General features: G+C 45.6%; 109 protein-coding genes, 1 tRNA gene and 2 pseudogenes (2 of these 112 only partly in view). 19 read left to right on the top strand and 93 right to left on the bottom strand.

Annotated elements, in window-relative coordinates; genetic code table 11:
- On the bottom strand, nt 1-1274 hold the 5' portion of the coding sequence (gene cshA / locus INT76_RS10690; RefSeq protein ID WP_212570690.1) for a degradosome RNA helicase CshA. It extends 301 nt beyond the left edge of the window; the window shows 1274 of its 1575 coding nt (coding positions 1-1274); the start codon lies at nt 1272-1274; its stop codon lies beyond the left edge, outside the window.
- A 381-nt stretch (nt 1275-1655) separates the two neighbouring features.
- Here cshA and INT76_RS10685 point away from each other — a divergent pair, with 381 nt between their 5' ends.
- On the top strand, nt 1656-2027 hold the full coding sequence (locus tag INT76_RS10685; RefSeq protein ID WP_212570688.1) for a lipoprotein BUG3: 372 nt from the start codon (nt 1656-1658) through the stop codon (nt 2025-2027).
- On the opposite strand, the gene INT76_RS10680 is transcribed toward INT76_RS10685, so the two are convergent.
- From INT76_RS10680 to yycF, 26 genes are all read right to left on the bottom strand, one after another.
- On the bottom strand, nt 2024-3025 hold the full coding sequence (locus INT76_RS10680) for a LacI family DNA-binding transcriptional regulator (RefSeq protein WP_212570686.1): 1002 nt from the start codon (nt 3023-3025) through the stop codon (nt 2024-2026). The genes INT76_RS10685 and INT76_RS10680 overlap by 4 nt on opposite strands.
- A 94-nt stretch (nt 3026-3119) precedes the next feature.
- On the bottom strand, nt 3120-5021 hold the full coding sequence (locus INT76_RS10675; RefSeq protein ID WP_212570685.1) for an alginate lyase family protein: 1902 nt from the start codon (nt 5019-5021) through the stop codon (nt 3120-3122).
- 72 nt (nt 5022-5093) lie between these two features.
- A complete protein-coding gene (hylA, locus tag INT76_RS10670) occupies nt 5094-8621 on the bottom strand; it encodes a hyaluronate lyase (RefSeq protein WP_212570683.1) in 3528 nt (1175 codons plus the stop codon).
- 96 nt (nt 8622-8717) lie between these two features.
- Nucleotides 8718-9026: a preprotein translocase subunit YajC gene (locus INT76_RS10665; RefSeq protein ID WP_212570681.1), complete on the bottom strand. Its 309-nt coding sequence runs from the start codon at nt 9024-9026 to the stop codon at nt 8718-8720.
- A gap of 6 nt (nt 9027-9032) precedes the next feature.
- A complete protein-coding gene (locus INT76_RS10660; protein ID WP_029188559.1) occupies nt 9033-9848 on the bottom strand; it encodes a PTS system mannose/fructose/sorbose family transporter subunit IID in 816 nt (271 codons plus the stop codon).
- Complete coding sequence (locus INT76_RS10655) at nt 9835-10611, bottom strand: PTS mannose/fructose/sorbose/N-acetylgalactosamine transporter subunit IIC (RefSeq protein WP_212570679.1); 777 nt, start codon at nt 10609-10611, stop codon at nt 9835-9837. Before INT76_RS10655 ends, INT76_RS10660 begins: the two co-directional genes overlap by 14 nt.
- A gap of 24 nt (nt 10612-10635) precedes the next feature.
- Nucleotides 10636-11127, bottom strand: a complete 492-nt coding sequence (locus tag INT76_RS10650) for a PTS sugar transporter subunit IIB (RefSeq protein ID WP_212570677.1) — start codon at nt 11125-11127, stop codon at nt 10636-10638.
- A 10-nt stretch (nt 11128-11137) separates the two neighbouring features.
- Nucleotides 11138-12328, bottom strand: coding sequence for a glycoside hydrolase family 88 protein (locus INT76_RS10645; RefSeq protein ID WP_212570675.1), 1191 nt, complete (start codon nt 12326-12328; stop codon nt 11138-11140).
- 10 nt (nt 12329-12338) lie between these two features.
- The gene (locus tag INT76_RS10640; RefSeq protein WP_212570673.1) at nt 12339-12776 is read right to left on the bottom strand and encodes a PTS sugar transporter subunit IIA; all 438 of its coding nucleotides are present in this window, start codon (nt 12774-12776) and stop codon (nt 12339-12341) included.
- A gap of 120 nt (nt 12777-12896) precedes the next feature.
- A complete protein-coding gene (locus tag INT76_RS10635; protein ID WP_212570671.1) occupies nt 12897-13535 on the bottom strand; it encodes a bifunctional 4-hydroxy-2-oxoglutarate aldolase/2-dehydro-3-deoxy-phosphogluconate aldolase in 639 nt (212 codons plus the stop codon).
- Between the two features lie 10 nt (nt 13536-13545).
- Entirely contained in the window at nt 13546-14547 is a 1002-nt protein-coding gene (locus tag INT76_RS10630) for a sugar kinase (protein WP_212570669.1), read from the bottom strand.
- Nucleotides 14548-14563: 16 nt separating this feature from the next.
- Nucleotides 14564-15205, bottom strand: a complete 642-nt coding sequence (locus tag INT76_RS10625; RefSeq protein ID WP_212570667.1) for an RpiB/LacA/LacB family sugar-phosphate isomerase — start codon at nt 15203-15205, stop codon at nt 14564-14566.
- 24 nt (nt 15206-15229) lie between these two features.
- The gene (locus INT76_RS10620; RefSeq protein ID WP_428843979.1) at nt 15230-16045 is read right to left on the bottom strand and encodes a gluconate 5-dehydrogenase; all 816 of its coding nucleotides are present in this window, start codon (nt 16043-16045) and stop codon (nt 15230-15232) included.
- Between the two features lie 286 nt (nt 16046-16331).
- Nucleotides 16332-18875 (bottom strand): pneumococcal-type histidine triad protein, encoded by a 2544-nt coding sequence (locus tag INT76_RS10615; RefSeq protein WP_212570665.1) that lies wholly within the window; start codon nt 18873-18875, stop codon nt 16332-16334.
- A gap of 142 nt (nt 18876-19017) precedes the next feature.
- Nucleotides 19018-19401 (bottom strand): PH domain-containing protein, encoded by a 384-nt coding sequence (locus INT76_RS10610; protein WP_212570663.1) that lies wholly within the window; start codon nt 19399-19401, stop codon nt 19018-19020.
- A gap of 208 nt (nt 19402-19609) precedes the next feature.
- Nucleotides 19610-21154, bottom strand: coding sequence for a peptide chain release factor 3 (locus INT76_RS10605; protein WP_212570661.1), 1545 nt, complete (start codon nt 21152-21154; stop codon nt 19610-19612).
- Between the two features lie 164 nt (nt 21155-21318).
- A complete protein-coding gene (locus INT76_RS10600; RefSeq protein WP_212570660.1) occupies nt 21319-22011 on the bottom strand; it encodes a YwaF family protein in 693 nt (230 codons plus the stop codon).
- Nucleotides 22012-22028: 17 nt separating this feature from the next.
- Complete coding sequence (locus tag INT76_RS10595; protein WP_212570658.1) at nt 22029-23393, bottom strand: UDP-N-acetylmuramoyl-tripeptide--D-alanyl-D-alanine ligase; 1365 nt, start codon at nt 23391-23393, stop codon at nt 22029-22031.
- A 145-nt stretch (nt 23394-23538) separates the two neighbouring features.
- Nucleotides 23539-24267, bottom strand: a complete 729-nt coding sequence (locus INT76_RS10590; RefSeq protein WP_212570656.1) for a TipC family immunity protein — start codon at nt 24265-24267, stop codon at nt 23539-23541.
- Between the two features lie 43 nt (nt 24268-24310).
- Entirely contained in the window at nt 24311-24685 is a 375-nt protein-coding gene (locus tag INT76_RS10585) for an OsmC family protein (protein WP_212570654.1), read from the bottom strand.
- Nucleotides 24686-24719: 34 nt separating this feature from the next.
- Entirely contained in the window at nt 24720-25766 is a 1047-nt protein-coding gene (locus tag INT76_RS10580; RefSeq protein ID WP_212570652.1) for a D-alanine--D-alanine ligase, read from the bottom strand.
- An 89-nt stretch (nt 25767-25855) separates the two neighbouring features.
- Entirely contained in the window at nt 25856-26452 is a 597-nt protein-coding gene (gene recR, locus INT76_RS10575; protein WP_212570650.1) for a recombination mediator RecR, read from the bottom strand.
- An 8-nt stretch (nt 26453-26460) separates the two neighbouring features.
- Nucleotides 26461-28551 (bottom strand): penicillin-binding protein PBP2B, encoded by a 2091-nt coding sequence (gene pbp2b, locus INT76_RS10570; protein WP_428843978.1) that lies wholly within the window; start codon nt 28549-28551, stop codon nt 26461-26463.
- A 117-nt stretch (nt 28552-28668) separates the two neighbouring features.
- On the bottom strand, nt 28669-29472 hold the full coding sequence (locus tag INT76_RS10565; RefSeq protein ID WP_212570637.1) for an MBL fold metallo-hydrolase: 804 nt from the start codon (nt 29470-29472) through the stop codon (nt 28669-28671).
- 6 nt (nt 29473-29478) lie between these two features.
- Entirely contained in the window at nt 29479-30828 is a 1350-nt protein-coding gene (vicK, locus tag INT76_RS10560; protein ID WP_212570635.1) for a cell wall metabolism sensor histidine kinase VicK, read from the bottom strand.
- Nucleotides 30821-31531, bottom strand: a complete 711-nt coding sequence (gene yycF, locus INT76_RS10555) for a response regulator YycF (RefSeq protein ID WP_212570633.1) — start codon at nt 31529-31531, stop codon at nt 30821-30823. Before yycF ends, vicK begins: the two co-directional genes overlap by 8 nt.
- A 181-nt stretch (nt 31532-31712) precedes the next feature.
- Here yycF and INT76_RS10550 point away from each other — a divergent pair, with 181 nt between their 5' ends.
- From INT76_RS10550 to INT76_RS10535, 4 genes are read left to right on the top strand one after another with little or no spacing between them, the layout of a single operon-like run.
- Nucleotides 31713-32474, top strand: coding sequence for an amino acid ABC transporter ATP-binding protein (locus INT76_RS10550; RefSeq protein ID WP_212570631.1), 762 nt, complete (start codon nt 31713-31715; stop codon nt 32472-32474).
- A 9-nt stretch (nt 32475-32483) separates the two neighbouring features.
- Nucleotides 32484-33323, top strand: a complete 840-nt coding sequence (locus tag INT76_RS10545) for a transporter substrate-binding domain-containing protein (RefSeq protein ID WP_212570629.1) — start codon at nt 32484-32486, stop codon at nt 33321-33323.
- 12 nt (nt 33324-33335) lie between these two features.
- A complete protein-coding gene (locus INT76_RS10540) occupies nt 33336-34034 on the top strand; it encodes an amino acid ABC transporter permease (protein ID WP_212570627.1) in 699 nt (232 codons plus the stop codon).
- Nucleotides 34035-34046: 12 nt separating this feature from the next.
- Nucleotides 34047-34706, top strand: coding sequence for an amino acid ABC transporter permease (locus tag INT76_RS10535; protein ID WP_212570625.1), 660 nt, complete (start codon nt 34047-34049; stop codon nt 34704-34706).
- Nucleotides 34707-34773: 67 nt separating this feature from the next.
- On the opposite strand, the gene INT76_RS10530 is transcribed toward INT76_RS10535, so the two are convergent.
- Nucleotides 34774-35619, bottom strand: coding sequence for a MerR family transcriptional regulator (locus tag INT76_RS10530; protein ID WP_212570618.1), 846 nt, complete (start codon nt 35617-35619; stop codon nt 34774-34776).
- Between the two features lie 87 nt (nt 35620-35706).
- On the opposite strand from INT76_RS10530, the gene INT76_RS10525 reads away from it, so the two are divergent.
- Nucleotides 35707-36747 (top strand): NAD(P)H-dependent amine dehydrogenase family protein, encoded by a 1041-nt coding sequence (locus tag INT76_RS10525; RefSeq protein ID WP_212570616.1) that lies wholly within the window; start codon nt 35707-35709, stop codon nt 36745-36747.
- Nucleotides 36748-36849: 102 nt separating this feature from the next.
- Here the strand turns inward: INT76_RS10525 and INT76_RS10520 are convergent, their stop codons facing one another.
- From INT76_RS10520 to INT76_RS10480, 9 genes are all read right to left on the bottom strand, one after another.
- Complete coding sequence (locus INT76_RS10520; protein ID WP_212570614.1) at nt 36850-38052, bottom strand: alpha/beta hydrolase family protein; 1203 nt, start codon at nt 38050-38052, stop codon at nt 36850-36852.
- A gap of 64 nt (nt 38053-38116) precedes the next feature.
- Entirely contained in the window at nt 38117-38563 is a 447-nt protein-coding gene (locus tag INT76_RS10515; protein ID WP_212570607.1) for a helix-turn-helix domain-containing protein, read from the bottom strand.
- Nucleotides 38564-38773: 210 nt separating this feature from the next.
- Entirely contained in the window at nt 38774-40717 is a 1944-nt protein-coding gene (gene thrS, locus INT76_RS10510) for a threonine--tRNA ligase (protein WP_212570605.1), read from the bottom strand.
- 17 nt (nt 40718-40734) lie between these two features.
- Nucleotides 40735-41058: a nucleoside triphosphate pyrophosphohydrolase family protein gene (locus INT76_RS10505; protein WP_212570603.1), complete on the bottom strand. Its 324-nt coding sequence runs from the start codon at nt 41056-41058 to the stop codon at nt 40735-40737.
- Nucleotides 41059-41095: 37 nt separating this feature from the next.
- On the bottom strand, nt 41096-41701 hold the full coding sequence (locus tag INT76_RS10500; protein ID WP_212570601.1) for an AAA family ATPase: 606 nt from the start codon (nt 41699-41701) through the stop codon (nt 41096-41098).
- A gap of 261 nt (nt 41702-41962) precedes the next feature.
- A complete protein-coding gene (locus INT76_RS10495; protein ID WP_212570599.1) occupies nt 41963-42328 on the bottom strand; it encodes a hypothetical protein in 366 nt (121 codons plus the stop codon).
- An 11-nt stretch (nt 42329-42339) separates the two neighbouring features.
- Nucleotides 42340-43653 (bottom strand): glycosyltransferase family 4 protein, encoded by a 1314-nt coding sequence (locus INT76_RS10490; RefSeq protein WP_212570597.1) that lies wholly within the window; start codon nt 43651-43653, stop codon nt 42340-42342.
- Nucleotides 43654-44652 carry an LTA glycolipid anchor biosynthesis glycosyltransferase, IagA/BgsA family gene (locus INT76_RS10485; protein ID WP_212570596.1) on the bottom strand — a complete coding sequence of 333 codons (999 nt, stop codon included), beginning with the start codon at nt 44650-44652 and terminating at the stop codon, nt 43654-43656.
- A 72-nt stretch (nt 44653-44724) separates the two neighbouring features.
- Nucleotides 44725-45192, bottom strand: coding sequence for an NUDIX hydrolase (locus INT76_RS10480; RefSeq protein WP_212570594.1), 468 nt, complete (start codon nt 45190-45192; stop codon nt 44725-44727).
- A gap of 177 nt (nt 45193-45369) precedes the next feature.
- Here INT76_RS10480 and folE point away from each other — a divergent pair, with 177 nt between their 5' ends.
- The 5 genes from folE to INT76_RS10455 all read left to right on the top strand — a co-directional run bounded on the left by folE (nt 45370) and on the right by INT76_RS10455 (nt 49052).
- A complete protein-coding gene (folE, locus tag INT76_RS10475) occupies nt 45370-45933 on the top strand; it encodes a GTP cyclohydrolase I FolE (RefSeq protein WP_212573074.1) in 564 nt (187 codons plus the stop codon).
- Between the two features lie 15 nt (nt 45934-45948).
- On the top strand, nt 45949-46755 hold the full coding sequence (gene folP / locus INT76_RS10470; protein ID WP_212570592.1) for a dihydropteroate synthase: 807 nt from the start codon (nt 45949-45951) through the stop codon (nt 46753-46755).
- Nucleotides 46748-47110, top strand: coding sequence for a dihydroneopterin aldolase (gene folB, locus INT76_RS10465; protein WP_212570590.1), 363 nt, complete (start codon nt 46748-46750; stop codon nt 47108-47110). The genes folP and folB overlap by 8 nt, the downstream gene beginning before the upstream one ends.
- Complete coding sequence (gene folK / locus INT76_RS10460) at nt 47107-47634, top strand: 2-amino-4-hydroxy-6-hydroxymethyldihydropteridine diphosphokinase (protein ID WP_212570588.1); 528 nt, start codon at nt 47107-47109, stop codon at nt 47632-47634. The genes folB and folK overlap by 4 nt, the downstream gene beginning before the upstream one ends.
- Nucleotides 47635-47735: 101 nt before the next feature.
- Nucleotides 47736-49052 (top strand): GntP family permease, encoded by a 1317-nt coding sequence (locus INT76_RS10455; protein ID WP_212570586.1) that lies wholly within the window; start codon nt 47736-47738, stop codon nt 49050-49052.
- 44 nt (nt 49053-49096) lie between these two features.
- Here INT76_RS10455 and ccpA read toward each other — a convergent pair whose 3' ends face one another.
- On the bottom strand, nt 49097-50098 hold the full coding sequence (gene ccpA / locus INT76_RS10450) for a catabolite control protein A (protein WP_212573073.1): 1002 nt from the start codon (nt 50096-50098) through the stop codon (nt 49097-49099).
- A 171-nt stretch (nt 50099-50269) separates the two neighbouring features.
- Here ccpA and INT76_RS10445 point away from each other — a divergent pair, with 171 nt between their 5' ends.
- Nucleotides 50270-51355 (top strand): M24 family metallopeptidase, encoded by a 1086-nt coding sequence (locus tag INT76_RS10445; RefSeq protein WP_212570584.1) that lies wholly within the window; start codon nt 50270-50272, stop codon nt 51353-51355.
- A 45-nt stretch (nt 51356-51400) separates the two neighbouring features.
- On the opposite strand, the gene tgt is transcribed toward INT76_RS10445, so the two are convergent.
- Nucleotides 51401-52543 carry a tRNA guanosine(34) transglycosylase Tgt gene (tgt, locus tag INT76_RS10440; protein ID WP_212570582.1) on the bottom strand — a complete coding sequence of 381 codons (1143 nt, stop codon included), beginning with the start codon at nt 52541-52543 and terminating at the stop codon, nt 51401-51403.
- 132 nt (nt 52544-52675) lie between these two features.
- Between tgt and INT76_RS10435 the strand changes: the two genes are divergently transcribed.
- Complete coding sequence (locus INT76_RS10435) at nt 52676-53509, top strand: DUF975 family protein (RefSeq protein WP_212570572.1); 834 nt, start codon at nt 52676-52678, stop codon at nt 53507-53509.
- 97 nt (nt 53510-53606) lie between these two features.
- Nucleotides 53607-55001 (top strand): amino acid permease, encoded by a 1395-nt coding sequence (locus INT76_RS10430; RefSeq protein WP_212570570.1) that lies wholly within the window; start codon nt 53607-53609, stop codon nt 54999-55001.
- Nucleotides 55002-55019: 18 nt separating this feature from the next.
- Here INT76_RS10430 and INT76_RS10425 read toward each other — a convergent pair whose 3' ends face one another.
- The 29 genes and pseudogenes from INT76_RS10425 to ybeY all read right to left on the bottom strand — a co-directional run bounded on the left by INT76_RS10425 (nt 55020) and on the right by ybeY (nt 85944).
- Entirely contained in the window at nt 55020-55454 is a 435-nt protein-coding gene (locus INT76_RS10425) for a CoA-binding protein (protein ID WP_212570568.1), read from the bottom strand.
- Between the two features lie 72 nt (nt 55455-55526).
- Complete coding sequence (locus INT76_RS10420) at nt 55527-56282, bottom strand: glucose-6-phosphate isomerase (protein WP_212570566.1); 756 nt, start codon at nt 56280-56282, stop codon at nt 55527-55529.
- Between the two features lie 23 nt (nt 56283-56305).
- The gene (polA, locus tag INT76_RS10415) at nt 56306-58942 is read right to left on the bottom strand and encodes a DNA polymerase I (protein WP_212570564.1); all 2637 of its coding nucleotides are present in this window, start codon (nt 58940-58942) and stop codon (nt 56306-56308) included.
- A 74-nt stretch (nt 58943-59016) separates the two neighbouring features.
- Complete coding sequence (locus INT76_RS10410; RefSeq protein WP_212570562.1) at nt 59017-60315, bottom strand: hypothetical protein; 1299 nt, start codon at nt 60313-60315, stop codon at nt 59017-59019.
- Between the two features lie 129 nt (nt 60316-60444).
- On the bottom strand, nt 60445-63795 hold the full coding sequence (locus INT76_RS10405; protein WP_212570560.1) for an FtsX-like permease family protein: 3351 nt from the start codon (nt 63793-63795) through the stop codon (nt 60445-60447).
- 8 nt (nt 63796-63803) lie between these two features.
- Nucleotides 63804-64505, bottom strand: coding sequence for an ABC transporter ATP-binding protein (locus tag INT76_RS10400; RefSeq protein WP_212570558.1), 702 nt, complete (start codon nt 64503-64505; stop codon nt 63804-63806).
- Between the two features lie 241 nt (nt 64506-64746).
- Nucleotides 64747-65835, bottom strand: coding sequence for an InlB B-repeat-containing protein (locus tag INT76_RS10395; RefSeq protein WP_212573072.1), 1089 nt, complete (start codon nt 65833-65835; stop codon nt 64747-64749).
- A gap of 431 nt (nt 65836-66266) precedes the next feature.
- Nucleotides 66267-66935 (bottom strand): annotated as a pseudogene (locus tag INT76_RS10390) (recombinase family protein).
- Between the two features lie 123 nt (nt 66936-67058).
- A complete protein-coding gene (locus tag INT76_RS10385) occupies nt 67059-68285 on the bottom strand; it encodes a sensor histidine kinase (RefSeq protein ID WP_212570556.1) in 1227 nt (408 codons plus the stop codon).
- Between the two features lie 2 nt (nt 68286-68287).
- Complete coding sequence (locus INT76_RS10380) at nt 68288-68974, bottom strand: response regulator transcription factor (protein ID WP_212570554.1); 687 nt, start codon at nt 68972-68974, stop codon at nt 68288-68290.
- Nucleotides 68975-69595: a GTP pyrophosphokinase gene (locus INT76_RS10375; protein ID WP_212570552.1), complete on the bottom strand. Its 621-nt coding sequence runs from the start codon at nt 69593-69595 to the stop codon at nt 68975-68977. It abuts the gene before it with no gap.
- 110 nt (nt 69596-69705) lie between these two features.
- Complete coding sequence (locus INT76_RS10370; protein WP_249116154.1) at nt 69706-69987, bottom strand: hypothetical protein; 282 nt, start codon at nt 69985-69987, stop codon at nt 69706-69708.
- Nucleotides 69988-70004: 17 nt separating this feature from the next.
- Nucleotides 70005-70325, bottom strand: coding sequence for a helicase BlpT (locus INT76_RS10365; protein WP_212570550.1), 321 nt, complete (start codon nt 70323-70325; stop codon nt 70005-70007).
- 118 nt (nt 70326-70443) lie between these two features.
- Nucleotides 70444-70743: pseudogene (locus INT76_RS10360) on the bottom strand (ABC transporter ATP-binding protein); the annotation flags it as partial.
- A 70-nt stretch (nt 70744-70813) separates the two neighbouring features.
- Nucleotides 70814-71305 (bottom strand): thiol peroxidase, encoded by a 492-nt coding sequence (gene tpx, locus INT76_RS10355; protein ID WP_212570548.1) that lies wholly within the window; start codon nt 71303-71305, stop codon nt 70814-70816.
- An 82-nt stretch (nt 71306-71387) separates the two neighbouring features.
- Nucleotides 71388-73847, bottom strand: a complete 2460-nt coding sequence (locus INT76_RS10350; protein ID WP_212570546.1) for a heavy metal translocating P-type ATPase — start codon at nt 73845-73847, stop codon at nt 71388-71390.
- Nucleotides 73848-73956: 109 nt separating this feature from the next.
- Nucleotides 73957-76101, bottom strand: coding sequence for a C69 family dipeptidase (locus INT76_RS10345; protein WP_212570544.1), 2145 nt, complete (start codon nt 76099-76101; stop codon nt 73957-73959).
- Between the two features lie 101 nt (nt 76102-76202).
- The gene (gene tehB, locus INT76_RS10340; RefSeq protein ID WP_212570542.1) at nt 76203-77060 is read right to left on the bottom strand and encodes an SAM-dependent methyltransferase TehB; all 858 of its coding nucleotides are present in this window, start codon (nt 77058-77060) and stop codon (nt 76203-76205) included.
- Between the two features lie 166 nt (nt 77061-77226).
- Entirely contained in the window at nt 77227-77694 is a 468-nt protein-coding gene (smpB, locus tag INT76_RS10335; RefSeq protein ID WP_212570540.1) for an SsrA-binding protein SmpB, read from the bottom strand.
- A gap of 2 nt (nt 77695-77696) precedes the next feature.
- Nucleotides 77697-80042, bottom strand: coding sequence for a ribonuclease R (gene rnr, locus INT76_RS10330; RefSeq protein WP_212570537.1), 2346 nt, complete (start codon nt 80040-80042; stop codon nt 77697-77699).
- 46 nt (nt 80043-80088) lie between these two features.
- Nucleotides 80089-80322, bottom strand: a complete 234-nt coding sequence (secG, locus tag INT76_RS10325; protein ID WP_212570536.1) for a preprotein translocase subunit SecG — start codon at nt 80320-80322, stop codon at nt 80089-80091.
- A 46-nt stretch (nt 80323-80368) separates the two neighbouring features.
- The gene (gene rpmG, locus INT76_RS10320) at nt 80369-80518 is read right to left on the bottom strand and encodes a 50S ribosomal protein L33 (protein WP_119876898.1); all 150 of its coding nucleotides are present in this window, start codon (nt 80516-80518) and stop codon (nt 80369-80371) included.
- The gene (locus tag INT76_RS10315; RefSeq protein WP_212570534.1) at nt 80518-81723 is read right to left on the bottom strand and encodes a multidrug efflux MFS transporter; all 1206 of its coding nucleotides are present in this window, start codon (nt 81721-81723) and stop codon (nt 80518-80520) included. Before INT76_RS10315 ends, rpmG begins: the two co-directional genes overlap by 1 nt.
- Nucleotides 81707-82312: a dephospho-CoA kinase gene (coaE, locus tag INT76_RS10310; RefSeq protein ID WP_212570532.1), complete on the bottom strand. Its 606-nt coding sequence runs from the start codon at nt 82310-82312 to the stop codon at nt 81707-81709. Before coaE ends, INT76_RS10315 begins: the two co-directional genes overlap by 17 nt.
- The gene (gene mutM / locus INT76_RS10305) at nt 82309-83130 is read right to left on the bottom strand and encodes a DNA-formamidopyrimidine glycosylase (RefSeq protein ID WP_212570530.1); all 822 of its coding nucleotides are present in this window, start codon (nt 83128-83130) and stop codon (nt 82309-82311) included. The genes coaE and mutM overlap by 4 nt, the downstream gene beginning before the upstream one ends.
- Nucleotides 83131-83303: 173 nt before the next feature.
- A complete protein-coding gene (locus tag INT76_RS10300) occupies nt 83304-84095 on the bottom strand; it encodes an alpha/beta fold hydrolase (RefSeq protein WP_428843977.1) in 792 nt (263 codons plus the stop codon).
- A 51-nt stretch (nt 84096-84146) separates the two neighbouring features.
- Nucleotides 84147-85046, bottom strand: a complete 900-nt coding sequence (gene era / locus INT76_RS10295; protein WP_212570528.1) for a GTPase Era — start codon at nt 85044-85046, stop codon at nt 84147-84149.
- An 18-nt stretch (nt 85047-85064) separates the two neighbouring features.
- Complete coding sequence (locus tag INT76_RS10290) at nt 85065-85466, bottom strand: diacylglycerol kinase family protein (RefSeq protein ID WP_212570526.1); 402 nt, start codon at nt 85464-85466, stop codon at nt 85065-85067.
- Nucleotides 85447-85944, bottom strand: a complete 498-nt coding sequence (gene ybeY, locus INT76_RS10285) for an rRNA maturation RNase YbeY (RefSeq protein ID WP_212570524.1) — start codon at nt 85942-85944, stop codon at nt 85447-85449. Before ybeY ends, INT76_RS10290 begins: the two co-directional genes overlap by 20 nt.
- Before the next feature lie 132 nt (nt 85945-86076).
- On the opposite strand from ybeY, the gene INT76_RS10280 reads away from it, so the two are divergent.
- A complete protein-coding gene (locus INT76_RS10280) occupies nt 86077-86883 on the top strand; it encodes a MurR/RpiR family transcriptional regulator (protein WP_212570515.1) in 807 nt (268 codons plus the stop codon).
- Nucleotides 86884-86985: 102 nt separating this feature from the next.
- On the opposite strand, the gene INT76_RS10275 is transcribed toward INT76_RS10280, so the two are convergent.
- The 13 genes from INT76_RS10275 to INT76_RS10215 all read right to left on the bottom strand — a co-directional run bounded on the left by INT76_RS10275 (nt 86986) and on the right by INT76_RS10215 (nt 99956).
- Nucleotides 86986-87957: an alpha/beta fold hydrolase gene (locus tag INT76_RS10275; protein ID WP_212570513.1), complete on the bottom strand. Its 972-nt coding sequence runs from the start codon at nt 87955-87957 to the stop codon at nt 86986-86988.
- A gap of 12 nt (nt 87958-87969) precedes the next feature.
- Complete coding sequence (locus tag INT76_RS10270; protein WP_212570511.1) at nt 87970-88854, bottom strand: ROK family protein; 885 nt, start codon at nt 88852-88854, stop codon at nt 87970-87972.
- 9 nt (nt 88855-88863) lie between these two features.
- Complete coding sequence (locus tag INT76_RS10265; RefSeq protein WP_212570509.1) at nt 88864-89784, bottom strand: dihydrodipicolinate synthase family protein; 921 nt, start codon at nt 89782-89784, stop codon at nt 88864-88866.
- Nucleotides 89781-90452, bottom strand: a complete 672-nt coding sequence (locus INT76_RS10260; RefSeq protein WP_212570507.1) for a YesL family protein — start codon at nt 90450-90452, stop codon at nt 89781-89783. The genes INT76_RS10265 and INT76_RS10260 overlap by 4 nt, the downstream gene beginning before the upstream one ends.
- Before the next feature lie 60 nt (nt 90453-90512).
- Nucleotides 90513-90965, bottom strand: a complete 453-nt coding sequence (locus INT76_RS10255) for a NanQ anomerase/TabA/YiaL family protein (RefSeq protein ID WP_212570505.1) — start codon at nt 90963-90965, stop codon at nt 90513-90515.
- A 62-nt stretch (nt 90966-91027) separates the two neighbouring features.
- Nucleotides 91028-91858 carry a carbohydrate ABC transporter permease gene (locus INT76_RS10250; protein ID WP_212570503.1) on the bottom strand — a complete coding sequence of 277 codons (831 nt, stop codon included), beginning with the start codon at nt 91856-91858 and terminating at the stop codon, nt 91028-91030.
- Nucleotides 91859-91870: 12 nt separating this feature from the next.
- Nucleotides 91871-92758: a carbohydrate ABC transporter permease gene (locus tag INT76_RS10245; RefSeq protein ID WP_212570501.1), complete on the bottom strand. Its 888-nt coding sequence runs from the start codon at nt 92756-92758 to the stop codon at nt 91871-91873.
- Between the two features lie 247 nt (nt 92759-93005).
- Nucleotides 93006-94313, bottom strand: a complete 1308-nt coding sequence (locus INT76_RS10240) for an ABC transporter substrate-binding protein (protein ID WP_212573069.1) — start codon at nt 94311-94313, stop codon at nt 93006-93008.
- 71 nt (nt 94314-94384) lie between these two features.
- Nucleotides 94385-95083, bottom strand: a complete 699-nt coding sequence (locus INT76_RS10235; RefSeq protein ID WP_212570499.1) for an N-acetylmannosamine-6-phosphate 2-epimerase — start codon at nt 95081-95083, stop codon at nt 94385-94387.
- Nucleotides 95084-95354: 271 nt separating this feature from the next.
- A complete protein-coding gene (locus INT76_RS10230) occupies nt 95355-96062 on the bottom strand; it encodes an HAD family hydrolase (protein ID WP_212570497.1) in 708 nt (235 codons plus the stop codon).
- 48 nt (nt 96063-96110) lie between these two features.
- On the bottom strand, nt 96111-97850 hold the full coding sequence (locus tag INT76_RS10225; RefSeq protein ID WP_212570495.1) for an ABC transporter ATP-binding protein: 1740 nt from the start codon (nt 97848-97850) through the stop codon (nt 96111-96113).
- Complete coding sequence (locus INT76_RS10220) at nt 97850-99577, bottom strand: ABC transporter ATP-binding protein (protein ID WP_212570493.1); 1728 nt, start codon at nt 99575-99577, stop codon at nt 97850-97852. Before INT76_RS10220 ends, INT76_RS10225 begins: the two co-directional genes overlap by 1 nt.
- A gap of 306 nt (nt 99578-99883) precedes the next feature.
- Nucleotides 99884-99956: transfer RNA gene (locus INT76_RS10215), tRNA-Thr, on the bottom strand.
- A 145-nt stretch (nt 99957-100101) separates the two neighbouring features.
- Here INT76_RS10215 and INT76_RS10210 point away from each other — a divergent pair.
- From INT76_RS10210 to INT76_RS10200, 3 genes are read left to right on the top strand one after another with little or no spacing between them, the layout of a single operon-like run.
- Complete coding sequence (locus INT76_RS10210) at nt 100102-100575, top strand: ferrous iron transport protein A (protein WP_212570491.1); 474 nt, start codon at nt 100102-100104, stop codon at nt 100573-100575.
- The gene (feoB, locus tag INT76_RS10205; protein ID WP_212570489.1) at nt 100572-102734 is read left to right on the top strand and encodes a ferrous iron transport protein B; all 2163 of its coding nucleotides are present in this window, start codon (nt 100572-100574) and stop codon (nt 102732-102734) included. Before INT76_RS10210 ends, feoB begins: the two co-directional genes overlap by 4 nt.
- Nucleotides 102716-102844: a FeoB-associated Cys-rich membrane protein gene (locus tag INT76_RS10200; RefSeq protein WP_212570487.1), complete on the top strand. Its 129-nt coding sequence runs from the start codon at nt 102716-102718 to the stop codon at nt 102842-102844. Before feoB ends, INT76_RS10200 begins: the two co-directional genes overlap by 19 nt.
- 793 nt (nt 102845-103637) lie before the next feature.
- Here INT76_RS10200 and INT76_RS10195 read toward each other — a convergent pair.
- The 7 genes from INT76_RS10195 to INT76_RS10165 all read right to left on the bottom strand — a co-directional run bounded on the left by INT76_RS10195 (nt 103638) and on the right by INT76_RS10165 (nt 110497).
- Entirely contained in the window at nt 103638-104333 is a 696-nt protein-coding gene (locus INT76_RS10195; protein ID WP_212570485.1) for a PoNe immunity protein domain-containing protein, read from the bottom strand.
- A gap of 8 nt (nt 104334-104341) precedes the next feature.
- Nucleotides 104342-104659, bottom strand: a complete 318-nt coding sequence (locus tag INT76_RS10190; protein WP_249116153.1) for a hypothetical protein — start codon at nt 104657-104659, stop codon at nt 104342-104344.
- A gap of 86 nt (nt 104660-104745) precedes the next feature.
- Nucleotides 104746-105435, bottom strand: coding sequence for a PoNe immunity protein domain-containing protein (locus tag INT76_RS10185; RefSeq protein WP_212570483.1), 690 nt, complete (start codon nt 105433-105435; stop codon nt 104746-104748).
- Between the two features lie 9 nt (nt 105436-105444).
- Nucleotides 105445-106698 (bottom strand): hypothetical protein, encoded by a 1254-nt coding sequence (locus INT76_RS11100; protein WP_249116152.1) that lies wholly within the window; start codon nt 106696-106698, stop codon nt 105445-105447.
- 190 nt (nt 106699-106888) lie between these two features.
- Nucleotides 106889-107578 (bottom strand): PoNe immunity protein domain-containing protein, encoded by a 690-nt coding sequence (locus INT76_RS10175; protein WP_212570481.1) that lies wholly within the window; start codon nt 107576-107578, stop codon nt 106889-106891.
- 9 nt (nt 107579-107587) lie between these two features.
- Nucleotides 107588-109756: a T7SS effector LXG polymorphic toxin gene (locus INT76_RS10170; protein ID WP_212570474.1), complete on the bottom strand. Its 2169-nt coding sequence runs from the start codon at nt 109754-109756 to the stop codon at nt 107588-107590.
- A gap of 213 nt (nt 109757-109969) precedes the next feature.
- Complete coding sequence (locus INT76_RS10165; RefSeq protein ID WP_212570472.1) at nt 109970-110497, bottom strand: GNAT family N-acetyltransferase; 528 nt, start codon at nt 110495-110497, stop codon at nt 109970-109972.
- Nucleotides 110498-110615: 118 nt separating this feature from the next.
- Here INT76_RS10165 and ald point away from each other — a divergent pair, with 118 nt between their 5' ends.
- Nucleotides 110616-111728: an alanine dehydrogenase gene (ald, locus tag INT76_RS10160; RefSeq protein ID WP_212570470.1), complete on the top strand. Its 1113-nt coding sequence runs from the start codon at nt 110616-110618 to the stop codon at nt 111726-111728.
- Nucleotides 111729-111820: 92 nt separating this feature from the next.
- Here the strand turns inward: ald and INT76_RS10155 are convergent, their stop codons facing one another.
- From INT76_RS10155 to INT76_RS10135, 5 genes are all read right to left on the bottom strand, one after another.
- Nucleotides 111821-112789, bottom strand: coding sequence for a PhoH family protein (locus tag INT76_RS10155; RefSeq protein ID WP_212570468.1), 969 nt, complete (start codon nt 112787-112789; stop codon nt 111821-111823).
- Nucleotides 112790-112922: 133 nt separating this feature from the next.
- Entirely contained in the window at nt 112923-113138 is a 216-nt protein-coding gene (locus tag INT76_RS10150; RefSeq protein WP_212570466.1) for a YozE family protein, read from the bottom strand.
- A 5-nt stretch (nt 113139-113143) separates the two neighbouring features.
- Entirely contained in the window at nt 113144-113602 is a 459-nt protein-coding gene (locus INT76_RS10145; protein ID WP_212570464.1) for a DUF1801 domain-containing protein, read from the bottom strand.
- 8 nt (nt 113603-113610) lie between these two features.
- Nucleotides 113611-114981: a DUF1958 domain-containing protein gene (locus INT76_RS10140; protein WP_212570462.1), complete on the bottom strand. Its 1371-nt coding sequence runs from the start codon at nt 114979-114981 to the stop codon at nt 113611-113613.
- 6 nt (nt 114982-114987) lie between these two features.
- A protein-coding gene (locus INT76_RS10135) for a 2-dehydropantoate 2-reductase (protein WP_212570460.1) crosses the window boundary here: on the bottom strand, nt 114988-115343 show its end. Its footprint extends 565 nt past the window's final position; 356 of the gene's 921 nt are visible here — the last part of the coding sequence; its start codon lies off the right edge, out of view; the stop codon is at nt 114988-114990.

Raw genomic sequence — 115343 nt, 5'->3', positions numbered from 1 at the left:
GTCAGGCTGAGAACGTAGAGGGCTAGTTCTTCTGGACTAAACTCTGCTGCCAATTTAACCGCGTCTTTTTTAAACTTATCAAAATTAGCACGAATGCTCTCATCTGCCAAGTCGCGCTCAATCTTTTTCAAGGCAACTTTTTTCTTAGCTTCAAAGGCTTCTTGAGCTGTCGCAGGTTTCATCCCTTTCATGCGTTTCTTGGTCAAATCTTCAATGATGGCTAAATAGCCCATCTCATTTGGTGAAACGAAGGTAATGGATTGGCCTGTTTGTCCAGCGCGGCCGGTACGACCGATGCGGTGAACATAACTTTCAGGGTCTTGAGGAATGTCGTAGTTGTAGACATGGGTAACTCCCGAAATGTCCAATCCACGCGCCGCAACGTCTGTTGCAACAAGGACATCTAGGTTGTCACTTTTGAAATCACGCAAGACACGAAGACGCTTGCCTTGATCCAAATCTCCATGAATTCCTTCTGCACGGAAACCGCGCAGTTTAAGACCGCGGGTCAATTCGTCTACACGGCGCTTGGTGCGGCCAAAAACGATAGATAATTCAGGCTGGTCAACGTCCATCAGGCGGGTCATGGTATCAAATTTTTCATTTTCCTTGACGCGGATATAGTACTGATCGACCAATTCCGTTGTTAATTCTTTGGCTGCCACCTTAACGTGTTCTGGCTCTTTCATGAACTTCACACCGATTTGCTTGATAGCCTCTGGCATGGTCGCTGAAAAGAGCAGGGTCTGACGGCTCTCTGGCACACGCTCAATAATGGCTTCAATGTCATCTAGGAAGCCCATATTCAGCATTTCATCTGCTTCATCAAGGATAAGAGTTTCAACTGTATTGAGTTTGAGAGCCTTGCGGTTAATCAAGTCCAACAAGCGTCCAGGAGTTCCTACCACAATGTGGGCACCTGACTTGAGGGCCTTGATTTGTTTTTCAATGCTAGAGCCACCGTAAACAGAGCGAACCTTAACGCCTTTCTCGCGTCCAAAGCGGAACAGTTCTTCCTGACTTTGCACCGCTAATTCACGGGTCGGAGCAATCACGAGAGCTTGTACTGCCTGATTCGCCACATCAATCTTATTGAGGGTTGGCAGACCAAAAGCTGCCGTTTTCCCTGTACCTGTCTGGGCTTGGCCGATGACATCCTTTCCTTGCAGAGCCAATGGAATGGTCTGTTCTTGGATAGGGGACGGTGTTTCAAAACCTGCCTTTTCAACGGCAAGTAAAATGTCTTCTGACAATTGTAAATCAGTAAATTTCAATGGTATTCTCTTTTCTAAAAGGCAGTGCGAAGCTACCTTATCTCACTTTTTTGTAACAAAAATTTCCACTGGGAGCGAACTACTATTCCATAAACATCAAGTCCAAACAACAACATAGAGGGCTTGACCTTCAAAGAATACACCAGCATCAGGCTTGCAACTTATCTAGTATAACACAATTCAGAAAAATAGATAGACTTTTACGTTCAAAAACAGAATAATACGTTTTCATGGGAGAACTCCTCTAACATGGTGAGTTAAAAACAATTTAACCAAATCTGTTTGACAAAAGCTAAAATTTGCCTTTATAAATTATATAGCTTATTTTTTTATGCTATAATATTAACAAGAAATCGTATTTAACCCCTCAAGGAGGTTTCCATGAAAAAACGAACAAAAATAATTGCAGGTGTGGTCACCCTAGCTCTAATCGGAGGAGGCATTATGCTTAACAATAATTACAAGACCAACGGCAATATATTTGATTTCACCTCCCGAGAAGACCGCCAGCTAGCCTATCTCAAGGAACATGAGCAGGAGATTGTTGACTTTGTCAAATCGTTGAATCCTAAAGTGGAATCGGTTCAGATTGATTGGAATGATGTCCGCTGGGGAAAAGGTGGCGGAATGTTTGAAACTACCTACTATATTCGAGTTTTTGGAAAATTTAATAATCAGTTTATAAGCTCAGTTTATAGCTTTGAAGAGCAAACAAAAACAAGGCCAGTCTTGACCTTGTTTTGCTTCAATTAAAATGTGGATTCTTTCCAATGAACAGTACAGTCCAAGACCTGTTGCCGTTCTTCTTGATGCCGACCTTCAATCTGATCGATAAGCATCTTGGTTGCTTGCAACCCCTCCTCAAAGGCAGGTTGCACGATGGTAGAAACGGTAGGCGATGAGAAATTGGTCCACTCAGTGTTGTCAAAGCCGAGAAGCCCAACCTGAGGGAATGGAAAATTCAGTTCTTTCATGGCATTGAATACCAGAGGGAGGGCCCAGCAGTTGGGAACAAAGACCAAGGTTTTCTCTTGCGGTTGGATTTCCTTGGCAAGAAATTGTTTTATTTCCTCAACATCAGTGTGTTCATCGGCAATCGTTAAATCCAGGTAGTCCTTCTTACAATCTGATAAGGCGTCTATAAAACCTGTCGCCCGTTCAATTCGGGTACTAAGTCGGCTAATATCCGCTGTGATAAGGATAAATTTTTGGTAGCCCTTTTCAATACAGAGCTGGGTCGCATCGTAGACCGCATCATAGTTGTTGGTCTTAATCCAACTAGTACGGTGTTCGTAGAGCTGACTGTCAAAGAAAATCATCTGCTTCTTCTTTTCTTCAATGATGCGGGAATACTTTCTAAAGTGCGAGGTCGGCTGAATGATAAAACCATCAACACCAAGCATCAGCATACTCTCAATATACTTATCTTCGCTTTCTTGGTCGTAATTACTGTTCCCAATAATTACCTGATAGCCATTTTTGTGAGCTGCTTCTTCGATACCCTTGACAATCTGGTTAGAGAAGGTATTGGTAATATCCCCAATCAAGACCCCGATTAACTTGGTATTCTTCGAGTTCAGGCTTCTGGCTACAAGGCTAGGTTTGTAATCTGTTTCGCGGATGACCCTCTCAATTCGTTCTCTGGTTTCCTTGGACATCTTTTCATATTTGCCATTTAAGTAAAAGGAAACTGTTGTTTTTGAAGTCTGAGCCAGTTCTGCAATATCTTTGATGGTAAACTTCCCTGACATCTTGCCGATACCTCCTTTAGTTACTTTTATTCTACCACACTATCTGTACTTTAGCAGGTATTTCGCATGGAAATGACTGCATTTCATGTCTTTTCTAATTTTTCAGTCGGATAATTTGCTGCTTACTCCTATCCACTACCAAGCACTTTCCTCTCAGCCTATACTCTTCGACCTGAAGTAATTTCTCACCCTTGTAAACCTCCTCATCAGAAAGCAGCAAAAGAACATTCACCCCCTTTCCCTCGCAGCTAAAAGCCAAGCCTTTTTCCACCAAACGGTGGTCTGTCTGGTAAACGGGCAGCTGCTTGACATGAATCACTTGATCTGCTAATAGAGTAAACGTAAGCAAGCAATCCTGAAAGAGTTCTTTTTTTACCAATTTATTGGTCGCAACTTGTTGGTTATAGCGGTGAGAACGTATGGTTTTCTCTACCTCAAAATCCCTTGGGCTATATAAGCGAAGATCATTTAACCGCTCTTTTCCAAGCGTAACTCTTTCGTCTAAAATCAATTGACTGGTCAGCTCATGCTGGCCTGAACAATCAATTCTGTCCACTATCAGCAATAGATCGCCCCCGACCATGAGGACTTGCCGTTTATGCCAATAAGGCAAGCCTTGGCTGGTCTTGGCCTGATAAACGCCTTGCATCCAATGACAGTGTTCAAAACTCTTGTAACTGTGGCTGATAAACTGGGGGTAGGTATCATACTCCCAAGAACCTTTTATCTGCTCTGGAGAATAACCGTCAAGGATACAAGTGCTGTGAGCCCAGGCACTTTTAAGCAAATAGCGCTCCTCACATTCACGGTAGCTGAACCGACCGCTGTCGATGATTATCGGTTGTCCTTTGTGGTAAAAGCACAAGCTGTTTTGGTCAGAATGACTGTGGGCACTTCCCATGGGCCCGGCCTTGAAACATAAATAGCTATCCCCTTCTTTGACAACACTGTGACCTGATTCAGAAAAATGCTGCCCTCCTGACGATCTTGGTTGAGCGGTCAGGTGTTCAAATACGCGCAAGCCATTTTCTCCGACCAGGAAGAGAACACCTAAATCTAGCTTGGAGTCATCTACTAGGTAGGTGCTATCTTCAAAGAAAATCGCGGTCATCTGTAAGATGTCAGAAGTACAATGAACATCGCTGTCGCCAAGAGCCACACTTTTGCCATCTGGCCCCGTCATCTGTAAGACATAGTCTGCCATTTTCTTTAAGACAGGAGTCCATTTTTTTCGATAAGCCGGTAGCAGAAAAGCCAGCTCTAACAAGAGTTTGTAGACCTCCACATGGTAGAGAAACGACTGCTCAAACTGAGTTCCATCTTCCAATATCTGAGTCTGAATTTGCTCTTTGATTTCCTGATGAGCAAAATGGTGAAGTTCTTCTAAATCCACTTGGTCGCCGATATAAGTATAAGCCAAGAGCATCGCCCCAGTCTGGAAAATCCCCCAGTTACTCAGCCTATCTTTGGCACGATAGTGGCGACGGAGATAGAGTAACTGTTGTTGAATGGACGCTAGCAGTTTTTTGTATTCATCTTCACTTAGCCCACCCCAGTCAATTAAAAAGGGGAGAATATTGAGCCAGCTTAAACAACGGATAGCTGTGTCTAAGGTGCGACTGCTCGTTCTTTTGGGATGCCAATCAGTCACTTCTTCTATCCAGCTAAAGATAAACCGTTTGACCTTCTCCATGTAGCGCGAGTCTTTTTCAAGCAGATAGGCCAACGCCAATTTCCACAAGTATTCCTGCCGATTGAGCATGAAGGTCCATTCCTCATCCCCATGGCAGTCAGCTGTCCAGTCAAGAGGAGCAAGATGATACCCGACCGAACAAGGTTCCATATCCCAATTGTCTTCAAAGATAAACATGTCATCCAATAAATTTTGGCAGGAATGGAGAAGGTGATTGTAGGCTGAAACTTGTTGATTGAGAATATAGGCTTTGACCGACTCTGCTGACTGATTAGCCACTGTTTTTCCGAATTTTGTTTGCATAACAAATCCTTTCTCTGCCCCTCCCCCAAAAGAAGAGGAGTTGCACAACTCCCCTTCACTAACCAGTTTCAATTAGGAGTGCGGTTTGCGGCGTTTGAATGCCGCTACTGCACTCAAGGTCAGCAAGCCTAAGAAACTAAGACCAAAACCTGCTTCTTCTCCTGTATGGGGCAGGCGTTTTTTAGCTTGCTTATTGTTTTCAGCAGCATGATGAACCACTTGTTGCCCATCTGGACTTGGTTGGTTTTCCTTGAGTTGTTTTTCTTCTTTTTCTGGTTTTTCGACACTTCCAGTTTCTTTATCAGAACCTTCTGGCATAGTAACCTTCCAGACAGTGGATGGATAAGCCGCCGTTGGCTCCATCTCAACAGTCAGGCTGGAACCTGCCTTTGTCAACTCAATGCCATTCTTTACGGTTCGGGTAGACGGATTGTAAAAGGCGATGCGATAGCCACCTTCGACTTTCTGAATAGTATACAAACCGGCATCTGTCAAGCTAAGGCCATCTGTCAGCTTGTAAGCTGTATCCGTGTATTTCACAACGCCCCAGACATTCTGTTCTTGGTCATATACCACTTGCAAATCCCTGTCTTGATGAAGCAACTTCACACTAGCAGCCACCTGATTCACTTTTTCCATAGATTGGTTTGGAACAAGGACGTAAGCATAGTTACTTGAAGTCTGTGCATGTTCATGCCATAGGCTAACAAAGGAATTGCTCACTTCTTCTTTCGACTGGTTGTAGTTGATGTCACTCCATTTGCCAGTTCGCTGGTCTAATTTGGCATGGGTCGGCAGTTGGTTCAAGAAGACGTAACCGATGGACTGGTTGTCCTTACCATTGGTCATGTAAAAGGATTGAGTCTTATCTGTCACTACTTCTTTGGACAAATCAACTGGCTGGCCATTTATGTAATAGCTATATTTTTCTCCGGTCAAGAGTTTACGATTTTCAATCGTTGTCACGGCGCCTTGAGCAGATTGATGCTGTATATCAGTACCTAGGAAAACAATCTTATTTCCCAGAACAATCCAAGCCTTACGAGCAGTCAGACTATTGTTCCAGTTGTTGAAATTCATTGCAATCGTCGCTAAGCGGTTGCCTAACTGGCTTGCTCCAACAAAATCACTTGCAAGAGTTACCTCGCCACTGCCATCTTCTCGTTTGTCCTTGGTCGTTGTCGTTCCCGGTAAGCGATACGGGTCAACTGTTGCCCAGTAGTGGTTACTGTAATGACTCAAATCATCATTGTAGAGGTAAACCATGCCATCTGCTGTATACCAACCCTTGCGGTTTTCATTGTTCATATCTTCATAGTTTTGAGTTCTAGAAGAGTACATAGACAAGGCAAAGGTAAAGCCTTCTTGAGCGCTTCGATAAACAAACTTATCCATATTGTTGAAGGCTGCAATATAATCTTTATCTACTTCAGCAGGGATTTGATTATCAGCTAAAAGCTTGTTGACCAAATCAATATCCTTATAGGATTTGAGGCTACGGTAGCTGTCATAGAAGGTATCAGAGGTCAGCTGCGCCTTAACAAAGGAGAGAAGTTTGGTTTTTTGCTCAGGCTGAGCCGATTCTGCAATGCGGACCAAAGACCTTAAAATCTCCATAGCCTGAACATGTGATTCACCAGCTGCCCGACTGATGGAACGCCCCCGAGTCATATCCATCAATTCACCGCGAACCAATATTGGCATAAAGGCTTTTTCAATCCATTCATAAAGAATGTTGGTCTGTTCTTCCTTGAGGGCAAACTCCGTTGGCTGAATAACCGGTAGTAACTGTGAAAAACCTTCAATAAGGACATTTCCATACGCCCCTGTGTAGGCAACATTGGTGTGGTCGATAAAGGAGCCATCCTTGTAGAAGCCCTCTCCCTTGTCTACAAATTTCATAATCGTTGTCAAACCTTGCGCACCAGCCCTCACACGGTCAGCATCTTCGCGAAGAGCTCCTTCCAAGATGGCCACCTTGCTCAAATCCGTCTGATTACCGCCCACTGCTGGAACAGGATTGTCCAAGGTTTTACGGATAGTGGTTGGATCTGGCACAAATTTTGAAATCGGTTTGGTATAGGTTAGAATATCCTCCTGACTAAAGTAGGGATGCATGTAGATCAAGGTGTTGACAACCGCACGCGGAGTTCCAATTTCATAGTCCCACCAGTTGCCGACAATTTCTTTTTGCTCATTATAGACGTTGCTATAAAGCCATTCCATTCCTTTTCTGACCAAATCGATAAGTGAACGGTCGTGGTAATAGGCTGAGTCAGGATTCTCAATTACTTGGGCCATCTGCTCCAAGCGGCGATAGACCGTTGTCAGGTGGCTGGATTTACTAAAGTCAATATCGTTGAAAATCGTTTTGCTCTGCTCTGTTGGTTCAACCCATTTTTCAAGAGAAGAAGCTACACCGGCATCTAAACGCCCTAGAAAGGCTTTCATCTGAGCATCGTTAGATTGGTAGCGTTTATTGGCTAAAGAAATATCTTCCCAGTTGTTCCTTAAGGTATCAAAGACTGTTGCCTGATGCTCCGTAACTGTCAGCTCGAAACTAGATAGCTTGGTGTCCTTATCATAGACATCTACCTGAGTCTTTCCAGCCGCAAGCGGACGAATCATATTTTTCTCTACTGTGGCCACAGCCGCATCCGCAATCCGATAGGTCAGGTCTGGCCGAACAGGCAGGTAGACCTTGTTGCTGGCAAGACTTATTTGCCCTGTTTCAGGTTGGACAAGTTCTGGGCTTGGCTCTGGTGTTTCTGGTGTCTTTTCTACGTATTCGACCAGCGAGATGTTATCCAGCCAGGCTTGGCCGACACTATTCTCAAAAAACAGTTCCACCTTCAATTTACGAGTTTCCGGAGATACCGTCAAGATCTGCTCTATGTGCTCCGCCTGACTTCCATTTTTATAAGGTGTATAGGCAAATTCTTGTGGACTCAAGTCCTTACCTTCTGCAGTCAAACTACGCAAGCGAACACGAACACCGCTCCCCTTCAGGTCCTTGGTTTCTACATCATAGCTAAAGAGATAGCGCTTGTTAGGATCTACATCCACTGTTTGGTGCACTGCCACTCGATAGCTAGCTGTTGAAGAGATATGCAGCCGTCCCTCATCAATGCGAACCTGTCCGTTTTCTTTCTTCACATTTGCAGGAATCCATGTTTCCCAGTTTGTAGCTGCCGGATCTGCCCAGTTTCCTGATGCTGCTGTTGTACTGGCGAACTCCCCGTTGGCTACTAGGTTCTTCTCTTCTTCTTTTGTCGCCTGAACAGCTTGCGGACTAGCAAGAGTTTCTGCAGCGGTGCTTGAAGGCTGGGTTTCTGTTGATGTAACAGGACTAACCTCAGAGCTGACCTCGCTTGTCGTTACTGCTTCTGTCGTAAGATTAACTGCTTCTGTCGTTTCTGGAGTTTCTGGAGTTGTTTCCACTAACTGACTGCTTTGTGGACTAGCTGTTTCTGTACTTGGCAGCTGATTGGCTGCAACCCTTGTTCCCAAGATAGACAGCGCGATAAGGGCGGAGCAGACACCCACCTTATATTTCCGGATGCCGTAATGCTGCTTGCTTTGACTGATAAAAAATCCCATTGGTGTTTCCTTTCCTTTTTATGCGGGGCAAAACAATGTCCCAGGGGTATAATTTTAATCCTGCAACCGCTTCCTTGCGGAGGCAAGAAAGAAGAACTACTTCGTAAAAAGTAGTTCTTTGGCTTTTCCCATAATCGACTCTTTTTCAACGTAAACAAGAACACCTTCTGCAATCTGCAATTCTACCAAGCTGTCTGTTAGTTTGATGATTTTCCCATGCAGCCCAGAGAAGAGGATAACCTCATCTCCAGCCTGTAAGGTTGATAAGTAGCGTTGGCGTTTTTCCAGTTGCTCCTCAAGTGCTTTTTGTTGTCGCTTACGATTGACATAAGAAGTGAGTACAGGAAGTATGGTCAATAGAGCTACTAAAATAATTAGTACATAGTAGAGAGTTTGTTGTTCCATAGGCGCTTATGCAAGGATGCCCAGCCAGCTACCCAAAATACCGATGATAACTGTCAGGATAACTAGTTTGTAGGTTGTCCATTTCTTGTTCTTGATGAGATAGTAAACCAAAATCGTAAACAAGGCTGGAAGCAATGCAGGAGCAATCTTATCGAGCATTCCCTGGATGGTCACAATTTTCTGATCTGCTCCTTCTGTCAATTCACCTGCTGCAAAGGTAATTGGCACTGAAATTTTTACAAAGGTTACCGCTAAACCAGAGATGACTGTTACTCCGATGATATTGGCTACCTTGGAAATTGTTGCCATTTGGTCACTCAACTTATCAATCACGCTGGTGCCAAATTTATAGCCATACAAACCAGTCAACAACTTGATAGAGGTCAAGATGATGTTCATTCCAAGGAAGAAAAGAATCGGCCCCATAACCAGTCCTTGGCCTGCTAGAGAGGCAGCAATCGTAGACAAAAGCGGTGCTAATACAAATTGTGAAAGCGAGTCACCAATTCCTGCCAAGGGCCCCATCAGTGCCATCTTAATCCCACGAGTTTCTTCTTCAGGAAGATTGTTTTCTAGCATAACCAAGTGAAGGCTGGTGATAAACGGCAGAAAGTGCGGGTTTGTATTATAAAATTCACAGTTGTCTTCCAAAGCCTTAGTCAAGCCTTCTTTGTCATCTCCAAAGTGCTTTTTAAAAGCTGGATACATGACATTTGCATAGCCAATTCCTTGATAATTACTGTAGTTGAAGCCATTCTGTAGGAAGAAGGCCCGTAAAGAAGTATTGATATAATCTTTTTTAGTTAGTTTAGATCCAGTCATCGTGTGCTTCCTCCTGTTTTACTGCCACTTGTTCTGGCTTATTAAAGAATTCCTTGAGTGCAAAGATACTACCAACAATCGCAATACCAATAACAGGTAGTTGCAGATAGGCTGCACAAACATATCCCAGTAGTACAAACGGAATCAATTCTTTCTTAGCCATTACAGACAAGATCATCGCAAAACCGATAGCTGGGAGCATCTTACCTGCAACGCTCAAACCGGTCAACAATACTGGTGGAATCATTTCAACCAGTTTCAGCAGGGTGTCCATAGAGTAAGCACCGAGGAAACCAAGTCCAAAGCCGATAAGGGCAAAGGTAATGATGGTGCCATTTGCAGCGCGTTTAAACTTGGAAAGGTTGCCTGCTCGAAGATGTTTCACTGCAGACTCAGGAGCACCTGCATGCAAGGTATAGGCAGAAGTTTGTAAGAACTGAATCCCTACGGCAATAGGAGTTGACAAGGCAAGGGCAGCTTCTGGTGTAACCTTACCAGCACTTGTAATAGCCATTAAGGTTCCAAAAATCCCTGGCCCAATTGGATTTGGCGGTACTGTTCCACCAGCACCAACACCAAAGCCCATATAGGCCAATTCGCTGATGGCTCCCATCGCCAAAGCAGTCGGAAGGTCTCCTAAGATAATTCCCACACCAAACGAAAGAACAATGCATCGGTTGGTATAGAGCCCCAATAAGAGCCCGCTGAAACAGAAAGCTGTCCACAGACCGATGAGAACGGCTTGAAATAGACTGATCGTCATGATAATTCTCCTTGTTTTATTATTTTAAAGATAATCCAATACATTAACCTCGGCCGCACCGTCATTACCTGATGGTGTCGTCTTGGTATTAAAGCGAACCTTGTAAACATCGCTCAACTCTTTCACCACAGCTTTATCTTCTGAACCGAAGAAAATAGAGCGAGTAACCTGCGTTTTACCAGGCGCATTGTGAATATTGCCAATATTTAATTCTGTAATTGGCACCCCGCCCTTGACAAGGGTCAAAGCATCAGGCAAATCCTTGATAACCAAGAAAATCGTCTGGGCCGGATTAGCCTTGTGAATCACATCAATGACCTTTTGCAAGGAAAAGAATCGCATTGCAACAGAGTCTGGAATCACTGTTTTCATCAAGGTTTGCTGGATTTTGTCCTCACTAACCTTGTCATTTGCAACAATAACTGTGTTGCACCCTAACGATTTCACCCACAGCTGACCTTGCCCATGAATCAACCGTTCATCCACACGGGCCATAATAATATTTGGTGTAGCCATTCGTATCCTCCTACCAATATAATTCCCAATCTTTATAAAAACGAAGCAGAGCTTCTAAATAGTAATAATCGCCCCAGACATTTCCTTCGTCCACACCTTTTCCTGAATGCCAAGAATAGACACCGTGTAAGAGCAGAGGACGACCCGGCTGCACATCCCGGTTAGCATAATTATCTATCAAGGAGCGCAACATGGTGTGCATAGCATGCTTGTAGGTATCCTTGTCTGGATCCACCTCTGGCAAGTATTTCAGCATTTCGTGAATACCGCAGACCGCCACTGCTGTCGCAGAAGAATCACGCGCCTGACCGCTACCATCATTAAAAATCAAATCCCAATAGGAAACCTTATCTTCCGGCAACCGATTGAGGAAGTGGTTGGTCACTCCTTTAAACAAATCGAAGCAAGCTAAATCTCTTACCATACGGTAGGTCAAAGGAATACCGTAAACTCCCCAGGCTTGACCACGCGCCCACGAAGAGGCATCGTTGTAGCCCTGCCGTGTCACCCCCTTGAGCGGTTGACCTGTTGCAGGATCAAAATAGAAGGTATGGAAGGTGGAGGCATCGTCACGAATAACCGTGTTGACTGATGCATAGAAATGATTGACAGCTATATCATAGTACTCTTGCTTGCCCGTCTGTTCATAGGCAAAAAAGAGCAACTGCAGGTTGAGCAAGCAATCAATAATCAGACGATAATCCTCAGCTTTGCCCAGCTGACCCCAGGCTTGAATAAATCCTCCCTTCTCTTGATAACGTTCAATCAATTTATCCGCAGCCTTTAAGGAAGCTTCGAGTGCAGCAAGACTGCCTGTCAACTTGTAATCTGCTACGCACGAAGGTGAATAAAGAAAGCCCAAATCATGGTGGTCCAACTCAACCCGGTCGATAACTCGTTTCAAGAAGGAAGCTGTATTGGCTTGTGCCAGAGCTTTCATTTTTTCACTTGCAGAATACTCATGCCCCAACCAAAGGACTCCTGTCCAAAAACCGTTTGTCCATTCGGTATTGTCCATCTTTGGATAGATGTTGTTGAACGTTGCCGGAGTTGGGAAGTCTTCTCCAAAATAATCCAAGTTCAACTCCAACTGCTGAAGAGCCAACTCAATCGCAGCCTTTACTTCTTCTTTGGTCAAAAGCGGAGTAGATTTGAACTCTTCTTTTAGCCGAATCGGCTCGATTACTACTTTTTTTATCATCTTGTCTCCTTCAAATGCCATCCGTGAAGCATTCCTCTCCGGATGTGCTACCTTGCTCCAGAAGGCTGATAGAGTCTACCACTCCTTCTTTAGCTACATTAACTAGTTTACTTACCAAGGGCTCAAATTCGTCTGTCAAGCGGGAAAAACTAGCATCCAGCAACATAGCTAAGTTGAGTCCAGATATGACTGCAATAGTTTGATCTGGATTTTCGGCAGCCAACTCTACACTGACTTTAAATGGGGTCCCACCCAGCAAATCTGTTAGAACCAACACCTCTTCTTCACTTGATATTACTGACTTTATCCGCTCTTTTACCTCTTGAGCTGACATCCCTTCAATAAAGTCAATGGCCTCAATTTTTTCGACTTGACCAGCTATTAACTCAAGAGAAGTGAGAATGCCACTAGCAAATTTCCCATGTGCAACAACTACTAATTGAATCACAGGTGTCTCCTTTTTCTAACTTTACCGGTTTACTTACAATTTGTATTTTAGACTATTGATTTGAACTTGTCAATAGGTTTTCGAAAAAAATGTAAGCGTTTTTTGTATTCCTTTTCATTTTTATGACGAAACGACCATACCTGCATAAGCAGCAGCCATCTCTTGGATACGATCAAATTGCCCCTGGGCTGCAAGCTGGTTGAACTCACCTCCAACACCAATTGCATCTACACCTGCTGCAAACCAGGTCGAAGCATTGCCTAGATTGACTCCGCCAGTCACCATGATAGATACTTGAGGCAGAGGAGCCTTAATCGCTGAAACATAGCTTGGCCCAAATACACTAGCAGGAAAGAGCTTAACCATCTCACAACCTGCTTCCAAGGCCCGAGTAATTTCTGTCAAGGTCATACAGCCCGGAATGTAGGGCACTGCATAGAGATGACAAAGCCTTGCTACTTCTTCGTTAAAGGAAGGAGCCACAATAAATGATGCACCTGCCATAATGGCCTGACGAGCAGTGACCGGATCCAGTACCGTTCCAGCTCCGATCAGCACATCAGGATTTTCCTGATAGGTCTGACGTAAATCAGCAATAATCAGATTCGCATCTGGGTTGGTGTAGGCCACTTCGATTGCTGATATTCCACCTGAAATACAGGCTTGCGATGCTTTTACACCATCTTCTTTCCTATCACCTCGAACCACGACAACTAAACCTTGTTTTCTCAACTGAGAAAGGATTTGTGATTGACTCATTTCTACTCCTTTACCGTAGCAATTCATTCTTTCCGTCTAAGAGGGTCCTGACCTTAGCGGCAGGCTGCATCATCTGATCCCCTTCTAAACTGCATTTATAAACTCCACTAGCGACAGCAAAGTCCAGCATTTCTTCAAGAGAAGCCTCTTCCAGCAACTGATACAGCGCTCCTGCTACAAATGCATCGCCACTACCAATCCGTTGCAAGACCTGAGTCGTTAGCTCAACTGAGCAGGAAAATTTTTCCGCCAAACCATAGGCACGATAATGATTTATTCCTTGATTATCCAGTTGACGGACTGTATGGAAAACAGCTTGGAAACCATAAACTTTCTTTAGTGCTGACATCCGCTTCTCAATATCGCAGCGTTCGGCCCCATCCTTCTTAAACATCTTCCAATCTGACTCGTCCACCATAATCGGCTCTATCCCGAAGCAATAGTCCGCATAGGCAGCAAACTCTGAAAAGAGTTTCTTTGCTTCCTTCTGTCCAATCATTTTGGAGCGCCAGTTGAGATCAATGGAAATCGGAAGCTGCCGTTTTTTGGCTTCTTCTAACACTGGTTTTAGCCAAAGGGTGACAGCCGGGTCAACAGCCAAGGTGATGCCGCTAAAGTGAACCATGGCCACATCTGAAAATAAGTCATCCATATCCAGTTGACTGATCTGGATGGCTGCTAGACTGGACTGGCTTCGATCATAATACACCTGACTAGGCCGGCAGCCAAAACCAGTTTCCATATAGTAGAGCCCAATTCGTTCACCAACCCGCTGAATCGTACTAGTATCAATTCCACGACCTGTCAAAAAGGCCAAAAACCGCTCACCCAGTTGTCCTTGTGGCAAGGCTGTCAAGAGCTTGGTTTGGCAACCGAATCCTTGGAGGCCACAAGCAATATTGATTTCTGAACCACCGAAAAACAACCGGCTTTCCACACCATCTGCAATTTCCTGATAATTTGTCGGCGTTATGCGAATCAAGGGTTCACCAATCAGCAATACCTTCTTCATAACCGCCCCTCTCTCTTTAACTTTCTAATACTGTTCTCAAATAGGCTGCAATCGCCTCGTCCTGACAGTTAGCAAAGAAATATTCTTGGAACTGTTCTCCAGAAATAGTTTCCTTGAGAAAATCTTGGTCTATTTCCTTAAGAACGGTCAATAAATCCTTGTAGGTGATAGCTTTCATTTCATTTAGAATGCGTGCATTGCGCTGTTCCGGAATAACCCGATCACGTGGATAGCCACCTCCCATTTCCTCAGCAAAAAGCCGTTCAAAGAGGAGTTTGAGGTTCAACTCCGCTCCCCAACCAAATCCCTTCGCAAAAGGCAAGGATAGGGCATTTCCCCCATTGATTTGTGAGAATAAGTAGGCATCTGTCGGGTCTGCCGCAAAGCCACAAGTTACACCCGGGAAACTATTGGCCGCAAGCATGGCACCAACTCCCGTACCACATCCTGTGATAACAAAGTCGGCTGCTTTGCTGACTAGAAGAATGGACGCCAATAAACCATTTTGAACGTAGGTCAATTGGCTTTCCCCTTCCTTGCCATACATACCATAGTTAAAAGCTTGATAGCCTTTGGTATCTGTTACTTCTTTCAAGGTTTCAAAAATAAGACTGTTTTTAGCCGCCTGGCTATTTTCGTTGATGAGTGCTATTTTCATAGATAATCCCTTCTTTGTTTATTTTTATTCTCCTGGTTGTTTCCCGATGTAGGCCAAGATCCCTCCATCTACATAGAGAATATGTCCATTAACAAAATTGCTGGCTTCGCTCGCTAAAAAGACCGCCGGCCCCATCAGATCTTCTGCCTCACCCCAACGAGCTGCCGGCGTTTTGGCAATGATAAATTGGTCAAATGGATGACGCGAACCGTCAGCTTGCCGCTCCCGCAAAGGTGCTGTCTGGGGTGTAGCAATATAGCCCGGCCCAATGCCGTTGCACTGAATGTTGGCTTCTCCGTACTCTGACGCAATATTTTTTGTCAGCATTTTTAACCCACCCTTGGCTGCTGCGTAGGCGGAAACCGTTTCGCGCCCCAACTCGCTCATCATCGAACAAATATTGATGATTTTTCCGTGGCCTTTTTTAATCATGGACGGAATAACAGCTTTGGATACGATGAAGGGAGCATTTAAATCAATATCAATGACCTGACGAAACTGAGCCGCTGTCATTTCAACCATAGGAACACGCCGAATAATACCTGCATTGTTAACTAAAATATCAATGATTCCTACTTCTTCTTCGATTTGAGCAACCATAGCCTGAATGCCTTCTTCATCTGTTACATCACAGACATAGCCATGCGCTTCAACCCCTTCAGCCTGATAGGCCGCCAGCCCCTTGTTGACCAATTCCTGACTGATGTCATTAAAAACAATAGTCGCTCCTGCCTTAGCATAAGCTAAAGCAATCGCAAAACCAATTCCGTAAGAAGCTCCTGTTATGAGGGCGATTTTCCCTTCGAGGGAGAACTGTTCCATTGAGAATGTTTGACCCATATCCTTTACTCCTTTGTCCTTAAACTTGTAAAACGTTTACAAAATCATTGTAATATAGTAAACCGGTTTTGTCAATGTTTTTTCTGATTTTCTTAAAAAATAGTTTGAACAAAAATCAACAAACCCCTTTGAAATCAACTTTTGTAGAGGAGAACTCTATTCTATCTTATTTTTCAAACACTCTTTTCTTCTTCCGTTTTAACCTTTTAGCTACTTCTTTACTGAACGGTTTACCTATTTTGGTAAATAAAAAAGACTTGGACTAAAATCCAAGCCTTCTTCTTCCTTACTCTGAAGCTGTTTCAACCGTCTTAGGCTGATTGTTTTCGATACTTCCTCCCTCAACAGATGGGAAATGCTCTGCGATGGCAGACGGAATTTTATTCTCGTTCAGAGTCAGCTCCTCTTTTGGAATATGGTTTTCGCTGACATCAATGGTTTTCAAGCTAGTATTTGGCTCTTCGATAGCAAGGGTTTCAATATCATTCTTGGCTGCGTTTAAGTTTTCCAACGCCTTATAATCGTTGATACCTTCCAGATTTTCCAGTTGATTGCCAGCAACGTTTAGTTGTGTTAGAGATTTCTGTTCTCCTTCTATCTCTAAACTCTTGACCTGATTGTTTTCCAAGTCCAGACTAACTAGTTTTTTAGCCTCTTCAACCCCTTGTAAACTAGAAACCTGATTATTTTTCATAGTTAGGCTCGTCAGATTTGGATTATCTTTTACAAACTGGAGATCCTTCACATTGCTTTCGTTCACCGTTAACTCTTCCAGACTCTCTGTCTTCAAGGTTGAAAGATCCAAATCCGGATTCTGAGAAAGATAAAGTCGCGTCAGTTTAGTCTTGTTCTGAAGGGCAGACAGGTTTGAAAGATGGTTGTTGTCTAAACTGATGGCAGTCAGGTGAGTCAAATCCGTCAGAGCAGATAAGTCTGATACCTCATTATGGTCAAGGTTCAAGGATTCAAGAGCCTTCAATTTAGCCAAGACACTAATATCCTTAATCCCATTTCCTGCCGCAGATACAACTTTCAAGTGAGGATAATCCTGTAAGAAACTTAAATCCGATACCCCATTTTGTGAAAGGTCAATCCCCTCCAAGCTCGGAATTTGCTTCAAGAAACTATAATCCGTCACACCTGTTTTAGTCATCCACAGCTGTTTTAGTTTCTTAAATTGAAGAACCGGACTGACATCATCAATCGGGGTAAACCCAATTCCCAGAACTTCTATATTTGGCATCAAGTCCAGACCAGCTCGTTTGAGCGGATCCTTACGCTGACCGATATTCAGGTATTTCACCGTCTTGAGCCATTCCTTCATCTTTTCAGGATCTTTTTCATTAGATGGGAACGGACTGTCGGCTGTCGCATGCAAAATATCTTCAATAATTTCGTCGTCAAAGCCCAGCTCTTTCAAAGTGGCCATACCAACCTTGTCATGTGCATGAGGATCGCCGTGAGGATCTTCTATTGGCTTACCGATTTCCACCTTGTCAACCAAAATCGTATGAGAGTGATCCCCATGCGGATACACAAAGGCTGGTCCCTCATCTGTTTCGATGAGCTGAATAGCCTCCTCTGATACTTGTAAAAGCTGAGCTAGATAGGCTTTTTTAGCGGCTAGTGCCAATACTTCAGGCTTTTCTTGCTCTGTTTGAGGAGGTTGAGGCTGAGTCTGTCCGGAAGAATGGGCGAGATATTCTGCCTTGGCTGCTTCCAAATACTGAGCTGGAATATAGGATTCCCAAGGACTGGCGATTAGGTGGCTATAAGGAATCAGATGGGTATGAGTATCGTGTCCAACCAAGAGTCCTAAACTGGTTTGACCACGAACCCCGCTTCCATCAAAGAGAAAACCATCACTGGTCGGATAATCAACACCCGGAAAACGCTTCTTCTCAGAAGGAGTCACCGTTCCTGAACCTTGACCTACGCTTGAATCCGGTAAAATCGGGTTCGGATTCGGTAAGGGATTAGGATGAGGGTGGTTGACCAAAGGAAGAGTTCCCTCAACACTCCCCCCCTGGTTAGGCTTGCTGCCTGACTGGATACTTGACTTCCAAATATAATGGTAATGATCACCGTGTCGCACTGTATAGCCATTGGCGTCTTCTGCCACAATGTCTTTTGGATCAAACACATAACCATCATCTAGGGGTTGGGTGCTTAGTAACTTCTCACCACCATGTGCATTTGTCTGGCTATTTTCTTTATAGTCCGTAGGGATCAGATAAGACCACTTGCTATTTTTCAAATCCTTGTAGAAGATAAAATGTGAGTGACCGTTATGTTCCAAAACGAGACCGTCACCTGTTTTAGACAGAATTTGTCCTTCATTTTCAAACAAAAAACCATCATCTGTTGGAAAATCAATACCAGCAACACCTGATTCAGCTTGAGTGAGAACTTTCTTCTGATTCTTGGTGATTTTCTTGGCCTCAGCAAGTGAGACAACATGGGCATCCTTGGTAGTTGGATAATAAAAATAATTATTTTTAACCTTCACAATGTACCCTTTTTCCAATTGGTATTGAATGTCTTCTTTTTTGAACTGATAGTCTGAACCAACCAAAGTATCTTTTAGAAAACGAGCCGCATAGGGAACCGGACCCTCAACATAGTAGGATTCATCCCCATGTAAGCGCATATAGCCCTTTGGACCAATCTCAGAAACCACTACCAGTTCCTCATCAGGTATCGCTAAGCTACTGTCTTGCATCTCCTGCTGCGGAGCTGTTTCTTGCCCTTCCTTTTGACAGGCAGCCAAGCATAGATGACAGGATAAAACAACCCCTGCCAATGCCAACATCGTTATTTTCTTCTTCATCAGTTTCTCCTTTTTGTTATTTACTTAATTAGTTAATAATTAACTAGTATACTTTTTAATTGCACTTTTGGCAAGCAAAAAATTAAAAAAACAGATGAAAAACAGACGCGCATAAAAAATAGAAAGCCGAAGCTCTCTATTCCTACTTAATCAATACAGCAGCCGCCAAGGCTTTCTGGATGTCAATCACATTGCGATCACTCTTAAATTGCAACACTTCTGCTGGTTCAAGAGCCGAAGAAATCCAAATCTTCAACTCCGCATCCATATCAAAGTGACCAGATGTTTCGACCGTAAAACGAGAAATAGAACCGTAAGGTAAGGACTTGTAGGAAGCCTTCTTGCCGGTCATCCCTTGCTTATCAACCAAAATCAAGCGATAATCTGTAAAGACAATCAAATCCCTAACCAGACTGTAAGCTAGCTGCACCTGCTCGCCCTCAATCAAAATTGCCTCCAATTCCTGCTCAACTGCTTCATTGGATTTCTGTGAAGCATTGCCCATCAAACCTGAAAATAAACCCATGATATGACTCCTTTATTTTTTTATCAGTATATCAAATTTTCCTAACCTTTGCATAAAAAAACCTTGCTTTCACAAGGCTCATTCTAAAACCAAAGAACTGCTGTCAATGCCTGTTTCCAACTAGAAAAGGTTCACTGAACCTTAGCCATTGGTAAGCCGACTCTCGTCGGCTCTCATCTCCAACTAACAACAGTCCCCCGGACTGTTGTTACATCTTCTCTTCCAACTCTACATCTGGATACTTATCCGCGAACCAGCGCAGAGCAAAGTCGTTTTCAAAGAGGAAGACGGGTTGGTCAAAGCGGTCTTTGGCTAGGATGTTGCGGCTTGATGACATACGCTCATCCAGGTCTTCTGGCTTAATCCAACGGACAGTCTTTTTGCCCATAGGGGTCATGACCACCTCGGCGTTGTACTCGCCCTCCATGCGGTGTTTAAAAACTTCAAACTGGAGCTGGCCGACAGCACCTAGCATATACTCGCCTGTTTGGTAATTCTTGTAGAGCTGAATGGCTCCCTCCTGCACCAGCTGCTCAATCCCCTTATGGAAGGATTTTTGTTTCATCACATTTTTCGCAGAAACCTTCATAAAGATTTCTGGGGTGAAGGTTGGCAGAGGCTCAAACTCGAACTTGTTTTTTCCAACGGTCAGGGTATCACCTACCTGATAGGTTCCTGTATCGTAAACCCCGATAATATCACCCGCTACTGCATTTTCCACATTTTCGCGGAATTCTGCCATAAACTGGGTCACGTTGGAGAGCTTGGCTCCCTTACCTGTACGAGGTAAGTTGACTGCCATTCCGCGCTCAAATTCACCCGAAACCACGCGCACAAAGGCGATCCGGTCGCGGTGGCGAGGGTCCATATTGGCTTGAATTTTAAAGACAAAGCCTGAGAAGTCTTTATTGAGCGGGTCAATCACCTCTCCCTCAGTCGTCTTATGGCCGTGAGGTTCTGGAGCAAATTCCAAGAAAGTATCCAAGAAGGTCTGCACACCGAAGTTGGTCAGGGCCGAGCCAAAGAAGACTGGCGTCAGGTTCCCTTCCAAAATAGCTTCCCTAGAAAATTCATTTCCAGCCTCTTGAAGAAGTTCAATATCCTCCAGAACTTGGGCGTAGAAAGGATTGTTGCCAAAGAGCTGTTCACCATCCTCCAAGTTTGCAAAGCGCTCCTCCTTGCGGTAGAGTTCTAAGCGTTGATTGTGGAGATCATAAAGGCCTTCAAAGGATTTCCCCATCCCGATAGGCCAGTTCATAGGGTAACTTGCGATACCCAGCACTTCTTCCAGTTCCTGCAATAGATCCAGCGGCTCCCGTCCATCACGGTCTAGCTTGTTGATAAAGGTAAAGACAGGGATATTGCGGTGTTTGACAACTTCAAAGAGTTTTTTGGTCTGGGCCTCGATACCCTTAGCAGAGTCCACGACCATAACTGCCGCATCCACCGCCATCAGAGTCCGATAGGTATCCTCAGAGAAATCCTCGTGTCCAGGCGTATCCAGGATATTGACCCGCTTGCCCGCGTAATCAAACTGCATGACAGATGAGGTCACCGAGATTCCTCGCTGCTTCTCAATATCCATCCAGTCAGACTTGGCAAAGGTTCCCGTCTTCTTGCCCTTAACTGTTCCCGCTTCACGAATTTCTCCCCCAAAATAGAGCAGCTGCTCAGTAATGGTGGTCTTCCCCGCGTCCGGGTGGGAGATAATCGCGAAGGTTCGGCGTTTCTTAATTTCTTCTTGTACTGACATAATTGTTTCCTTTTTCTTTTTGGAGAAAAGCAGAGCTAAACAGCTTGAACATCCACCATGCCTGCCTCCTCAATCTTATCTAGTATACTCAATTTCAATGATTTTTTCAATATTTTCGGCAGCAGATTAGCTGTTTTAAGAGCCTAACTCTTACAAGGAAAAGTCTAGTTTTTTACTTGCTTTTTTAATCTCTCTAGCAGGTGCTGATGATTGAAAATCCAATCAAAGAGCAGCAGAGTACCAATCAAAACTGCAGAAATCAGAACATAATTCAAGACCAAATCCTGACTTTGGATAATTGGCGAGCGGCTGAGTAGGCCGTAATTTCCTCCAGTTAGGAGGTTGACAGCAACCAGACAGGCATTCATCAGCAAGGTGTAGCCAACGATTTCCTTTATCGACAAGATTTTTCCCTTAGCCGGCTGCAACAAATCGTTTAGACTGTTGACGTAGAGAGCATAGTGCCCCAGTAAGAATGAAAAACTGGTGATATGCGGAAAATCATAGGGGTCAAATACTGGATACCCCAAGGCAAAAATCGCACCACTAAGCCCGAGCAGAGAAAAATAATACCTTACCTTGGACCCTTTCGGACATAAGAGCAAGGCAAACATAGCCATGCGGCAATGATAGAAAGGCAGGCTGTTTGCCAATGGAATCTGATAAGAAATGTACCATAAATAAAGACAGGCTAGCTGAAGTAGCTGTAAGCAACGAAACAGCTTGACAAATCGCGGATTGTCGTGGTATTTCCAGCTGGCATAGCCCAAAATTACCAGCAAGAGCATCATGATTGTAAACCAAAACAAGGAAATAGGCGGTGGTACAGTTTGCTGCCTCGTTAAAAAATCACTCATCTTCCTTCCTCCCCTGTTTAGCCTTTTTCAAGTTCCTCTACTAGCTTGGCCAAGTTCATCGAGTTTGAACCTTTAAGCAGGATTTGATCCTTGTCACCAAGGACATTCTTGACTTCTTGGAGCAAGTCGTCAAACTGATCTATCTGTCCGTCCTTTTTGAAAAAGTGGACCTTGTCTGTTGGAAAGATCTGGCTAGCCAACTGAGCCAAGCCTTCAATAGCTTCCCCATAGAAGATAAGGGTATCTAAAACAGTTGGTGACAGACTGCTGATAATCCCTTCATGTAGAGCAACCGACTCTTGACCCAACTCCTTCATATCTGCCAAAACAACGATTTTCTTTCCACCTTCATTGGCAGGAATGCTGGAAAAGGTTTCTAAAATCAAACGCATTGCTGTTGGGTTGGCATTGTAAACATCGCTGAGAATATCCGCGCCAGTTGCTGCCTTCTTCCATTCTGTCCGATTACGGGTCAGCTGCAGATTGGCTAGGGCAGACCGAATGGCCTCATCTGGCACTCCCAGCCACTTGCCGACATAGCTAGCCAACATGGCGTTGGTCGCATTGTATTTGCCTGTTACGGGTAGGTAAATCTCCCCATCCATAAAATTAACCGTAAAGGTCAGGCTATCTTTTGACTCGACTAGGCTTGTCACCTGCAAGTCTGAATGGTCTCCAAAGCGAATCAGCTCTTGTTTTTCAGGGAGAAAGGCATCTGCTATTGGATCAGCCGGAAGCAGGAGCTTGCCTCTCGGAGCCATCCCGTCGGCAATCTGAAGTTTGCCTTTGGCGATTTCTTCTCTGGAACCAAAAAATTCCAGATGGGCCTCACCAAATAGGGTAATAACGGATAGACTTGGTTTGGCAATTTCAGATAACAAATGAATATCCCCCAAGTGATCCTGTCCCATTTCCAAAACCAGCTTTTCTGTGTCCTCAGGTGCGTGAAGAATGGTGTAGGGCAAACCGATTTCATTATTGTAGTTGCCTTGGGTCTTGTAGGTCTTATAGGTTGTAGCTAGGACATCATGAATCATGTCCTTGGTTGTGGTTTTACCATTTGAACCTGTGACTGCAATGACTTCCATACCTGTTTTTGCTAAGTAGTAGGCCGCTAATTCTTGCAGCGCAGCCAGACAGTCATCAACTAAGATATGGGGAACATCCAGATTTTTCTCAGATACGGTCACTGCGCAGCCTTTTTCAAACGCAATAGGGATAAAGTCATGGCCATCACGCGCTCCCTTAAGCGGAACAAAGAGATCGCCCTGTTCAATCAGACGACTGTCAAATTCAACCTTGTTCAGGGTGCAGTCTGGATAACGGGTGACATCATTTTTGGCCTTCAAAACGGAGGCAATTTCATGTAGATGTAAGTTCATAATCTCTCCAATCTTTCGCACTCAAAAAAGAGTGCCAGTAAGCACTCCCTATTATACCATCTTTTTACTGAGTTTGCAGGGGGAACCCACCTTAGACTTCCTTGTAAAACAGGACTCCTATTTCCAAATACGTCATTTCTTAGTATTACTGAGACATTATCGATGACCGAACAATTTTAACATTTCCAAGATTGTCAAACGAATAGCGTTGACTCCCCTTTTCAAACCAAGTCTTGAGAACGACATCATTCAAAATATAGGATGATTTTTCCCTTAACCAAGTAGCATCTATACCATATGGTTTTAAATAATTTAATAGTTCTTCTTTTTCAGTTAGTTGCAAAGTAGGGAGGCCTTTGGAGGAAGAAAACCAATAGGCACTCTCTAAGTATTCTTGCAGATTGACCGCTTCACCCCTTTTTTTATCTATCCAATAGTCAGACTTAGCCCATACTAAAGAACTATTTGAATTAGAAATTTCAATGCTTCCTAGCAATTTCTTATCCCTATACTCATAGTCTATATATAAATAAGTATCATTCCCTAATTTTTTTGAATACTCAATACTGAACGCTTGTTCCAGACCAACAAATATAGATACCTCTCCTCCATCAGGGTCATTAACAAGGACGGGCAACTCTGTTATTCTATCCGGTTCTCTAAATGATTGCGAACTTTCTAAAACAGTACTCAAATCTGGTAAACCTTCCAAGGACCCACTATCTACCTCTGCATAGTTCATTTCTAAGAATACATTGTCTAGTGAATGATATATACTCTTTTGATTGTAATAATTTAAAACTTTAGAAAGCAGAAACAGGGTCGTGACGATGATGACTATGACAAAAACATTTTTTAACCGTTGGTTTTTCAAACTACCCTCCGCATCGTGGCTTTTACTGAGTTTACAGGGGAGCTTAATCATCCAACACCGCAAATTCAATTGTATATTGGAGGTCTTCTCGCAGTAGGGCCTTTACCTTACACTTGGTATCTATGTAGGCTAGAATTTTCTCTTGCTGAGCGGCTCCAATTTCTTGTTCCAAAAAAATACGCAGATGAAACCCATCTTCAAAATGGTGGCATCCAACTTCCACTGGCACCTGTTTCTTTTGTTCCTGACTGGCATAGTAGCCTTGAACACACATCGTAACACAGGCTGCAAGAGCAATGTTAACGAGGCTGACTGGGGTTTCGCCCTCTTGAGTTCGACCAAAGGTGGTAATGGGATTACCATAACCTTCTGCTTGGGCTTTAAACAGTTCCAAACCCTTGACATGTGACTGGTACATGAGTTCTCCTTTGCGATAGATTAGGAAAGCCCCCTTAGATAAGGTGGCTTTCTCGTTTTTCAAACATTTCCTTGGCCAAACGAACCAACTCTTCGATTAAATCAGGGTACGCAAGCCCCATATTTGCCCAAAGCAGAGGGTACATAGACCACTGGGTGAAACCTGGCATGGTATTGAGCTCATTGAGGAAAACCTCTCCTTCTTCTGTTAGGAAGAAATCGCAGCGGGATAGGCCACAACCACCGATTGCACGAAAGGCTCTGGCTGCATTGTCACGCATGATATCCATAACCTTCTGATCAATCTTAGCAGGAATTTCCATAGTAATCTTGTTATCAATGTATTTGGCATCGTAATCATAAAAGGCAACGTCTTTCACTACCTCACCCGGAAGTGTGGTTTTCACGTCAGCATTTCCCAAAAGCCCCACTTCAATCTCACGCGCAACAACTCCTTGCTCCACCAAGACACGGCTGTCGTATTTGAAGGCCAAATCAAGGGCTACTTGCAGTTGCTCTGCATTATCAGCTTTTGAGATGCCGACACTTGAACCCATGTTGGCAGGCTTGACAAAAACGGGATAGGTCAGGGTCGCTTCAATAGCAGCAAGACGCTCTTCCAAATCTTCCCCTTCAATCACAGCAAGGTAGGGAACTTGTGCAATTCCTGCTGATTCCAGGACGCGTTTGGTCGTGATTTTATCCATGGCTACCGCAGAAGCCAAAATATTGGTGCCCACATAAGGCATCCGCAATACTTCTAAGAAGCCTTGAATGGAGCCATCCTCCCCCATAGGACCATGAAGGACTGGAAAGACCACCGCATTTTCTTCGTAAATATCGCTAGGTTTGACAACCTGACGTTCATCGAAAGTTTGATTGGTCATGAGCTTCACATCAGTTGACGGAGTTGTGGCAAACTCCTGCGTCTTTACAAACTCACCGCTTTGACTGATAAAGTAGGTCTTCACAAAAAATGTATCGTAATTGACCGCTCGCATGACACTTTCAGCTGACAAGACGGATACTTCCCGCTCGGCTGAACGACCACCATATAATAAAATCAAGGTTTGTTTTGACATATTGTTTCCTTTTCTATCGTTTGGTTTCAGTTAGAATGTTATACACAAGTATTCAGTAAGATGAACTGTCTTGAATTAGGCCTTAGCCATCACAGCTCCGTCCTATTTTCAATGGCTCTCAGCAAGGTTACCTCATCAGCATACTCAATATCGCTGCCGACCGCTAGACCTCGAGCCAGACGAGTGACCTTAATTCCGGCAGGCTTTAGTACCCGCGAGATATACATGGCTGTTGCTTCGCCATCAGCGGTAGCATTGGTTGCAACAATCACCTCAGTCACTTGATTGTCCATCAGACGGGTCAGCAGACTTTTTAGGTTAATGTCGTCTGGGCCGATACCGTTCATTGGAGAAATCAAACCGTGGAGAACATGATAGAGGCCATGGTATTCTTGGATGTTTTCCATGGCAGATACATCCCGGCTGTCTTCAACCAAGAGAATAGTTGTTTGATCCCGTGTTTGATCTTGACAGATGGCACAGGGATCCTGATCAGTCAGATTGCCACAGATACTGCAATAAGACAAATCTCGCTTGGCTGCAAGCAGGTTTTTCGCAAATTCGTTAACCACATCGTCTTCCATACCAATGGTATAAAAAGCCAGACGGGTTGCTGTTTTTATGCCGATTCCTGGGAGTTTTGCATAACTCTCAATCAGCTTGGCAATAGGGGTTGGATATAACATAATCGTCCTTAATTCATAGGATAAAGAGAGTGATAGAGATTGATAATCTCCGTCACAATGGTTTTGCTGGTAGAGGAGTTCAGGTTGGTTAGGGTTGGCAAGACTACCGCTACTGCAATTTTAGGATTGGTACTTGGAGCGTAGGCAACGATGTTCGTATTGACAGCCTCTACCACTGAACCAGAAGAAGTCGTTACAAAGGTTTCAGCCGTACCTGTCTTTGCACTGATTGGTACAGCCGCGCCAATTCCAATGCTACGTCCAGTAATTAAACTGCCGCTGCCATTGACCACTTGATAGAAACCTTGCTGAACCAAAGCCATCTCCTCAGCAGAGATGTTCACTTTGTTCATTTCTTTCCCGGTAACGGTTTCTATCAGTTCACCTAGACCGCCTTGGTCATTATTGCCATAAATCCCTTCCACCAAGTGCGGAGAGATTCTGGTCCCGCCATTTGCAACTGTCGCCGCGTACTGAGCCATCTGCATTGGAGTATAGTTGTCAAACTGTCCGAAAGCATTGGTAATGAAATTGGCTGCGCTATAATCTTCTGGGAGAAAACCCGTAGATTCTAGCGGCAAATCAATACCCGTAGCAGAACCCAAACCGTATTCCCCAAAAGTTGTTCTCAGTTTAGACATAGCCTGCTCAAGAACCTCACCATCGTTGAGGTACATTCCTGGCGTATAAGACTGACCCAGCAGTCCCAAGGCAATTTTTACCATGTAAACATTGGAAGAAAATTCCAAGGCATCTGTCGCACTGATGCTGTAATTTCCGTAGGCCGCATACCACGACTTGATGGGAGCTGAGCCGGCAAACTGAATCGGTTCATCCAAAACAACCTGATTGCCTTGAATAACCCCATTTTCCCAGCCTGCACTGATGGTTGCTCCTTTGACGATGGAACCTGGAACAAAAACACTGGTGATGGTTCCAAGAGCATCTTCCTTGACTTCGCCGGTTCCCTTAGCATGGCTGTACCCAGACATAGCTAGTACCGCACCAGTGCTGGGCTCCAGAGCTACTGCATAAATTCCGTCAGAATACAGGGCACTACCGGTTGCTAGTTCACTGTCAAAATGCCGCTTCAAAATAGCATTGACACCATCTTGAAAGGCTAGGTCAATGGTCAACTTGATATTGTTCCCCTTGCTGCCTTCTTGGATAGTGGTGATGCTTTCGACATTTCCATTACGATCCAGATTGATTTCTTTCTTCTCCCGCTGACCCTGTAAGACTTCTTCGTACTGCTTTTCCAGATAGGCTGTACCTACACGGTCATTGGGTAAATAGCCCTTGGCCAAATATTCTTCCGCATCTTCTTCTGGAAGCCCCGCCTTCTGACTGGTCACCGTACCAATAATCGAGCCAAGCGAGGTGCTGAGTACTTCCCGATTCCAGCTATTGGTGGTCGAAATCCCTGGCAACTCTTCCTCGTGGGCCGCAATCTGAGCCACCTGCTCAGCAGTCAGGGCATTGGTTACAAGATTGACGGTTTCAAAATAAGCCGCCGCATTCATCTGAGTAAACAGTTCGATAGCCTTGCTTTCTTCTTCCGAGTAGACCAACTGCTCATCTGTCAGACTGTCTACTGCGTTGGAATAAACAATGGACTCGCTGAGGTTATTGCCATCGGCATCGTAACGCTTATCATCGGGCAATCCTTCAACAACAGAGCGGTAAACTTCTTGATCCGCCAAATAGTAGTCTGCCTTATCGCGTTTGGATAAGTCCACCTCAGATACACCAACCCACTGCAAGAGTTTGTTGGCAATTTCCTTCATCTCCTGAGCGCTGATTTTGTTAGAGCGAGTAAAAGCTACAACTTGCTCTACCCGATTTTCCACCAAAGGCGTTCCCTTAGCATCATAAATCTGCCCTCGAACCGAACTGGTTGAGATAATTTTCTTACTGACCGTTGCCAGTTTATTCGTATAAAAATCACTATTGACAATTTGCATGTCCGCCAGCCGCGCTATCAAAATAGTAAAAAGCAAGATAACCAGACCAAACAGGATATTCAAGCGACGGGGGATGAATCTATCATCACGCCCAGTTCGCGAAGATCTTTTCTTATTCACTGCCATAAACCTCATTCTAGAAATGTTACTTTTTATTATACCACAATCCTCTCTTTTTTCTCATCATATCTGCCATTCAAGGTGAGTTTTTTGCAACAGAAAAAGCCATGTTCCCCATGACTTTTCTTCCTGCTAAATTCTGGTCAATTTGGTTGCTGTGTCTGGCGATGTGTCATAGACTTGAAAGTCACTGCCGACAGCCAAATCTGCTTGGGCCAATTGATTGACCATGGTTAGGTGAGCCAGTTCCTTGATATTGTTTTCTTTGGACAAATGCCCTAGATAGATTTTCTTGGTGCGATTGCCCAAAGCTCGAATCATGGCATCTGCCCCGTCTTCATTACAAAGGTGTCCCTTATCGGACAGTATCCGCTGTTTGAGACTCCATGAGTAGGAGCCTGCCCGTAAAATATTGATGTCGTGATTTGACTCGATTAGATAGGCGTCCGCATTTTCAACAATCCCCACCATGCGATCACTGACATAGCCAGTATCCGTCAGCATGACAAAACTCTTGTCATCTTTCATAAAGCGGTAAAATTGAGGACAGGCTGCATCATGGCTGACCCCAAAGGATTCAATATCCAAATCCCCAAGGGTCTTTGTCACTCCTAGTTCAAAAATATGCTTCTGTGCTATATCGATCTTTCCTAACTTCCCTTCCATAGCTCTCCAGGTAGGCTCGTTAGCATAGATGTCCATCCCGTATTTACGAGCCAGCACTCCTATACCATGAATATGGTCGCTATGTTCATGGGTTACCAAGATAGCATCAATATCCTCTGGCTTGCGGTCAATTTCTGCCAGCAGGCTGGTAATTTTTTTCCCAGACAGACCTGCGTCCACCAAAATTTTTTTCTGGTCGGTTTCCAGATAGAAGGAATTTCCACTGGAGCCCGAAGCTAAAATGCTATAATAAAATCCCTTCTCTGCCATTTTCTCCTATTCTTCCTCTGTTGCATCATCCCATTCATCCATTGTCATATCCTTAGAATATGGCAGGACGATTGTAAAGGTAGAGCCATGACCGTATTCACTTTTAGCCCAGATAAAGCCCTTGTGCTGTTTGATGATTTCCTTAGCAATGGCCAAGCCTAGACCTGAACCACCCTGTGCCCGTGAACGTGCCTTGTCCACACGGTAAAAACGGTCAAAAATCTTAGGCAAATCGGCCTTTGGAATACCCAGACCCTGATCGGAAATGGACACGATTAACTGGGTTTCGGTCGTCTTCATACTGAAGGTAATCTGACCACCATCTGGTGAATACTTGATAGCGTTGTTTAAAATATTGTCCAAGACCTGCGTCATCTTGTCTGTATCAATCTCAACCCAAATCGGTGTAATCTGGTAATCTCGAATGATGGTATAGCCCTTATCATCGTCCTTGTTTTTCATCTGGTCAAACCGGTTGAGGATGAAGGTCACAAACGCGGTGAAGTTGATTAGCTCGACATCAACTGAGCCAACTTGGTTATCGATGCGCGAAAGACTCAACAGATCTGAAATCATCCGCATCATGCGGTTTGTTTCATCCAAGGAAACCTTGACAAAACTAGGAGCGACAGCTTCCTGCAAGGCACCTTCGTCTAAAGCCTCCAGATAGGATTTGACCGAGGTCAGAGGGGTTCGCAACTCATGGCTGACATTGGATACGAAAAGTCGGCGTTCGCGCTCTTCTTTGGCCTGTTCGGTCATGTCATGAAGCACCACTACAAGCCCCGAAATCAGACCGCTCTCACTTCGGATCGTGGCGAAATTGGCGCGCAGAGTCAAAAATTCCTCGTTTTCATTCACATGGTCTAAGACAACCTCTGGTGTTTGGGCCAGCAAATCCCGAAAACTATAGCGATCACCAATATCCAAGATGGACAAAAGGTCTGCTTGCTCAGTGTCTTTGGGAGATATCCCCAACTGCTTTTGTGCCATATCGTTAATCATAATGATACGGCCCATCCGATCCGTGGCAACCACTCCATCGCTCATATAAGACAAGATGGAGCTCAAGCGGGTCTTCTCCTGCTCCAAACTGTCATGGGTCAGGCGAATCACTTCTGACAAATCATTGAGCGAGTTGGTCATATCGGTAATCTCAGGACTCCCCCGCATGTCTAGGACATCCGAATAATTTCCTTCAATCAGTCCCTTTACCTTTTGATTAAGAATCTTGATTTGCTTATTATCCCGATAGTTTTCAATCAGCAAAATTGCCAATGCAATCACAAAGCCGATCAGGATAACAACAAACCAAAATTCCGTTGTAGTTACTAAATAACGTAGTTGATTAATCATTTCCTTTTACATAATATCCGACACCCCGACGGGTCAGAATGTATTCTGGACGACTCGGTGTATCTTCGATTTTTTCGCGGAGGCGACGAACCGTTACATCAACCGTACGGACATCACCAAAGTAGTCATAGCCCCAAACTGTTTCCAAGAGGTGTTCCCGGGTCATGACCTGGCCCAAGTGCTTGGCTAGGTGATGAAGCAACTCAAATTCACGATGGGTCAACTCCAACTCCTTGCCATGCTTTTTAGCCACAAAAGCGTCCGGCACAATCACCAGGTCGCCAATAACCAATTCAGGAGTTCCCTTGGAGAGCGATTCGACCTCCATCTGGGTTTCGGTCAACTCACTCCGGCGTAGAAGCGCCTTGACACGCGCCTGCAATTCACGGTTGGAAAACGGCTTGGTCACATAGTCATCCGCTCCGATTTCAAGTCCGATAACCTTGTCGAACTCGCTGTCTTTAGCCGACAGCATCAAAATAGGCACATTGCTGGTCTTACGGATAGTCCGAGCCACCTCTAGGCCGTCTATCTCCGGCAGCATCAGATCCAAAATGACAATATCAGGGAATTCGGCCTCAAATACTTCCAAGGCTTCCCGTCCGTCAAAGGCAGTGACAACCTCATAGCCTTCCCGAGTCATATTGAACTTGATAATATCTGAAATTGGTTTTTCGTCGTCTACAATTAAAATTTTCTTCATATTACTTATTCACCTTTGCATTTCCTGCCCATATTATACCAAAACTGTTAAAATTTTTCACTTCACAAACTTGTGTCAGATTTTATAACATCGCTTGTATTAAATTGTCAGAATTTACTTGACTTTTAATTTTAGCAATGCTATCATAATTCTACCTTAAATTGAACAGAAGGAGAATCCCATGGCTTTAGTAGAATTTCAAGAGGTAAATAAGTATTACGGCGACTATCATGCCCTCCGCAACATCAATCTGACTTTTGAACCCGGACAGGTGGTGGTTCTCTTAGGCCCATCTGGTTCCGGCAAATCCACCCTCATCCGAACCATCAATGGACTAGAATCCATTGACCAAGGCAATTTGGTTGTTAATGGCCATACGGTTTCTCAGGCCTCCAACAAGGATTTGGTGGCTCTTCGCAAGGAAGTAGGTATGGTCTTCCAGCATTTCAACCTCTACCCCCACAAGACAGTGTTAGAAAATGTCACTCTAGCACCCATCAAGGTTCTCGGCATCGACAAAGAAACCGCCACTGCAACAGCTAAAAAGTACCTGGAGTTTGTCAACCTCTGGGACCGCAAGGATTCTTATCCTGCCATGCTATCTGGCGGACAAAAACAACGGGTTGCCATCGCCCGCGGATTGGCGATGCAACCTGAACTCCTGCTCTTTGACGAACCAACTTCTGCCCTTGACCCTGAGACCATCGGTGATGTCTTAGCTGTTATGCAAAAGCTAGCTCGCGATGGTATGAATATGATTGTCGTCACCCATGAAATGGGCTTTGCCCGCGAGGTGGCTGACCGCATTATTTTCATGGCTGAAGGGGAAGTTTTGGTCGACACGACCGATGTCAACGGCTTCTTTGACAATCCGACAGAGCCTCGGGCCAAACAGTTCCTCAGCAAGATTATCAACCACGAATCCGACAAGGTTATACTTTAGGAGGTCACTATGAAAGATAAAAAAGTAGGACTTTTCCTAGCTATTCGACTGCTACTGTTTGCCTGCCTCATCCTCTTTTTTAGCCACCAGCCCGTTGCTAAAACAGAAACAGCAGCTGAACTTTCCACTAGCGATCAAATCCAGGCCATCATTGACCGAGGAGTTCTGCGAGTCGGGGTCAAACAGGATGTTCCAAACTTCGGCTACCTCAATCCCGACAGCAACCAGTTTGAAGGCATGGAAGTAGACATCGCCAGAAAAATTGCCAAAGAGCTAGGGGTCAAGATTGAATTTACACCGGTAACTGCCCAAACTCGCGGGCCTTTGCTGGACAATGGACAGGTCGATATGGTTATCGCTACCTTTACCATCACAGAAGAACGCAAGCTCCTCTACAACTTTACAACTCCTTACTACACTGATGCAGTTGGCTTTCTCGTCAATAAGGATAGTGGCATCAAGACTCTCGAAGATCTAGATGGTAAACATATCGGAGTCGCACAAGGTTCCAATACCCGTAAACTCATCACGGAGTTAGCTACCAAACATAAGCTTGATGTCACTTTTGCAGAATTGGGTTCGTATCCAGAATTATCTGTTTCCCTTCGTGCCCACCGAATCGATGCCTTCTCTGTGGACCAGTCCATCCTATCAGGGTATGTTAGCTCAAAATCCCAACTTATGGATTTCAGCTTCTCAGCCTCCCAATACGGAATCGTGACCAAATTGTCCAATACAGAGCTAAACGACTACCTGAGCAGTCTGATTGACCAATGGCTGACCGATGGCAGTCTACAAGTTATCTACGATAAAAACGGGCTTAAACCCGTTACCCAAACAGATGAATAGAAAGGAATGTCTATGCTCTTATTGACAACAAGTCCCTACGCATGGGAGAACTGGGTGAGTTATTTTAAAGACTTTCCGCTCTTCTTCCAAGGCCTGCTTTTTACCTTGGCCATCTCTCTGGGTGCCTTTATGCTAGCCATGTTCTTGGGCATACTCTTTGGAAGCCTGTCTTCTACTAAAAATCGCTTCCTGCGCCTGATTGCCCGTGTTTATGTGGAGTTCTATCAAAACACCCCCTTGCTGATGCAGTTTATGATGATTTATTATGGTCTGCCCTTGATTTCTAACTATGTCCTTATGCCATCTATTTACTGGACTGCGGTTATCTGTGTTGGCCTCTACCACGGGGCTTATATTTCCGAGGTGATTCGTTCAGGAATTGAGGCAGTACCGACTGGACAAACAGAAGCCGCCTTATCACAGGGCTTTACACCTGCTGAAACCATGCGCATCATCATCCTGCCACAGGCTATCCCCACGATTCTGCCACCACTGACCAACCAAATTGTCAATTTGATTAAAAATACAGCGACGGTTGCTATCATTTCTGGCGCCGACATCATGTTTTTAACCAAGTCTTGGTCAGCCATGAATGCCAATTATATTCCAGCCTTTGCTGGAGCTGCCTTCCTCTACTTCTGTATGTGTTTCCCTGTTGCAAGCTGGGGGCGTCGCATCGAAGAAAAGAACAAGGTTGCCTATTCTCATTAAGGAGGTTGATGAATGAATAGTATTTTTGAATTGTTCAAACCCTCAACCTTTCAACTTCTCTGGCAAGGGTTAGGGTTAACCTTGTATATTTCTAGTATTTCTGTTGTCCTTTCAATCTTGTTTGGTATGATTTTGGCGGTGATGCGAAACGGAAAAAATCCGATTTTTAAGTGGCTTGCAACGATTTACATCGAGTTTGTCCGCAACGTTCCCAACCTACTGTGGATTTTCACTGTTTTTCTTGTCTTCCAAATGAAGTCAACGCCTGCTGGTATTACAGCCTTTACCATTTTTACCACGTCAGCCATGGCCGAGATTATCCGTGGTGGTCTCAACGCTGTCGGACCGGGCCAGACCGAAGCTGGTTTGTCACAGGGTTTTACCTCGGTACAAATCATGATCTACATCATCATGCCACAGGCCATTCGCAAGATGTTGCCGGCCATCATCTCCCAGATTGTGACAGTTATCAAGGACACTAGCTTCCTCTACTCCGTCATTGCCCTGCAGGAGCTATTTGGCTCCAGCCAAATCCTGATGGGACGTTATTTTGAGGCCGAACAAGTCTTCGCCCTCTATCTCATGGTTTCCCTCATCTACTTCCTCATCAACTTCGCCATCTCCAGCTTTTCTCGCTACTTGGCCAAGTCATGGGCAAGCAGTATGGAATAATTTATATTGTAAAAAGACCCAAAGCCAGCTCTTCTCAGCCTAGCTTTAGGTCTTTTCTTGTGTCTATCTAAGAATTCCTCTTTTTGACCTGCACCTGCATACGGATAAACATATCGCGCTGGTTTTCCTGCAATTGGGGCTGTTCATGAATCACCTCGCAAATATAAGGGCCGCAGGGCTGATAACCTGCTTCGTGAATCGCCTGATGAAAATGAGGTAAGGCATCTATTTCGGCCTCAAAAGAAACTGAGTAAGCAACAGCATATTCTCCTGCCGCCAAGCTTTGAATGCTAGTATTGGGCAGGTGGATGGTCTCGTGCTGAAAGAGCAGGAAATGTTTAGAAACCCAATTTTTCTCTTGAAAATCTTCTGCCGCCATCAGAGAGCCCACTCGGCTCAAGTGATGGTAATAGGGATTGTGGGCGTGAATGGCCTGTTTAAAATAGCGCAAATAAAATTCATACTCCTCCGTTGACATCTGGTAGATATTGCGGTCAATCTCAAAGATCAGGATTTCCCGCTGCGGAAAAGAGAGGATTTCCACCTTCTTTTGCTGCTTGGCCTGATGATAGAGCTTGGCCCCTGATTGAAAGACCTCAATCTCCTTGATTTGCTCCTCCAACTTTCGTTTTTCAGCAAGCAGGGCCTGCCGCTTGTCCTCAATCAAATCCTGCAGATGATGGGACTGCTTATCTGACAGTATCTCCTTGACCTCTTCCAGGGAAAAGCCCAGCTGGCGCAGGTACTGGATGGCATCCACCAGTGACGACTGGTTAATGTGGTAAAAACGGTACTTGCTGTGAGGGTCAATTTTGTAGGGTTTTAAAAGGCCAATCTGGTCGTAAAAGCGCAAGGTTTGGATAGAAATGGCGTTGATTTTGGAAAATTCACCGATACTCAAAATAGTCTTCATATCTTGCCCTCCCTGCTTGACTCTCTAGCTACTATAGACATTATAATATAGTTGTGAAAAAAATAACAAACAAAAGGAGGCTTCACAATGAGAAAGACGAAAATTCGTGCCGTCCAGTACGGCTGTGGTAAAATGTCTCGGGTTATTCTCAAATATTTAGTTGACAATGGAGTAGAAATTGTCGGCGCTATTGATAACAACCCTGAGATTATCGGACAAGATGTCGGTGATTATGCTCAATTGGGCTACAAAACAGGCATCCTCATCTCAGATAATGCTGATCAGGTATTCGCTGACTGCGATGCTGATATTGCCATTGTCACCATTTTTTCCTATATGCCTGAGATGTTTGCTTTCTATGAAACAGCCATCAAACATGGTGTCAACGTGATTTCAACCTGTGAAGAGGCCATCTATCCATGGACGACCTCTCCTTCAGAAACCAATCGGCTGGACAAACTAGCCAAACAGCATGGCGTCACCATCATGGGATCAGGCATGCAAGACATTTACTGGATCAACATGCCCTGTCTGATGATGGCCGGCATGAACAAGATTCAAAAAGTCAAGGGCATTGCTAGCTACAATGTAGAGGACTACGGTCTAGCCTTGGCAGAGGCCCATGGCGCTGGTTACGATGTCCAACGTTTTGAAGAAGAAATCGCATCCGCCGAAAGCCTTCCATCCTATATGTGGAATGCTGCTGAGGCCATCTGCTCCAAGATGAATTGGACCATCAAAGACATTTCCCAAAAGAGCGTGCCTTATATCCTGGATGAAGATGTCTATTCCGATACACTTGGCCGTACCATCCCAGCCGGTCAGGTGACTGGTATGTCAGCTGTTACGACCATCCATACCCACCAAGGTATCGAACTGGAAGTTGAATGCATCGGCAAGGTTTACCGTCAAGATGACGGCGACATGTGCGATTGGGAAATCACCGGCGAGCCAAATCTGGTCTTCTCCGTCAGCAAGCCTGACACAGTTGCCCTGACCTGTGCCACCATGGTCAATCGGATTCCATCAGTCATCGACGCCCCTCCAGGCTTTGTCACTTCTGAAAAGGCCCGCTGCCTGACATACCCGACCTATCCGCTCCACACTTATGTAGAAACAGAATCCTAACTCACCGCTCAGCCTTGGACCAAGAAATCTTGGCCCAAGGTTTTTTCTTGGGCCATCTGTTTCACGAGGTCGGAAATAGCAGCATCTTTCTTATACCGCATCTCAATGTCTAAATACCTGATCCAGCCAGTCAAAGACGACATGATGCATTAGACGAAAATGATTCACCTGACAGTGGGCATCAGCACCGCTGGCACTGGAAAACTCCCTTAGGCTTGCCTCAATCCCCCTCTTCCTTAAATCTTCATAGATGACTTTGGTCTGCCTTATCAGCTCAGGACTCTCGCCGGCTCCGACTAAGAAGAGGCTGGGAATCGCGATTTGGTGATAGTCAACTGGCTGTGCCAGTTCTAAAACCTTACTGACACTGGTCAGAAAATCCTTCTGGCCAAACTGCCAGGCATATTTTTTCAGATTGACCTCGGCGACTTGATTAACAGTCATCATCAGTTGGCTTACCCAATTCAGCAGTTTATTGGGGACCTTTAGAGTAGCCGAAAAGGAGGTGCGAAAAACTGCTGCCACATCGTAGATGGCGGTCGAAGCAATCCAGGCCTTGATGCGCTTATCTTTTTCCACCCCCTGGGCGGTAAAGTAGCCGCCACCGCTAAAGCCTGCAAGGGCAATCTGATCAGTCGGAGCCTGATACCAATCCAAAATGGCTGAAATAGCTTGTCCCGCATCAACAGTAAAACAAAGACCTTGGGCCGGATTCTTTCCCTGACCAGGCAAATCTACCATCAGGACATTATAGCCATGCTGCCAGCCCGCATACCCCAGAAAATAGAACAAATCCTCTCCGCTGGTATCCCCGCCACCAATGACAATCACGGTAGCTCGCGGGCGATCATCAAAAAGAATGGCGTAACCTGGCAAATAGCTCCCCTCAAAGGGGATTTCAATTTGTCTGAGGGAAATGGAGCTATGTTCAATAGCTGACAGGAACAGCCCTTCCATTCGGTGAAAATCTGCCATAAACCTCTCCTGACCGGGATCCGTAAACTGTAGCGCTGCCCGCTGGGCATAACAAGCCGAAAAATACAAGTGGGAAGCTAAGGCCGAGCAGGACGCCTGCTCAGCTTCATGCGCCTCTTTTTCGAGATAGCGCACATGCTCATTAAAGCGATTTCGCCAGTCAGCAGGATTGCCGTCCCTTATGCCACTTGCAATATAAAACAGCTCGCCAGAACTCATCCCAATAACCTGACTGATTCCCAAGAGCCAATTAAAACAAAAATCCATATCCTTGTTTTTAAACCTTATCCTGTGCTCCTGGCGCTTTAGAATGGCTTCGTTCTTCTTCATCACTGTCCCTCCTTTATTTAATTTAGTTCCGAACCAAACAAACCAACTTTATAACATAAAACCCTCAGCTCCTTTCCCTATTGAAATCCTCTAATACCTGCATGACAGCCCTATCTAATTTTTGACAAAGCTGAGCAACCTTTTTAAATTGTTCCCCATAGGAAAAGCTATGGTAATCTGCCAACTGATTGAAGAGTCTTATCATCTCCTCAAAAACAGCCATTCTGGCGGACAGCCAAATGGTAATCCCCATGGGATTTAGGTAAATGAAACGCTCTCTGGAGTGCAGGCGGCTTTGATAGCTAATCATCCCCTTGTTTTCAAGGAAGCGCAGACCTGTGCTTGTACTGGCCTTGGACAAACCAAGCTGGTCAACGATTTTATTAAAGGTGACACTCCCTTCTTCCTCCAACATTAAAAATGCCAGGATACTGGATGGTGTGCGGGCATAATCCAATTGTATAAAAAGATTTGCAATCCCTTCGATCTCTTTTAATTTTTCTTGATTCATCTGCCTTCTCCCCTTGGTTCTTTTAGTTCTGTACAAACTAAACTTATCAGGAACCATCACTTTTGTCAAGGAAATATGTGGTTTATACCCAATGCAAATTTAGCCAACAGCAGCTGAGGGTGATTTTCAAAGAATATAGCCATTCCACTCCGCATCATAACAAAGAGGCTGGGCCTTCTGGCCTCAACCTCTTATCACTAGTATGAACGATTATTCTACCGGTCTTGATTTTCTGGCAATATCGGCTAAAATATTTTCCACAAATTCCTCAAGCGTTTCGGTATGGGTTTCCTTGCTGCCGTAGCGGCGGACGTTGACTGACTTGGACTCCATTTCCTTGTCCCCAACGATGAGTTGGTAAGGGATTTTTTGGGTTTGGCTGGCCCGAATCTTGTACTGCATCTTCTCGTTGCGCTCGTCCACATCAGCACGGATCCCCTTGTCTTTAAGGGCCTTGGCTACTTCCCAAGCGTAGTCAATGTGGGCTTCATTGGAAATCGGGATGACCGTTACTTGATGAGGCGCTAGCCAAGTCGGGAAAGCTCCCTTGTAGTTTTCAATCAAGATGGCTGTGAAGCGTTCCATGGTAGAGATAACACCACGGTGAATCATGACCGGACGGTGCTCCTCACCATCTGCACCGACATAAGAGAGGTCAAAGCGCTCTGGCAAGAGGAAGTCCAGCTGAATGGTCGAAAGGGTCTCTTCGTTGCCGAGGGCGGTCTTGACTTGGATGTCCAGTTTTGGACCGTAGAAGGCCGCTTCTCCTTCAGCTTCAAAATAGTCCACACCCATTTCATCCAGGGCAGCTTTCAGCATGCTTTGGGCATTTTCCCACATCTCGTCATTGTCGTAGTATTTTTCCTTGTCCTCAGGGTCACGGTAAGACAGGCGGAAACGATAATCCGTCAGGTTGAAATCTTCGTAGACATCGATGATGAGCTGGAGGGCTTTTTGGAATTCTTCCTGAATCTGCTCTGGCATGACAAAGAGATGGCCATCGTTGAGCGACATTTCACGCACGCGCTGGAGGCCTGAGAGGGCACCTGATTTTTCATAGCGGTGCATCATGCCGATTTCTGCGATACGGATAGGCAGCTCACGGTAGGAATGCACATGGTGCTTGTAGACCTGGATGTGGTGCGGGCAGTTCATGGGACGAAGGACAAATTCTTCCCCATCCCCCATGTCCATGACGGGGAACATATCTTCTTGATAATGCTCCCAGTGGCCTGAGGTTTTGTAGAGTTCCACAGAAGCCATCGGTGGGGTATAGACATGAAGGTAGCCAGAAGCCAGCTCCTTGTCGACAATGTAGCGTTCCAATTCACGACGGATGGTGGCCCCATTTGGCAGCCAGAAAGGCAGCCCCTGCCCCACTTCTTGGGAAATCATGAAGAGATCCAGCTCTTTACCCAGTTTACGGTGGTCACGCTCCTTGGCTTCCTCCCGCATTTGGATATAGTGCTTGAGGTCTTTTTTGTCAAACCAGGCCGTACCATAAATCCTTTGCATCATTGGATTTTCGCTCTTGCCCCGCCAGTATGCACCAGCCACGTTAAGCAATTGGAAGACCTGAATGCGGCCAGTTGACGGCACATGAGGTCCTCGGCAGAGGTCCACATATTCCCCTTGGGTATAGATGGTCAAGCCCCCCTCATCATCCGAATGCTCCTGAATCAGCTCCAGTTTATAAGGGTCATCCTTGAAGATTTCCAGGGCTTCTTCCTTGGTCACCTCGCGGCGCTCGGATGGGAAATTTTCCTTGACAATCTTTCTCATCTCCTCTTCAATCTTAGCTAAATCTTCATTGGAAATCTGGCCCGCCGCATTGTCCGTGTCATAGTAAAAACCATCCTGAATGGCAGGACCAACCCCCAGTTTAATGTCTGGGAAATGGCGTTTGGCTGCTTGGGCAAAGAGGTGGGCAGCCGAATGACGCAGGATATCAAGCGCATCCTCATGGTCAGGGGTCACGATTTCAAGCGAACCATCCTCTGTGATGGCCCGTGTGGTGTCAATCAATTTACCATTGAACTTACCAGCCAAGGCTTTTTTTGCCAAGGAATTACTGATGGATTGGGCCACTTCAAAAGTAGTGACACCAGCGTCGAATTGGCGCACCGCACCATCTGGGAAAGTAATGTTAATCATGGTTATCTCCTTATTATTTATTTTTTAATCCCCAATAGCTCTTCTTTTTGAGCTAAAAAGGTTTCCATTTCTTTTTGAATATCGATATCGAGGCGGTCAGCCAATGCGATCAACCACCAGATATTTTCAGCCAGTTTCTGCTCCAGCTGATAGGGTGTTTCATCATAATAACGCCCCTGCTTGGTCATAATGAGGCGGTTCATGTTGCCAATATCATTGGTCAAGGCCAAGAGGTCCTCTTCAATGGACCACTCTTTCTCGTGGTGTTTGATTTCCAGCTCTCTATAAGCTCTGCGAATGGCTCGGCAGCGTTCAAGCGTTTCTTGTGGAAGGGCAGGCATGTTCATCTCCTTGTTTTCTTTCGTCTAAATTGGTTCTTTAGCAGTTAGATAGGCCCAAGATATGCGCAGCTTGCTCTGTCATTTCCTCAATCCTTCGGCTGCCATCGGTCAGCAGCTGTGGATAGGATAGCCTTTCTGCCTCCTTGCGGCACCGTTTGGCAAAGAGAATGTCTCGCTTCATCCAGTTGTCAAAAGCCAGCTGAGGATGGGAGGAGTTTTGTAAGACATAAGGAACCCATTCTCTCTTAGCATACTGCTCCTTCTGAAAGTCAGCTGTCGGGGTCAGGCAAAGGTAGGAAAGGTCCATGTTTAGGGATTTGATCAAGTGGGGCAAACAGCCTGCACCCTCTAAGATCATTGGTTTATCCCGGTTCTCTGCTAGGTATTGCCGCAGGTAGGGAAAAATTTCCTCATAAAAGGCCCATTCTTCCTCGGCCATGGCGGCGGGCTCTCTCAACCAGATCTGATCCGTTGTTCTCTTCTCCCTAAGAGTTGAAATGGGGGCACCATCCCTTCTAGCTGCTTGGGTAAAACCCTCCACCAAATCATCCAATTTAATGGGAATCAGTTGATAGCGCTCCGCTAAATGGGCTGCAATTGTCGATTTCCCACTGCAGGGTGAACCTCCGATGAGATAAAGCATCTTCTCACCTCCTCCAAAATAAATACGACGCCCTCGCAAAAGGACGTCGCAACGTGGTTCCACCTTCATTTATCAAGCACGAAAAAGACGTCCTTGACCTCGAATTGGCGATAAGGGAACCACCCTTTTATGTTTGCATAAAATCATACCGAGTAGTGTCAATCCTATCCTCTGTGTGCTTGCACCAACCGCCCACTCTCTCAAAGATTTCCTAGGATTGATAAGTCTCTAAGAGCTATTATAGCACGATTTGACAATTTTTCAAGGATTATTAGTTCCTTTTTGGAAGGTTTTTAGCCAAGCTCCTGCTAGATTGCCTAGCAGCGAGCAGCCCGTATAAAACAGGTGGTAGATGAGAATCCACTCTCTAAAAATCAAGATGGTCACAGGATAGAGCAGAAACACGAGTGCGCTATATAGGATAGAGAAACCATATTTCCAGGCATAGATAGCGCTGCTCATAAAGAGTACCAGAGGTGTGAAAAAGAGGATATTATTGACCACAATGCCTTTGGCAAGCATGGGTTCCAAAAATTGGCAAAGCCAAAAAACTCCCACATACATAAATAAGATAAGTCCTGCATGAAGCAGTAAACTGCGCCAATTGAGTGCTTTAAACTGTGCCATCTTCCACCTCCTTAGTCAAAGAAATTGCGGATGGATTTAACCTGCTGAACGGATTTTTTTAAAATTTTAACTGTTGTCGTTGATGATTTGACAACGACTTTTTGTGGTAAATAAATCGCTTCTTTTAATAGACTTTCTACTACGCCGTCCTCTTTGATGTGGTTTCTTCGGAAATCGTAGGAAATCTTGAGATCCAGATAGTATTCATAAACCCTGCGGCCAAAGTTAGTAGCTGAAATCTCATAGAGTTTCTTCTCCAGAAGATGCTGGTTCATCACAGGCGTCGCTACAATAGCTTCAACAACAGCGTCCGAAAGCTCTTGCTCCCGCTGGTAAAGGGTACCAAACATCTTGTCTGTAATGACATTATCTAGGTAGGGATTGGAATGAGCCAAAATCGGCGTTCCAGAAGCTAAACTTTCCAAGAAGGTTAGTCCTTGAGTTTCACTGGTAGAGGCTGAGATGAAGAAGTCAGCCGCCTTGTAGTAAAGGGCGGTATCTGTCGGAGCAATCATCCCTGTCATCTGCACTGAGTCGGTCAGGCCCAGTTCATGGATGAGTTCTTTGAGTTCCTCGGCAAAAGGCCCTCCGCCCACAATCACCAATTTGACCTTGCTGTTGTCAGCCAAAATGGTTGGCATGGCACTAACGATAGCCTGAATATTTTTTTCATGAGAAATACGCGACAGACTAAGCAGCATGGTTTCATCTGGTTCAATGCCCAAATGAGCCCGCAAATCTAGGGTGTCTTCCTCGGTAATTTCTGGGCGCTCAAACTTGGCCAAATCAATACCTGTTGGAATCACTCGCTTGGAAATCGGAATATCGTAACCATTTAGCAGGTCTTCAACAATCTCGCTAGGGCAGATAACCCCGTCCAAGCCCTTGAGAAAACTGCGGACGAAGTATTTGACCATGCTGGGACGAATCAGCTTTCCATTCGCGATGTAGTGAACATAGTCTTCATACTGGGTATGGTAGGTGTGAACCACAGGAATATCCAGTTCCCTGGCAATCATTTTCCCCAAAATACCCAGCGAAAACTCTGTATGGGTATGGATGAGATCTAGCTTGTAGCGACGAGCAATTTTCAAGGCATCTGTAAAGCCTCGGTAGGCCACGCGCCGTTCCTTGAAGGCAAAAAAGGGTACGCTGGGGATGCGGATGACATCCCAGTCCTCATACCGGTTAATGTCCTCGTCGGTAGTTGTAAAAATAAAGACCGTATGCCCCTGTTTTTCCAACTCTGTCTTGAGGGTCTTTATCGAAGTTGCCACTCCTGATACCTGTGGAAAATAAGTATCTGTAAAAAATCCTATACGCATCTACATCTCCAATACTTGTCGATAGGCATCAACCAGCTGATGAGAAACCTGATCCATAGACCGGCTCTCTGCCACTCGATAGCCTGCTTCACGCTTATCTACTTTCTTGTCTAAAATCTTCTGGATAGACTCTACAAAATCATCCACTGTCCGCCCCAACTCTGTGCTGTTTTCATCAATCCATCCCTGATAAACTGGAATATCTCGCAGGACAACATTCTGGTAGCTAGCAAGCGCCTCTAAGACAACGATCCCTTCTGTTTCTTCATAAGAAGGGAAGAAAAAAACATCTGCTCCGCTCATGGCCCCTTGAAAAACAGCTCCCTTGAAAAAGCCAGGGAAGGAAACATTGTCAGGATGATCTCCATTCACAATTTTGCGGATATAAGAAGGAATCAGCCATTTCTTGATACTGCCTAGCCAGATAAAGCGGACATGAGGCATTTTTTCTGCCACCTTGACAAAATCTTCAATCCCCTTGCGACGGAAATAAAGGCCCGCACAGACTACAACAGGTTGACCTTCTTCAATGCCGAAATGCTTCCTAAAGACCGCCTCCTTATGGGGATCCTTGCGGTAGCGCTCAAGGTCTATCCCATTTGAAACAGCTACAATCGGCGTTGTAACACCGTAGGACTCAATCAATTTCTTAGAGTAAGCAGACGGTGTGATAACAAAATCCGCCTTCTGATACATCCCAGCCAGGTATTTCCCGAAAAAAGGAGCCAAGAAGTTCGAGCCAATAAAGGAATTTTGAAAATCCTCCTTGGTAGAGTGTCCATGTAAGATGACCTTTTTCCCCCGGCGCTTGGCTGCATGCAATAACAGCCAGCTACGAGGACCGTAGGTATTGATGTGAACCACATCATAATCTCCCAGAAGGTCTGTGGTATAAGGAATCCCTGCCATATCCAGGGCTTCCATCTGATGGTGGAGGGCACGACCAATCCCAGATTTCTCAAGGACAGTCTTCCCTTCTAAATACAATAATACTTTCATATTTCCATTATAGTCCTTTTTTTCAAAAAAAGACACTGGGAGCAGAAGGTTCTTCTTCCGCTCCAACGGGTCTTAGTCATAAAAGTCAACATGATAGGACACCAGCTTATCTGCTTCATAGCTAAAGCTAGCAGAAAAGAAGGGTTTGTTTTCCAAGAGCCAGGACTGAAAGCGCCAATCTCCTTCCCAGCTCGGCTTCGTCAACACTTGATCATAAGGTACCCATTCCAAGTCCCCCTCTGGGCAATCAATGAGCTCTCCTTCAAAGCCTGTAATTTTAAAAACATAGGCGTACCAATCGCAGTTTGGAGTCAGGTTGGGAAAGGTGATAATACCTCTTAAGCTCATATCCGTCACTTCAAGGCCTGTTTCTTCCAATATTTCGCGCTTAGCGCAGGCCTGAGGTGTTTCTCCTGCTTCTAATTTTCCACCTACGCCAATCCACTTTCCATGATGAATGTCATTCTCTTTTTTATTCCGATGGAGCATAAGAAAGGCTTCTCCATTGTCAATGTAGCAGATGGTTGCTAATTGAATCATCTTTTGTCTATCCTCTTTCGTCATTTCTATCATTATAGCATAGAAGCTCTGCCTTTCAAAAACAGAGCCTAAATCCGTATATTCTTCCATATTCAAAGGACTCTATCTTCCTAAATCCCTCAATTTGGGATATAATGGACTATGTATGAAAAAAGAAAGAGATTAGCAGGAATGACCATTTCAAAACAAGAACAACTGGAACAAACGATTTATCAGCTCCTTCAACTTTTGGGCGAAGACCCTGAGCGTGAAGGCTTACTGGACACTCCCAAGCGGGTCGCAAAGATGTACTTGGAAATGTTTAATGGCCTAGACTCCGACCCCAAAGATGAATTTACAGCCGTCTTTTCAGAAGGTCACGAAGAGGTCGTCTTGGTCAAGGATATTCCTTTTCACTCGATGTGCGAACACCATCTTGTGCCCTTTTATGGCATTGCCCACGTCGCCTATATTCCCAGCCAAGGCCGAGTTACTGGACTTAGCAAATTGGCCCGGGCTGTTGAGGTGGCCAGCAGACGCCCTCAGCTTCAGGAACGTCTGACCCATCAGGTTGCCCATGCCTTGCAGGACGCTCTTCATCCAGAGGGAGTTTTTGTCATGGTTGAAGCCGAACACATGTGTATGAGTATGCGCGGCATCCGTAAACCGGGCAGCAAGACGGTAACGACTGTTGCTCTAGGTAGCTTCAAAGAAGACGCCATTTTGCGGCGCGAGCTCTTGTCCATGATTCACAATAAGTAAGGAGATAGCAAAACCATGCACCAACTTGCAGACACTCACAGTATTATGGGGATTCTCAATGTTACCCCAGATTCTTTCTCCGACGGCGGCTGTTTCGATGAGATTCAGGCTGCCCTTGAACAGGTTGAAAAGATGTTAGCGGCCGGTGCCACCGTCATTGATATTGGCGGAGAATCCACCCGTCCCGGCGCAACATTTGTCAGCGAAGAAGAAGAAATCAAGCGCGTGGTGCCAATTATCCGCGCTATCAAAGAGCGTTTTGACTGTCTTATCAGCATTGACACCTATAAGACGGCTACTGCTCAAGCTGCCTTAGAAGCAGGTGCAGACATCCTTAACGATGTCTGGGCAGGTACCTACGACGGTCACATGCTGGACTTGGCAGCTCGTTATCAGGCTCCTATTATCCTTATGCACAACCAAAAACAGGAAGGCTACGAGGATGTGGTACAGGAAGTACGAAATTTTCTGGCAGAACGGATTGATGCGGCCCTTCAGGCAGGCGTTCACAAGGAAAATATCTGGATTGACCCGGGATTTGGTTTTTCAAAAAACGCCCAAGACAACCTTCAGCTCTTAGAAGGCTTGGAGCAAATTACCAACCTAGGTTACCCTGTCCTCTTTGGTATCTCTAGAAAACGTGTCGTTGACCACCTATTGGGCGGCCAGACTCTTCCCTTAGAGCGAGATAAGGCAACAGCCGCCCTATCTGCCTGGGCCATCATGAAGGGGTGCCAGATGGTTCGCGTTCACAATGTAGAAGAAAACCGTGACCTCGTTCGCGTATGGAGTCAGTTAGTAAAGGGAAATAAGAATGGATAAAATTTCACTCAATAAATGCCGGTTTTACGGCTACCATGGTGCCTTCAAGGAAGAGCAGACCCTCGGCCAAATTTTCACGGTTGATTGCGATTTATTTCTGGACTTAACCGCTGCCTCTCTATCGGATAGATTGGAAGATACCGTCCATTATGGACAGGTGTTTGAGTTGATAAAAGAGCTGGTTGAAGGCACTCCTTACATTCTCATTGAACGGCTAGCCGGTGCTATTTGCCAAGCCATCTTTGAGCAGTTCCCTTCTGTTCAACAAATCCGTTGCGCTATTTATAAGGAGAATCCGCCCATTGCTGGACACTATGACTCTGTGGGTATTGAATTGGAGCGCCGCCGCCCATGAATACCGTCTATATCAGTGCTGGAGGAAATATCGGTGACCGCATGGCCTACCTAAAAGCAGCCATTCAAGAATTAAAGCAACTACCAAAGAGTCAAGTCATCGCTACTTCGTCCATTTATGAAACACCGGCCTGGGGAAAAACAGACCAGCAAGACTTCCTCAATCTGGTCTGCAAGCTAAAAACCGAATTTTCTGCTCCAGACTTCCTACTGGCCTGTCAGGCTATCGAAAAAAAACTCGGGAGGATTCGCAAGGAAAAATGGGGCGAGCGCACCCTTGACCTTGATATTATTTTTTGGAATGATGAGTGCATCCAGACTGACACTCTGACTGTGCCTCACCCCTATGCCCACGAGCGAGCCTTTGTTTTGCTACCTTTGGCTGAACTGGAGGCAGACTTTCTCCATCCCATTCTTGGAAAAAGCATCAGCCAACTTTTGTTGCCTTTAGCTGATGATGTTCAAGCCATTCACCAATATGGGGATTCTCCCAACCAGGGAGTGGAAAAGAACGCGAAAATTTAAAAGAGTTCGTCAATAACTGCGCTGAGATCTTGACACGAACTCTGAGAAGTGGCGCTGGGCTTGAGCCCCTGCTATCTTTTGTCAATTATAAGGAGATTATTATGGATATTCTTGCCCTTTTGGGGGTCATTTTGGCTATTTCAGCCATCATTTACCTTACTACCAAAAACCTGCATGTCGTCTTGGCAGCCCCTTTGGCCAGTTTGGTAGTCATTTTAACCAATCAGATGGACATTCTTGACAGCTTACTGGGTAAGGAGCAGTCCTACATGGTCGGTCTAACAGGCTTTTTAATCAATAATTTTGCCATCTTTTTACTAGGGTCTATTTTGGCCAGCTACATGGAAAAAAGCGGAGCTTCCCAGTCTATCGCCCAAGCCATTCTCAAGTTGGTCGGCAAGGACAAACCCTTTTCTGTATTACTAGCCATTACCATTGTTGCTTCTATTCTAACCTATGGTGGTGTGAGTATTTTCGTTGTTATCTTTACCCTTTTGCCCCTCTCACGTCCGCTCTTTAAGGAGCTAAATATCAACTGGGAACTCTTTCCAATCCCGGTCTTTCTGGGAGCTAGCACCTATACCTTGACCGCCTTACCTGCGACGCCTTCCATCCAAAATGCCATCCCGACCAAGGTATTGGGAACAAGCCTAACTGCCGCTCCCGTATTGGGCATTTTGGCCAGCCTGACTATGTTGGTTTTCGGGTTGTGCTATATGTCCTACGCCCTCAAAAAGAGTTTGAAGAAAGGCGAAACCTATATGGAAACGGGAGATAGCGAATCTGATATTTCTGAAAGCAATCAACAGCTTCCATCACTGTTTGTAAGCTGTTTGCCACTACTGGGGCTACTAGCAACCATCTTTGTCTTCAGCAAAATGCCCAATATTTTGGTTGTCGGTCTGACTATCAGCATCCTCTTGTCAGCTCTTCTATTTAAACCATTTTTACCTAACCAAAAAGAGGTTTTAAATGCTGGTACAACAGCTTCCATCATTCCCGCCTTTGCTACTTCTAGTACCGTAGCCTTTGGAGCTGTCTTAACGGCTTCTACTGGTTTTTCCCTTATCCAAGCAGCCATTCGCTCCATTCCTGGTTCACCTCTTATCAGCCTCTCTCTCTCAACCGCCCTTTTAAGTGGCATACTAGGTTCTGCTTCCGGCGCAATTGGTATCGTCAGTGCCAACTTTTTACCTAGCTATCTGGAAATGGGCATCCAACCCGAACTCTTGCACCGAGTAACGGTTATCGCTTCGGCCGCCCTGACAGTTGTTCCCCAATCGGGAGTCATGATTACCTTCCATAACCTGTCCAAGCTCAGTATGAAGCGCGCCCTCAAACATTCTTTTATTATTGTCAATGGCGGTCACATCTTGGCCTTGATTGTCATCCTTCTAGCAGCCCATTTTCTCTATTAACGAGCAAAACACCAGAAGCCTCACTTCTGGTGTTTTTGTCTTTTTTACTTGGTTGAGTGACGATCTTTGATACCGTGGTTCAAGATAACCTCGCGGCTTTCCAAGTCTTCCTTGTGCATAATCTTGGTCAGCATCCGCATAGCAATGGCACCAATGTCATAGAGCGGTTGGCTGATGGAGGTCAGGTTTGGACTGGTAAATTTGGTCACAATCGAGTCATCGCTGGTGATGATTTCAAACTCTTCTGGAACCTTGATTCCCTTGTCTGAAATCCCGTTCAAGAGTCCTGCTGCTATCTCATCTTCTGCTACATAGGCAGCTGTCGCTCCAGAGTTCAAAATGCGTTCTGCCAAGGCATAGCCTTCTTCATACTTGTACTTGGATTCAAAGACAAGACCTTCGTTGAACTCCAGGCCATTGGCTTTAAGACCAGCCTTATAACCAGAAAAACGAACCTTCCCGTTAATATCGTCCACTAGCGGCCCCGATACAAAAGCAATCTTTTCATTGTGCTTAGCAAGAACCTGCACCGCATCAGACGTTGCCTTCGCATAATCAATGTTGACGCTTGGCAACTGATGCTCCAAATCTACTGTCCCCGCCAAAACAATCGGTGTACGGGAGCGTGAAAACTCAGCACGAATCTTGTCAGTCAAATGGTAGCCCATAAAGATAATGCCATCCACCTGTTTTGAAAAGAGGGTATTGACAACATTGATTTCTTTTTCATCACTTTCATCGCTGTTGGCTAGGACGATATTATACTTATACATATCTGCAATATCATCAATTCCCTTAGCCAAGGTTGCGTAGTAAGCATTAGCTATATTTGGAATGACAACCCCTACTGTTGTCGTTTTTTTACTAGCAAGTCCTCTTGCAACAGCATTGGGACGATAATCCAAGCGATCGATGACTTCTAAAACTTTCTTACGAGTGTTTTCCTTGACATTCTTATTACCGTTTACTACACGGCTAACCGTAGCCATGGAAACACCTGCTTCGCGAGCAACGTCATAAATCGTTACCGTATCGTCGGTATTCATCATAATAGTTACTTCCTTTCAATTAGTCTATATCTATGAAAATTACGCTTTCACTCGTCTATAGTTTATCACTTTTTGAAACCACTTTCAAGAGAAATGTCTAACTTTTTTCTTTACTCTTGCAATTTTTTTCATTTTTTGGAAGAATAGACTTTGGAAAGAGGTGTTTTCATGACAAAAATCAATCAAATTAGGAACTATCTAGAAGAAAACCAACTGGATCTAGCCATTTTTTCAGACCCTGTTACCATTCATTATCTGACAGGTTTTCATAGCGACCCGCACGAGCGCCACATGATGCTCTTTGTTCTCCCTGACAGCGACTCCTTGCTCTTTCTTCCTGCCCTCGATATGAAGCGGGCGGTCGCGACGGTCACCTTCCCTGTTGTGGGCTATGTTGACTCGGAAAACCCTTGGGAAAAAATCAAGGCTGCCCTGCCGCAGAAGTATTTTAAGAAAATCGGAGCAGAGTTTGACAACCTCAATTTAACCCGTTACCATGGGCTCCAGTCTATCTTTAATCAGGCTTTTTCAGACCTGACACCCCTGATCAACAAGATGAAACTGATTAAATCTCGTGACGAGATTGAGAAAATGTTGGTAGCTGGTCAATTTGCTGATAAGGCCATGCAGATCGGATTTGATGCTATTTCCTTGCAGGCCACAGAAACGGACATCATCGCTCAGATTGAATTTGAGATGAAAAAACAGGGCATCCACAAGATGAGCTTTGACACCATGGTTTTGACCGGTACCAATGCTGCTAATCCTCATGGTATCCCAGGAACCAATCGGATTGAAAACAACGCTTTATTGCTCTTTGATTTGGGAGTTGAAACACTAGGCTACACTTCTGATATGACCCGTACGGTGGCTGTTGGTCAGCCTGACCAGTTTAAGAAAGACATCTACCAGTTAACCCTTGAAGCCCATCTGGCTGCTATCGATATGATTAAGCCGGGTGTCACTGCAGGCGAGATTGACTACGCTGCTCGTTCCGTCATCGAAAAAGCTGGCTATGGGCCGTATTTTAATCACCGTCTAGGACATGGCTTGGGTATGAGTGTCCATGAGTTTCCTTCTATTATGGAGGGAAATGACCTCGTCATCGAAGAAGGCATGTGCTTCTCTGTTGAGCCTGGTATCTACATTCCTGGTAAGGTGGGCGTTCGCATCGAAGATTGTGGCTATGTCACTAAAAATGGTTTTGAGGTCTTTACTCAAACACCAAAAGAACTCTTGTATTTTGAAGGATAAAAATAAACAGACCTCCTGCTCTGCGCTAGGAGGTTGCTTTGTGTTTTAGAAGTTTCTGCCGTTTTTGCCGTAGCCATAGCGCTCCATAAAATCCTGACGGAATTCCAGCAAATTGTCATCCATAATGGCCTGACGAACTTTTTTCATCAAATTGATAAGGAAGTAAAGATTGTGGTAGCTGGTCAGACGCAGACCAAATGTTTCATCTGCCTTGAGCAGGTGACGGAGGTAGGCACGCGTATAATGCTTACAAGTGTAGCAATCACAGTCATGGTCAAGCGGCGTAAAATCCTCTGCAAATTGAGCATTCTTCACCACCAAACGGCCTTGACTGGTCATACAGGTTCCGTTACGGGCGATACGGGTTGGAAGCACACAGTCAAACATATCCACACCACGAATAACAGCGTCAATTAGGCTGTCCGGCGCTCCGACTCCCATCAGATAGCGCGGTTTGTTTTCCGGTAAGAGTGGGGTGGTAAAATCCAATACCGCATTCATCTCGTCGTGGGTTTCTCCGACCGCTAAACCACCGATAGAATAGCCTGGGAAATCCATACTCACCAAGTCATGGGCTGACTGGCGGCGCAAATCTTCAAAACCAGCTCCTTGTACAATACCGAAAAGCCCTTGGTCATGCGGACGACGATGGGCCTTCAGTCCTCGTTCTGCCCAACGACTGGTTCGTTCAATGGATTTTTTAACATAGTCATAGGGTTGATAAAATTGCGGACACTCGTCAAAGCTCATCATGATGTCTGAGCCAAGATTGTTCTGAATGGAGATAGCCTTCTCGGGTGACAAGAACATCTTGCTGCCATTGAGGTGGTTCTTAAAGGTGACACCTTCTTCTGAAATGTTGCGGCTATCAGCTAGCGAGTAGACCTGAAAGCCACCTGAGTCTGTCAAAATCGGCTGATCCCAGTTCATGAATGTGTGCAAGCCCCCAGCTCGAGCAATCAACTCATCACCAGGACGTAGCCAGAGATGATAGGTATTGGCTAGGATAATTCCTGACCCCATCTCTTTCAACTCCTCTGGTGACATAGTTTTGACCGTCGCCTGAGTCCCTACCGGCATAAACATAGGCGTCGGAAAAGTGCCGTGCGGAGTGATAATCTCCCCCAAGCGGGCACCCGTGTGCTTTTCTTTCTTAATCAAGCGGTACTTGATTGGAACATCTGTCATAGTTACCTCCCACTAGGAAAAACAGTCCTAGGAATTTCATACGACTGGCCAAGCCAGCATCTTATCTAGTCTATCAAAAAAAATCTGGCTTGTCACCTTATATTATGTTAGAATAAAACAAGGAGGTTTTTTATGTTTTCAGTTAGTCATATTCGTGCTCAGGCACGTCAAACCATAAACACGGTACCTGGTATTTACCTTTTAGCTCTTATTCCAGTGGCCATTACAGCAGTAACCAATATTTTCTCCTATGTCTACGGACAAGGTACAACTGTCTACAGTGAACTGGCAACCAATCCGAGTGCAACGACTGGTTTTGTCATCAATAGCACGCTTTTTCCTATGTTTTATGGTCTCTTGATTTCCTTTCTCTACCTTTCTATCTCTTGGACCTTGATTCAGGTTGTTAGAAAAACCAGAGAAACGGTTGCGATTAAGGATGCCTTGTTTGTTTTCACCCATCCACATTTCGTAAAAATCTTGGTCACCTATCTGTTGAAGAATTTTCTGCTCTTCCTTTGGAGCATTCCAATGTTAGTCGGGCTATTTTGTTTTATCGTTGGCCTGATGCTCGCTATTATCTCTTACTATCTCCCTCCAGAAGGGCTTGTCCAGCTGATCAGCGCCTTCCTCCTTGGTGGGTTTATCCTTTTAGTTGCAGGTTGCGCCCTCTACTGCCCGCAATACTATGCTTATTCTCAAGTGGAGTTTCTCCTCTATGACAGACTGGAGAACAATAACTACACGAGTGCCTTTTCTCTTATCAGAGATAGCCGCCAGTTGATGAAAGGCTACAAGGCAAAACGGTGGGTTCTAGACTTGTCCTTTATCGGTTGGTTTTTCCTGATGGGGATTACCTTTGGACTGGTTGGACTCTATGTTGTGCCCTATCACTATTGCTCGCAGGTTTACTTTTACGAGGCCCTCAAAGAAGAACAGGCTCTCAAGGTAAATTACTTCTTCTAAATCTTAGAGGCTGGGACGTTATTTCCTAGCCTCTTTCTATGGTACAATAGCTATGCCCCTTATCTTTTACTAAAAATAGTCAATAAAGGAGTTTTTTGTGAATCTGTTTAGGAAGAAATTAGAGTCAAGTCGCAAGAGTTTGATGAAACGGCACTTGGGCTTGATGGATGTCATCTTATTAGGAATTGGTTCTATGGTGGGAACGGGTATTTTCACAGTTACCGGTTTTGCTGCGGCTGAATATGCTGGTCCTTCCCTTGTTCTCTCTATCTTGATCGCTGCTGTTTCTGTCGGTTTGTCGGCTCTCTTTTATGCGGAATTTGCATCGCGGATTCCGACAAATGGAGGAGCCTACGGCTATCTGTATGCGGTCTTTGGTGAATTTCCGGCCTGGCTGGCTGGTTGGTTGACCATCATGGAGTTTTTGACAGCTGTATCAAGTGTTGCAGCGGGGTGGGGAGCCTACTTGAAAGGGCTCTTGGCCCATTTTGGTCTGGCACTTCCGACAGCTCTTAACGGAACCTTCAACCCTCAGGAGGGAACCTATGTTGACCTATTACCAATCCTTGTCTTGGTCTTTGTTACCGGAGTAGTCTTACTCAACTCTAAAGCAGCCCTGCGGTTTAACTCTGCTTTGGTCGTTTTAAAATTCTCCGCTCTTGCCCTTTTTATTCTTGCTGGTCTTTTCTTTATCAAACCAGAAAACTGGGCAACCTTTGCTCCGTTTGGTTTCGGTCAGGTTTATGGTGGGCAAACGGGTATTATGGCAGGCGCTTCGCTCATGTTCTTTGCCTTTTTAGGTTTTGAGTCCATTTCGATGACCATCGATGAGGTGAAAGAACCGCATCGTACCGTGCCAAAAGGCATTGTCCTCTCCCTGTCTATCGTGACCGTTCTTTATATCACCGTCACACTGGTGCTGACAGGTATGGTTCATTACAGCAAGCTCAATGTAGCTGATGCGGTGGCCTTTGCTTTGCGTGAAGTCGGCCTTTCTTGGGCAGCAAGTTATGTATCGGTCGTTGCCATCTTAACGTTGATTACCGTCTGCATTTCCATGACCTTTGCTCTTTCTCGTATGGTTTATAGTGTCAGTCGCGATGGTCTTTTGCCGAAATCCTTCAGCCATCTGACCAAAACCAGCTTAGTGCCTAAAAATGCTACTATTTTAGTCGGAATGTTTGCTGCTCTCTGTGCTGGAGTCTTCCCTTTGTCCAGCATCGCTTCTTTCCTCAACATCTGTACCTTGGCCTACCTTATCCTTTTGGCCCTCGGTATCATCCGCCTTCGTCAGGTAGAGGGGTTGCCAAAGGAAGGGCAGTTCAAAACACCTCTAGTGCCTCTCCTTCCTATCTTATCCATTATCATCTGCCTCTCCTTTATGAGCCAGTATCCACCAGTCACTTGGTTAGCCTTTTTGGTCGCTCTTGTCCTTGGCAGTCTCATTTACTTCTTTTATGGTTACAGCCATTCAGAGGTTGGGAAAAAATAAGAAAGCTAGTCGCGCTGACTAGCTTTCTTGTATTTCTAGGTATTCGATTTTGATACACTTGTTCATGACAATATCTGTGCGTCCTGCCTGTCGGAGTATGTCTTCTGCTTCTTGGCTCTCTAGACCTAACTGAGCCCAGAAAACCTTGGCATCCGTTTCTAAAAATTCACGCGCGACTTCTGGTAGAAACTCGCTGCGGCGAAACACATTAACGATGTCAATAGGCTGGTCAATCTCTTTAAGACTGGCATAGACCGGCTGACCCAAAATAGTGCTGCCTGCCGCTTTGGGATTGACAGGAAGAATCTGGTAACCTGCTTCCTGCATGAGTTTGGATACTCGGTAGGCTGCTGTTTCTTCACGATTGGACAGGCCAACGACAGCAATGGTTTTTGCAGTCTTCAGATAATCTGCAATAACTTCTTGACTGGGATTTTGAAAAGAATAGGTCATGGGAACCTCCTAGATTTTGTTTGGTGTTCGTGTCCGATTAGGTCATTAGGAGAACTGGGGCTGCCCCTTCTCCTATTTTTTGGATATTTGGTAGAGTACATCCTTAAGCTGTCCAATGGCGGTGCTGAGGGATTCTCGTTTGAGATCTCCTTCGGAATCCAAGGGATAATAGATAGAGCCGACGACAACTGAGTCATCATAAGCTCCTGTGCTTTCCATCCGGTAGAAGGTGATACGGGCCATCTTCTGCTCTACCATCAGAGCTTGTCCTACCTGCCACTCTTGTCCTTCGATGGTGGCGGTGGTTTTTTCGCTAAACACATGATTGGTTTCCGTCATGCGCACTTCCAACTCTTCCGAGGTCATGTTTCGCCCTTCTTCAAGCGGTGACTTGTTGAAAGCATTGAGGTTGTAAAGCTGAACCATAAATCTGGACAGGCCATCTGTCACATCGTAGACTGCAGCAACGGTTTCGTCTTCTGTGTTTTCTGTGTTGAGTGTCCAGTTGGCTGGCAAATCATAATAACGGAAATTTTCCTTGATTTCTCCGGCCTCGTTTGTTTCAGCAACACCATTGTTGGCCGCGTAAATTTTGTGGCCTTTTTGGCTTTCATCAGCTGGCGGTGTGGGATTGATGACTTGGCGCTCTGCATTGGCAAGGTAGTGGAGGGTTTCCACGGTGGGATCTTTCTTTTCTTCCAGAGCAGAAAGGGCAGACGGAAGTTCGCTCGTGCTTGTTGAACTAGAACTGCTGCTGTCTGTATTGGCCTTACCGCATGCGCTTAGGATAAGGCTGGATAAGCCGATTAAAAGAAGTATCTTTTTCATACAATTCCTCTTATTGATTCGTGTTACTTGGCTTCATACCAAGACTGGCCTGCATTTTCATCAGCAACCAACGGTACCGATAGGCGAATGGCGGACTCCATGGTTTCCTTGACTAAGCTGCGAATGGTGTCTAGCTCATCCATAGGAACTTCCAAGACGATTTCATCGTGTACTTGGAGTAGCATTCTCGTTTTCAGACCGGCATCTTCAATCGCCTTGTCCAGATTGATCATGGCGACTTTGAGAATATCGGCTGCTGACCCTTGGATTGGAGAGTTGATGGCGGTACGCTCTGCAAAATTACGGACGTTGAAATTGCGCGAATTGATGTCTGGTAATTCGCGTCGGCGGTGATAGATGGTCTCGACATAGCCCTTATCCCGCGCCTCACGAACAATATTCTCCATGTATTGCTTGATACCTGGGAAACGGGTAAAGTAGGTGTCGATATAATTTTTGGCCTCTTTGCGGCTGATTCCCAAGTTATTGGCCAAGCCAAAGTCGGAAATTCCATAGACCACTCCAAAGTTGACGGCCTTGGCATTCCGGCGGTCGTTCGGGGTCACATCTTCTGCTTTCTCAATACCAAAGACCCGCATAGCCGTCGAAGTGTGGATGTCTGCACCTTGCTGGAAGGCTTCAATGAGGTGTTGGTCTTGGGAAATATGGGCCAAGACCCGCAATTCAATCTGTGAATAGTCCGAACTCAGCAATAAGCTATCTTCTAAAGACGGAACAAAGGCCTTACGGATAAGTCGTCCCTGCTCCAAACGTACTGGAATATTTTGCAGGTTGGGATCTGTTGAGGACAACCGTCCTGTCTGGGTTAAATCCTGAACATAACGGGTATGTATTTTCCCGTCAGCCATAATCGCTTCCTGTAAGCCAATGACATAGGTTGACTGGAGTTTGGTGATTTGACGGTATTCCAAAATCTTAGAAACCACAGGTGCAATTGGAGCCAGACGTTCCAAGACATCAACGGCTGTTGAATAGCCTGTCTTGGTCTTTTTGGTAAATTCCAAGGGCAACCCCATCTTTTCAAAAAGGATGGTACCGAGTTGTTTTGGAGAGTTGATGTTGAATTCTTCTCCTGCCAGGTCGTAGATTTGCTGAGTCAGCTGGTCAATAAGGAGATCGTTTTCTGCCTGCATGGCCTGAAGCGTTCTGGCTTCGACCTTGATGCCTGCAATCTCCATCTTGGCAAGGACGTTTGCCAGAGGCAACTCCATATCAAAGAGAAGATTTAGCTGCTGGTTGTCCTCTAGTTTTGCCAACATCGGAGCCTCTGTTTCCAGTAGGACTTGTAGTTTTTGAGCCAGATGACGGTGGAAGATGGCTGTTTCCGGCAGACCTCGCTTCACTCCCTTACCGTAGACAGTTTCATCTGGATCGATACGGGTCTGGCCGTAGAGATTGGCAATGGTGGTGATTTCATTGTCCTCGACAGTAGAAAGCAGGTACTTGGCCAAGCGACTGTCAAAACGAGGGTGTGATAGGTCAATCCCCATACGGCTCAACAAGACCTTACCCCTCTTGAAATCATAGGTTTTTAGCGGTATTTCTTGAAGGAAATTTCTCAGCACAGGGCTATCCAGCAAGTCTGGGCCACCTACATAGATAGCTCGCTCATCGCCCCAGGCCAGTCCAACCAGGTCTTCCTTGTGATAGTTATCTCCCAGTATCTCAAAATAGAAGAATTGGTCTGCGTTCAGCATCTCTTCTGTAATGTGAGTGACACTGGTGTAGTTTACCTGCACCTCTTCCTGCTTCACCTGACTGCCGAGCTGAGCCCGCAGCTGCTTAAAGCCCATATCATCGTAAAAACGACCAAGAGTTTCCACATCCGGCCCACCATAAATCAGGTCGTCCAAGCCAATGGCAATCGGAGCTTGAGTGTCAATGGTAGCCAGAGTCCTAGACAAGAAGGCCTTCTCCTTGTCGTTGATCAGATTCTCCTTCATTTTAGAAGGCTTCATCTGGTCAATCTGCTCATAAATCCCTTCCAGCGAACCGTACTCAGCCAAGAGCTTGAGACCCGTTTTTTCACCGATTTTCGTCACACCGGGGATATTGTCTGAGGTATCTCCCATCAGAGCCTTAAGATCAATGAACTGCCGAGGGGTGATTCCCATTTTTTCCATCAGGTAGGCCGAGGTAAATTCCTCAAATTCTGCCATACCTTTTTTAGAGATTTCGATAACTGTATTGTCATCGGTCAGCTGAATCAAGTCCTTATCACCGCTGACAATGGTCACATCGAAAGGAATTTCTGTCCGCTCTGCCATTTTGTCCAAGGTTCCGATAATATCGTCAGCCTCGTACTGGTCTAACTCATAGTGCGGAATCCCCATAGCATCCAGCATCTGGCGGATGAAGGGAAATTGCTCCCGAAACTCGTCTGGCGTCTTGGCGCGTCCAGCCTTGTAATCAGCATACATCTCCGTCCGGAAGGTCGTTTTCCCCGCATCAAAAGCAACCAAAATATGGGTTGGGTCAATCCGCTTCATCATTTGATCCAGCATCAAATGGAAGCCATAGATGGCATTGGTATGAAGACCGGTCGGACTCTTGAAACGGTCGATTTGGTTATAAAGGGCAAAAAATGCGCGAAAGGCTACGGATGAGCCATCAATCAATAATAATCTGTTTTTTGTCATGCTTCTATTATAGCACTAATTAGCAGGTTTGAGGGGGGAGAGGACTAAAAAATGAAAGAAAAACCTAGCTAGGGCTAGGTTCGGTAATAGACTTTCTTGGCCACCACCATGCTGTGGGGCTTTTCATATTCTTCATCAAGATAGTGCTGGTAGGTTCCCGGTGCGATAAAACCTCGGATTCCCAAGATATCTGTACCTGCCTGACCTACCACCCAGTCTGCCAAGAGCACGCAGTTGGTTGATAGAACAAAATAGGTCTTGAACTTAGATTTTTTAAACTTATAGAATCGCACACCTGTTGCCGCCTGCATACGGTAGGTATAGTTGGCTTGAAGTCCTCCATCGGCTCCCTTTACCAGAGGCTCCGCTGATGGCTGCCAGCCCAACAAGAGTTGGTGCAACTCTTCCAAGCGCTCCTCGATAGCTACCTGTTGTTCCTCGTCCAGCTGAATTTGGTAGGCTAGCATGGTCATGCCTTCTCTGTTACAAAAATCAATATAGGCATTTCGTTCTACTTGGAAAAGAACACCATCCCCGATGCTGCCGCCCAAGCGTCCAGAAGCAATATCATAGGAACCATAGCCATAGACCGTTCCCTTGTAATTCAAATCAACATGCCCAACCGCTTCAAAACCGCTTTCTTTGACATGGACAAAGACTTCTAGGACTGGCTCGGATGCCACCTGTTTGAAACGATTATAGGCATCCGCGGCTGTTCCCTCTTCATGGACTGCCAAGAAGTCATTGAGACGCTGGAGGGTAACCCGCGGCAAAAGGGCTGCAAGAAACAAGGGGAGGGGGATGCGAATATGTCGCCGTAAATCCTGCTTTTCAAGCGCCTGTTCAAAGAAATATCCATCCCGAATATTGGTCAGACCATAGAGTACCAAGTAAGCTCCTACAAGACCGGCCTGTAAGGTTAGGTGAGCTTGGGTGGAAAAGAAGGAAAGGACTGAAATGGCTAAGAGCCAAATACCATCCATTAAAAAACGAATCCGCGGACGCACCCCATCCTTGCGGTAGAGGATGTAGGTAATAACATTCACAACTGCAGTCAAAAGCTGATAAAAACCGATGAAGATGGCCATCAGATAGATGGGGAGCTGAACCGCTAGATCGGCGCCCGCCAAAAAGGCAAAAAGCAGGGTCTTTCCTATTAAGACAAGGATACTTTCTGATGACTTGCTCTTTTTCAATAGGTGCATGACCAGTTCAAACAAGGATAGGAAGAAAATACCGTAGAGGGCCAAGCGAATAGCCAGCATAGGCAGCCAAACCCCAGTCACAATGAGGGTCAAGCCCGCTATCAGTAAAATACTCCCTTGGTTAAGCAGTTTTTTACCGGTTAGACCTAAATCACTGATTTTTTTCATGCTTCCTCCCTGAAAAAATTTTACTCTATTATAAACCATTCCTCCCCAAAAAGAAAGAGAATCAAAAACGCCAAAAACGGCCAAACCAAGTTTGAACCGTCTTGGTCTGACCGCTTTTTATGAGAAAGGTTAATCCACTGACTTTAGGGCTTCTAGCATGTCTACTTTGCGCAGTTTGCGATTGACATACCAGCCCAATAGGGCCAGTATCACAATGATAGCAAGGATAGGAATCAGGTAGACCCCTATTGTCACTTCTGGTTTAAACATCATATTGACTGAGCCGATGATTTGAAGCAGAACCCGGTGGAGCAAGATGCCGCCACCAAGACCAAGCAGCATTCCAACGAGGGAAAGAACGATTGTTTCTCGGTAGATATAGAGGGTGACTTCTTGATGATGGAAACCCAGTACCTTGATGGTTGAAAGTTCACGAATCCGTTCAGCCACATTGATGATGGTTAGGTTATAGAGGATGACTAAGCCGAGCAGGGTGGATAAGACGATGAGGATGACCATGATAGACTGGAGCGATTCCGCTACTGTTTCCAGCATAGAAATCAGAGAGGTATTTTGAACAAGTGCCACCACTCCCTTGAGGGCAAAGAGTTGACTGGCTATCTTTTCAATCTTTTCGCTGCTTCTATTGCGTAGCTGGAGTAGGTAGGCATTTGTTTGATAGGGCTGGTTTGTTAACGCTTCATAGTAGTCCGAGGAGAGATAAATAAAGTGGCCAGCATACATTTCTGCAATACCAGCAATCTCAACCTGCACTGTTTTTCCAGCTATGGTTAAGGAAATAGCATCTCCGACAGTTACGTCGTAAAGTTGAGCTATTTTTTCTGTTAGAATCGCGCCTTTCTTTGGCAACTCTATGGTCTGACCATTTCCTGCTTGTCGTAGGGAAAGAAGGCCGCCGATATCTGATTGATTGCTGGCCAACAGATTGAGGGTCACACCTACTTCTTCAGCATCCAGACTTTCAAAGACCACAGGCTGCTTGGTAGTGACCTGCTCCAAAGTCAAGGCTTCCTCCAGCTCTTGCTGGTCTTCCTGAGCCGCTCTGCTATTTTCCACCACAATCATATCATAATGGATGATGTCGCCAAACTGGGTATCTACCACGCCGGAAATGGACGAGTGAATCCCCAAGCCGCCAAAGAGAAGGGCAACGGTTCCTGCTACACCAAAGATGGTCATGAACATCCGTTTTTTGTAGCGGAAAATATTGCGAGCAGTCACCTTATGGGCAAAGCTCAATCTCTCCCAGATAAAGGGCAGCTTCTCCAACAGGATACTGGAGCCCGCCACTGGAGGCTTAGGCAACAAAAGGTAGGCTGGTTTTTCCAACAATTCCTTGCGCGCAACCAGATAGGCTGGAAGAACCGCAGATACCAGAGCTAAAACAAGGGCCATCACGGTCCAGAAGGGATAAAAATAGAGCTGAACACGACCGATGACTGTACTGGAAGAAATCACAGAGCTGATCATCGGAGATAGAAGAAAATTGCCTGCCACAATCCCAACCACAGTTCCTGCTAAGGCTGAGCCAAGACCATAGAGAACAAACTTAGCGATAATCTGACGATCGGTGTAGCCCAAGGCCTTGAGAAGCCCAGCCTTGGTTCGCTCTTCGTCAACAAATCGGGTCATGGTCGTAAAGGTTACTAAAGCTGCCACCAGATATAAGACAAGCGGAAAGACATTGCCCACCGCCGACACACTGTCTGTCGCATTGTCGTAGGTAGTAAAGCCTTCTCCTCCCGGTAGACTGCTTCTGGTGTAGGTTTGATAAGATGGTGTCGCCAATTGACTCAAGTCAGATTGGGCCTGATTCAGCTCATCTTTAGCCTGAGCAATCTCTTGTTCTGCCTGCCCCTTCTTTTCATCAAAGTCGGTCTGAGCCTGCTCCAGTTGGCGGCTAGCAGCCTGTAACTGATTCCCTTGACGAGTCAGTTCTTCTTGAGCACTCTGGAGTTCTTGCTCCCCTTGTTGGGAACGGGCAAGTCCTTCTTGATAGGCTAACAGCCCTTCCTGATAGCGGGCATAGCCAAGTTCATAGTCTGTCAGACCTTTTTGGTACTGGGCATAGCCTTCTTGGTAATCTGCCAATCCCTTCTGGTAGCTACGCTCTTTTTGTTCATATAGACCGTAGCCGGCCTGATACGCCTCATGTGCCTGTTGATAGGTTGCCATGGCCTGATCCAAACCTGCTTTCTCCCTATCCAAGTCTTCTTGAGCTGCAAGAAGGTCAGGGTGGTCTGCCAAGGTTTCACCTACAACTAAGCGATTTTCAATGTCGTGATTCAGGGCTTGCTGGGCTTGATACCATTTAGCCTGCGCTGCCGATAGGGCTGCTCCTTCTTGCGATAGGGCCCGATTGGTTTCCTCCAATTGACTTTTGGCTTGGGCAAGCTGACTGGCCATTCCATCCAACTCCGACTGGGTAACCTCAAAGAAGCTCTCGGTTTCATCCAACTGCTGCTTGCGTCTGTCCAATTCGGCTTTGGTCTGATCAAGCTTTTCTTTGTTGAGTGTAAGCTGGGCTTGTGCTTCTTCAAGCTCAGCCCATTTTTGTGCAAGTTGAAGCTGAGCCTGAGCCAGACTGTTCTGGGCTTCTTTTAAATCAGCCTGACTGGATTGAAGCTGACCTTGGCCATCAGCTAGTTCTATCTGGGCTTGCTCAATTTCTGACTGCCCTTCCTTAATCTCTGTTTGAGCTTCTGCTTTTATCTGTTTCAGCCGCTGATTGCCATTATCAGCCAGCAACTTATCTAGCTCCTTCTGGTGCGCAGAGAGCCTATCCTTGTATGCTGACTGGTAGTAAGGCAGACCAGCCAAATCATCATAACGGATACGGGCAATCATATAGACAGGAGAGTCAAAAACACTTGGATCAACGTAGCCATAAGCTGCCAACTGACCAGAACCCGCACTCGAAGCTCCCATAATCAACTGCCCCCAAATGTCTGAAGAGGCTACAAATCCCGTCACCTTAAAGCTGGTTTGTTTGAGAACCTTGCTGGACTTGTCCGACTCCAGAAATTGTATCTGATCTCCAATCTGGTAGTCAGAACTCAAACTCTGAGAAAGAGCGATTTCCTGTTGATTGGAAGGCAAGCGTCCTGATAAAACCTGAGGTAAGGAGATAGACTGGCTCTCTGAAAAGAGTCTGACTGCCTGACCAGTCTTATCAAGTGTGACATCCTTCAGGTAGCCGTATTCAACATGGGCACCTTCTATCCCATCTAACTCTTTCTGGTCTTCTTTGCTCAGCCCCATATCAGACATCACTGCCAAATCCATACCATTTGTTTGTTCAATATAGGCTTGGGCAGTTTGCTGCATATTGGGCGAAGTAACCTTGAGACCAATCAGGGCCATGGAGCCAATCATCATCAGATTGAAGATAGAGAAGAACCGCCCCTTGGAAGAGAAAAAAGCACTGCCAACATCTTTCCAATAGATTTTCTTTGCCATAGTCGCCTCTAATATTCTATATCTGAAATAGACTGCGGTTGGCTATTGCACTCAACCGTATATACCTGGGCATCTCGCAGGCGGATTACCCTGTCTGCAATCGGCGCAAGCGAGCTATTGTGGGTCACGATGATGACCGTTGTTCCTTGCTTACGAGCCATATTCTGTAAGATTTGAAGGACTTGTTTGCCCGTTTGGTAATCCAAGGCCCCGGTCGGTTCATCACAGAGTAAGATTTTAGGTCTTTTGGCAACGGCTCTGGCTATGGAAACCCGCTGCTGTTCACCGCCTGAAAGTTGGGCAGGAAAATTGTGAAGCCGATGCCCCAAACCAACTTGTTCCAAAATAGCTTCAGCATCCATGGCATCCTTGACAATTTCAGCAGCCAATTCAACATTTTCTTTGGCGGTGAGGTTGGCAACTAGATTGTAAAATTGAAAAACAAAGCCCACATCATCCCTTCGATAATTGGTCAGCTCCTTGCTGCTCAACTGGGCAATATCCACCCCATCAATCAGCACCTGCCCCTCATCATTGGTATCCATTCCACCCAAAATATTGAGGAGGGTTGATTTTCCTGCTCCGGATGAGCCTAGAATAATCACCAGCTCTCCCTTTTCAATCTCAAAGCTTATCTCCTTATTGGCGGCAATGACGGTATCGCCCATCTGATAAAATTTTGAACTCTTTTTCACCTCGATAAAAGCCACAAGCTGCCTCCTATTCTGCTTTTGACTGCACAATTAACTGCTTAAAAACGACCTTACTGTTCATTGACTATTATACCACGTTTTAATATTTCTATTGATACGAACAAAAAGAGATTGGCGTGCTGTTTATTCTTTGTTCTGGGTGGTTGTGATGGATATTACTCAGGTTAATCCCCTTTCTTATTTTTATGTAAAAAAACTGCCCTACCTTATAAAGATAGAGCAGTGATTATAGGTTACTTTAGTTCTGTTTGCGTTTAAATCCTAGGAATCCAGCGAAACCAGCAAGGCCAAGTCCAGCCAGACTTAAAAGAGAGCTTGCTTCCCCTGTTGCTGGCAGGATTTTCTTAGGCGTTTTGCTTGCAGAAGTTGTTGTGGTGGTCGGTGCAGCTACCGGCTCCCACACCGCTGTGAAGGTCTTAGGACCTGTCACGACGTACTGAGCCCCAGCCTTATAGACAGACCCTTTCCAGTAAAGGAAAGTATGGCCTTCCTTCACTGGTGCTTCAGGCAGGGTGATTGTTTCACCCACCTTAGCCTCTAGAGCCACCGTTCCTGTTTGACCGTTAAGACTTCCGCCTGCTAGGTCAAAGGAAATGGTCGCTTTTTGGCTTTCAGTCGTTGGAACTTCTGTGGTTGGTGCTTCCGTAGTCGGAGCTTCGGTGGTTGGCACTTCAGTGGTGGTTGGAACCTCGGTAGTTGGAGCCTCAGTGCTTGCTACTTCAGTCGTTGGAACTTCAGTAGTTGGCACTTCAGTCGTTGGAACTTCTGTGGTTGGTGCTTCCGTAGTCGGAGCTTCCGTAGTCGGAGCTTCGGTGGTTGGCACTTCGGTCGTTGGTGCTTCGGTCGTTGGTGCTTCGGTCGTTGGTGCTTCGGTGGTCGGAGCTTCCGTGGTCGGAGCTTCCGTGGTTGGTGCTTCCGTAGTCGGAGCTTCAGTCGTTGGAGCTTCGGTGGTTGGTGCCTGATACATAAAAAGCACATGAATTCCTGAAACAGCCAACGCCTGATCATATTCTATGGTTACGGAATTTGACGTCCCTGACGAGAGAATAGCAGAGCTACGCTCTCCCCAATACGACCACTCAATCAACTCATACTCATTGAGTCTAGCGACAGTCATACTCTCGCCCGGAGCAAGCGAGTAGACTTCTCTATTTATTGTTCCTTTCCCCTCTATAAAATGACCGACCGTAACTGTTGTTGTCGTCTGCTCCTGCGCATAAACAACAGGGGTAGTCGCGTCAAACTTTGATGCAACCGCTGGGGCAACAATCCCCCCAGCTAGACCTACTGACAACAATACGCCCGCGAGGGCTTTTTTATTTTTCATGGTTTTCACCACAGCGCCCTCACGGGCGCTTCCCTTTCTCTATAATTTAAAAAAGAAACTCCCATCAAGCACAAAAAGCCCAAGACAAACTAATTTATCTTCAACTTCTTTTGAATGTGCTTGATAGGAGTTGAGCAATGACGACTTCTATCAACTTGAAGTTGTGTATGACATTTTTATAATTTTATCAATATCTATCCTTATTTTCTGCTTTTTCCTAATCCCCAACCCCCTCAAAACTCCTGCTACAATAGGGTTTGTGCGTGTTTTAGTTAACGTTCGTTAACTAAAACATCGAAAAATCAAAAAAATGCCGACTCGACAAGGCCTCAAAAACCCCGTCAAATCAGCATTTTGACTATTTGTTATAGATGATTTTGATTGTTTTACCAAACGAACGTCTGCTAAAACAATTTTACGTTTTTAATTTACTATTTTTTCCAACTTTTGTCAACCATTTTTAGGTTCATTTTGCGGTTTATTCGGATATTGTTGCGCCTTAGAACGCTGTAAATGGTGGCGGTGGAAATATGGAACTGGTCGGCCATCTCTCGGATGGGCATTTCTTGCTTGAGATAGGAGCGAATAATCTGCCTTTGCTTGGTTTTGGGCAGGCCCTTGTTACCCAGTCTGACTCCGCGTTCTCTGGCCTTGCGCAGTCCGTCCTTGGTGCGGTCTGAAATAGCTTGAAGCTCCCATTCTGCCACATAGCCCAGCATGAGGCAGAAGAACCTACCTGTCAGGGAATCCGTTTCAATCTGTTCGTGAAGGGATTGGAGGCGGATGTGATGACTGGTCAGGTCTGCGATGAGGGCGGAGAGGTGAAGCATTTTTCTGGTCAGGCGGTCTAGCTTATAGACGACTAGGCTGGTTTCTATGCCTTGGTTGGCGCAGGCCTTGGCGAGCGTTAGCGCTCTTTGTAACTATGGCCGTTCTTGGTTGCCTCCTGATTCTTTTTCGATGTAGAGTCTGTCGCAGAAGCTGAGGGCCTCCTTTTGGACAGTTAGCCCCAGCTCCTGGCGATTATCAGCGGAGCTGACGCGGGCGTAGCCGATGGTGATGTTTCCTTGGGTTTGGTAGTGCTTAATGATGTTCTTCACTGTTTTCCTCCTTGCTTTACTAGTGTAGCAGGGGGTGTACTCTTTAAATCAAAACTATATACAAAAACGAGTCAGGCGGACTGACTCGCTAAGTGTAATCAATTGGTCATTTTGACCCCTTCTTTACAACACAACCTTGAAGGTGATTGTATCGTCTTTGTAGTGAACGGAAATTTTTCCTCTAAAAAGTCGAACCATAGACTGGGCCATCGACAGACCAATGCCATAGCCGGACACTCGGCTGTTATGGGAGCTGTCTTCGCGGTAAAAACGGTCAAAGAAACGACTGTAATCAATTCCCTTTCCAGCTTGGTAGGTGTTGGCCACTTCAAGATTTGCTTTTTTCAAGGGAGTTTTTGACAGACGAACGGTCACCTTCCCTTCAGGGTCACAGTACTTGGTCGCGTTGTCTACCAGAATGGTTACCAACTCAAAGAGCGACTTTTCCTCACCCTTGACGAGGACATCCGGTGCTACGTCCAACTCAAACGCCTTCCCATCTTTGATAAGGGCTGCCTTAAAGTCTTCTGCCGCATCCTGCACAATGCGAGAAAAGTCTAATTCTGATAAGGCTACATCTGGTTGTTCTTCCAATTTGGCTAAGGTGACCATCTGATTGATAAGCCCTGTTAAACGCTGAACCTGGGCCTTTGTTGACCGACTCCACTCTGTTTCCCCATCCAGTAACTCTTGCATTTCTGTATTGGCTGAAATAATGGCTAAGGGGGTCTTTAATTCATGGCCAGCATTGGTGATGAACCGTTTCTGATTTTCCGCGTTTTCTACATAAGGCTTGATGGCCCAACCTGAAAAGATAAAGACAACAACGACAAAGAAGATGAGACTGTAAGCCGACATTTGGAAGGAGGTTTCAAACAGCTCAGTTCGCTCGTCAATGTAATGACTAATGTCCAAAACCACAACCAAGCTGTTTGAAGCTGTGGCAGTCGTTTCCCTGTGGGCATAATAGCGACCATCGTAGTAGATGATGCTGGATGATTCAGCTGACTCTAGCGCTTCCTTGAAGTCATTCAGACCTTCCTCTGTCAAGGACTGATTGCGGGTCATATCACTGGAGAGAATAGCGCCCTCCCCATCCAGCACATAACTAAAATAACTAAGGTGTTCTGCCCGATTGACAGTCAGATGGCTGCCCGTCAAGGCCTTGGCTAGTTCAGAACCAGCAGGCAGCTGCCCATCATTCTCAGAAAGAAGGTTCAAAATCAGTTCAATCTCACTATTGTTCTGAATGTAGCGGGCAGAGTTGAGAACGCCAGCAAAGGCAATCAAGATAACCGTTACCGCCACTGAGGCAATGAGGATAAATTGTAGACGAATTTTACGAAGCATAATCAATCACCTACCTCTACCAAACAATAGTCCCCTCCGTCTTCACCGATGATTTCGATGTCGGCATGAATGGCCCGAAGTTTTTGCCGCAGATAGGAAACGTAGATGTAGACATAGCCCAGATCAACATCTCCTTCCTTATCCCGGCCCCAAACATGGTTAAAGATTTCCTGAGTAGACAGGGGCTTATCTTTATTGAGGATGAAAAATTCCATCAGCTTGGTCTCCTTACCTGCCAACCGTATTGCGTTTTTTACGGAAATCTCCTGCTGGAACACATCCAACTTGACCGAACCCACCTCCAGAATTTGCCCGCTAAACTGATTGAGGCGACGGCTGAGTGAGTCCATCCGAGCCAATAATTCCTTGAGAGAAATAGGCTTTGTCAGGTAGTCATCTGCTCCTGCATCAAGACCTGTCACCTTATCTTCTAGCTCTGCCATGGCTGTCAGCATAATGGCATGGGTTCGATTCCCAGCCGAACGGATTTCACGGAGAGCTTCCAAACCTGTCTTTTCAGGCATCATAATGTCCAAAATCATGACATCAAAAACCTGATTGCGAGCGCAGTCAACGGCTTCTTGTCCATTGAAGGCCTGAGTTACCTCAAACCCCTTGTGGGTTAGGGCTGCGGCATAGACACGGGAAAGCTGTTCTTCATCTTCTGCTAATAGTATTTTCAAGGTCATCTACTCACCACTTTCTGCTATCAAATTTCGGATGGTTTGCATACTCAAATCACAGGAAGCCAGCTCATCTGCACACCGTTTTAATTCCTTGACCAGCCGCTCAGGGTTCTTGATGTCCTGTTTGTATTTCATCTGGTGTTCCAGACTTGCCCAAGAGTCCATCGCGATGGTACGGATTTGGATTTCCGCAAAATAGGTCCCAGGCTGATTGCCTAGACAATCCTCATAGGGCGTTTCAATTTCTACAATCAAGTGGTAACTGCGGTAACCATTGGGCTTAGCCTGAAAAACAAAGTCCTTTTCATTGTATACCGACACCCCTTCCAATTCCTTTATCACCTGCACTGTTTTATAGATGTCATCAACGAATCCGCAGATGATACGAAGACCAATTGCATCTCGAATCCCCTTTAGGGCTGATTGAGCTGTCAGGGGCAGCCCCTTGCGTTGACACTTGTCTGCCATTGACTCAGGTGTTTTTACACGGGCGATAAAATGCTCAAAAAGCTTGAAGCCCGTTTCCTGCTTGCAGGTCTGATTGGCCAGATGAATCCGCTGGCTCAAATCCTCAATAATCGCTGGCAGGTAATCCCCATAGGGCCCATAAATAGATTTTGTCATGTGCTTACTCCCCTTCTGTAAGTGCCTTCATTATATCATACTATCAAAAAAAGACTTAAAAACACCCTAAAGCGGGTGTTATATAACTGCGAAGCAAAGCAACTCTGTTTCTATTTAACAGTATATTTGGTTTGAAAGGCGCGTTGCGATAATAGTTTGCCGTTGGTTCGATCAATGACATCCCCCTTCTTACCAATCTGGTAGATGCCGTAGCCCCAACAATCGCCCTTGAAAAGCCAGTTTCGCTGAAGAATGGGCATGAGGATGCGCAAATTGTCATCCAGCCATTGAAAGGCTTGAATGGCAAAAGCTTCTCGCACCCAATCAGGTTGTGGCTCAGAACCAATCTCCCAAACCTCAACTTCCTTTCCCTTTGGATCTAAGAACATCATGATTGAACACCTCCAAACTAGAACAGGACTGTCGGCCCATACAAGGCCAATTCTGGTTTTACAGTTGCCGTATGAAAGTAATCATATTGCCTAAAGGCCTGATAGGTGGACTCATCCAAATCCAGACTGGTCAAGCCAATCAAAAAACTGGATCGCTGGTAAAACTTCTCTAAACCTATCAAAACCGTATTGGTACAGTCTGTCTGTCTTGCCAAAAGAGAAAGGGTGGATGCTAGTGCCTCTTGAAAGGCCAGTTCATCTCCTGTTCCCTTTTTGGGCATGGCCTGAAAACACTGCTGAAGATGGTCTATCAACCGTTGAGCTTCTTGAAGAAGCATACCCCTCACCTCCTCAGATATTTTTTGAATAAGGTATTCTTGTCACTGTCTATTTTACCATAAATATCCTTAGGATTCTAGATGGAACCCCAGATTCATCTGTTGTTTTTCTACTTTTTTAGCCAGCTTCGTCCTCGTCTTCCACAAATTGAGAGTTATAGAGATCGGCATAGAAACCTTGTTGTTTCATCAATTCATCATGATTTCCCTGCTCGATGATATTGCCTTCCTTCATGACCAAAATCAAATCTGCATTCTTGATGGTGAGAGGCGGTGGGCAATGATGAAGGAGCCCCCACCATAGCCTTTTGCAGTAGCTCCTCTATCCGCGTATCCACTGATGACGTCGCTTCATCTAGGATGAGTAGAGGTGCAGCTTTGAGTAGGGCCGAGCAATGGACGGCAACGGCTTTTGCCCTTGAAACTTTTTCTTTCAGAAACGAAAAGAGGCTGAACGCAGTGTCCAACCTCTTTTCGTTACCGACATCCTAGAGTTGTCTTACCGCCTCAAGGGCAGCTTCATAGTTTGGATGTTCATTTACATTGTCCAAGTATTCTAAATAAGTAATGCGATTGGCTGCGTCTAGGACAAAAACAGCCCGGGCTAACAGGTTCCATTCCCGCATGAGCAGGCCGTAGGCCTTGCCAAAGGCATGGTCATAATAGTCAGATAGGGTTTCTGCTCCTTCTAGTCCTGCTGCCGCACACCAACGTTTTTGAGCAAAGGGCAGGTCAACGGAAACCGTAATAACAACTGTGTCTTGGTCGGCCGTCAATTCCTGATTGAAACGGCGGGTCTGGCTATCACAGATGCCTGTGTCAATAGATGGCACGACGCTGATGACCTTTTTCTTTCTGCCAAAATCCTTGAGACTTTTTACACTCAAGTCATTGGCCGTCAGGATAAAGTTTGGGGCTTGATCTCCCACTTGCAAACGAGGGCCAATCAAGGTCACCTCTTTTCCGATAAATGTTGTCATTGCAATCTCCTTTTTTATGCTACCTACATTGTAAGCGTTTTGAGATAGAAATGCCAACAGAAGGCTTGTGATTATTTTCCCATCACACCTTGGCTCTCTTTAATCTCAGAGCGTTCAGTACAACAGATACAGAACTGAGGCTCATGGCCGCTCCTGCAAACATGGGATTGAGAAGGCTGCCACCTAGCAGATACAGAAGGCCCATCGCAATCGGAATACCTAATATATTGTAAGCAAAGGCCCAGAAGAGGTTTTGCTTAATGGTCCGCATGGTTGCTTGACTAAGGCCAACTGCTCGCGGCACGTCCATGAGGTCACTGCGCATCAGGACTACATCGGCTGATTCAATTGCAACATCTGTTCCTGAACCGATAGCCAGTCCAACGTCTGCCTGAGCCAGAGCTGGAGCATCGTTGATGCCATCGCCAACCATGGCTACTTTCTGGCCTGCTTCTTGGAGTTTTTTAACTTGACGGGCCTTGTCTTCAGGCAGCACCTCGCTGATGACTTGATCTAGACCAACCTGTTCCGCGATGGCCTGAGCGGTAGTCTGATTATCACCGGTCAACATGACTAAACGCAAGCCCATTTTGTGCAGGGCCTTGATGGCTGAGCGACTGGTTTCCTTAATCGGGTCAGCCACTGCAATTAGGCCTAAGCACTGATGATTTCTGGCAAGAAAAATCGGGGTTTTGCCTTGAGCAGCTAAGGTCCGGGCGGCAGCTTCTGCCTGACTGAATGCAAGTCCTGCTTCCTTCATCAGCTTGGCATTGCCCAAACGAACAGTCTGCTCTGCTATGGTCACCAGAATCCCTCGCCCTGGAAGAGCCTGAAAATCACTGGCTGCAAGCAGGGGGAGATCCGCTTGTTTGCACGAGTCAAGTATGGCTTGACCTAGGGGATGTTCTGAAAACTGCTCTGCACTGGCCGCCAATTGGAGAATTTCTTCTTCTGTCGCATCTGCAAAAAGAAGCACGTCCGTCACAAGGGGCTGTCCTTGAGTAATGGTGCCTGTCTTATCAAATACAATCGTGTCCACCTTCTCCAAGCCCTCAAGAGCAGGGCCTGATTTAAAGAGGAGGCCGTTTTCTGCCCCTTTACCAGTTCCCACCATAATAGCAGTTGGTGTGGCAAGTCCGAGGGCACAAGGGCAGGCGATGACGAGGACAGAAATGGTAATGGAAAGTGCAAAAATCCATGACTCCTGCCCCAGCAGCCACCAGGCTAGTCCAGAAAGGGCTGCCAAGGTCATGACGACTGGTACAAAGACCGCAGATACTCGGTCTGCAAGTTGGGCAATAGGGGCCTTGGAGCCTTGGGCCTCTTCGACAAGTTTGACGATTTGTGCCAGCGTCGTATCTTGACCTACCTTAGTGGCTGTAAAGCGAAACGATCCGTTTTTATTGATCGAAGCACCGACGACCATATCTCCAACTGTCTTGGCAACAGGAAGGCTTTCCCCTGTTAACATGGACTCATCCACTGTGGAGCTGCCTTCTGTGATTTCTCCATCAACAGGAATTTTTTCTCCTGGTCGCACCAAGATACTATCCCCTACTCGAACCTGCTCCAGAGGAATTTCCATTTCCTGACCTGAGCGAAGGACACGGGCTGTTTTAGGTGCCAGATTGAGCAAGTGCTTGATGGCCTCTGAGGTTTTTCCCTTAGAAACAGCCTCCATATACTTGCCTAGGGTAATCAGGGCGAGAATCACTGCTGCCGACTCAAAATACAATTCTGGATGGCCACCGTGACCCAAGTCAACTTGATTTGTTAGCAAGAGGTAGGTCATCACAAGGCCTTGTAAGAGCGCCGCACTAGTTCCTATGGCAATCAGCGAGTCCATATTGGGATGCCCCTGAAAAAGCGTGCGAAAACCTGTCTGGTAAAATGAGCGCCCCAAGTAAACGACTGGTAAGACCAAAAAGAGTTGCACCAGAGCAAAGTTGACTGGCTGGTGAAGAAAACCTGGCAAGGGCAGACCGCCAAAAGGCAGCATAGGTCCCATCGCGATATAAAGGAGAGGCAGAGTAAAGACAGCAGACCAGACAAACCGTTGCCATAGTTCTTTGATATGCTGGACTTTTTTCTCTTCCTGACTTTCTGCAGGCAAGCTCACTTCTTGGACTAGAGCGTGGTAGCCAGCCTTTTCTACGGCTGCTATCACTTGTCCTGAGTTCAGTTGCTTTTGATCGTAAACAAGCCAAAGTGTTTCTGTGGCCAGATTGACACTGGCCTGCTTAACACCTGCCAATTTGCTGATGGCTTTTTCGACTGCCATGGCACAGGAAGCACAGGTCATTCCTTCGATACTATACCTTTCCTCCACTCTTTCTTCCACCAGTTCATACCCGGCCTTTGTCACTGCTTGGGCAATCATCTCTTCACTCACCTTGCTTTCATCAAAAACAAGACTTGCTTCTTCTGTCGCTAGATTGACCGTTACTTCTGTCACACCGTCCATTTTACCGATGGCTTTTTCGATTGCCATGGCGCAGGAAGCACAGGTCATTCCTGCTACTCGATAACTTTCTTTTCTCATAGCTTCTCCTTCTCGTCTACATTTGTAATCATTATAGCTTTTTTGACTACATTTGTAAACAAATTTATTCTAAAAAGAGAGAAGCGAACTTCTCTCTCGTCATTTAGACTTATTTTTCATCTCTCTTTTTAGATCGAAGGATGAAGAAGGCTGCTACTAAGCCGATTACTCCAAGACCAATCAGAACAAGGCTGATTTGCTCACCAGTGCTTGGCAAGAATTTCTTTCCGCCACCCTTATTATCAGTAGTGGTGGTTGGTGTTTCAACTGTCGTGGTAGGGTTTTGTTTCGTAGTGGTTGTTCCCCCTGCTGTTGTAGTTGGTGCTGTGGTCGTTGTTGTTTCTGTTGTAGTTGGTGGAACTGGAGCTGCTTTATAGGCAACTGCGTAAATGGAGAAGTGGTTGGTTACAAAACTTACGGTTTTCTTCTCTGCATCGCCTGTAAAGTCAAGTGCTTGCAATTCCCCTGCTTCGTTGACATAGTAAACCTTATCCACTTGATCAAGTGCCTTCACTGGAAGGGTAACTGTTGTAGGTTCTACCTGTGTAACAGCTTCCTTGTTAGAAGCTTTAGCAAGGCGAATATCATAGGCTTCATGGTCTTGGCCTTCGAGAGCTTTGACACTATCTAGTTTGGTAACAGATAGCTCCAAGCCAGCTAGATGCGGATTGGCTACTGTAACACCTGTCGCAGTATCTGTCAGGCTGGTAACTGGATTGTTCTTAGCATCTTCTACTTCTTTGAGCTTAGCAATCATTTCCGCTTCTACGGCCTTGAGTTGCTGGAAGATTTTTTCAGAACGAGCCAGTGTGTCATTGGTGATTGGATCTGCCAAACCGATGGCAGCTTCTTCTGACAGGCCTGCATATTGGCTATCAAGATAAGCTTGGTTCGCAATCCATTCTTCTTCTAGGGCTTGCCATTTTTCCAAAATGCTTCTACCAAAGACATCTGGATTGTTAATCGCCATCTTGTCAATGTTTTGAACAGTCCAATACCAAGAGTTGGTGTCGTAGGTTGCGCTACGGTTCTTGAAGGCATCATAGGTATCTGTCACAATACCGTAGAATGGCACATACGGTGTATTGCGGGTTTGACCCAATCCCAACCAGACAATCCCACCGAAGGCAGAAGGCAGGCTATCCTTGATTTGGTAAACATGGGCATCAATAACGTTTTCGTTACCCAGAGGGTATTTGTAAGTAACATCCGCTGGTTGATCCTGAGAACCATCATCGCCCTGCTTAATTTTACCAATCAGGTCATCTGGCAGAAATTGTGGCAGGTGTTCAAAGCGGTTGCGTTGGAAGGCAAAGACATCCTGCAGGCTGTAACGCTTGTTTGGATCGGTTGGTGAGCGCAGGAGGTCATAAACGCTGTCCTCGTAGGTAACTGAGGTTTGCGGGTCTAGGAGGGTAATCCCTGCATAAGTACGCGAACGGTCACCTTCTGCGTAGTTTTCTGGTCCATAGGATTTAGCAATGTGGAATTTGCCGTCGATTTCAACATAATTGTTGGCATCTTTGGCTACTTTTTCAACATCTTTTGAGGCAATAACGTTTTCTGTATCTGTAAAGTCAACGTGACCTAGGTAATAGGTGTTGGCAAAGACAGCATACTTGTCTTCTGGGAATTTAATGGCAACATATTGATGACCTGAGAGAATTTCCATATACCAGAGTTCATTCTTATCTGCAATCATGATGATGTTGCCTTCGGCAGAACCCTTTTCATCAATCGTTTTGGCTACCAACTCGATTCCTTCTCGTGCTGTTTTTACTCGTGGCAAAACATAGTCAATCAGAATTGGCTCACCCAAGCCGCCAGAAGTGACAAGGGGGTCAATAGCCAAGACCTTATTATTTGGAATAGCTGTAACCGTAGCGGTCATGGAAACACCATGCTCATTGAAACCGTGAGCGCCATAGTTTCCATTTGAGCCATCGCCACGCGCCGCATCTGGAGTAGAGGTATACTTGTATTCATGCGCCAAATGCTCGATAGTGAAACCAAAGGTTTCATCTACCAGCAACTCTCCGCTGGCGTAATCTCTAGCGGGGTTCACAATATAGTTCTTATTGTGAGCTCCGTTAGTAGGGGGGTACGGGTAGTCCTCTGTCCGTCCAAAGAGAACGGAACCATCCGTTGTCAAGCCCTTACCAATGATGAAAGCCGCACAGGCCTGAGCCGATTGGAAGGGAAGCAAAGATAGCAACACAACTAGCGCCGCTAACCGAATAAAAGTCTTTTTCATAGACTTTCTCCTTTCTGAACTCCTGTTTAGTACTTTTCCCATTTGCCCCTTTATTGTAACGAAAAAACGCTCGACTTGCAAGCGTTTTCCTGATATTTCTTTTATTTTTTTCGAGCCAAGATTGTCGCAAATTGCAGCTGCAAAAATTGCCCATTTTCATCTCGTTTATGGAGCTGACCAAGATTTTCATTGTATTTTATCAGTTCCCAATCGTCGTAGTAGGCCACCAATTCTCCCTCTTTAAAGGTAAAAGAGAAGGGAATAGGACAAGGGTGATGCTCGGTGTCCATAGCCGCCACAATCAGATGATAGCCACCCGGTCGTGTCTGCTCCTGCATATTGCGAATAATGGCGGACACCTTCTCTTTCTCCAAAAACATGAAGACCACTGTCGAAATAATCCAGTCATATTCCTGCTCCAAGCTGGCAGAGTTGATGTCGTATACACCAGCCTTGACATCCAAGTCTTCCAAATCCCGAACCTGTAAAAGAGTTTCTAAACTTGGAATATCCTTGTCAACAGCCGTTACATCAAATCCCTGTTGCGCTAAAAAGAGAGCGTTGCGGCCATTGCCACAGCCTAAATCCAGTACCTTGCAGGGTTCAATCCTATCTAAGGCCTCCAAAACTTCCGAATGCGTCCGACTAAAACCATACTTCTTGGCAAAATAATCCTCTGGCCGGCAGAAAAACTCCAAGAAAAACTCTGTATCTTCTGTCAATAAGGTCACCCGATGCCAGGCCTGCGGCTCTACCAACGGAACATCGTCTGTCGGCTCATAACAAAACTCACCCAAAATCTCATTGTCATCTGAGATCGGCTCAAATTTGAGCTGACCTTTCAAAACCTTGATTTTTGCCCACGTTCCAACCTGGGTATTGTGCTTGGTCAGAAAATGCTTGGGCACCGTTTCCTGATTCCAGATAGGCATCCGTTTGTAGGCTACTAAATTTGTCATGAACTTCCTCCACATACTTTCTCTCTTCATTCTATTGAAATGTAGTTAGAATTGCAACTAAAATTCAACTGCCATTTCTTTATAGCCTCCTACCATCGTCGATTCAATTTGAGAACGAGGAGAGGAGCTAGCTTACCTCCATAAAAAAGAAGCCTATATAGACTTCTTAGCGACTGTTGATAGCCTTCATGGTTCGCTTAATATCGCGATCCTGCTCCCTGCGCTTGATAGACTCTCGCTTGTCGTAGTCGTGTTTCCCCTTCGCAAGGCCAATCAAAACCTTGGCAAAACCATCCTTGAGATAGACCTTGAGGGGAACTAGCGTCATTCCTGTTCCTTTGACTTCATTAGCCAGAGATTGGATTTGCTTCTTACGGAGCAAGAGTTTGCGCGTTCTGGTCGGATCCTGATTCCAGATATTGCCCTCATCGTAGGGGGCAATATGGACATTGAGGAGCCAAGCTTCACCCTTTTTAATTTGAGCAAAGCCATCTTTGAGGTTGATGCGGCCCGCACGGATAGACTTGATTTCGGTTCCTGTCAAAACCAGACCCGCTTCCACCGTATCAACGATGGTATAGTCATGCCGAGCCTTCTTATTCTGTGCAAGGACCTTGCCCTCACCCTTTGCCATACTTATCTCCTTTTCTTTTTCTTCTTGACTTGTTTGGCCACTTCCTTATAGAAGGGTTTCTTTTTCTTTTGTTTCTTGGATTTCCCCTGCGTGTTGTCACGCTGCTCTTCTTTTTTATGGTTCTTGCCGCGACCACGACCGGAGCGGTCATCGCGATCCCGATTGGAATGGCTCTTGGTTCGGCGTTGCGATTGAGAACTTCTTCCGATTTCGTCTACATCAGATGGCACATGAACAAAATCAATTTCACCGGTTGCCTTATCCGCTCGAACCAGCTTAATGCGGATGGACTGGCCGACGCGGAAGATACGGCCTGATTTCTCTCCCTGCAAGGTCAGATTGCGCTCGTTGTAGCGGTAAAATTCGGGTAAATTGGTAATATGAATCAAGCCTTCAACCGTATTGGGCAGTTCCACAAAAAGACCAAATTTTACCACGCTAGACACCAAGCCTTCAAATTCCTGACCGACAAACTCCTGCATATACTCGGCCTTCTTCATAGCTTCTACGGCTCGCTCGGCATCTACCGCACGGCGCTCCATGCTAGACGACCAAGTGGCAATATCTGGAATGGTTTTCTTGAAGTGTTCCACCTTTTCTTGGCTGACCTGTCCATATTCACGCAAAAGACGATGAACTAAGAGATCAGGATAGCGCCGAATCGGGCTAGTAAAGTGGGTATAATACTGAGCTCCCAAACCATAGTGACCATGGTTGTGCTCCGAATAACGAGCCTGCTGCATGGAGCGCAAAAGCATCATATTCAAGACATCTGCATAAGGCTCATCCTTAATTCGCTCCATGATGTCCTGTAAGGCTTCCTGCCGCATCGAGTGGGCGGTACCGTAGATAGGCAGTCCAAAGGTAGAAGCATAGTCGATAAACTTCTGAATCTTATCCACCTTTGGCTCCTCATGAATCCGATAAATAAAGGGTAAATCCAACCTAGCAAAATGTTCCGCAACGCATTCATTAGCAGCCAGCATGAAAGATTCAATCATCCGCTCAGCAATGCCTCTCTGACGGAGAACAATATCCACTGGCAAGCCTTCCTTGTTGACAAGGATCTTGGCTTCATGGGTATCAAAATTGAGGGCTCCTCGGCGCAAGCGCATAGCTTCTAAAGTTGTATGCAGCTTCACCATCAAGGAAATACTTGGGGCAATCGCCTGATAGGTATGCAGCTTCTCCTCATCTCCAGCAATCATGTCATTGACATCGGAGTAGGTCATTCGGAAGGTTGTTTTGATAACAGTTTGACCAAGCCAGTAGTTCACAACCTTGCCTTTTGGGTCAATTTCCATAATCGCCGACTGGGTCAGCCGATCCAGATGGGGGTTCAAAGAACAGATGCCGTTGGATAGGCGTTCTGGCAGCATAGGTACCACGCGGTCTGTCACATAGACAGAAGTACCGCGATGCAGGGCTTCCCTGTCAAGGGCTGAACCTTCCTTGACGTAGTAGGATACGTCCGCAATATGAACCCCTAACTCCAAGTTTCCATTATCCAGTTGCTTGATGTGAACGGCATCGTCCAAGTCCTTGGCATCAGCGCCATCAATGGTAAAAGTGATGGAATCTCTGAGATCCAGCCGTCCCTCATAGTCTTTCGGAGCAGGAAACTCAGCTACCTGCTCTGCTTCTGCCAAGACATCTTTCGGAAATTCTGAGCCAATCTCCATGGATTCCAAGACTTCTAACACATCGATGCCCACGTCATCTTTATGTCCGACCACATCGCGAATGGTCGCTATAAAGTAATCGCGTTTTTTAGAAGGGTAGGCTTCAATATCTACCTTGAGGATTTCTGTTCCCTGCAAAACCAGAGGTGACTTTTTGACGTAGATTTTCTGGCTGATTTTTTGATTTTTTGAGCGAATGTAGCCAGCGTACTCTGGCTTGTCTTCATCTACCACAATCAGTCCCACAGCAGTTTTTAGGGCATGGTCCAATATGTCAATAACCTGAGCTTCAGCAGCCGTTCCACGTAGTTTGTCTCCTACTTTTTTGATGACAATTTCTACCCGATCCCCTTCGATGGCATAATTCACGTCATCGCGACTAACAAAGAGATCTTCTTCTTCCTCGTCTATGGTCACAAAACCAAAGCCATTTTTATGGGCGCGAAAAATACCCTGCAAGGTTGGACGTTTCCTCTCTTTGGTAACCAGTGGCAGGCTAATCTTGCCCTGGTTGTCAAACACCAACTGACGACGCGCCTCCATGCTGGAGATGATTTTAACTAAGTCTGTAAACTCCTTGGCAGACCGAGTGCCAAGCTGATCCGCAAGCTGGTCCATGGTAACTGGACCTACTTCTTCTATATAGGTAATAATTTCTTTTTTCATTTTCCTTCACTAAAAAAATAGACCAAGAACAAGTCCCAGTCTTTTTTTATCTACTTGAAATGATGACCAAACCGATGGCAACCAGCATCCAGAGGAAGACAAGGATAGCCGTCAAACGCTGCATCACAGCCTCGAAGCCACGCGCCTTACTACGCTCAAAAAGCGCCCCAGTTCCTGAATCAAACACATTGCTGGACTGGTTTTTTGCAGGCTGGATAAAAATCACCGCGACAATAATAACAGATAAAATCAAAAGAGTGGTTAATAATACTTGATACATATTTCTTTCACTTTCTTCAATAACTCCCCATAGTATACCATACATTCTATTTTGTTTCAAGATGAAGGGTTACTTTTCTTTCCTTTGGACAATATTTTAGAACCTCAATCTTCTGAGGATGGGTTTTACTATTCTTACTGGTTAGGTAGTTTTTACTGCCGCACTCCGAGCATTGCAAATTGATTTTTATTCTCACTAAATATCCCTGACTTTCACATACTTTCTAAAATTGATAAAAGACCAAATAAGGTTGACCATGACCAAACCGCTCGATACATAGAAAACCCAGTCATAGCCATAGTGGGCCGCCACTGCTGACCCCAGCATAGGCCCAAACACCGACCCCATATTGTTAAAAATTTGATTATAGGAAAAAATTCTTGAAATTCCAGCCTTGGGGGTCAATTTTGTCAATAGAGAATTGACCGACGGAAGCAAGGCCCCTGTACCAAAACCGTACATAAACCGCAGAAAGCCTAATTGAACAGGACTGGTCGCAAAGGCACAGAGGACGTTGATTAAAAGGCTGTAAGCCAACGCCAGAAGCAAAAGCCGATGGTTGCCAATCCTGTCCCCCAACTTCCCAAGTGGCCCCGACATAAACAGAGAAGCCAAGCCCGGAAGGGAAATAATCAAGCCCGCTGCAAAAAGCAGATTATCCACTTGACCCAAATGCCGGACATAAAGGGTCAAAATAGGTACAACAGATTGAGCGGCCGTTAGGATAATCATGGACGTGATAAACAAGCCAATCAACATCTGCTTGTCTTTAACCCCTGCAAAAACCTGAGAAATCGTCATCTCTTCCCCTTTTTTCACAGGAACAAAATCCTCTCGAATGAAGAAGACTGTCAAAAGAACCACCAGAAGATAGAGGAGACCGACTAAGAGAAAGACATTGTGAACACCAAACATCTCGGCCAAGATGCCACCGAGGGTCGGACCAATCAAATTCCCAGCCACAGCCCCTGTTGATAGAGTGCCCAGCGCATAACCCGTCTTGTCCTTTGGTACCTGACTCGCAATTAAGGCCGTCGCATTAGGGATATACCCTGTAAACATCCCATTCAAAATCCGCAGGACAATCAGCCAAAAAACATTGGGTACAAAGGCCATACCACCCATGGTAAAAATCATGGCAAAGGCTGCTCGCACCATCATGGGCTTGCGACCATAACGGTCTGCCAAACTCCCCCAAATAGGCGCCATCAAGGCCGCCGCCAAGGCATTAGCCGATACCGCAAGCCCCGCATAGTATTCCACCTGCCCAGGCCCCACACCCAACTCTTCCACAAAAACAGAAATAAAGGGCATGACCAAGGTAAAACTGGTTCCCGTCAGAAAATTTCCTAACCAGGCCACCTTCAAATTCTGCTTCCAATAACTACTGCCTTCTTCCATCCTTCATCTCCCTCAAAAGCCGCTCCACCTGCGCCAAGGTCGCCTCAACCGCCCCACTATTATCAATCACCACATCAGCCAGCCCACGCTTTTCCTCTAAAGAAAGCTGAGCAGCCAACCGATTTTCCGCATCTTGGCTTGATAACCCGTTGCGCTTCATCAGCCGATCCAACTGCTGCGCCTTATCGACATAAACCAGCCAGACTTGATCGACTTCTCCGCTATAATCCGCCTCGTAGAGCAGCGGAATATCCATAAAAACCACTTCCTCGGCTTGCTTGAGGACATCCCTTCTAGCCAACAACTCTTCTCTGATAATCTGATCCTGCAAGCTGGACAGACGAGCACGCAAGTCGCTATCTGCAAAAACTGCCTGCCCCAGCTTGGCTCTGTCTAAAGTACCGTCTTTGAGCAAGATGCCCTCACCAAACTCAGCCACCAAAATCTGATAGAGCTTACCACCCTTGGCCTGCAATTCATGAACGACCGCATCTGCATCGATAACCGGGTAACCCTGCTCTCGCAAAAAGGCTGTGACCGTTGATTTGCCAGAGGCAATGCCTCCTGTGATTCCAATGATGTTGGTCATATTTTCTGACACTTAGGACAAAAATGACTGCCCCGTCCCCCTACTTGAATTTTCTGAATCGCCTCTCCGCAACGTGGACAAGGCTGACCCGCCATACCATAAACCTGCAAATAATGCTGCATGGTGCCATCCAATCCCAAAGCGTTTTTATAAGTACGAATGGTGGACCCACCTTTTTCAATACCCAGCTGCAGGATACGGATGGTTTCGTCATGAAGCCGCTTGATTTCAGCCTTTTTAAGAGTATTGGCCATGCGTTCTGGATGAACCTTGGCTGTCCAAAGCACTTCATCTACATAAATATTGCCCAGACCAGCCACTAGCCTTTGCTCCAAAAGCAGAGGCTTAATCAGCTTGTTAGAAGCCTTCAAGGCTCGTTCAAAAGGAGCTAGTCTAAAATCCTTCTTGGTCGGTTCAGGACCAATTTTCTTAGCGCTAAAATACCGGTCTTCTTCTGATTTAGCCAGAAGCTCGAAAGTGCCAAACTTGCGGACGTCTTGATAAACAAGGGTTGAAGCATCATCTAGCTGAAAAAAGACGTGAAAATGCTTGTTTTCAGGCACTTGCGCTGGAAAGAGCAGGTATTTCCCCTCCATGCGCAGATGAGAAATCAAGATCTGACGGCCAAGGTCAAAAATCAGATACTTTCCTCGGCGCCGGACAGCTTCAATGGTCTGACCAGACAGGTCTAAGGCGAATGTCTCCCTATCTGTCTTAATCATCTTGGGGACACGCACTTGAACAGCCTTGATGTCCCTGCCGACAACAAGCTTTTCCAAGCCCCGCCGAACGGTTTCGACTTCTGGTAATTCGGGCATTCTAAGATACTAAGCCATTAAGCGACTCAAAGAAAAGTAGGAACCTTACTGACAGTGTAACAGCACCCAGATAAATGGTTATTTCCTTTCACAGAGTCCTAGGTGTGTTCGATTCACACACCTTTCTGGCTAACCTTTCTAATAAAAATCTCAACAAGGGTAACGGGCTGTATTCAATCGTCAAATCGTCTTAAGGTAGCAGGAAATCGATCATCCTGCAAAAAATACCGGACTAACTGGATATGACTTTCAACATCACCAAAGAGCCAAGCATGTCCCTTGTTAGGATAATAGGCGCATTGACTCTGACTGTTTGTGTGTGCTAAAAGCTGATGTGACTCGTGAATTGTCTCTGACTCCTTACCCCCTGAAACAAAAAAGACAGGATTACTAAAGTCTAAATTAACATGGAGCAGATTGGCCTGAGACATGGCACGCCGAAAGGATTTCCGTGAAACGCTTTGTAAATCCGAAACAAAGGTTTGACAATCTTGTTCAGAAACGCCATCTTCCCGCATCATTTTAGTCATCAGATTAGCAGCCAGCTTGGTGTTCTTAAACAGCGACATGAAATAAACCGCCGCAATGACTCTACGATAGCCCTTGATAGGCTGATGGGCTGCCCCATCCACTATCACCCGATCAAATAAGTCGGAGTGCTTCTCTAATAGTTTAAAAATGAGACTGCCACCCAAAGACAAACCAACTAGGTGCGGTTTCCCGTGAGATCTATTCTTAATCGTCTCCACTAGAAGCTCCGCAACATCGTCAAAAGTGGTCCAGTCTACCTCATGACTCTCCCCATGACCAGGTAAGTCAAGCGTGATGCAATGAAAATCACTTTTTAAGCTTGCAACATGATGCCTCCACATCCTGCCGCTTGAACCCGAAGCATGTAAAAAGACAATTGTTTTAGTATTTTGCTGTCCGCTTTCATCAAGAAATAAATGAGGTGTAACTGCCATAACCATCACCTTTGAAATCAGAAAAGCCCCAACCAACTTGTCCTCTCAGCCTTAATATTCCTTCTTACTATACCCAAAGTCTGCCAAATCTAGCTTTTTATCCCGCCAGTTTTTCTTGACCTTGACCCAGGTTTCGAGGAATACTTTGTCGCCCAGCATGAGCTCGATGTCGCGTCTAGCCATGGAACCAATTTTCTTGAGCATGGCACCTTGTTTGCCGATGATAATGCCCTTTTGGCTATCGCGCTCCACCATGATGGTCGCACGGATATGCACCTTGTCTGTAAATTCATCGCGTTTCATAGACTCGATCACGACTGCTACTGAATGAGGCACTTCCTGCTCGGTCAGTTTGAGTACCTTCTCCCGAATCATTTCAGACACCAAAAAACGCTCTGGGTGGTCAGTGATTTGATCCGCTGGGAAATACTGAAAACCTTCCTCTAGATTTTCCTTGAGAATGTCCATGAGGCGGTTAACGTTATTGCCTTGAGTGGCAGAGATGGGTACAATCTCCTTGAAATCCATCTGGTGACGGAAATCTTCAATTTGCTCAAGAAGCTGGTCTGGATGTACCTTGTCAATCTTATTAACGACGAGGATGACCGGAACCTTGGCTGCTTTGAGCCGCTCCATAATCATATCATCTCCCTTGCCCCGCTTCTCATCCGCAGGCACCATAAAAAGAACCGTGTCCACCTCACGCAAGGTACTGTAAGCAGATTCCACCATAAAATCACCCAAGGCTGTCTTGGGCTTGTGGATACCGGGCGTGTCAATGAAAACAATCTGTTCTTCATCCGTTGTATAAATCCCCATAATCTTGTTACGGGTTGTTTGAGCCTTGTCGCTCATGATGGCAATCTTTTGCCCCATTACATAATTGAGGAAGGTTGACTTCCCTACATTTGGACGACCCAAAATCGCCACAAAACCTGACTTAAATGTCATGTATTCTCCTTAAAATTTCTAAAAAATCAAGTTCCAAATCTTTGGAAGAAAAATCAGCATACCAACTACAAGAGCAAAGCCTGATACGAAAAGAACTGCGCCTGCAGCCATATCTTTGGCATTCTTGGCCAGCATGGAAAAATGGTAGTCTGACGCCAAATCAACTACATTTTCAATAGCCGAGTTGAGGATTTCAAAGGCGATAACCAGACTGATGCTGAGCAGCAAAAAGAGCCACTCCGTCATGGATACACGAAAAATCAAGCCTGCAATCAATGCCAGAATAGCAGAAACCACATGCTTCTTCATATTGCGTTCTTCCTTAAAGGCCGTAAACAGACCTGTCACCGCAAACTCAAGACTGGCAATCAGATCTTGGTTTTTCCATTTTCGTTTTGAATTATTGTCGCGTGAGTCCATAAGCTGTTAATATCTCTTCCTGTAAGCCAAACATTTCTGCTTCTTCTTCAGGTGTATAGTGATCATAGCCATTGATATGCAAGAAACCATGCACCGCTAGAAAGCCCATTTCCCGTTCGTAACTATGTCCGTAGTCTGCCGCCTGCTCCCTTGCCTTGTCAATCGAGATAAAGAGTTCACCGATATAGGCATCAAAGTCCTCTAACAACTCTGCCAAATCAGGATGATTCTCTACATCTTCTTCGTCAAACACAATGGTTTCTTCCGGCTTGTACTCCAAACTGACCACATCTGTCGGTCGGTCTATCCCCCGATACTCCAGATTGACCTCATGCACACGCGCATTGTCCACAAAGGTTACGGCCATTTCCTTGTTTTCTTTGCCAATTTTTTGCGCCGCAAAGTCAAGCAGACCCCGAATCTGGCTCTGCATCTGCTCAGAAACCTGGCCTGTTTCATCAATCATTTCAATATACATCTTGTTCACTCTTCTTTCTTGGCTTTATTATACCATAAGATAAAGGAAAAAGGGGAATTTCCCCCGTTCAAAAGTCTAGTCCAAGTCTGCCAAGTATGGTACAATGAACCTATCAAGAACGGGAGAAAATCCATGTCAAGCCATCAAAACATCAACAATCTCATCGAAACCAATCTCGACCAGATGACCAAGCTAGAAAAGAGCATTGCCCAGTATTTCATCAGCTTGGATAACTCTACAACCGACCTATCTCTGGAAGCCATGGTTCAAGAACTTCATGTTTCTCCATCCGCCCTGACACGTTTTGCCAAAAAATGCGGTTTTGCTGGTTACAGGGAGTTTGTCTTTGCCTACCAGTCCAATCAGCGCTTTCTGAAAAATAACTTTGAAAATATCCACCGCAGTCTGACCAAGCGCGTCCTTGTCGACTACAACGAAATCCTCGGCATGACCAACAATATGGTTGATGAAAACAAGCTGGAAGAAATTGCCCGCCTGATTGACCAAAGCAAACGAGTCTATTTTTACGGTATCGGCAGCTCAGGTCTGGTAGCCATGGAAACCAAATCTCGCTTTATGCGGCTAGGGGTTATCTGTGATGCTGTTACGGATGACAACAATCTGCTGTGGACTACGAATATTTTAGATGAGTCCTGTCTGGTTGTGGGACTTTCACTGTCAGGCCAAACTGAAATTGTCATGGACAGTCTTTCCAAGGCCGCACATAAGGGAGTTCCTACTGTTCTGCTTACCTCCCAAGCCTTTGAACACGAAGACTATGATCATACCATCCAAGTTGCCTCTGTCCGTCACCTCAACTATGGCAACCGGATTTCTCCTCAAATCCCCCTTCTTATCATGATTGACATCCTATACGCCTACTTTTTGGCTATTGACAAAGAGAAGAAGGAAAATATTTTCAAACACACGATTGTTTAGTAGAAAAACAAGAAGCTGGACAGAAAGTCTTAAAATAGTAAAACGCATAAAATCAAGTTCTCAGGAATCCTTGATTTTATGCGTTTTTTCTGTAAACCGTCCTTATATTTTGGTTAAAAACTTAGTTCCAATCAGGGTATCAAAAACATAGTCATTGACCTTGACATTCAGTGCATCATGACCGTAGTCTGGAAGGATTTTGATTTCCTTAGCCCCGGTCAAACGGTTGTAAATAGCAAACTGTGTGGAAGGTGGACAGACACTATCTTCTAGCGCAACCACCATAGCCACTGGGCATTGGATGAGGTGGGCCAGGTTTTTCACGTCGATATAGGACAGACTTTGTAAGAAAATCTCTTCTGTATCATGGAAGGGATCTGAATATTTAAAATAACGGAAAAGCTCGTCATAGGCTTCGCTGGTATTGCCCAGCTCTAAAACGCGCTTAAAATCTGAAAGGAAGGGATAGATAGCAAGGGTCTGGCTAATTTTAGGATGGAGGGCAGCCGCAACCAGTGCCAAGGCTCCGCCCTGAGAAGCTCCGTAGCTAATCAATCGACTTTCGTCAACAAAGTCCAAAGAAGAAATGATCGTAATCAGCTGATAGACGTCTAGGTAAACATCTTTATAGAAAAGAGCCTCCTTACCTGTCACGGCACCTCGGATGACCTGTCCTTTTACCGTCATGCCTGCAAACTGGCCTAAGTCGCTCGACCGACCCGCTTGTCCACGCACATCCATACAGACAACACCATAGCCTGCCGCAACAAATTTGAGGTTTTCCGACCAATCAGGGCTCTGCCCTTGATAGCCATGGAAGTAAAAGAGAACAGGTACAGCTTGCTCCGACTTAGGAAAGAGGCACTTGGCAAAGACCCTTGAGCCGTTGGTTCCTGCAAAAGTCAGTTCATAGCAGTCAAGCTGAGCTAATCCAACCGCCTTTTCCTTTAATTCATAAGTAGGGTGAGAGGGCAATTCTGCCTTTTGTTTTTCCCAAAACGCATCAAAGTCTGCCGGTACCTCTTGACGGCCGCGATAGCCCCACATTTCCTCAAGCGACATGGTGTCAATCATCTCAAACCTCCCTTATCCCTGCTTTTGTCTGAAGTGGTAGTAGGCCCCCAACATGCCCGCATTGTTTTCATGGTGGGCAAAGGCAAGTCTTGTTTTTTCAGCAATACTAGAAACCAGATAGCGCCGAAGGCTAGCTTGAATTTTCTCAGCCAGATAGTCTTTTTGCGCCATAATACCTCCGCCTAAGATAACCACTTCTGGATTCGCTACATAGCAAATGTTGGCAATGCCCTGCCCCAGATAGTCAGCCAGACGGTCAATCCCTTGAATGCAGTGAGAATTTCCCCGCTTGGCTTCTTCAAAAATCCGATAACCTGACCAAGCAGCAGCCTCTTGCCCATGGAGTTCTGCAACATAATGAACCAAGGCTGTGGTAGAGGCCAAATCTTGAAACGCACCATCTGCCAAATGGATATAGCCAACCTCGCAGGCTGAATTACTGAAGCCGTGGAAAATTTGCCCATCCACCAACAGACAGCCTCCAATGCCTGTACCGATTGTCAGGCATAGACTAAGGCGACTGCCCTGACCTGCTCCGGATGTGCCTTCAGCTAGGCCAGCACAGTTGACGTCATTTTCAATTTCACAAGGAAGGCCAAATTGTGACTCAATTTCTGCCTTAAACCGGGTTCCTGCATAGTTGGGAATCTGCGGACCAGAGTAGAAAATTTCCCCCTTGTCCGGATCAACCATCCCTGCTGAGGACAGGCAGACACCTGCAAGTGGGCCTTGAGTCAGATGGCTTGCCACCAAATCCTTGACCGTCGCCAAAATATGCGGGCCACCCTTGTGGGCTTCTGTATCCATCTTCTCCTGTTGAAGGATATGCCCATCTTTATCAATCAAGCCATACTTGATTTGCGTTCCACCAATATCAATCGCCAGATACCGTTTCATAGCGTCCTCCTAGCCAATAAAGTCCTTTTTGGTCTGTGTGATTAAAGCCGCTGCTTCTCGAGCCAAGCTCAAGTCAGCCTCTGTTAGTCCTGTCAGAGGTTCCCGAACAGAACCGATGTCCAGTCCGTCATTGAGGCGAATAACTTCCTTGATAACGGCGTACATATGACCGTAACCAGCCGTTAACTTCCCAATAATGTCATTGATTGCAAACTGGAGTTTGCGTGCTTGCTCCAAGTCTTTTTCAGCAATCAAGCGATTCAAGTGGAGGAAGAGTTCCGGCATCGCGCCATAGGTACCACCGATACCGCCTTCTGCCCCCATCAAGCGTCCTCCTAGGAATTGCTCATCAGGGCCATTAAAGACGATGTAGTCGTCGCCTGCCAAACCTGCAAAGGTCTGAATATCCTGAACAGGCATAGAGGAATTTTTCACCCCGATGACCCGAGGATTTTTAAGCATTTCCTTGTAGAGATTGGCTGTTAAAGCAACTCCTGCCAGTTGCGGGATGTTGTAAATGACAAAATCGGTATGTGGCGCCGCCTGACTGATACTGTTCCAGTAGGCAGCAATCGAGTGTTCCGGCAGGCGGAAATAGATAGGCGGAATCGCCGCAATCGCATCTACACCCAACGCTTCAGAATGTCGTGCTAATTCTACACTGTCACGCAGATTGTTGCAGGCTACATGGTTAATGATGGTCAACTTGCCTTTAGCAACAGCCATTACCTCTTCCAAGACCAATTTTCGATCTGCAACGCTTTGGTAAATACACTCACCTGATGAGCCGTTGACATAAAGGCCCTTAACGCCCTTGTCAATAAAGTACTGAGTCAAGGCACGCACACGCTCTGGACTAATATCACCTGCCTCATCATAGCAAGCATAAAAGGCTGGGATAACTCCCTTGTATTTGTCTAATTGTTTCATAATAGTTCCTTTGTATCATTCTGTTTTTCATACCTGATGAGAATCTTGTCCAAGACTCTCAAAAAGAGATAGGTTAAGCTGGCATAGCCAAATAAGATGAAAGCTGATAGGGTGAGAAGCAGACTCAACCCAGATAGGGACAGCAAAACGACTAAGCCCCCCATTGCCAACAGCACCAGTAAGGTCACTGGCAGATGGACACCTGCCAAGAGTAAGGACTGTTTCAACAACTGCCCCAAAGGCATGGCATAGCGGGCAGCTAATGGATAAAGATAAACCCAAATGAGCTGACTGAGAATGAGAATCCCATAACAGACCACTCGTAAGAGTTGAAAGATGGGATCTGTTTGCCCCTGAATCAAGTAGAGATCAAAAAGACAAAAGCCTGTTATCCCAAGTTCCAGCAATCCTAAACCTAGACCTTCTCGCCAGTTCTTCCTAAACTCCCTAAAGTACAGGGAGACGACCTTTATTTTCTGCGACTGATTGAGCTCTCTCAAACAGGCTATCAGGCTCAGCTTGGCAATGCCAAGAGTCACTAAGGGTATACTCGTCACGATGAATAGCAGATTGAGTAAACAGAGATCAAATCCCCGTTCTGCTAAACGAAGCATTGGATTGTTCACATCAAAAATGGATTGTATCAACTGACTTGTTTTCTTTTGCATCTTGTTCGTCCTGTCTTTTTTTCCATTTTATCATAGGGATAGGCGGCTTTCAAGCACCGCTTATCCCTCAGCCATGCGAACCTTCATGACGCATTTTTTGACCCTGACATCCCCTCCCCCAAACTGGTTGGGTTGATGGGCTTCGCCAGGAAAAAAGAGAGCTGCCATCCCCTTTTCAAGTGGAAGAGCTATCTCTTTTTCACAAGTGACAAAACCAAGGTCTGTGTCTGCATCATAGGTTGCTTGATCCTTATCCCAGCCGTATAGGCACCTTTCGACTCCCTCTAAAACCAGATGAATATCTGCGTAAAGCTGATGGTATTCAAAGCGCTCCGGCCTCTCCTGACTCAAGAGATTGTCCTGAATAAAGAAGAAGACCTTACCCTCCTCCACTTCATACTGGCCAGGGTCTAGCTTGGCCAAATCTTTTCGAGCCAAATAATCCAGAGCAAGTGCCAGATTCGGGTGAAGCGACCGGTAGTTGCCCACATTTTCTATACTATCGTAAATCATACGTCCTCCAAAAGCTGAAAGAAGAGCAAGGCGCATCGCCTGCCCTTTCCTTCGTAGTGTAACTAACCTTTGACAGCTCCCATGGTAATCCCTTGGGTAAAGGATTTTTGGAAGACAAGAAAGACTGTAACAATCGGAACTGCTGCAAGAGCTGCTCCTGCCATGATTAGGCCATAGTTAGTAGCCATTTCTGCCTGCATGGTCGCAACCCCAAGAGAAATGGTCAAGTTTTGACGAGAGGTCAGCATGACCAGCTGCATAAAGTAATCATTCCAAGAATTGATAAAGGTAAAAATCGCCAAGGCTGCAAATCCTGGTTTGACAATCGGAAAGGCGACATTCCAGAAAGTGGAAATCTCTCCGCAACCGTCAATCTTGGCAGACTCCAAAAGCTCTGTCGGAATATTCTCCGAAAACTGCTTCATCAAGAAGACACCGAAGGGCCATCCGACCAAGGGCAGGATAACCGCAGCAAGCGTATCATGAATCCCCATAAAATTGACAATCCGTACCAGAGGAACTAGAACAACCTGCTTGGGCAGGGCCATGGCAGCGATAAAGATGGAGAAGAGTATCTTTTGGCCGTAGAAACGTTTTTTAGCCAATACATAGCCGGCCAAGGAGGAGGTCAAACATACCAAGACCATGGTCGTCAAGGAAATGAAGACGGAATTCCACAGCCATTGCAAGGCTGGGTTTTGCACAGTTAGCTTGGTAAAGTTTTCCAGAGTTGGCTGGGTTGGCCACCACTGAGGCGGAATGACAATGGTGTGGGGTTGTGACTTGAAGGCACCCGTCATAATCCAATAAAATGGAAAGATGAATAGAATGGTCAAAAGGAGCAAGATAAGGGTTGTAAAGATACTAAAGGGTGTAATTTTTTTCTTTTTCATACCGACTCCTTTCTAGTATTCTACATCGTTGCCCAAAATCTTAAATTGGGCAAAAGAGATAAGCGCAATCATCACTGCCAGAAAGACACCCATGGTATTGGCATAACCATATTCTGACAACTTGAAGGCTTTTTCGTATAGGTAGTACATGAGGGTTGAGGTTGAGTAGTTTGGGCCTCCAGAAGTTAAGAGCTGAATCAGCGCAAAACACTGGAAGGAGTTGATGGTGGTGATGACCGCGATATAAAGAGTTGTCGGCAAAAGGCTCGGCCATTTAATCTGCCAGAAAACCTGATATTCGTTGGCACCATCCACCCGCGCAGCTTCTACCAAGGAATTATCAATATTTCCAAGGGCTGCGATGTAGAGAATGATGGGCTGACCGACCGAAGTCGTCAGCAAGATGATGATAATGGCCAGAAGGGCCCACTGTTTGTCCCCAAGCCAGCTGATGTTCTGCTCGATAACACCACCTGATTTCAAGACAAAATTGAGGATACCGGATAGAGGATCGTAAATCCACTTCCAAACCACCGTTACCGCAACCGAACCGGTTACCACTGGTAGGAAAAAGACCGCCCGATAGAAGGAACGTGCAATGACATTTTTTTCGTAGGTTTGCGATGCCACAAACACAGAGAACAATACAACGACCGGAACGGATCCTACTACAATAATCAGTGTGTTAATCAAGGATTTGATAAAGATCGGATCCTTGAACATCCGCACATAATTATCAAGGCCAACAAAGGTGAAATCTGTCATCGTGTAGTTAAAAAAGCTCGTAACAAATCCCATCACCATTGGGGCCAATACAAAAACGGTAAAGAAAACCAGAATTGGAGCTAGAAATGTATAGGATACAATGGTCTCTCTCATTCTTATTTTATTTATCTGCACAGTTAACACCTCTATTCCTGCAGGAATTTCTCATCCTACTCTCCATGGCTGCAAGGAGTGGTTCTGATTTCATTGACCAAAACCATCCTCGGCCATCTGAGAGGATTACTCAATGAACATCACATCTGGCTTGAAAACAAAAACTGGAGTTTGCAAAGACCAACCTTTGATGTTCACAGAGTATAAAAGCTCCCTTTCTTTCATCTACTCTATTCGACTGGGAAAAGGAGCATGCGTTTAATTTTGATTATTTAATGGTCGCGTTTGCTTGCTCAGTGAATTCTTTGAGGGCTGGTTCAGCTTCTTTTTCGCCATTTGATACAGCTTGAAGCATTGGGAACCACAATGTTCTCATCTCAGCGAAGCCATCAATTGTGTTGTAGTATGGTGAGTAGTATTGAGTCCATTCTTCAATCATGGCCATACGGTCAGTGTCATACAATGAACCAAAGGAGGTACGAACTGGGAATGCACCTGTACGAACAACGTTCTTAGGTCCCCACTCCTTGTCATCTGCGATGAATTGGACAAATTTTTTAGCAGCCGCTACTCTTGCTTCATCGCCATTGTTAAAGACTGCAAAGCCGTTCACAAGGTACTCAAGCGCAGCTTTTCCATCTTCAGATGGGAATGGTACTTCCACCACTTCTACACCAGACGCTTCGAGAAGTTGTGCTTGGATACCATTTTGAGATGGTGCCCAAAGGATGGTGTAAGAGGTTTGACCGTTTGCGAAGTTTTGAATGTCATCGCCACCTGCGTATTGCGAACCGTTCATCATGTAGCCATCTTTGATCCAGCTTGCTGCTTTTGCCAAAGCTTTTACCATCTGCTCAGAGTCAGTAGTATACTTGGTGACAGCTTCGTCTGTAATGCTTCCGCTATATAGGTTTGCCAAGAAGGCACGAGTACCTTGGTCACCACCTTGACCATTGGAGAAGAGAGAACCTGGGTTGTAGCCCTTGTCTTTCAAGGCCTTGATTACTTTTTCAAAGTCATCTGTTGTCCAGCCATCTTTTACAAGGTCAAGTACCCCTGCGTCTTCCAGCATAGCCTTGTTCAAAGCCATGTAGAATGGGGCAGAGCTGATTGGGTACATGTAGGCTGTATCTCCTGCCTTGGAAGCTTGGATGATGTTGTCATTGTTGACATCCTTGACAAACTCATCTGTGAAGAGGTCATTAAGGTCAGCCAATTTGCCATTTTTTCCGTAGGTAATAATCCGACCCGGTGCATCAAAGAGTACATCTGGTGCTGTTCCTGCTTCGATTGCTGTCGTAATCTTTTCTGGCCCAGAAGTAAAGTCGATGGTTTCTAGCTTAACTGTGATGTCCGGGTTTGCCTTTTCAAAGGCTTCGATGATTTTCTTCTCGTAAGTGCCTACACCATCTTCAGTCTTTTCCTGTGTGAAGACTGGGAAGGCCCACCAAGTGATTTCTGTTTTCCCAGAAGAGCTGGTCTCGGACGATTCAGTCGTGGAACTGCCGCCACTGCTACATGCTGCGAGTGACAAGACTGCCACACCAGCCAACAACGAATGCATGATTTTTTTCATCATTCTTCTCCTTTTATTTTAGATGATAATTGTTCCCCGAAGGGAGGTTTTGACAGATTGATGAGTGAGGCCTAGTCCAAGGCACGGATAAAGCGCTCTGCAATTTCTTTTGGACGGGTAATAGCCCCTCCGACTACGATACCAGCAACCCCCAAGTCGTTGATTAGCTTGGCTTCAGCTGGATAATGAATCTTTCCTTCAGCGATAACATCGACACCTGACTGTACCAGCTGTCTTATCAATTCTACATCTGGCCCTGGCTCCTGACGGCTATAAGAGGTGTAGCCTGAGAGGGTTGTTCCGATGAAATCAATCCCCGCTTCATAGGCTGCCATCCCTTCTTCATAGGTCGAAATATCCGCCATAAAGAGCTGGGCTGGGTACTTGGCGATGATTTGGGCGATGAAGTCCTTAATGTCAAGGCCATCAAACCGCTCCCTCTTGGTACAATCCAAGGCAATCACTTCAATATCAAGAGCAGCCAATTCATCCACTTCTCGCATGGTTGCGGTGATGAAGGGCTCTTGCGGAGGATAATCCCGCTTGATGATACCGATAATTGGTAGGTCGGTAACAGACTGGATTTCCTGAATATCTCGAACACTGTTGGCTCGGATACCGACGGCCCCCGCCTCCTCAGCTGCCTTGACCAAGAGCGGCATCACTCCGCCTTTCTCACTGTAAAGCGGCTCCCCCGGAAGGGCCTGACAAGAAACGATAATCCCGTTTTTTATCTGCTGCTTCAATTCTTCTTTGCTTATCTTTGCCATCCTTTCACTCCTTTCACGGAAAATTTTATCAAAGACAGCGCTTACATTTATTATTATAATCTATTAAGTTGATTTTTCAATAGGTTAAAAGCATTTAGGTTTTAGTTTCTAAAAAAATGTTGAAGAGGAGATTTTTGAAAATACTTTTAATGCATCCTCTTTTGCATAGAAGTAGTTTTATTGGGATAGACCGATTTATATGAGGCAGAATCATGGATCACACAAGCTGCGGAGAATGACAGACTGGGAAACCTATAAAAAAACAGCCCCTTTAGGACTGCTGATGAAGTTGCTGAAGACTAGATAAAAGATTGAATCGCTCGCTAACGACTTTATCTGGTTGGTAGGGGCTGACTGGAGCCGTACGTCTGCGGTGGTTGAGCCAAACTGCCTGCCAGCCGGCTTCCTTGGCACCGATAACATCATTTTCATAGGAATCCCCCAGATAACAGAGGGCATCCCCACTCCTGCTCAGCCTTTCTTCCATCAATCGAAAAATCCTGACGCAAGGCTTGCTGACACCGACCTGCCCCGAAATCAGGATATTTTTCTCATCAATCCAGCGCGTAAGGTTCATGGACTGAATCTTGCGGAGCTGATGAAGATGAGGGCCGTTGGTGATAACTCCCAGTTCAATCCCTTCTTCTTGACACCAGTCAAAAATCGCTTCAAATTCTGGACTGAGGGTCAGGCGACCTTGGTTGGTCTGATAGGTCTGCTGAATAGCCATGGCCGTTTCATCGCTAACCTCATAGCCCAAGTCAAGCAGGGCCATTTTCATCCGGTAAAGGTGGCTGTCCGCAAGCGACATGACCCCACTGGTTGCCGCCTCAAAAACCTCATCCGCTCGCTTCCGAAAGGCCAAATAGAGGTCATCCATCCAGACATTATCAAAGTCCAAATGCGCATTCACAGCCTGTCGAAAGGGCTGAATCTGATCATAAAGGGTATCATCTACATCAAGAATTAAAGCTTTCATAGTATGTATTATAACACAAAAGCAACCAGTCTATGGCTGCTTTCTTCATTATATCTTCTGCTGAATCTGGTGCATATGGGCATAGACGCCGCCTTGTTCAATCAAGTCCTCGTGTCTGCCACGCTCGATAATGCGGCCCTGATCCAAGACCAAAATCTGATCCGCCGTCTGAATGGTGGATAGGCGATGGGCGATGATAAAGGTTGTCCGCCCCTCTTTGACCACTTCCATGGCGTGCTGGATGATTTCCTCAGTTTCTGTATCGATATGCGAGGTCGCTTCATCTAGTATCAGAATTTTGGGATTGGAATAAAGGGTGCGGGCAAAGGCAATCAGCTGGCGTTCTCCACTGGAGAAGGCCGCACCTTTTTCAACAACCGGCTCATCAATCCCCTGCTCCAACCGTGCCAGCATAGGGCCTGCCCCAACCTTTTCAAGCGAAGCCAAGACCAGTTCACGGTCCATCTCTTGGTCATTCATAGCGACATTACTAGCGATGGTGCCGGTGAAGAGATAGGGATCTTGTAGGACAATTCCCATGTGACTGCGCAGGCTTTCACGAGAGTAGTCACGGATGTTTTTCCCATCGATTAAGACCCGCCCTTTTTGCGGATCGTAAAAGCGGTAGAGCAAGTTCATGATGGACGACTTGCCTGAACCCGTGTGGCCGACCAGAGCGACTGTTTCCCCCTTGTCTGCCTGAATGGAGATGTCCTTGAGAATGGTTTTTCCTTCTTCGTAAGCAAAGCTGACGCGGTCAAAGATGACCTGACCATCTGTCACCTGCAAGTCCTCAGGAGAGTCCGTTTCCGTTTCTTCCTCCAAGAGCTCAATCACGCGCTTGCCGGTTTCCAAAGAACGCAGGAGATTAGGGAACTGCTGAATCAGAGCCCCGATGGCAATAAAGACCCCTTCGATGTAGCTGATATAGACAAAGAGACGACCCGATGTCAACTCTGACTGCCCCTTGAGAAACTGGTAGCCCACAATGGTCAAAATCCCTGTGATAACCAAATTTTGCAAGAAGCCTGTCAGATTCCACGTCGCGATAGACTGGGCCCAGACAATCTTATTGTCTGCCTGCCGCATCTTGTCCGCAGTTGCTTCAAAGTCAGCCAAGACACGCTCCTCCTGTCCAAAAAGTTGGATCAGACTAGCACCGTTCATGGTTTCATTGACCTGCGTATTGACATCACTTCTGGCATCGTAATAGTCCTTCATAGGCTTGTCCGTCATCTTCTTATAGGCATACTGAACACCGATACACAGAGGAATCAAGAGCAAGATAACCAGCCCCAAACTGGTATTCATATAGAAGAGGATCCCAAACGTATAGGCCAGCCGAACAGTATTGTTAAACGCATAAACCAGAGTTCCATAAAATTGATTGCGCAGGGTTTCTGTATCATTGACAATCCGTGTCGCAATCTTTCCAGCAGGTTTGTCATCAAAGTAGGAAATCGGCAAACGCTGCATCACATCATAGGTACGATTGCGCAAGTTTTCCGCTATCCCATTGGCACAGTACATCAGTAAACGCATCGAAACATAAAAACCAATCGCCCCAACACCTACCATGAGCAAATAGTAGCCCAATTCCTGCAAAAAGACAGCCTGCTCAAACAAGGCTCCCTTGCTAATTGCTGTCAAAGGGCCATCAATAAGGCGCTGCAAAATTAAAGGCGCAAACCGTATCAGACCAGAAGCCAGCAAATAGACCGTCACGGAGCCTAGAAAAAGCCACTTCACATGCTTGATTTCTTTCAACAATAAGCCTAAAACTCTCATTATTCCCCTCCTTCCTGACTTTGCTGGCGTTGGTATTGCTCATAATACCAACCCTCTTGGGCTAGTAAGTCAGCAGGCGTTCCTTCTTCGACGATCCGCCCCTCATCCAAGACCAGCACCCAGTCCGCATGATTGACAGCCGACAGACGGTGGGTCACGATGACATTGGTCTTACCAGTACGTTCTTTTTGAATGTTTTGGATAATCTGGCGTTCGGTGCGAGCGTCCACTGCCGACAAGGAGTCGTCCAAGATGAGCAAGTCTGGATTGCGCAAGAAGGCCCGGGCAATAGAAATCCGTTGCTTCTGGCCGCCAGAAATGGATACGCCCCGCTCCCCAATCATGGTATCAAGGCCATCACTCATCCGCTCCAAGTCTTGAGTAAAGGCTGCTGTTGCAATGGCTTGTTCAATCTCCTCAGGACTGCTATCAACTTTCCCCAGAGCAATATTTTCGCCAACAGACTTAGAAAAGAGGATATGTTCTTGAGGAACGTAGCCAATCTTGCCCTCAATCGAAGAACGTTTCACCTCTAAAATTGGCTGACCATTGATACGAAATTGCCCCTGACCGACTGGATACTGACGGAGCAATTGGCGGACGAGGGTGGTTTTCCCTGCCCCTGTTTTTCCAACAATTCCTACCGTTTGTCCAGCCTTCAGTGTCCAGTTGATGCCTGTAAGGCTCTGCCGTTCGGCCTGTGGATAGCTAAAGCTGTAATCCTTGAAGGAAATACTTGCCAGCTCTGCTATTTCCCCAGAACCATCCGCCTCCAAATCATCGCCTGTATCAATCAGCTCCTGCAACTTCTCAAAGGAAGTCTTACCCGTCTGATAGACCAGGATGAAGTCAGCCAGCATCCAGAAAGGCTCAAGGAGTGAGCTAACATACAGTTGGAGGGCAATAACCTGCCCCAGACTGATGTCGCCCTTCTGGAGGGCATGGGCTCCCAAGAGGAGCACAGCTGCATTGGACAGCCCCAGAAAGACAGAAGCCAAGGGAGCATAGACCGATTGGAGGGAGGTAATACGGTTCCCGCCCTTAGCCAGCTCGCTGGTTCGTTTCTGAAAACGCGCCTCCAAGGTCGCCTTCTTGCTGTACGCCCGAGTAACCCGAATCCCTTCTACCACTTCCAAGACCTCGGTATTGAGGTTGGCAACCGCTTCACGGTTTTTTTCAATGGCCTCGTCCTGCATGCGTCCAAAAACAACAATACAGCCCGCCATAGCCAGCATGGGCAGAATAGCCCAGAAGGAAATCTTCCAGTCCATCAGAAACATGGTCGGAATGATAAAGGCCAGCATGCCTCCTGAATAGACGACAATCATCAGCCCATACCCCACCATGTCCATCAGCCCATCCGCATCCGTTGAAAAGCGGGTCATGATGTCGCCCGAACGGAATTTTTCATAAAAAGGCGTCCGCATGACCACCATCTTACGGAAGGCCCGCTGCTGCATCTCAAACTTAAAGTTAATCGAAGCCTGAAAAAGCTTGAGGTGCCAGATAAAGGCCATCCCATAGTTGAGCAGGCTGACCAAAAAGAGCATGGTCATATCCTGCACCAACCGCCCTTGGGTCAAGCCCTGACTGGCTAAAGTGTCCACCATCCGCTGAATAATCTGGGTTGGCACCAAGAGGGTCGCATCGTAAATAATCAAGGTCACCGCAACCAACAAGTAGAGCCACTTATGCCTGCGGACATAGTTAAAAATTAAAGCAAACATCTTTTTCTATTCTTCTCTCTTTCCAATCTCCAAAAAAAGCACACAAAAAACCCAGGAAAGAACAAACTCTCCCGGGCCCCTCAAGTCCGCAAAAAGAAACTAAGCTCGTATCTTAGAAAGGAGTTTGTTCATATAAATTGACAAATCGTTTACTAGCAACATTGTATTGTTCATGATAAGGCTCCTTTCTTTTTTATCTAACCCCTATTCTAACATAAAGAAAAAGTATGTCAAGCAGGTTTCGTGAATTTCTCACAAATTTCTTTTTTGGGGATGAAAAAAACAGCCCCGAGGGCTGTCTGATAATGCTAGTTGCCGGGATTGAACCGGCGACCTCATCCTTACCATGGATGCGCTCTACCGACTGAGCTAAACCAGCAGTACCTATCTAGTATATCTTATAAGAAATCATCTGTCAAGATATTTTTTTCAAAAAGAGGATTTTCATACCTAGAATTGTCTGACATTTTTAAGAAAGTATGCTATACTAGATTGAGCATCTTTCTTGACAAAGGAGATAAGATATGAAATTAGATTCGTTAGCAATCGGAAAAGTTTATCGTTTGGTGGACTGCCAACTTGGAGAAGATATTCGCAAGCACCTAAGCCATCTAGGACTCCAGACAGACAGTACCCTTCGCTTGATTTCCAAAACCAAAGACAATGCCATTATTCAAGTCAAGGCCAGCCGATTAGCCCTTGATAAGGCCATTATAGAGGCATTAACCCTAGTTGAACACGACCAAGACCAAAGCCACTTGCCGCTTTCTGACCTCAAGGTCGGAAAACAAGCACAGGTGGTAGAGATTTGCGCTACCGGCGCCCTCAAGCGTCGCCTGATGGATATGGGATTGACCAAGGAAACCAAGCTCTATCTGAAAAAGGTTGCACCGTTAGGCGATCCGATTGAAATCACTCTGCGAGGCTACGAATTGACCCTACGGAAGTCCGAAGCGCAAATGGTGCGCGTCCAAGAACTCGGGGAGGATACAAAATGACCACTCACATCGCCCTAGCCGGCAATCCCAACAGCGGAAAAACCACCCTCTTCAATCTCCTGACTGGAGCCAACCAGCGGGTCGGCAACTGGCCAGGTGTCACCGTCGAGCGCAAGTCCGGCCAGTTGAAAAAAGACAAAACCCTCGTCCTTCAAGACCTACCGGGTATCTACTCCCTGTCGCCCTACACACCTGAAGAGAGGGTCGCAAGGGACTACCTGCTCAGTACCGAGCCAGCCCTCATCCTCAACCTTGTAGATGCGACCAACCTCGAGCGCAACCTCTACCTGACCCTGCAACTGATTGAAACTGGTCTGCCTCTGGTCTTGGCCCTAAATATGAGCGATGTTCTCGCCAGTCAAGGCCGCTCCCTTAATCTGGAACTTCTCTCCTATCATCTAGGGATTAGCGTTGTGGCTATCAGTGCCGTCAAAAAGACAGGCATGCCCACCCTTTCGCAGACCATCTACCGTGACCTAGAGCAGCCAAAGGTACAGCCCTTCCCCCAATATGACAAGCAGATTGAGGCAGCTCTCGCCCAAATCATGGACTTCTTGCCGCAGGACATCCCTGCTCACCAACAACGCTTCTATGCCATCAAGCTTCTTGAAAAGGACGAAGGCATCAAAACCCGTTTGAATTTAGGCGAAGAGGCACAGGCGGAAATTGCAGACATCATCTCCATTGTCGAAAAACTCTACAACGACGAATCGGATGCAATTATGGTAAACCAGCGCTACCAGTTAATCGAAACCATCGCACAGTTGGTAGAAAAGGAAGCCGGATCTGGCTTTCATCTGTCTGATAAAATTGATCAAATCGTCACCAACCGTTTTTTGGCCCTGCCGATTTTTGCTGCGGTGATGTGGCTGGTCTATTTCCTTTCCATCCAAACCGTTGGTACTATGGGAACCGATTGGGTCAACGAGGTTCTGTTCGGAGAACTGGTGCCCAACTTTATCGAAAACGGCCTTCAAACACTAGGAGTTGAGGACTGGCTTCAATCCTTGATTTTAGACGGTATCGTCGCTGGCTGTGGAGCTATTTTAGGCTTCGTTCCTCAAATTTTCGTCCTCTTTTTCTGTCTGGGTATCCTAGAAGATATTGGCTATATGAGCCGGATTGCCTTTGTCATGGATCGGATTTTTAGACGCTTTGGCCTGTCTGGCAAGTCCTTCATCCCCATGCTTATTTCTACCGGCTGTGGTGTTCCGGGCGTAATGGCCAGCCGTACGATTGAAAGTGAGGCTGATCGAAAAATCACCATCATGACAGCTACCTTCATGCCCTGCTCAGCCAAACTGCCCATCATCTCATTAGTCGCAGGTGCATTCTTTCCGGGCAACCCCTGGATAGCACCAAGTGCTTATTTCGTCGGCATGGCTGCCATTGTCCTATCGGGTGTAGCCCTTAAAAAGACCAAGCAGCTGGGCGGTGTCGCCAGCCCCTTCATCATGGAGCTTCCTTCCTATCACCTTCCTCAGCTGACCAGTGTCTTGCGCTACTCCTTTGATAAATCACTTAGTTTTATCAAGCGGGCTGGAACCATCATTTTTGTGACCAATGTCATCATCTGGTTTACCAGCTCCTACAATTGGGCCCTGCAGATGGTAGAAACCGACCAAAGCATTCTAGCTTCTCTAGGTAGAGGCCTGGCCTTCTTCTTTGAACCACTGGGCTTTGGCAACTGGCGGGCAACTGTGGCTGCGGTGACCGGTCTTTTAGCCAAGGAAACCGTGATTGCCACCTTTGGTATTCTCTATAAACTAGGCGAAACGACCGAGGAAAACCCTGAATTGTGGAGCCAGCTTCAGAATGATTACACAGCCCTTTCCGCCTATGCCTTCCTCATCTTCAACCTCCTGTGCGCTCCTTGCTTTGCCGCTATCGGAGCCATCCATCGCGAGATGGGAACAGCTAAGTGGACTTGGATAGCTGTTGGTTTTCAGACCCTCCTAGCCTACTGTGTCAGCCTCACTTGCTACCAACTAGGCTCTGTACTCTTCTATCAGCAACCCCTCAGTTTCTGGACCATAGCCTCCCTCTTAATACTCGTCCTTGGACTGTACCTGCTTCTTAGAAAGCCGCAGCAAGACCTGCCGATTGTCCGTCTTCATCAATTAGAAAAAGGAGAACTTGCATGGCCACCATCATCCTAGCCAGCCTGATTTTTCTAAGCTTCCTTCTTGCCGTCCGCAGCCTCATAAAAGACAAGGGTGCCTGCACAGACTGCAGCTGCGATTGCCCCATCAAAGAAGAGATGGACTAAGAAAAAGCTCTAAGCCACTGCTCGTATGAACAGGACTTAGAGCCTTTTTTCATTTCCATCAATTTATACTCAAAGAAAATCAAAATCAGACCAGCTCCAAAGGTTTGGGGAACCTTTGGAGGTTGGAGATAAGGCCAACAAAGTTCGTGTCAGCACGATGTCAATCCCTGCTATTTTTCTTTTAAGGATAGCAGGCTGAGGCTGGGCATTAAGTCCAACCTCGTTTATTAGGGTTCGTGATAACACTTTGACGCAGTGGTTGATTGTCAGATTTGTTCGTGTTCTACACTCCAAATCTGACCTTACGACTGTTGCGAATAGAGTTCGCTTCATTTCCAACCTCAAAAGGTTCACTGAACCTTTTGAGCTGTGCGGGGGTGGGAGTAAAATAGTCCAGTGGAGTGAAACAGTTCGGGGAACTGTTTCAGCTGGTCACCTGAAAATAAGAAAGTGACCATAGAGGCCCGAACCTACATGTTGGGAAGTGAGGGGAACTCTTTTTTCACTTGTAGAGTTCTTTCCCACTCCCACTCATCAAATCAAGTCAACAACGTCTGAATTTGATTTTCGAAGAGTATTAGTTCAAGTGTCTTTCTGCCACCACTACCGTACGGTCTGGCTCTTCCACCTCCTTGACCACTTGAAACCCATTTTTCAGCCAGAAGTGCTGAGCCTGAGGGTTTCCCTTGGCAAGGGTCGATGTCAGCTACTTGCCAGATCAGGGAGGGGTTCTCAATTATCAGCGCATACTACAAAATTAGCTCAGACCGTAATCTGAGCCTATTATATCATACTAATCAACCTCTTGGACTAATAAATCATAAAGGAAATAATCTAGTTCCTTTAGATGTTCGTCATAAATCCCACGAATCTTGCACAGGGCCGCTGTGTCAAAACTCCAGTAACCATAGTAAGCGTCCTCAGTCTTATGCGTATCATACCAAGCCGCCTCTGAGTGGGCATAGTACCAAAACTTCTGCGCTTCAATAACACTGTCTGCAGTATCGCCCATCAGATTGAGATACTCCAAATGGGAATGGAAATTGACCCTCTCCCCTCGTAATAAATACATAGCAAGAAATTCAATATAGTCCTCTTGCATTTGTTCTCCCGCATCCACGAAAGCCATATATTTATCGAAAATTTTCTCAATATCTTCAATGAATTCCGCCTTGCGGTCTTCAAAGAGAACCCCCAGAGAGAAGTAGTCAATCAAGTCATAAATGCTTTCATGACTGGTATATGAAAGTAAGTAATAGTGTAAGCTGTTTTTAAACCATTTGAAGATTTCATCATTAGTCTTATTCAAAGAATAACCTACACTAACTAGTCGTTTATAATGAAGAGATTGAGTAGAATAGTAACCTTCTAATCGTTCTGGTATGATGCGACTTCTGTACTCCTCTGACTCCCGTTTTTGCAATGAAGCAATTATAAAATCATAGGCTTCTTCAAAATAAGCTCCATCTTTATATTTATCTCTGAACATTGTATTCCTCATTTCATTTTCTTAGCCGTATCATCCAGCTGATAGATGACGATATCGCCGTTCTCTTTAACATTGAAGAGATTGCTTTGAACGTCCCCAAAATCTCTTGCACTTTTGATTTCTTCAGCCATTCTTCTTCCGACTGCTTTTTCCAGACGATTATCAATCCACCTTCTATTCATCTGTTGACTGCCGTCTGTTAGTGTTTTGGTACTCAGCGTCGCTGTGTTGTATTTGGCTTCCGAGATGATATAAGGCGGGTGGCCATCTGGATTGTAGTAAACCCCATCAATCCCCTTATGGCTAGGACTGTCAAGGTGTGTCACTATATCCTTGCTAATACGCTCGTAGCCAAACTGTGTCGAGCCCTTAAAAATAAGCCCAGATATCAGCCTGAGCTTATTGTATCATACTAATCAGCCGTTTGAACCAACAAATCATAAGGGAAATAATCCAAGGCCTTCAGGCGTTCGTCATAAATCCCACGAATCTTGCACAGGGCCGCTGTGTCAAAACTCCAGTAACCATAGTAAGCGTCATTGGTCTTATGCGTATCATACCAAGCGGCATCTGAATGGGCATAGTACCAAAATTTTTGAGCTTCGATAACAGAGCCAGCGTCATATCCTATCATATTGAGGTATTCGAGATTAGAGTGAAATTTGATAATTTTATCTTCTAGTAAATACTCAAATAATGCGTCAATATAATCATCTTGAACAATTTCATCTTCTTCTGAAAACTTTTGATAGTTATCAAATAATACCCTTATATCATCAATAAATTCTTCTTTACGCTGGTCGAAAAGAACCGCAAGAGATAAATAATCAATGATTGTAAAAATACCATCATTTTCGCTATAAATTAAACTATAGTAATGCAAACTAATCTTAAACCATTTAAAGATTTCATCTGATGACAATCCCAAAGAGTAACTGATAGTGAGCAACTTTTTTGAATATCCTGATTGAGAGAGGTAAAAGTAGTCAAGCCTTTCTTCAGGCACCTCCTCCCTCAATCCCTCAAATTCATCAAAAGTTTTCATATTAAATTTCAATCTTTTTTCAAAATATTCGCTATCTTTATATTTATCTCTAAACATTTATAGACCTCATTTCATTTTCTTAGCCGCATCATCAAGCTGATTGATGATAATATTACCATTCTCTTTGACATTGAATAGGTTACTTTGAACATTGCCATCTCCTATAAATAAAGATTTACGGATATTTGTCGCATGTTCTTCATTGACTGCCTTATCAAGACGGTTATCTATCCAAAGCCTACTCATTTGCTTACCATCTTTAGCCTTACCAAGGGTAGCTGTATTGTATTTAGCTTCCGAGATGATATAAGGCGGGTGCCCATCTGGATTATAGCAAACGCCGTCAATCCCCTTGTGACTTGGGCTATCAAGGCTCGTGACTATATCCTTACTGATACGCTCGTAGCCCATTTGACGATAATACTCGTCTTGAACAATTTCACCATAGTTACCTTTACGCATAGAAGTGGAAAGATTAGCTTCACCATTTCTCACCTTGACTAACTCTGTCTGTTGCTGGGCTATCTCATCTACCGTATGGACATTGGATACAACCGGCGTGTTATTGGTCACCATTGTATGATGGAGATCATCCATTGTGCTTTCCCACGCAGTGCCTTCCCAAGCAACAGTCGATGACCTTGGCACTTCCATATCTGGATTAACCTTGGGAACTGGTTTCTTAGGCACAGAGAGGTCATCTGAGACACTAGGAACACTTGCAGTTGGTGCCCCTGTGATTTGCTTATAGTCCATATAACCACCTGCCAGACTAGCACCCAACGTGCTCCAAGCTTGGACTGCGTTGTAATGCTCAGCCATAAGCTTCTCGCCCTCACTAGCTGGCTTGCCTGTGATAGGATTGATACCCGTTTCCTTGATATGGTTGGTATAATCCGCCATCAGATTAGGATGGCGCCAGTGGAAACGGGTCTGGCTGAGTAACTGCCCATAGCGTTTCAACACGTAATCGGCTTGCTGGCGCTGGGTTTCGCTCATCCCCAAGCGTTCTAATACCGTTGGACCAGGATAGAGGTGCTTCAGATAAGGATAGGCCTTTTCCAATTCGGCCAGGCTCATCTGGTTGACATTAGCCTTAAAGGCCTCTGTCACCTTAGGCAAGGCTTCTTTCTCTTTCTTCGTCGCATGAGCCTTAGCCCCCTTTTGGAAACGCTCTGTGTTCCTATGTTTTTGATAATAAGCCAAGGCATAGAGTTCCTCAGCGGTATTAGCCTCTGGGAAATAACCTGCCCCTTGGGCAGTGCTATCCTTGCCGTCCAGAAGGTAACCATAGGTTTCCAAAAAGGCCTCTGGAGACATCTGCTCAATCTTTATCCTAGCCTTGGTATCGTCTTTGACCCTTAGGACATCGGGGTCAATCTTAGCCTTAGGATAGGCCTTCTGGTAGGCTTCAATGGCCTTGACATCCTTGGCAGTCAGATTTTTCTTCTTGAATATTTGAAAATACTATATAAACAAGCTCAGTTTGATGTCTGAGCTTGTTACTAATTTAATCATCTTTTTGAACTAACAAATCATATGGAAAATAATCCAATTCTTTCAAGCGTTCGTCATAAATCCCACGAATCTTGCACAGGGCCGCTGTGTCAAAACTCCAGTAGCCATAATAGGCATCTTCTGATTTGTGCGTATCATACCAAGCCGCCTCTGAATGGGCGTAGTACCAGAATTTCTGAGCTTCAATAACGCTGTCTGCGGTATCTCCCATCAGATTGAGGTATTCAAGGCGAGAATGAAAGTTGACAACCTGGTCATGCAGTAAGTACATGCCTAGGAAATCAATATAATCGTCTTGTAATTGGTCACCTGCATCTACAAAACTCAAATACTTTTGAAAAATCTTTTCAATATCCTCAATGAACTCCGCTTTGCGGTCTTCAAAAAGGACTGCAAGAGAAAGATAGTCTATTAAGTCATATGTACTGCCATACACGTCATAAGATAACTCAAAATATCGCAAGCTAATTTTAAACCATTTGAAGATTTCATTGAATGGTAATCCGAGAGAATAGCTCATGGTTACTAATTTATAAGAATAACCTGATTGAACCATTCCAAAATCAGTAATTTTATTTTTATTTACTCCTGTTTTCATTTCTTCAAATTCATTAAAGGTATCTAAATTAAATTTGAACTCTTGTCTAAAATACTCTTCATCTTTGTATTTATCTCTAAACATTGGTAGACCTCATTTCATTTTCTTAGCCGTATCATCTAACTGGTTGATGATAATATTACCATTATCTTTGACATTGAATAGATTACTTTGAACATTTCCATCATCGCTAAACCATGATTTGCGAATAGCTTTTGCATGTCCTTTATCAATCGCTTTATCAAGCCGTTTATTAATCCAGTTTCGATCCATTTGGTTCGTCCCATCTGCCAAGCCTTTATTGAGTTGGGCCGTATTATACTTAGCCTCAGAGATGATATAAGGCGGATGGCCATCTGGATTGTAGTAAACCCCATCAATCCCCTTGTGGCTTGGGCTATCAAGGCTCGTGACTATATCCTTACTGATACGCTCATAGCCCAGTTGACGATAATACTCGTCTTGAACAATTTCACCATAGTTACCTTTACGCATAGAAGTGGAAAGATTAGCGTCACCATTTCTCACCTTAAGTAACTCTGCTTGTTGCTGGGCTATCTCATCTACCGTATGGACATTGGATACAACCGGCGTGTTATTGGTCACCATTGTATGATGGAGATCATCCATTGTGCTTTCCCACGCAGTGCCTTCCCAAGTAACCGACTTAAGAGGTGAAGAAAACTTATCGATGGTATTGTGTTCCCCTAACGATTCAATAGTTATCTTATCTGCTCTAGTCTTAGGAATTTCATCCACGCCGGTTATCGGTGCTGTCTTCTTGAAGGCGGTCACTTCACTATTGACCTCTCCAATGTCATTCATCTTGCTGAGAATGTTGAGCTTAAACAAATCCGAATAATCAATCACCGCATCCGCTATAGAAGCAACGAGCGTTGAACTTCCCTTAACCCAGCCATAGTGCTTGGCCACAAACTTCAGATCGTCGCTAGCTTCCTTGCCTGTCCGTGGGTCAAGGCCAGTCTCATTGACATAGGCATTGAGCTTTTCCATATACTGTGGGTCGCGCCAGTCGATAACTTCGTGATCCATCAGTTCTTCAAAGCGGAGCTTGCTGTAATCTATACGAGCCTTATCCGCGGCACTGCCAAAGAGGTAGTCAAATTCCAACCCCTGACAGTCGAAAAAGAGAAGTCTATCTTGTTCCATCAACTCAGGCAAGGTCATGGCATCAAGTTTAGCCTTGTCCTCTGGACGCAGATTGGCAAACATGGTCTCCAGTCGTGCGAGCTCTGCCTTACCTATATCTCCCCGGGCGACAAGATACTCATAACGACCGATGATATAGTTGTATTGCTCAGGTGTCAACTCTCCTGTCAGCACCCGACCATAGCCTGTACTACGGAAACTTTTTTCTCCCTGAATCAAGTGTCCGTACTTATCTTCCAACTCCGCCAAGGCCATGGCGTTAATCTGAGCTTCAAATGGGGAGCGGATAAATTTGGCATACTCTTCCTGCGATTTCTTGTCCAGATTGCGGAAGTGAGCCAGATCCGCATCCGAAATGCGACCAGAATAGCGAGAACCAAGGATTTCCTTGGCAAGGGCTGATGTCAGTTGCTTGCCAGAGCCACCGTGGCTCAAGACATGACTGACCTCCTCCACGGTCTTGCGAAAGGCCGTGTCCTGAAAGAAGGCAAGCGCACTGTCATGCTGGTAGCCAGAACTGACTGCCTGTCCCAACCTTCCAAGTTGATGGTTCTGACTGCTGAACAAGTCCGCGAGCGCATTGTCTGCCTTGAGGCTGTTAAATGCGCTCATGTCCGCAATCAGCTTATCCAAGAGCCTGTCCAATTCTGACTTGGCCGTTGTCATCGCAGAAAGAGATGGACTGGATAGAGGAATGATGTCACTGATACTGCTGTAGATACGGTTAGCATCTGAGTTAATCATCTGGCTATCCGTAAAGATTCCAGCTGCCTTGCTTTTGAGCTCAGATAGATAGTCTGTGTTGATAATGGCGCTGTCGCTGGTTTCCCCTGTTATCGATTGGAAACGAGTAATAAGTTCATCGTAGGAGGAGGCAAGCAGAGTCAGGGCATTTTCATAGTTGGTCAGAAGCGGGAGCTGATGGTTGCCGATCTTAGCGTCAATGGCTTCTTTTACCTGACCCTTGAGCGCTGAGGAAGACTGGGCTGCCTGCAGACTCTGCTTGGCAGCGGCTAATTGGCTCCTAAGACTAGTCAGTTGAGCTTCAAGGGCAGCCTTTTGACCCTTGACTTCTGACATATCAATTCTCATAACCGACTCCTTTTGTTTTGTAGGGATTCCTATAGAAAATAGTCAAATTCTATAGTTGTATTATACTATACATCTGTAAATTTGCCTACTTGTTTTTGATTTTTTTGTAAATAAATGGCTAAAATAACCATATTATAGCATCGTCCATTACAAGAGAAATATATCAGTGTAATATTACCTTAATTAAATTGTTTTTTGTCAAAGGCTTTCTTTTTAACCGCCCTCTAAGTGAAGATAACTTTTCAAGTGTCTTTCTGCCACCACTACCGTACGGTCTGGCTCTTCCACCTCCTTGACAACTTGAAACCCATTTTTCAGCCAGAAGTGCTGAGCCTGAGGGTTTCCCTTGATAAACCCCAAACGCACTGCCTTAAAATCTTTAGCCAAACACGCCAGTAAGTCGTCAACCAGCTGACTTCCCAGCCCTCGTCCCTGATAAGCCGCATCAACCATGAACAGACCAATATAGGCTGTTCCTGCTTCAGGATAGTCGGAGATAATATCCACTATGGCCACCAATTCCTCTTGCTGCCAATAGCCGAGAAAATACTTATCTTCGATTGTCTTACCCGGCGGAAGATCAACCAAATCTTGTTTCAAACTAATCAGACTAGGTTTCGGCGGGCAGTAAAAGGTATAGAGCGGATTGCCATCATAGAGTGCCAACACAGCAGGAAGATGTTCTTCTGACAATTTGCCAACAGTGTATTTTTCCGTTACAGTTTCAATATTAATAGCCATACGCACCTCCTTGTGCTTCAGTCTAACACACATCTAATCCAAAAACAAGTACCTCTCACACTTGCAATTTCATCTCTTTTTCCTTACAATATAATAAAAAAATAAGAGAGGTTTACCTATGTTAATCGGTGTTCCAAAGGAAATCAAAAACCACGAAAACCGTGTTGCTCTCACACCTGCTGGAGCCTATGCCTTGGTTCAGGCAGGTCATCAGGTCATTGTCGAAACCACGGCGGGAATCGGTTCTGGTTTCAGTGATGAAGATTATTTGGCCCAAGGAGCCAGTATTGTCGCAACTGCCCAAGAAGCATGGGCGGCTCAAATGGTTCTAAAAGTAAAAGAACCTCTTAAAGAAGAATATGGCTTTTTGAGAGAAGATCTAGTCCTCTTCACCTACCTTCACATGGCTCCAGCCCCTGAACTAGCAGATGCTATGCAGGCGGGCAAGACCACTGGTATTGCCTACGAAACTGTCCGTGACAGCCGTGGTCAACTCCCACTCCTAGTGCCTATGAGTGAGGTCGCTGGCCGGATGGCGGTACAAATCGGCGCCCATTTCCTGACCAAACAAGTAGGTGGCTCCGGCGTCCTCTTGGGTGGTGTTCCTGGAGTTCCAAAAGGTAAGATTGCCATCATTGGCGGCGGCGTGGTTGGTACGCATGCCGCTCGGATTGCTATCGGTCTAGGTGCCCATGTTACAATCTTAGACATCAGCGCCAAACGACTGGCTGAATTGGAAGATATTTTTGGAAACCAAGTACAAACCCTCATGTCCAATCCCTTCAACATTGCCCAGGCTGTTCAGGATGCTGATCTCGTGATTGGGGCTGTGCTCATCCCTGGTACCAAGGCGCCTAAGCTGGTCACCGAAGAGATGGTTCAAACTATGCGTCCAGGATCTGTTATCGTTGACGTGGCAGTAGACCAAGGCGGTGTGGTTGCAACAGCAGACAAAGTAACCACCCACGATGAACCGATCTATAAGAAATACGATGTCCTCCACTATGCCGTCGCAAACATCCCCGGCGCCGTAGCTCGTACATCCACCCTAGCCCTGACCAATGTCACCCTTCCTTATGTACTTGATTTAGCCAACAAGGGCTTTAAACAAGCTATCCTTGACGATGCTGGTCTGAGAGAAGGTGTCACTACCTATCAGGGGCACATCACTAGCCAACCAGTTGCCCTAGGCCTAGAGCGTGACTGCACACCCATTACTGAATTGATTTAACCTGTAAAACAACCCGCTTTCAGCTATAAAAAGGCTCCAAACCGTATTCCTAAAACATGGTTTGGAGCCTTTTATTGTTTTCTTATATGCGACTAATCCATAGCCTGCGGAAGTTCTGTTTCGTAGGCGCGAATGATTTCTGCCACAACAGGATGGCGAACCACATCTTTTGCTGTAAAATAGACAAAATCAACCTGAGGAATCATTTTCAGCTTTTCTCTTGCATCAATCAAACCGGACTTGACATTGCGCGGCAGGTCAATCTGACTAATATCCCCATTGACAATCATCTTGGAATTAAATCCTAGGCGTGTTAGAAACATCTTCATCTGCATGATGGTGGTGTTTTGCGCCTCATCCAAGATGACAAAGGCATCCTCCAAGGTTCTCCCCCGCATATAGGCAAGGGGAGCAATTTCGATGATGTCGCGCTCCATAAGGCGGCTGGTCTGCTCCTTACCTAAAATCTGATACAAGGCATCATAGACTGGCCGCAGATAAGGATCAACCTTTTCTTTCAGGTCACCAGGCAGAAAACCCAGACTTTCTCCTGCCTCAACAGCCGGTCGTGTCAGAACAATCTTCTTAACCTGACCTCGCTTGAGGGCTGTAACGGCAAGGGTAACAGCTAGGAAGGTCTTACCAGTTCCTGCAGGGCCGATACCAAAGACAATATCATGGCGCTTCACGCTATCCACATAGACCTTCTGACCCAGAGTCTTGACACGGATTGGTTTTCCAGAGTTGTCCTTGATAATCTCTTCCTCATAAAGGGCAACAAATTTCTCAATCTCATCATTTTTAGCCATAGTGATAGCTGTCACCACATCCGGCGTATTGACCGTCAGGCCACGATTGACTAAGACCAAGAGTGACTGGATGACCAAACGTGTCCATTCAACATGTTCTTCCTGACCAATGACTTGAACATACTCCGTCCGCGCATGAATAACCACGCCCAACTCCTGCTCCATCAGCCGCAAATGACGTTCATTAGAACCAAAAAGGCTAAAAAGATCATCTGGATGACTGAGTTTAATTTCAATAGAATGCTCTTGCAAAAAACTACTCCTTTAGGTGCTTTTCTTTATTATAGCAAAAAAATAGAAAAGCCTCTATCCTAAGCTTGCCACAGCCGTCCCTGACAACTGCCTCTAAACAAAAAATAGCCCTAAGGCTATCTCTTGTCTACAATTAGTGTCCCAAATAGTCTTCCCAAATGGCATCAAAGTCACTCATTGAAAAGGTAAAACTAGCTGACTCCTCTAGGAAACGGCTAACCTGATCAAAGTCATCTGATTGCTTAGGGAAATCCGGTTCATCAAAAGCATAATCTGCCAAAATAGCCACGGGCGCATTGCTTTTCGGATTGCGCTGGGCCATGAGCCAGGTATAAAAGGATTTTCTCATCGTTTTTACTTCCTCAGATGTGTTTGTTCGTAGCGCTCGATGTAGGTTTCAAGCGACATTTTCTCCACCAGTTCCCCAATCAAATCATAGGGAATGTGTTTGGGATTCTTCATCCGAATGCAGCTTTTTCCCATATCCAGCTTGGTGGGAACCACTTTTGCATATTCCGTCGCAAACCACTTGGCTAGTTCTTCATCCATATAGAGTCCCATATGATAAAGGGCTATGTGGTTTTTTGGGGAAGCCAGTGCCAAGAAGGGCAGAGGTTCACCGGGAGTGCAATGGTAGCCCGCTGGATAGGCCGACAGGGGAACCTCATAGTTGATCATTCCTCCTCTCAGACTTTCTTCAAACCCCGCTGGCAAATGTTCGATAATTGTCTGGCGTAAGCGACTGATGGGCTCCTTACGATTGTCAGGAAGGGCTGTCAGGTAAGCCGCTACGTCCTCTACATGATAGAGCATATCTCTCCTTAAAAACGATTGTGACGGAAACGCTCTCCTGCTCTTTCTCTCATTCGTTGGCGGCGGAGACGTTTTGAGCGCTGACTCAGCACAATTGGCGTTGCCAACATCAAGAGTAACAGAGGAAGAAGCAACCAATACCAGTTCGTCTTCAAAACTGTCAACCAATCTGTACTGGACTGACTTGTTTGAACAGCGCCAGTTGTGGAGGCAGCTGACTGACTTTGATTGGTTTTCCCAGTTTCAACAGCTACCGTATCGGCAATAAGCGGACTAACAGATTCCAATCCATTGTCCAGTCGTAACTGGCCATTTTCAACCACAAAGACTGGCTGACTCCCCTTCGCTAGGGTGCCATAAAAGTCCCTAGTTAGCTGATAGGTTTGTCCGTTAATGGTTTCTTCTCCGGCATCCAAGAGTTTGCGGTATTCATAGTCTGAAAAAGCATTTTCAACCAGAGCGTTAATGAATGGGTGGCGATAGTATTCTCCCTGCTGATCAGACCAGTCCCCTACGCCCATAACAATACCAATCAAGCGTTGCTCGCCTCGTTTTACGGTCAAGGTACAGTTGAAGCCGGCACTAGGACTAGATCCCGTTTTAAGACCATCTGCCCCCTCAATTCCATAGGCAGCACCAGGAAGTGAGTAATTATAGGTATCAAAAACTTCTTGATAAGGCGTTCCTGCCTTTACGGTCACGACAGCATCTTTGGTATGCTGCAAAATAGCTGGATACTTATTGAGAATATTGTATGCCAGAATAGACATATCCCTTGAAGTGGTCAGGTTGGTCGCTTCACGGTCATAGCGAGTAGGAGCATAATACCCTTGGAAGGAAATCGCAGAAGCTCCGCTGGCATTGTTCCAGGTCGTATTAGTCATGCCCAATTCCTGACTCTTAGCATTCATCATGTCGATAAACAAATCTGGGTCATTGTTTGAAACATAGTTCGCTAACATAATCGTCGCAGCATTCGATGACGGCACGATGGTCATGGTGATCAATTCTCCCACCGTATAGTCAACCCCGGCAACGATCTTGTTATTTGAAATCTCATAGATTTGCGAAATAGCCTGGTCAGAAGCCGTTGCTGTAATAACCGTGTCCTCTGACATTCTGCCCTCTGCAATAGCCTCATAGACCAAATAGAGAGCCATGAGCTTACTCATGCTGGCAGGGTCGCGAACTTCATCGATATTATCCTGCCACAAGATCTCTCCTGTATGTGCATCGATGACAATCGACGTTTTGGGACGGTTGATGGGATTGACTTCGTACCCAAACTCCCTTGTGATGTCCAACAGTTCATCGGCTTGCACCGTTACCAATGGACAAAGTAATACGAAACTTAAAACAAGTGCAACTAATCTTTTCATTTCCTTTTATCTCAATCCTAATAATGCTTCCTTTGCGTGAATCATGTCTGTCACCATCTGGCAGTAAGGCGTTGGAATCCCAACCCGTCTCCCCTTGAAGACAACAGCTCCATTTAAGTAATCAATTTCTGTTTTCCGTTTGTTTTGTACCAAGTCTTGGTGCATGGACGGGTAATGCGTAGCCGCATCCTTCGCCATATCCATGATATACTTCCAAATCCCTGTTTCATCAATCGAACCTGCTTCGGCCTTTGCGACCGCGATAAATTCGTTGAAGATATTCTGGACGAGATTGAGTCCGGCTTCTGTTCCAAACAGTTCTCCAATCGTGCAATCTAAAATGGTACAGGTTGGATTCATAA

It is taken from the genome of Streptococcus oriscaviae (assembly GCF_018137985.1).
In the GTDB taxonomy this organism is placed as follows: domain Bacteria; phylum Bacillota; class Bacilli; order Lactobacillales; family Streptococcaceae; genus Streptococcus; species Streptococcus oriscaviae.
Note: the sequence above shows the minus strand (reverse complement) of the source record. Positions and strands in the feature narration are given on the sequence as shown.

Coding starts and splice junctions, on each gene's coding strand:
- tgt (WP_212570582.1), bottom strand. CDS start 52,543: ATGACAGATGTTCCAATCAAGTACCGCTTGATTAAGAAAGAAAAGCAC.
- INT76_RS10270 (WP_212570511.1), bottom strand. CDS start 88,854: ATGAAACGGTATCTGGCGATTGATATTGGTGGAACGCAAATCAAGTAT.
- INT76_RS10685 (WP_212570688.1), top strand. CDS start 1,656: ATGAAAAAACGAACAAAAATAATTGCAGGTGTGGTCACCCTAGCTCTA.
- ccpA (WP_212573073.1), bottom strand. CDS start 50,098: ATGAATACCGACGATACGGTAACGATTTATGACGTTGCTCGCGAAGCA.
- hylA (WP_212570683.1), bottom strand. CDS start 8,621: ATGGGATTTTTTATCAGTCAAAGCAAGCAGCATTACGGCATCCGGAAA.
- INT76_RS10615 (WP_212570665.1), bottom strand. CDS start 18,875: ATGAAGAAGAAAATAACGATGTTGGCATTGGCAGGGGTTGTTTTATCC.
- INT76_RS10255 (WP_212570505.1), bottom strand. CDS start 90,965: ATGATTTACGATAGTATAGAAAATGTGGGCAACTACCGGTCGCTTCAC.
- INT76_RS10280 (WP_212570515.1), top strand. CDS start 86,077: ATGTCAAGCCATCAAAACATCAACAATCTCATCGAAACCAATCTCGAC.
- ybeY (WP_212570524.1), bottom strand. CDS start 85,944: ATGTATATTGAAATGATTGATGAAACAGGCCAGGTTTCTGAGCAGATG.
- INT76_RS10665 (WP_212570681.1), bottom strand. CDS start 9,026: ATGGAACAACAAACTCTCTACTATGTACTAATTATTTTAGTAGCTCTA.
- INT76_RS10265 (WP_212570509.1), bottom strand. CDS start 89,784: ATGAAACAATTAGACAAATACAAGGGAGTTATCCCAGCCTTTTATGCT.
- vicK (WP_212570635.1), bottom strand. CDS start 30,828: ATGATTAATCAACTACGTTATTTAGTAACTACAACGGAATTTTGGTTT.
- pbp2b (WP_428843978.1), bottom strand. CDS start 28,551: ATGAGGTTTATGGCAGTGAATAAGAAAAGATCTTCGCGAACTGGGCGT.
- INT76_RS10515 (WP_212570607.1), bottom strand. CDS start 38,563: ATGAATCAAGAAAAATTAAAAGAGATCGAAGGGATTGCAAATCTTTTT.
- INT76_RS10195 (WP_212570485.1), bottom strand. CDS start 104,333: ATGTTCAGAGATAAATATAAAGATGGAGCTTATTTTGAAGAAGCCTAT.
- INT76_RS10500 (WP_212570601.1), bottom strand. CDS start 41,701: ATGCTTTATCTCATCGGAGGTTCACCCTGCAGTGGGAAATCGACAATT.
- INT76_RS10170 (WP_212570474.1), bottom strand. CDS start 109,756: ATGAGAATTGATATGTCAGAAGTCAAGGGTCAAAAGGCTGCCCTTGAA.
- INT76_RS10505 (WP_212570603.1), bottom strand. CDS start 41,058: ATGCCTGCCCTTCCACAAGAAACGCTTGAACGCTGCCGAGCCATTCGC.
- INT76_RS10480 (WP_212570594.1), bottom strand. CDS start 45,192: ATGATTCAATTAGCAACCATCTGCTACATTGACAATGGAGAAGCCTTT.
- INT76_RS10385 (WP_212570556.1), bottom strand. CDS start 68,285: ATGCTTCGTAAAATTCGTCTACAATTTATCCTCATTGCCTCAGTGGCG.
- INT76_RS10485 (WP_212570596.1), bottom strand. CDS start 44,652: ATGAAAGTATTATTGTATTTAGAAGGGAAGACTGTCCTTGAGAAATCT.
- INT76_RS10240 (WP_212573069.1), bottom strand. CDS start 94,313: ATGAAAAAAATCATGCATTCGTTGTTGGCTGGTGTGGCAGTCTTGTCA.
- INT76_RS10650 (WP_212570677.1), bottom strand. CDS start 11,127: ATGGCTACACCAAATATTATTATGGCCCGTGTGGATGAACGGTTGATT.
- ald (WP_212570470.1), top strand. CDS start 110,616: ATGTTAATCGGTGTTCCAAAGGAAATCAAAAACCACGAAAACCGTGTT.
- INT76_RS10290 (WP_212570526.1), bottom strand. CDS start 85,466: ATGGACTCACGCGACAATAATTCAAAACGAAAATGGAAAAACCAAGAT.
- INT76_RS10380 (WP_212570554.1), bottom strand. CDS start 68,974: ATGACCTTGAAAATACTATTAGCAGAAGATGAAGAACAGCTTTCCCGT.
- folP (WP_212570592.1), top strand. CDS start 45,949: ATGCACCAACTTGCAGACACTCACAGTATTATGGGGATTCTCAATGTT.
- INT76_RS11100 (WP_249116152.1), bottom strand. CDS start 106,698: ATGTCTCCAGAGGCCTTTTTGGAAACCTATGGTTACCTTCTGGACGGC.
- INT76_RS10495 (WP_212570599.1), bottom strand. CDS start 42,328: ATGGCACAGTTTAAAGCACTCAATTGGCGCAGTTTACTGCTTCATGCA.
- INT76_RS10315 (WP_212570534.1), bottom strand. CDS start 81,723: ATGGAAGAAGGCAGTAGTTATTGGAAGCAGAATTTGAAGGTGGCCTGG.
- INT76_RS10645 (WP_212570675.1), bottom strand. CDS start 12,328: ATGATAAAAAAAGTAGTAATCGAGCCGATTCGGCTAAAAGAAGAGTTC.
- INT76_RS10395 (WP_212573072.1), bottom strand. CDS start 65,835: ATGAAAAATAAAAAAGCCCTCGCGGGCGTATTGTTGTCAGTAGGTCTA.
- INT76_RS10620 (WP_428843979.1), bottom strand. CDS start 16,045: ATGGGTCAAACATTCTCAATGGAACAGTTCTCCCTCGAAGGGAAAATC.
- INT76_RS10260 (WP_212570507.1), bottom strand. CDS start 90,452: ATGCAAAAGAAAACAAGTCAGTTGATACAATCCATTTTTGATGTGAAC.
- folK (WP_212570588.1), top strand. CDS start 47,107: ATGAATACCGTCTATATCAGTGCTGGAGGAAATATCGGTGACCGCATG.
- smpB (WP_212570540.1), bottom strand. CDS start 77,694: ATGGCAAAGGGTGAGGGCAAGGTCCTTGCACAGAATAAGAAGGCTCGG.
- thrS (WP_212570605.1), bottom strand. CDS start 40,717: ATGATTAACATTACTTTCCCAGATGGTGCGGTGCGCCAATTCGACGCT.
- INT76_RS10550 (WP_212570631.1), top strand. CDS start 31,713: ATGGCTTTAGTAGAATTTCAAGAGGTAAATAAGTATTACGGCGACTAT.
- INT76_RS10350 (WP_212570546.1), bottom strand. CDS start 73,847: ATGAGAAAAGAAAGTTATCGAGTAGCAGGAATGACCTGTGCTTCCTGC.
- recR (WP_212570650.1), bottom strand. CDS start 26,452: ATGTTATATCCAACCCCTATTGCCAAGCTGATTGAGAGTTATGCAAAA.
- INT76_RS10585 (WP_212570654.1), bottom strand. CDS start 24,685: ATGTACCAGTCACATGTCAAGGGTTTGGAACTGTTTAAAGCCCAAGCA.
- polA (WP_212570564.1), bottom strand. CDS start 58,942: ATGACAAAAAACAGATTATTATTGATTGATGGCTCATCCGTAGCCTTT.
- INT76_RS10600 (WP_212570660.1), bottom strand. CDS start 22,011: ATGAGTGATTTTTTAACGAGGCAGCAAACTGTACCACCGCCTATTTCC.
- INT76_RS10655 (WP_212570679.1), bottom strand. CDS start 10,611: ATGACGATCAGTCTATTTCAAGCCGTTCTCATCGGTCTGTGGACAGCT.
- era (WP_212570528.1), bottom strand. CDS start 85,046: ATGACATTTAAGTCAGGTTTTGTGGCGATTTTGGGTCGTCCAAATGTA.
- INT76_RS10605 (WP_212570661.1), bottom strand. CDS start 21,154: ATGTCAGTACAAGAAGAAATTAAGAAACGCCGAACCTTCGCGATTATC.
- INT76_RS10300 (WP_428843977.1), bottom strand. CDS start 84,095: ATGGCAGTTACACCTCATTTATTTCTTGATGAAAGCGGACAGCAAAAT.
- INT76_RS10635 (WP_212570671.1), bottom strand. CDS start 13,535: ATGAGTCAATCACAAATCCTTTCTCAGTTGAGAAAACAAGGTTTAGTT.
- INT76_RS10150 (WP_212570466.1), bottom strand. CDS start 113,138: ATGAGAAAATCCTTTTATACCTGGCTCATGGCCCAGCGCAATCCGAAA.
- INT76_RS10630 (WP_212570669.1), bottom strand. CDS start 14,547: ATGAAGAAGGTATTGCTGATTGGTGAACCCTTGATTCGCATAACGCCG.
- INT76_RS10140 (WP_212570462.1), bottom strand. CDS start 114,981: ATGAAAAGATTAGTTGCACTTGTTTTAAGTTTCGTATTACTTTGTCCA.
- INT76_RS10375 (WP_212570552.1), bottom strand. CDS start 69,595: ATGACAAAATCTATTTATGGGCCCTATGGGGATTACCTGCCAGCGATT.
- INT76_RS10250 (WP_212570503.1), bottom strand. CDS start 91,858: ATGAAAAAGAAAAAAATTACACCCTTTAGTATCTTTACAACCCTTATC.
- INT76_RS10490 (WP_212570597.1), bottom strand. CDS start 43,653: ATGCGTATAGGATTTTTTACAGATACTTATTTTCCACAGGTATCAGGA.
- INT76_RS10455 (WP_212570586.1), top strand. CDS start 47,736: ATGGATATTCTTGCCCTTTTGGGGGTCATTTTGGCTATTTCAGCCATC.
- INT76_RS10405 (WP_212570560.1), bottom strand. CDS start 63,795: ATGGCAAAGAAAATCTATTGGAAAGATGTTGGCAGTGCTTTTTTCTCT.
- INT76_RS10610 (WP_212570663.1), bottom strand. CDS start 19,401: ATGGGTTTATTTTCAGGTTTGATGGGCAATGCTTCACAGAAATCCAAT.
- rnr (WP_212570537.1), bottom strand. CDS start 80,042: ATGAAAAAAGAAATTATTACCTATATAGAAGAAGTAGGTCCAGTTACC.
- INT76_RS10185 (WP_212570483.1), bottom strand. CDS start 105,435: ATGTTTAGAGATAAATATAAAGATAGCGAATATTTTGAAAAAAGATTG.
- INT76_RS10220 (WP_212570493.1), bottom strand. CDS start 99,577: ATGTTTGCTTTAATTTTTAACTATGTCCGCAGGCATAAGTGGCTCTAC.
- INT76_RS10580 (WP_212570652.1), bottom strand. CDS start 25,766: ATGTCAAAACAAACCTTGATTTTATTATATGGTGGTCGTTCAGCCGAG.
- INT76_RS10445 (WP_212570584.1), top strand. CDS start 50,270: ATGACAAAAATCAATCAAATTAGGAACTATCTAGAAGAAAACCAACTG.
- tpx (WP_212570548.1), bottom strand. CDS start 71,305: ATGACAACATTTATCGGAAAAGAGGTGACCTTGATTGGCCCTCGTTTG.
- INT76_RS10235 (WP_212570499.1), bottom strand. CDS start 95,083: ATGGCAAAGATAAGCAAAGAAGAATTGAAGCAGCAGATAAAAAACGGG.
- coaE (WP_212570532.1), bottom strand. CDS start 82,312: ATGACCAACATCATTGGAATCACAGGAGGCATTGCCTCTGGCAAATCA.
- INT76_RS10230 (WP_212570497.1), bottom strand. CDS start 96,062: ATGAAAGCTTTAATTCTTGATGTAGATGATACCCTTTATGATCAGATT.
- mutM (WP_212570530.1), bottom strand. CDS start 83,130: ATGCCCGAATTACCAGAAGTCGAAACCGTTCGGCGGGGCTTGGAAAAG.
- INT76_RS10425 (WP_212570568.1), bottom strand. CDS start 55,454: ATGACCTATTCTTTTCAAAATCCCAGTCAAGAAGTTATTGCAGATTAT.
- INT76_RS10535 (WP_212570625.1), top strand. CDS start 34,047: ATGAATAGTATTTTTGAATTGTTCAAACCCTCAACCTTTCAACTTCTC.
- INT76_RS10410 (WP_212570562.1), bottom strand. CDS start 60,315: ATGAAAAAAATCAGTGATTTAGGTCTAACCGGTAAAAAACTGCTTAAC.
- INT76_RS10595 (WP_212570658.1), bottom strand. CDS start 23,393: ATGAACTTACATCTACATGAAATTGCCTCCGTTTTGAAGGCCAAAAAT.
- INT76_RS10370 (WP_249116154.1), bottom strand. CDS start 69,987: ATGATGTTCTTAGATCCAAAGGGAAAGGAAGTTGAGGTTTGGGAGATT.
- yycF (WP_212570633.1), bottom strand. CDS start 31,531: ATGAAGAAAATTTTAATTGTAGACGACGAAAAACCAATTTCAGATATT.
- INT76_RS10175 (WP_212570481.1), bottom strand. CDS start 107,578: ATGTTTAGAGATAAATACAAAGATGAAGAGTATTTTAGACAAGAGTTC.
- tehB (WP_212570542.1), bottom strand. CDS start 77,060: ATGACAAATTTAGTAGCCTACAAACGGATGCCTATCTGGAATCAGGAA.
- INT76_RS10540 (WP_212570627.1), top strand. CDS start 33,336: ATGCTCTTATTGACAACAAGTCCCTACGCATGGGAGAACTGGGTGAGT.
- INT76_RS10365 (WP_212570550.1), bottom strand. CDS start 70,325: ATGCTTCTTCAAGAAGCTCAACGGTTGATAGACCATCTTCAGCAGTGT.
- INT76_RS10210 (WP_212570491.1), top strand. CDS start 100,102: ATGAAATTAGATTCGTTAGCAATCGGAAAAGTTTATCGTTTGGTGGAC.
- INT76_RS10145 (WP_212570464.1), bottom strand. CDS start 113,602: ATGCTCTATCATGTAGAGGACGTAGCGGCTTACCTGACAGCCCTTCCT.
- INT76_RS10225 (WP_212570495.1), bottom strand. CDS start 97,850: ATGAGAGTTTTAGGCTTATTGTTGAAAGAAATCAAGCATGTGAAGTGG.
- INT76_RS10345 (WP_212570544.1), bottom strand. CDS start 76,101: ATGAAAAAGACTTTTATTCGGTTAGCGGCGCTAGTTGTGTTGCTATCT.
- INT76_RS10530 (WP_212570618.1), bottom strand. CDS start 35,619: ATGAAGACTATTTTGAGTATCGGTGAATTTTCCAAAATCAACGCCATT.
- feoB (WP_212570489.1), top strand. CDS start 100,572: ATGACCACTCACATCGCCCTAGCCGGCAATCCCAACAGCGGAAAAACC.
- INT76_RS10435 (WP_212570572.1), top strand. CDS start 52,676: ATGTTTTCAGTTAGTCATATTCGTGCTCAGGCACGTCAAACCATAAAC.
- INT76_RS10545 (WP_212570629.1), top strand. CDS start 32,484: ATGAAAGATAAAAAAGTAGGACTTTTCCTAGCTATTCGACTGCTACTG.
- INT76_RS10680 (WP_212570686.1), bottom strand. CDS start 3,025: ATGTCAGGGAAGTTTACCATCAAAGATATTGCAGAACTGGCTCAGACT.
- INT76_RS10520 (WP_212570614.1), bottom strand. CDS start 38,052: ATGAAGAAGAACGAAGCCATTCTAAAGCGCCAGGAGCACAGGATAAGG.
- INT76_RS10165 (WP_212570472.1), bottom strand. CDS start 110,497: ATGGCTATTAATATTGAAACTGTAACGGAAAAATACACTGTTGGCAAA.
- INT76_RS10525 (WP_212570616.1), top strand. CDS start 35,707: ATGAGAAAGACGAAAATTCGTGCCGTCCAGTACGGCTGTGGTAAAATG.
- INT76_RS10660 (WP_029188559.1), bottom strand. CDS start 9,848: ATGACTGGATCTAAACTAACTAAAAAAGATTATATCAATACTTCTTTA.
- INT76_RS10565 (WP_212570637.1), bottom strand. CDS start 29,472: ATGGCAGAGAAGGGATTTTATTATAGCATTTTAGCTTCGGGCTCCAGT.
- secG (WP_212570536.1), bottom strand. CDS start 80,322: ATGTATCAAGTATTATTAACCACTCTTTTGATTTTATCTGTTATTATT.
- INT76_RS10275 (WP_212570513.1), bottom strand. CDS start 87,957: ATGATTGACACCATGTCGCTTGAGGAAATGTGGGGCTATCGCGGCCGT.
- INT76_RS10420 (WP_212570566.1), bottom strand. CDS start 56,282: ATGAAAAAGATACTTCTTTTAATCGGCTTATCCAGCCTTATCCTAAGC.
- folB (WP_212570590.1), top strand. CDS start 46,748: ATGGATAAAATTTCACTCAATAAATGCCGGTTTTACGGCTACCATGGT.
- INT76_RS10200 (WP_212570487.1), top strand. CDS start 102,716: ATGGCCACCATCATCCTAGCCAGCCTGATTTTTCTAAGCTTCCTTCTT.
- INT76_RS10675 (WP_212570685.1), bottom strand. CDS start 5,021: ATGCAAACAAAATTCGGAAAAACAGTGGCTAATCAGTCAGCAGAGTCG.
- INT76_RS10625 (WP_212570667.1), bottom strand. CDS start 15,205: ATGAAAATAGCACTCATCAACGAAAATAGCCAGGCGGCTAAAAACAGT.